The 112,579-nt window shown below is 71.7% G+C and carries 104 protein-coding genes and 1 pseudogene (2 of these 105 only partly in view); 43 read left to right on the top strand and 62 right to left on the bottom strand.

The features are described 5' to 3' along the window. The 3 genes in view from aztC to aztB are tightly spaced (each overlapping or abutting the next) and all read right to left on the bottom strand, a layout consistent with a single transcriptional unit that may run on beyond the window. A protein-coding gene (gene aztC / locus QWI33_RS22565) for a zinc ABC transporter substrate-binding protein AztC (RefSeq protein ID WP_289959178.1) crosses the window boundary here: on the bottom strand, positions 1–876 show its 5' portion. The gene continues 51 nt to the left of window position 1, outside the view; the window shows 876 of its 927 coding nt (coding positions 1–876); its start codon is at positions 874–876; the stop codon falls past the left edge of the window. Continuing rightward, entirely contained in the window at positions 870–2,033 is a 1,164-nt protein-coding gene (locus QWI33_RS22560) for a YncE family protein (protein WP_289959177.1), read from the bottom strand. Before QWI33_RS22560 ends, aztC begins: the two co-directional genes overlap by 7 nt. Further along, entirely contained in the window at positions 2,034–2,882 is an 849-nt protein-coding gene (gene aztB / locus QWI33_RS22555; protein WP_289959176.1) for a zinc ABC transporter permease AztB, read from the bottom strand. A gap of 60 nt (positions 2,883–2,942) precedes the next feature. Here aztB and aztA point away from each other — a divergent pair, with 60 nt between their 5' ends. Next, positions 2,943–3,665 carry a zinc ABC transporter ATP-binding protein AztA gene (aztA, locus tag QWI33_RS22550; protein ID WP_289959175.1) on the top strand — a complete coding sequence of 241 codons (723 nt, stop codon included), beginning with the start codon at positions 2,943–2,945 and terminating at the stop codon, positions 3,663–3,665. On the opposite strand, the gene QWI33_RS22545 is transcribed toward aztA, so the two are convergent. Both QWI33_RS22545 and QWI33_RS22540 read right to left on the bottom strand, forming a co-directional pair. After that, positions 3,608–4,297: a response regulator gene (locus QWI33_RS22545; protein ID WP_289959174.1), complete on the bottom strand. Its 690-nt coding sequence runs from the start codon at positions 4,295–4,297 to the stop codon at positions 3,608–3,610. The two genes, aztA and QWI33_RS22545, sit on opposite strands and share 58 nt — an antisense overlap. After that, a complete protein-coding gene (locus QWI33_RS22540; RefSeq protein ID WP_289959173.1) occupies positions 4,294–5,445 on the bottom strand; it encodes a sensor histidine kinase in 1,152 nt (383 codons plus the stop codon). Before QWI33_RS22540 ends, QWI33_RS22545 begins: the two co-directional genes overlap by 4 nt. Before the next feature lie 110 nt (positions 5,446–5,555). Here QWI33_RS22540 and QWI33_RS22535 point away from each other — a divergent pair, with 110 nt between their 5' ends. Together QWI33_RS22535 and QWI33_RS22530 are read left to right on the top strand one after the other, a co-directional pair. Further along, positions 5,556–6,263 carry a hypothetical protein gene (locus QWI33_RS22535; RefSeq protein ID WP_289959172.1) on the top strand — a complete coding sequence of 236 codons (708 nt, stop codon included), beginning with the start codon at positions 5,556–5,558 and terminating at the stop codon, positions 6,261–6,263. Positions 6,264–6,303: 40 nt separating this feature from the next. Further along, positions 6,304–6,942 (top strand): HAD family hydrolase, encoded by a 639-nt coding sequence (locus QWI33_RS22530; protein ID WP_289959171.1) that lies wholly within the window; start codon positions 6,304–6,306, stop codon positions 6,940–6,942. A gap of 8 nt (positions 6,943–6,950) precedes the next feature. Here the strand turns inward: QWI33_RS22530 and QWI33_RS22525 are convergent, their stop codons facing one another. Then, complete coding sequence (locus tag QWI33_RS22525) at positions 6,951–7,931, bottom strand: DUF389 domain-containing protein (RefSeq protein ID WP_353895539.1); 981 nt, start codon at positions 7,929–7,931, stop codon at positions 6,951–6,953. A 273-nt stretch (positions 7,932–8,204) separates the two neighbouring features. Here QWI33_RS22525 and QWI33_RS22520 point away from each other — a divergent pair, with 273 nt between their 5' ends. Further along, positions 8,205–9,506 carry a hypothetical protein gene (locus tag QWI33_RS22520; protein WP_289959169.1) on the top strand — a complete coding sequence of 434 codons (1,302 nt, stop codon included), beginning with the start codon at positions 8,205–8,207 and terminating at the stop codon, positions 9,504–9,506. Positions 9,507–9,510: 4 nt separating this feature from the next. On the opposite strand, the gene QWI33_RS22515 is transcribed toward QWI33_RS22520, so the two are convergent. The 4 genes from QWI33_RS22515 to QWI33_RS22500 form a co-directional block, all read right to left on the bottom strand. Next, positions 9,511–10,908 carry an MFS transporter gene (locus QWI33_RS22515; protein ID WP_289959168.1) on the bottom strand — a complete coding sequence of 466 codons (1,398 nt, stop codon included), beginning with the start codon at positions 10,906–10,908 and terminating at the stop codon, positions 9,511–9,513. 84 nt (positions 10,909–10,992) lie between these two features. Continuing rightward, complete coding sequence (locus tag QWI33_RS22510) at positions 10,993–11,352, bottom strand: ArsR/SmtB family transcription factor (protein WP_289959167.1); 360 nt, start codon at positions 11,350–11,352, stop codon at positions 10,993–10,995. A 248-nt stretch (positions 11,353–11,600) separates the two neighbouring features. After that, entirely contained in the window at positions 11,601–12,218 is a 618-nt protein-coding gene (locus tag QWI33_RS29600) for a hypothetical protein (RefSeq protein WP_289959166.1), read from the bottom strand. Between the two features lie 111 nt (positions 12,219–12,329). Then, positions 12,330–12,785, bottom strand: coding sequence for a DUF4383 domain-containing protein (locus QWI33_RS22500; RefSeq protein WP_289959165.1), 456 nt, complete (start codon positions 12,783–12,785; stop codon positions 12,330–12,332). 110 nt (positions 12,786–12,895) lie between these two features. Here QWI33_RS22500 and QWI33_RS22495 point away from each other — a divergent pair, with 110 nt between their 5' ends. Beyond that, positions 12,896–14,365 carry an alpha/beta fold hydrolase gene (locus QWI33_RS22495; protein ID WP_289959164.1) on the top strand — a complete coding sequence of 490 codons (1,470 nt, stop codon included), beginning with the start codon at positions 12,896–12,898 and terminating at the stop codon, positions 14,363–14,365. 31 nt (positions 14,366–14,396) lie between these two features. Here the strand turns inward: QWI33_RS22495 and QWI33_RS22490 are convergent, their stop codons facing one another. The 3 genes from QWI33_RS22490 to QWI33_RS22480 all read right to left on the bottom strand — a co-directional run bounded on the left by QWI33_RS22490 (position 14,397) and on the right by QWI33_RS22480 (position 15,708). Further along, positions 14,397–14,795 carry a nuclear transport factor 2 family protein gene (locus tag QWI33_RS22490; RefSeq protein WP_289959163.1) on the bottom strand — a complete coding sequence of 133 codons (399 nt, stop codon included), beginning with the start codon at positions 14,793–14,795 and terminating at the stop codon, positions 14,397–14,399. A 92-nt stretch (positions 14,796–14,887) separates the two neighbouring features. Next, positions 14,888–15,295, bottom strand: a complete 408-nt coding sequence (locus tag QWI33_RS22485) for a hypothetical protein (protein WP_289959162.1) — start codon at positions 15,293–15,295, stop codon at positions 14,888–14,890. Continuing rightward, on the bottom strand, positions 15,292–15,708 hold the full coding sequence (locus QWI33_RS22480; RefSeq protein WP_289959161.1) for a hypothetical protein: 417 nt from the start codon (positions 15,706–15,708) through the stop codon (positions 15,292–15,294). Before QWI33_RS22480 ends, QWI33_RS22485 begins: the two co-directional genes overlap by 4 nt. Positions 15,709–15,981: 273 nt before the next feature. Here QWI33_RS22480 and QWI33_RS22475 point away from each other — a divergent pair, with 273 nt between their 5' ends. Continuing rightward, positions 15,982–16,350 (top strand): hypothetical protein, encoded by a 369-nt coding sequence (locus tag QWI33_RS22475; protein ID WP_289959160.1) that lies wholly within the window; start codon positions 15,982–15,984, stop codon positions 16,348–16,350. A gap of 277 nt (positions 16,351–16,627) precedes the next feature. Beyond that, positions 16,628–18,568, top strand: coding sequence for a hypothetical protein (locus tag QWI33_RS22470; protein WP_289959159.1), 1,941 nt, complete (start codon positions 16,628–16,630; stop codon positions 18,566–18,568). Positions 18,569–18,619: 51 nt separating this feature from the next. Here QWI33_RS22470 and QWI33_RS22465 read toward each other — a convergent pair whose 3' ends face one another. Continuing rightward, positions 18,620–19,681, bottom strand: a complete 1,062-nt coding sequence (locus QWI33_RS22465; protein WP_289959158.1) for a bifunctional NAD(P)H-dependent oxidoreductase/GNAT family N-acetyltransferase — start codon at positions 19,679–19,681, stop codon at positions 18,620–18,622. A 31-nt stretch (positions 19,682–19,712) separates the two neighbouring features. Between QWI33_RS22465 and QWI33_RS22460 the strand changes: the two genes are divergently transcribed. Both QWI33_RS22460 and QWI33_RS22455 read left to right on the top strand, forming a co-directional pair. After that, a complete protein-coding gene (locus tag QWI33_RS22460) occupies positions 19,713–20,177 on the top strand; it encodes a MarR family winged helix-turn-helix transcriptional regulator (protein ID WP_289959157.1) in 465 nt (154 codons plus the stop codon). Positions 20,178–20,305: 128 nt separating this feature from the next. Next, positions 20,306–22,273: an ATP-binding cassette domain-containing protein gene (locus QWI33_RS22455; protein WP_289959156.1), complete on the top strand. Its 1,968-nt coding sequence runs from the start codon at positions 20,306–20,308 to the stop codon at positions 22,271–22,273. A 99-nt stretch (positions 22,274–22,372) separates the two neighbouring features. Here QWI33_RS22455 and QWI33_RS22450 read toward each other — a convergent pair whose 3' ends face one another. After that, a complete protein-coding gene (locus QWI33_RS22450) occupies positions 22,373–23,353 on the bottom strand; it encodes a glycoside hydrolase family 11 protein (protein WP_289959155.1) in 981 nt (326 codons plus the stop codon). Between the two features lie 439 nt (positions 23,354–23,792). Between QWI33_RS22450 and QWI33_RS22445 the strand changes: the two genes are divergently transcribed. Continuing rightward, positions 23,793–26,723, top strand: a complete 2,931-nt coding sequence (locus QWI33_RS22445) for a glycoside hydrolase family 2 TIM barrel-domain containing protein (protein ID WP_289959154.1) — start codon at positions 23,793–23,795, stop codon at positions 26,721–26,723. 49 nt (positions 26,724–26,772) lie between these two features. On the opposite strand, the gene QWI33_RS22440 is transcribed toward QWI33_RS22445, so the two are convergent. Further along, positions 26,773–27,234 carry a hypothetical protein gene (locus tag QWI33_RS22440; RefSeq protein ID WP_289959153.1) on the bottom strand — a complete coding sequence of 154 codons (462 nt, stop codon included), beginning with the start codon at positions 27,232–27,234 and terminating at the stop codon, positions 26,773–26,775. A gap of 170 nt (positions 27,235–27,404) precedes the next feature. Continuing rightward, entirely contained in the window at positions 27,405–28,040 is a 636-nt protein-coding gene (locus QWI33_RS22435; RefSeq protein ID WP_289959152.1) for a GNAT family N-acetyltransferase, read from the bottom strand. On the opposite strand from QWI33_RS22435, the gene QWI33_RS22430 reads away from it, so the two are divergent. The 3 genes from QWI33_RS22430 to QWI33_RS22420 are packed head-to-tail and all read left to right on the top strand — an operon-like array spanning position 28,039 to position 30,529. After that, positions 28,039–28,731 carry a DUF2306 domain-containing protein gene (locus QWI33_RS22430; RefSeq protein WP_289959151.1) on the top strand — a complete coding sequence of 231 codons (693 nt, stop codon included), beginning with the start codon at positions 28,039–28,041 and terminating at the stop codon, positions 28,729–28,731. The genes QWI33_RS22435 and QWI33_RS22430 overlap by 2 nt on opposite strands. 5 nt (positions 28,732–28,736) lie before the next feature. Beyond that, on the top strand, positions 28,737–29,858 hold the full coding sequence (locus QWI33_RS22425; protein WP_289959150.1) for a sensor histidine kinase: 1,122 nt from the start codon (positions 28,737–28,739) through the stop codon (positions 29,856–29,858). Next, positions 29,855–30,529 carry a response regulator gene (locus QWI33_RS22420; RefSeq protein WP_289959149.1) on the top strand — a complete coding sequence of 225 codons (675 nt, stop codon included), beginning with the start codon at positions 29,855–29,857 and terminating at the stop codon, positions 30,527–30,529. Before QWI33_RS22425 ends, QWI33_RS22420 begins: the two co-directional genes overlap by 4 nt. Here the strand turns inward: QWI33_RS22420 and QWI33_RS22415 are convergent. Next, a complete protein-coding gene (locus QWI33_RS22415) occupies positions 30,516–31,022 on the bottom strand; it encodes an ArsR/SmtB family transcription factor (RefSeq protein ID WP_289959148.1) in 507 nt (168 codons plus the stop codon). The genes QWI33_RS22420 and QWI33_RS22415 overlap by 14 nt on opposite strands. 82 nt (positions 31,023–31,104) lie before the next feature. On the opposite strand from QWI33_RS22415, the gene QWI33_RS22410 reads away from it, so the two are divergent. Together QWI33_RS22410 and QWI33_RS22405 are read left to right on the top strand one after the other, a co-directional pair. Further along, complete coding sequence (locus QWI33_RS22410) at positions 31,105–32,073, top strand: S41 family peptidase (RefSeq protein ID WP_289959147.1); 969 nt, start codon at positions 31,105–31,107, stop codon at positions 32,071–32,073. A gap of 42 nt (positions 32,074–32,115) precedes the next feature. Continuing rightward, positions 32,116–33,111 carry an adenosine deaminase family protein gene (locus QWI33_RS22405; protein WP_289959146.1) on the top strand — a complete coding sequence of 332 codons (996 nt, stop codon included), beginning with the start codon at positions 32,116–32,118 and terminating at the stop codon, positions 33,109–33,111. A 3-nt stretch (positions 33,112–33,114) separates the two neighbouring features. Here QWI33_RS22405 and QWI33_RS22400 read toward each other — a convergent pair whose 3' ends face one another. After that, positions 33,115–33,873 carry a GNAT family N-acetyltransferase gene (locus tag QWI33_RS22400; protein ID WP_289959145.1) on the bottom strand — a complete coding sequence of 253 codons (759 nt, stop codon included), beginning with the start codon at positions 33,871–33,873 and terminating at the stop codon, positions 33,115–33,117. Between the two features lie 99 nt (positions 33,874–33,972). Here QWI33_RS22400 and QWI33_RS22395 point away from each other — a divergent pair, with 99 nt between their 5' ends. Then, on the top strand, positions 33,973–34,908 hold the full coding sequence (locus QWI33_RS22395; protein ID WP_289959144.1) for an alpha/beta fold hydrolase: 936 nt from the start codon (positions 33,973–33,975) through the stop codon (positions 34,906–34,908). 59 nt (positions 34,909–34,967) lie between these two features. On the opposite strand, the gene QWI33_RS22390 is transcribed toward QWI33_RS22395, so the two are convergent. Beyond that, on the bottom strand, positions 34,968–35,873 hold the full coding sequence (locus QWI33_RS22390; protein ID WP_289959143.1) for a hypothetical protein: 906 nt from the start codon (positions 35,871–35,873) through the stop codon (positions 34,968–34,970). Next, positions 35,870–36,871 carry an SPFH domain-containing protein gene (locus tag QWI33_RS22385; RefSeq protein ID WP_353895543.1) on the bottom strand — a complete coding sequence of 334 codons (1,002 nt, stop codon included), beginning with the start codon at positions 36,869–36,871 and terminating at the stop codon, positions 35,870–35,872. The genes QWI33_RS22390 and QWI33_RS22385 overlap by 4 nt, the downstream gene beginning before the upstream one ends. A gap of 71 nt (positions 36,872–36,942) precedes the next feature. On the opposite strand from QWI33_RS22385, the gene QWI33_RS22380 reads away from it, so the two are divergent. Both QWI33_RS22380 and QWI33_RS22375 read left to right on the top strand, forming a co-directional pair. Then, positions 36,943–37,623, top strand: a complete 681-nt coding sequence (locus QWI33_RS22380) for an NUDIX hydrolase (RefSeq protein ID WP_289959141.1) — start codon at positions 36,943–36,945, stop codon at positions 37,621–37,623. A 188-nt stretch (positions 37,624–37,811) separates the two neighbouring features. Further along, on the top strand, positions 37,812–38,567 hold the full coding sequence (locus QWI33_RS22375) for an SIR2 family NAD-dependent protein deacylase (protein ID WP_289959140.1): 756 nt from the start codon (positions 37,812–37,814) through the stop codon (positions 38,565–38,567). 8 nt (positions 38,568–38,575) lie between these two features. On the opposite strand, the gene QWI33_RS22370 is transcribed toward QWI33_RS22375, so the two are convergent. From QWI33_RS22370 to QWI33_RS22345, 6 genes are all read right to left on the bottom strand, one after another. Next, positions 38,576–39,085 (bottom strand): mycothiol transferase, encoded by a 510-nt coding sequence (locus QWI33_RS22370; RefSeq protein ID WP_289959139.1) that lies wholly within the window; start codon positions 39,083–39,085, stop codon positions 38,576–38,578. 126 nt (positions 39,086–39,211) lie between these two features. Further along, positions 39,212–40,141: an ADP-ribosylglycohydrolase family protein gene (locus QWI33_RS22365; protein WP_289959138.1), complete on the bottom strand. Its 930-nt coding sequence runs from the start codon at positions 40,139–40,141 to the stop codon at positions 39,212–39,214. A gap of 49 nt (positions 40,142–40,190) precedes the next feature. Then, positions 40,191–40,736, bottom strand: coding sequence for a hypothetical protein (locus QWI33_RS22360; RefSeq protein ID WP_289959137.1), 546 nt, complete (start codon positions 40,734–40,736; stop codon positions 40,191–40,193). A 4-nt stretch (positions 40,737–40,740) separates the two neighbouring features. Further along, positions 40,741–41,634, bottom strand: coding sequence for an alpha/beta fold hydrolase (locus tag QWI33_RS22355; RefSeq protein WP_289959136.1), 894 nt, complete (start codon positions 41,632–41,634; stop codon positions 40,741–40,743). A 20-nt stretch (positions 41,635–41,654) separates the two neighbouring features. Beyond that, positions 41,655–42,224 carry a TetR/AcrR family transcriptional regulator gene (locus QWI33_RS22350; RefSeq protein ID WP_289959135.1) on the bottom strand — a complete coding sequence of 190 codons (570 nt, stop codon included), beginning with the start codon at positions 42,222–42,224 and terminating at the stop codon, positions 41,655–41,657. 65 nt (positions 42,225–42,289) lie between these two features. Beyond that, the gene (locus tag QWI33_RS22345) at positions 42,290–43,699 is read right to left on the bottom strand and encodes an aminotransferase-like domain-containing protein (RefSeq protein WP_289959134.1); all 1,410 of its coding nucleotides are present in this window, start codon (positions 43,697–43,699) and stop codon (positions 42,290–42,292) included. On the opposite strand from QWI33_RS22345, the pseudogene QWI33_RS22340 reads away from it, so the two are divergent. Then, positions 43,698–44,606 (top strand): annotated as a pseudogene (locus QWI33_RS22340) (DMT family transporter); the annotation flags it as partial. The gene QWI33_RS22345 and the pseudogene QWI33_RS22340 overlap by 2 nt on opposite strands. A gap of 212 nt (positions 44,607–44,818) precedes the next feature. On the opposite strand, the gene QWI33_RS22335 reads toward QWI33_RS22340, so the two are convergent. The 8 genes from QWI33_RS22335 to QWI33_RS22300 form a co-directional block, all read right to left on the bottom strand. Continuing rightward, positions 44,819–46,249 carry a dihydrolipoyl dehydrogenase family protein gene (locus QWI33_RS22335; protein ID WP_289959132.1) on the bottom strand — a complete coding sequence of 477 codons (1,431 nt, stop codon included), beginning with the start codon at positions 46,247–46,249 and terminating at the stop codon, positions 44,819–44,821. A gap of 151 nt (positions 46,250–46,400) precedes the next feature. After that, positions 46,401–47,966 (bottom strand): ricin-type beta-trefoil lectin domain protein, encoded by a 1,566-nt coding sequence (locus QWI33_RS22330; protein ID WP_289959131.1) that lies wholly within the window; start codon positions 47,964–47,966, stop codon positions 46,401–46,403. Positions 47,967–48,080: 114 nt separating this feature from the next. Continuing rightward, positions 48,081–49,184: a Gfo/Idh/MocA family protein gene (locus QWI33_RS22325; RefSeq protein WP_289959130.1), complete on the bottom strand. Its 1,104-nt coding sequence runs from the start codon at positions 49,182–49,184 to the stop codon at positions 48,081–48,083. Further along, positions 49,163–49,864, bottom strand: a complete 702-nt coding sequence (locus QWI33_RS22320; RefSeq protein WP_289959129.1) for a ThuA domain-containing protein — start codon at positions 49,862–49,864, stop codon at positions 49,163–49,165. Before QWI33_RS22320 ends, QWI33_RS22325 begins: the two co-directional genes overlap by 22 nt. 113 nt (positions 49,865–49,977) lie before the next feature. Continuing rightward, entirely contained in the window at positions 49,978–50,976 is a 999-nt protein-coding gene (locus QWI33_RS22315) for a glycosyltransferase family 2 protein (RefSeq protein ID WP_289959128.1), read from the bottom strand. Between the two features lie 108 nt (positions 50,977–51,084). After that, the gene (locus tag QWI33_RS22310) at positions 51,085–53,667 is read right to left on the bottom strand and encodes a family 78 glycoside hydrolase catalytic domain (protein WP_289959127.1); all 2,583 of its coding nucleotides are present in this window, start codon (positions 53,665–53,667) and stop codon (positions 51,085–51,087) included. Between the two features lie 73 nt (positions 53,668–53,740). Then, positions 53,741–54,778: a LacI family DNA-binding transcriptional regulator gene (locus QWI33_RS22305; protein ID WP_289959126.1), complete on the bottom strand. Its 1,038-nt coding sequence runs from the start codon at positions 54,776–54,778 to the stop codon at positions 53,741–53,743. 145 nt (positions 54,779–54,923) lie between these two features. Further along, entirely contained in the window at positions 54,924–57,062 is a 2,139-nt protein-coding gene (locus QWI33_RS22300; protein ID WP_435367601.1) for an alpha-galactosidase, read from the bottom strand. A 312-nt stretch (positions 57,063–57,374) separates the two neighbouring features. On the opposite strand from QWI33_RS22300, the gene QWI33_RS22295 reads away from it, so the two are divergent. Then, a complete protein-coding gene (locus tag QWI33_RS22295) occupies positions 57,375–58,109 on the top strand; it encodes an SDR family oxidoreductase (protein WP_289959124.1) in 735 nt (244 codons plus the stop codon). A 32-nt stretch (positions 58,110–58,141) separates the two neighbouring features. Here QWI33_RS22295 and QWI33_RS22290 read toward each other — a convergent pair whose 3' ends face one another. Continuing rightward, positions 58,142–59,056 (bottom strand): RNA polymerase sigma-70 factor, encoded by a 915-nt coding sequence (locus tag QWI33_RS22290; RefSeq protein ID WP_289959123.1) that lies wholly within the window; start codon positions 59,054–59,056, stop codon positions 58,142–58,144. Positions 59,057–59,200: 144 nt separating this feature from the next. On the opposite strand from QWI33_RS22290, the gene QWI33_RS22285 reads away from it, so the two are divergent. Beyond that, positions 59,201–60,295, top strand: a complete 1,095-nt coding sequence (locus QWI33_RS22285; RefSeq protein WP_289959122.1) for a cellulose binding domain-containing protein — start codon at positions 59,201–59,203, stop codon at positions 60,293–60,295. Between the two features lie 141 nt (positions 60,296–60,436). Next, the gene (locus tag QWI33_RS22280) at positions 60,437–60,841 is read left to right on the top strand and encodes a DUF7144 family membrane protein (RefSeq protein ID WP_289959121.1); all 405 of its coding nucleotides are present in this window, start codon (positions 60,437–60,439) and stop codon (positions 60,839–60,841) included. A gap of 123 nt (positions 60,842–60,964) precedes the next feature. Here the strand turns inward: QWI33_RS22280 and QWI33_RS22275 are convergent, their stop codons facing one another. Then, on the bottom strand, positions 60,965–61,447 hold the full coding sequence (locus tag QWI33_RS22275; RefSeq protein WP_289959120.1) for an excalibur calcium-binding domain-containing protein: 483 nt from the start codon (positions 61,445–61,447) through the stop codon (positions 60,965–60,967). A gap of 320 nt (positions 61,448–61,767) precedes the next feature. Continuing rightward, positions 61,768–63,225: a glycoside hydrolase gene (locus QWI33_RS22270; RefSeq protein ID WP_289959119.1), complete on the bottom strand. Its 1,458-nt coding sequence runs from the start codon at positions 63,223–63,225 to the stop codon at positions 61,768–61,770. A gap of 173 nt (positions 63,226–63,398) precedes the next feature. Between QWI33_RS22270 and QWI33_RS22265 the strand changes: the two genes are divergently transcribed. From QWI33_RS22265 to QWI33_RS22225, 9 genes are all read left to right on the top strand, one after another. After that, entirely contained in the window at positions 63,399–63,839 is a 441-nt protein-coding gene (locus tag QWI33_RS22265; RefSeq protein WP_289959118.1) for an Asp23/Gls24 family envelope stress response protein, read from the top strand. A 55-nt stretch (positions 63,840–63,894) separates the two neighbouring features. Continuing rightward, the gene (locus tag QWI33_RS22260; protein WP_289959117.1) at positions 63,895–64,194 is read left to right on the top strand and encodes a hypothetical protein; all 300 of its coding nucleotides are present in this window, start codon (positions 63,895–63,897) and stop codon (positions 64,192–64,194) included. A gap of 3 nt (positions 64,195–64,197) precedes the next feature. Beyond that, on the top strand, positions 64,198–64,374 hold the full coding sequence (locus QWI33_RS22255) for a hypothetical protein (protein WP_289959116.1): 177 nt from the start codon (positions 64,198–64,200) through the stop codon (positions 64,372–64,374). Continuing rightward, the gene (locus tag QWI33_RS22250; RefSeq protein ID WP_289959115.1) at positions 64,367–64,735 is read left to right on the top strand and encodes a hypothetical protein; all 369 of its coding nucleotides are present in this window, start codon (positions 64,367–64,369) and stop codon (positions 64,733–64,735) included. Before QWI33_RS22255 ends, QWI33_RS22250 begins: the two co-directional genes overlap by 8 nt. Then, positions 64,732–65,253, top strand: coding sequence for a DUF6286 domain-containing protein (locus tag QWI33_RS22245; protein ID WP_289959114.1), 522 nt, complete (start codon positions 64,732–64,734; stop codon positions 65,251–65,253). Before QWI33_RS22250 ends, QWI33_RS22245 begins: the two co-directional genes overlap by 4 nt. After that, positions 65,250–65,813: a hypothetical protein gene (locus QWI33_RS22240; RefSeq protein WP_289959113.1), complete on the top strand. Its 564-nt coding sequence runs from the start codon at positions 65,250–65,252 to the stop codon at positions 65,811–65,813. Before QWI33_RS22245 ends, QWI33_RS22240 begins: the two co-directional genes overlap by 4 nt. Positions 65,814–65,985: 172 nt before the next feature. Continuing rightward, the gene (locus QWI33_RS22235) at positions 65,986–66,807 is read left to right on the top strand and encodes a DUF1206 domain-containing protein (RefSeq protein ID WP_289959112.1); all 822 of its coding nucleotides are present in this window, start codon (positions 65,986–65,988) and stop codon (positions 66,805–66,807) included. A 150-nt stretch (positions 66,808–66,957) separates the two neighbouring features. Beyond that, entirely contained in the window at positions 66,958–67,134 is a 177-nt protein-coding gene (locus tag QWI33_RS22230; RefSeq protein WP_289959111.1) for a hypothetical protein, read from the top strand. Positions 67,135–67,178: 44 nt separating this feature from the next. Continuing rightward, positions 67,179–68,180, top strand: a complete 1,002-nt coding sequence (locus tag QWI33_RS22225; RefSeq protein ID WP_289959110.1) for an SDR family oxidoreductase — start codon at positions 67,179–67,181, stop codon at positions 68,178–68,180. Here QWI33_RS22225 and QWI33_RS22220 read toward each other — a convergent pair. The 12 genes from QWI33_RS22220 to QWI33_RS22165 all read right to left on the bottom strand — a co-directional run bounded on the left by QWI33_RS22220 (position 68,177) and on the right by QWI33_RS22165 (position 83,966). After that, positions 68,177–69,916, bottom strand: coding sequence for a serine hydrolase domain-containing protein (locus QWI33_RS22220; RefSeq protein ID WP_289959109.1), 1,740 nt, complete (start codon positions 69,914–69,916; stop codon positions 68,177–68,179). The genes QWI33_RS22225 and QWI33_RS22220 overlap by 4 nt on opposite strands. A gap of 27 nt (positions 69,917–69,943) precedes the next feature. Then, positions 69,944–71,188 (bottom strand): exo-beta-N-acetylmuramidase NamZ family protein, encoded by a 1,245-nt coding sequence (locus QWI33_RS22215; protein WP_289959108.1) that lies wholly within the window; start codon positions 71,186–71,188, stop codon positions 69,944–69,946. Positions 71,189–71,197: 9 nt separating this feature from the next. Further along, the gene (locus QWI33_RS22210) at positions 71,198–72,973 is read right to left on the bottom strand and encodes a glycoside hydrolase family 3 protein (protein ID WP_289959107.1); all 1,776 of its coding nucleotides are present in this window, start codon (positions 72,971–72,973) and stop codon (positions 71,198–71,200) included. Positions 72,974–73,098: 125 nt separating this feature from the next. Next, positions 73,099–74,022 (bottom strand): S66 peptidase family protein, encoded by a 924-nt coding sequence (locus QWI33_RS22205; RefSeq protein ID WP_289959106.1) that lies wholly within the window; start codon positions 74,020–74,022, stop codon positions 73,099–73,101. Beyond that, on the bottom strand, positions 74,019–76,001 hold the full coding sequence (locus QWI33_RS22200; protein ID WP_289959105.1) for an alpha/beta hydrolase family protein: 1,983 nt from the start codon (positions 75,999–76,001) through the stop codon (positions 74,019–74,021). The genes QWI33_RS22205 and QWI33_RS22200 overlap by 4 nt, the downstream gene beginning before the upstream one ends. A gap of 14 nt (positions 76,002–76,015) precedes the next feature. Beyond that, complete coding sequence (locus QWI33_RS22195) at positions 76,016–77,320, bottom strand: M20/M25/M40 family metallo-hydrolase (RefSeq protein ID WP_289959104.1); 1,305 nt, start codon at positions 77,318–77,320, stop codon at positions 76,016–76,018. Beyond that, a complete protein-coding gene (locus QWI33_RS22190) occupies positions 77,313–78,137 on the bottom strand; it encodes a M55 family metallopeptidase (RefSeq protein WP_289959103.1) in 825 nt (274 codons plus the stop codon). Before QWI33_RS22190 ends, QWI33_RS22195 begins: the two co-directional genes overlap by 8 nt. Further along, positions 78,134–79,144, bottom strand: coding sequence for an ABC transporter ATP-binding protein (locus QWI33_RS22185; RefSeq protein WP_289959102.1), 1,011 nt, complete (start codon positions 79,142–79,144; stop codon positions 78,134–78,136). Before QWI33_RS22185 ends, QWI33_RS22190 begins: the two co-directional genes overlap by 4 nt. Then, positions 79,134–80,138 carry an ABC transporter ATP-binding protein gene (locus QWI33_RS22180; RefSeq protein ID WP_289959101.1) on the bottom strand — a complete coding sequence of 335 codons (1,005 nt, stop codon included), beginning with the start codon at positions 80,136–80,138 and terminating at the stop codon, positions 79,134–79,136. The genes QWI33_RS22185 and QWI33_RS22180 overlap by 11 nt, the downstream gene beginning before the upstream one ends. Beyond that, positions 80,138–81,046, bottom strand: a complete 909-nt coding sequence (locus tag QWI33_RS22175; protein ID WP_289959100.1) for an ABC transporter permease — start codon at positions 81,044–81,046, stop codon at positions 80,138–80,140. Before QWI33_RS22175 ends, QWI33_RS22180 begins: the two co-directional genes overlap by 1 nt. Continuing rightward, positions 81,043–82,140 carry an ABC transporter permease gene (locus QWI33_RS22170; RefSeq protein WP_289959099.1) on the bottom strand — a complete coding sequence of 366 codons (1,098 nt, stop codon included), beginning with the start codon at positions 82,138–82,140 and terminating at the stop codon, positions 81,043–81,045. The genes QWI33_RS22175 and QWI33_RS22170 overlap by 4 nt, the downstream gene beginning before the upstream one ends. After that, positions 82,137–83,966 carry an ABC transporter substrate-binding protein gene (locus tag QWI33_RS22165; protein ID WP_289959098.1) on the bottom strand — a complete coding sequence of 610 codons (1,830 nt, stop codon included), beginning with the start codon at positions 83,964–83,966 and terminating at the stop codon, positions 82,137–82,139. Before QWI33_RS22165 ends, QWI33_RS22170 begins: the two co-directional genes overlap by 4 nt. A 307-nt stretch (positions 83,967–84,273) precedes the next feature. Between QWI33_RS22165 and aspD the strand changes: the two genes are divergently transcribed. Next, positions 84,274–85,893, top strand: coding sequence for an aspartate 4-decarboxylase (aspD, locus tag QWI33_RS22160; RefSeq protein WP_289959097.1), 1,620 nt, complete (start codon positions 84,274–84,276; stop codon positions 85,891–85,893). Between the two features lie 17 nt (positions 85,894–85,910). Beyond that, on the top strand, positions 85,911–87,596 hold the full coding sequence (gene aspT / locus QWI33_RS22155; RefSeq protein WP_289959096.1) for an aspartate-alanine antiporter: 1,686 nt from the start codon (positions 85,911–85,913) through the stop codon (positions 87,594–87,596). Positions 87,597–87,603: 7 nt separating this feature from the next. Here aspT and QWI33_RS22150 read toward each other — a convergent pair whose 3' ends face one another. Next, positions 87,604–88,494 (bottom strand): SMP-30/gluconolactonase/LRE family protein, encoded by an 891-nt coding sequence (locus tag QWI33_RS22150; RefSeq protein WP_435367599.1) that lies wholly within the window; start codon positions 88,492–88,494, stop codon positions 87,604–87,606. 144 nt (positions 88,495–88,638) lie between these two features. Here QWI33_RS22150 and QWI33_RS22145 point away from each other — a divergent pair, with 144 nt between their 5' ends. Continuing rightward, positions 88,639–89,883, top strand: a complete 1,245-nt coding sequence (locus tag QWI33_RS22145; RefSeq protein ID WP_289959094.1) for a cellulose-binding domain-containing protein — start codon at positions 88,639–88,641, stop codon at positions 89,881–89,883. A 256-nt stretch (positions 89,884–90,139) separates the two neighbouring features. Further along, entirely contained in the window at positions 90,140–90,427 is a 288-nt protein-coding gene (locus QWI33_RS22140) for a hypothetical protein (protein ID WP_289959093.1), read from the top strand. Between the two features lie 93 nt (positions 90,428–90,520). Here QWI33_RS22140 and QWI33_RS22135 read toward each other — a convergent pair whose 3' ends face one another. The 4 genes from QWI33_RS22135 to QWI33_RS22120 form a co-directional block, all read right to left on the bottom strand. Next, a complete protein-coding gene (locus QWI33_RS22135) occupies positions 90,521–92,068 on the bottom strand; it encodes an AAA family ATPase (RefSeq protein ID WP_289959092.1) in 1,548 nt (515 codons plus the stop codon). 24 nt (positions 92,069–92,092) lie between these two features. After that, positions 92,093–92,623, bottom strand: a complete 531-nt coding sequence (locus QWI33_RS22130) for a hypothetical protein (RefSeq protein ID WP_289959091.1) — start codon at positions 92,621–92,623, stop codon at positions 92,093–92,095. A gap of 126 nt (positions 92,624–92,749) precedes the next feature. Further along, positions 92,750–94,480 (bottom strand): hypothetical protein, encoded by a 1,731-nt coding sequence (locus QWI33_RS22125; RefSeq protein WP_289959090.1) that lies wholly within the window; start codon positions 94,478–94,480, stop codon positions 92,750–92,752. Beyond that, positions 94,480–94,926, bottom strand: a complete 447-nt coding sequence (locus QWI33_RS22120; protein WP_289959089.1) for a hypothetical protein — start codon at positions 94,924–94,926, stop codon at positions 94,480–94,482. Before QWI33_RS22120 ends, QWI33_RS22125 begins: the two co-directional genes overlap by 1 nt. Before the next feature lie 159 nt (positions 94,927–95,085). Between QWI33_RS22120 and QWI33_RS22115 the strand changes: the two genes are divergently transcribed. From QWI33_RS22115 to QWI33_RS22090, 6 genes are all read left to right on the top strand, one after another. Continuing rightward, positions 95,086–96,213 carry a M48 family metalloprotease gene (locus tag QWI33_RS22115; protein WP_289959088.1) on the top strand — a complete coding sequence of 376 codons (1,128 nt, stop codon included), beginning with the start codon at positions 95,086–95,088 and terminating at the stop codon, positions 96,211–96,213. A 110-nt stretch (positions 96,214–96,323) separates the two neighbouring features. Continuing rightward, positions 96,324–97,835, top strand: coding sequence for a type IV secretory system conjugative DNA transfer family protein (locus QWI33_RS22110; RefSeq protein WP_289959087.1), 1,512 nt, complete (start codon positions 96,324–96,326; stop codon positions 97,833–97,835). Between the two features lie 197 nt (positions 97,836–98,032). Further along, a complete protein-coding gene (locus QWI33_RS22105) occupies positions 98,033–98,797 on the top strand; it encodes an IclR family transcriptional regulator (RefSeq protein WP_289959086.1) in 765 nt (254 codons plus the stop codon). 274 nt (positions 98,798–99,071) lie between these two features. Further along, positions 99,072–99,845 (top strand): MIP/aquaporin family protein, encoded by a 774-nt coding sequence (locus tag QWI33_RS22100; RefSeq protein WP_289959085.1) that lies wholly within the window; start codon positions 99,072–99,074, stop codon positions 99,843–99,845. A gap of 67 nt (positions 99,846–99,912) precedes the next feature. Continuing rightward, positions 99,913–101,442, top strand: coding sequence for a glycerol kinase GlpK (glpK, locus tag QWI33_RS22095; RefSeq protein ID WP_289959084.1), 1,530 nt, complete (start codon positions 99,913–99,915; stop codon positions 101,440–101,442). Between the two features lie 13 nt (positions 101,443–101,455). Further along, on the top strand, positions 101,456–103,075 hold the full coding sequence (locus QWI33_RS22090) for a glycerol-3-phosphate dehydrogenase/oxidase (protein WP_289959083.1): 1,620 nt from the start codon (positions 101,456–101,458) through the stop codon (positions 103,073–103,075). Between the two features lie 189 nt (positions 103,076–103,264). Here QWI33_RS22090 and QWI33_RS22085 read toward each other — a convergent pair whose 3' ends face one another. Beyond that, positions 103,265–103,810, bottom strand: coding sequence for an ArsR/SmtB family transcription factor (locus QWI33_RS22085; RefSeq protein ID WP_289959082.1), 546 nt, complete (start codon positions 103,808–103,810; stop codon positions 103,265–103,267). A gap of 61 nt (positions 103,811–103,871) precedes the next feature. Here QWI33_RS22085 and QWI33_RS22080 point away from each other — a divergent pair, with 61 nt between their 5' ends. Further along, complete coding sequence (locus QWI33_RS22080; protein WP_289959081.1) at positions 103,872–105,173, top strand: MFS transporter; 1,302 nt, start codon at positions 103,872–103,874, stop codon at positions 105,171–105,173. A 4-nt stretch (positions 105,174–105,177) separates the two neighbouring features. Here QWI33_RS22080 and QWI33_RS22075 read toward each other — a convergent pair whose 3' ends face one another. Then, entirely contained in the window at positions 105,178–105,696 is a 519-nt protein-coding gene (locus QWI33_RS22075) for a GNAT family N-acetyltransferase (RefSeq protein WP_289959080.1), read from the bottom strand. 49 nt (positions 105,697–105,745) lie between these two features. Beyond that, entirely contained in the window at positions 105,746–106,135 is a 390-nt protein-coding gene (locus QWI33_RS22070) for a DUF4267 domain-containing protein (RefSeq protein ID WP_289959079.1), read from the bottom strand. A gap of 204 nt (positions 106,136–106,339) precedes the next feature. Between QWI33_RS22070 and QWI33_RS22065 the strand changes: the two genes are divergently transcribed. Further along, the gene (locus QWI33_RS22065; RefSeq protein WP_289959078.1) at positions 106,340–107,227 is read left to right on the top strand and encodes a sigma-70 family RNA polymerase sigma factor; all 888 of its coding nucleotides are present in this window, start codon (positions 106,340–106,342) and stop codon (positions 107,225–107,227) included. A gap of 223 nt (positions 107,228–107,450) precedes the next feature. Here the strand turns inward: QWI33_RS22065 and QWI33_RS22060 are convergent, their stop codons facing one another. The 4 genes from QWI33_RS22060 to QWI33_RS22045 all read right to left on the bottom strand — a co-directional run. Next, on the bottom strand, positions 107,451–109,565 hold the full coding sequence (locus tag QWI33_RS22060) for a beta-galactosidase (protein ID WP_289959077.1): 2,115 nt from the start codon (positions 109,563–109,565) through the stop codon (positions 107,451–107,453). Positions 109,566–109,820: 255 nt separating this feature from the next. Then, positions 109,821–111,227 carry an FAD/NAD(P)-dependent oxidoreductase gene (locus QWI33_RS22055; protein ID WP_289959076.1) on the bottom strand — a complete coding sequence of 469 codons (1,407 nt, stop codon included), beginning with the start codon at positions 111,225–111,227 and terminating at the stop codon, positions 109,821–109,823. Next, complete coding sequence (locus QWI33_RS22050) at positions 111,224–111,481, bottom strand: (2Fe-2S)-binding protein (RefSeq protein WP_289959075.1); 258 nt, start codon at positions 111,479–111,481, stop codon at positions 111,224–111,226. The genes QWI33_RS22055 and QWI33_RS22050 overlap by 4 nt, the downstream gene beginning before the upstream one ends. Further along, positions 111,478–112,579, bottom strand: partial view of an NAD(P)/FAD-dependent oxidoreductase gene (locus QWI33_RS22045; protein WP_289959074.1) — the 3' portion only. Its footprint extends 59 nt past the window's final position; 1,102 of the gene's 1,161 nt are visible here — the last part of the coding sequence; its start codon lies beyond the right edge, outside the window — the gene reads right to left on this strand; its stop codon occupies positions 111,478–111,480. Before QWI33_RS22045 ends, QWI33_RS22050 begins: the two co-directional genes overlap by 4 nt.

The following is a 112,579-nucleotide window of genomic DNA, read 5'->3' as shown; positions in this document are numbered from 1 at the left end:
CTCGAGGTAGGTCCCGGCGCCTTCGCCGGGTTCGGTGAGCGATTCGGTGAACAGGGAGACGACCTCGATGTCCACACCGGCCTCCTCGGCCATGGCCTGGACCAGCCGGTCCGGCTGCGAGGAGTCGGCGAACACGACGGGGACGCCGGATTCGGCGACGGCGTCGGCCAGGTCCTTGAGGTCGGAGCCGCTGGGCGAGGCGAGCGTGGTGCCGCTGGGGATGACGGCGCCGATGATCTCGAAGTCGTAGCGCTGCGCCAGGTATCCGAAGACGTGGTGGTTGGTGACGAGCTTGCGGTGCTCGGGCGGAATGCTCTCGAACCGCTCGGCGGTGTGCTCGTGCAGCTCGTCGACCTGCGCCCGGTACGCGTCGGCGTTGGCGCGGACCTGGTCGGCGTCGACGCCCGGGACCTGCTCGATCACCGTGTCGGCGATGAGGTCCACGGCGTCGCCCACGCGCACGGGGTCGGTCCAGAAGTGCGGGTCGCGCTGCCCGGCGGTCTCATCGGCGGCGTAGTCGATCGGGTCGACGTGCTCGCCGACGGCCAGTGCGGGCACGCCGGTCTCGATGGCCGCCTCGACGTGGCTGAGGACGCCCTCCTCCAGACCGAGTCCATTGTGTATCAACAGCTCGGCCTGCTCGATGGAGGCGGCCTGCTGCGCGGAGACGCCGAAGGAGTGCGGGTCGGCGTTCGCGCCCATCAGCACGGTCACCTCGGCCTGGTCGCCGACGACGCTGCGGGTGAGGTCGCCGAGGATGTTGGTGGTGACGACGATGCCGGAGCGCTCGGATTCGAATGCGGCGCAACTCGACAGCGTGGCGGCGGCGAGCAGTGACAGGGTCGCGAGGGCGCGCCTGCCGAAGGTGTCTACCATCCCGTCTCCACCATGAGGTCGGGCTGGAAGTCCAGGTCGAAGGTCCGGGCCAGGCGCAGGTCGTCGCGGTAGTCGATCTCGTAGACCGCTGTGCCGCCCGGGTCGTTGACGTACGCGCGGGCGGTGTCGACCTGGATCGCCGGCACGGTGCCGTCGGTGCCGTCCATCAGCTCGATCCGGGCGAGTTCGGCGCCGGTGGCGGGGTCGAACGAGCGGAGTGCGCCGTCCTCGGTGAGCACCAGCACGGGGGAGTCCTCGCCGGTCGCGCTCACCGCGACCGCGTTCGGGACCTCGAGCTCGCGCCACTGGCGCTCCTTGAGGTCCAGCACCAGGACCGCGCCGGTCCGGCTGCGGGCGGTCAGCAGTGCGGTGCCGGGCCGGTGGTGGAACCCGTCTTCGAGGCCGCCGCTCGCGCCGTCGGGGTAGGGGATCTTCTCGGCGGTCAGGTCCGTCTCCCCGCTGACGAGCAGGGCCCCGTCCTCGCAGGCGAACACGGCGCCGCGCCGGGTGACCGTCTGCGCCTGCGGTTGCGGGCAGGGCTCGGCCAGTTCGGACTCGAGCGCGCCGTCGCGGCCCAGCACCTGGACGGCGCCGTCGACGACCGCGAGGAGCCGCTTGTCGTAGGCGAGCGCCGCCTGCGCCTGCAACTCGCCGGTCGGCGAGATCTCGCCCGCCTCCAGTGCCGGGCGGTCGAGCGGCAGCACTGCCTGCGCCGAGTTCAGGACGGTGACGGCCGGATCGCCGACCGGGGTGAATCCGCCGCCGTCGATCGCGCCGACCGGTCCCGGCTCGGTCTTGTAGTAGTGCACGTGGTCGCCGTGGTCGACGGTCCAGACGCCGCTGTCGACGACCTGGGTGCCCGATGCGCCGCTGATGTAGACGAAGCGGCCGTCGGTTCCCGCCGCCCGCGCCCCTTCGACGGTGGCGATCGCGGTCGACTCCTCCGTCACCGGGTCGAAGAGGTGGACCTCGCCCGTGCCGGCCTCGGCCATGACGAGGCGCCACTGCGCTTCGGCGGTCTCCTCGGCGCCGTCGACGTACCCGTGCGGGGTGGGCTCCGCTGCAGCGGGCGGCGTGTCCGGGCCGCTGGAGCAGCTCGCCAGCAGGGCGCATCCGGCGGCCGCGGCGGCCACCCGGGCCCTGGTCCCAATCGGCATTCAGTGTCCTTTCAGAGGTGTTGCGGTGAACCGGAGTCGATCGCGCACGAGGGTGGCCAGCACGGAGACGAAGAAGCAGGCGACGGCGAACGCGGCGATGGTCGCGCCCGCAGCCGTCCCGAGGTGCCAGGAGATGAGCAGGCCGCCGACGGTGGCGAGGCCGCCGATCACGGCGGCGCCGATCATGATCGCCGGGATCCGGTCGGCCCACAGCGCCATCGCGGCGGGCGGCGCGATCAGCAGGCCGAAGACCAGCAGCGTGCCCACGACGTGGAAGGACGCCACGATCGCGAGGGTCAGCAGCGCCACCATCACCCCGTGGGCCAGGCCGGGCCGCAGTCCGAGGGTCGCGGCCTTGCGCCGGTCGAAGGCGAGCGCCACGAAGGAGCGGTGGAAGACGATGGTGAGCAGCAGCGCGAGGGCCAGGGCCCCGGCCAGGAGCAGGAGGTCGCCGGCGCGGACCGCCAGCACGTCGCCGAACAGGAATCCCGTGAGGTCGACGGCGAAGGACTGGGAGTGGGACACGATGATGACGCCCGTCGAGAGCATGCCGACGAACAGCAGGCCGATGCCGGTGTCCTGGGAGAGCCGGGAGGTGCGGGAGAGTGCCGTCACGCCGAGGGTCATCGCGACGGTGCTGAGTGCGGCCCCGAGCAGGAGGCTGCCGCCGAGCAGCGAGGCGATCGCGACGCCCGGCAGCATGCCGTGCGCCATCGCGTCGCTCATGAAGGCCATGCCCCGCAGGACGACCCAGGTGCCCGCCAGCCCGCAGATCACGGAGACGAGCAGCCCGCCCCACAGCGCACGCGCCACGAAGCCGACCTCGAAGGGATCGGTCAACCATTCCATGGCGGGAACTATAATGACAATCGTTTTCGTTTATCAACCGTCTTGAGAGTGATCCCCGACATGCCGAACTCCATCGAACTGACCGAGGTGAGCGCCTGCCACGGCGCTGCGACCGTGCTGCACGACCTGACCGCTTCGATTCCAGCGCACCAGGTCACGGCCATCACGGGACACAACGGATCGGGGAAGTCGACGCTCCTCGGCGTCCTCGCCGGCGCCCACCCGCCGGCATCGGGATCGCTGCGGCGCACGCATGCGGGCCGGGCCGCTCTCGTGGTCCAGCGCAGCGAGGTCCCGGACGCCCTGCCCATCACCGTCCGGCAGGTCGTGACCATGGGCCGGTGGGCGCACCGGGGCGCTTGGCGCCGCCTCACCCGGGAGGACCGCGCCATCGCCCAGCGGTGCATGGAGCGCCTCGGCGTCGCCGCCCTCGCCGACCGCCGGCTGAGCACCCTCTCAGGCGGGCAGCGGCAGCGCGTCCTCCTCGCCCAAGGGCTCGCGCAGCAGTCGGACCTGCTGCTCCTCGACGAACCCGCCACCGGGTTGGACGCCGAGGCCAAGGAGCAGATCACCGCGCTGCTGGCCGAAGAGAGCGCCCGAGGGGTGACCGTGGTGCACGCCACCCACGACCCCGAGGACGCCGCGAACGCCGACCACCGCATCGCCCTGGCGAACGGCCGACTCGTGACCGACACCGTCGATTGCGGATGGAGTGATCGCTCCGATCAGTCCGCGGCCCCCGCATCGGGGGAACGGGTCGTGCCGACCAGCCCCGTCTCGTAGGCGGTGATGACGAGCTGGGCGCGGTCGCGGGCGTGGAGCTTGGCGAGGAGCCGGCTGATGTGGGTCTTGACGGTGGCCATGCTGACGTAGAGCTTCGCGGCGAGTTCGGTGTTGCTGAGGCCGCGGGCGATGAGGACCAGGACTTCGCGTTCGCGTTCGGTGAGCGCGTCGAGGCGGCGGCCCGGTGCGGGACCGGGCTCGGGGCGGAGGCTGAAGGCCTCGATCAGCCGCCGGGTGATCGTGGGCGCCAGCATGCCTTCGCCTGCGGCGACGGTGCGGATGCCGGTGAGCAGCGCCGCCGGCGAGGTGTCCTTGAGGAGGAACCCGCTCGCACCGGCGCGCAGGGCCGCGTAGACGTAGTCGTCCAGGTCGAACGTGGTCAGCATCAGCACGCGCGCGTGCGAGAGCGCGGGGTCGGCGCCGATGCGGCGGGTGGCCTCGATGCCGTCCATGCCCGGCATCCGCACGTCCATGACGATCACGTCCGGCTGCGCGGCATGGGAGAGCGCCAGCGCCTCGCCGCCCGAGCCGGCCTCGCCGACCACGGTGAGGTCAGGGGCCGATTCGATGAGCAGTCGGAAGCTGGCGCGCACGAGCTCCTGGTCGTCGGCGATGAGCACCCGGACGGTCATCGGGCCACCGCGCTCTCGACCGGCACGACGGCCCGGACGGTGAACCCGCCGCCGTCCCCGGGCCCGGCCGTGAAGGTGCCGCCGTACATCAGGACCCGTTCGCGGATCCCGATGAGGCCGTGGCCGCCGCCGTGGCGCTGCCTCGGCTCGCCCGCGCCGTCGTCGGCGACCGTGACGTGCACGCGTCCGTCTTCGGCGCGTACGACGACCCCGCATCGGCCGCGCCCCGCATGTTTGACCACATTGGTCAGTGACTCCTGGACGATGCGGTACACCGCCAGCGCGATGCCCGGAGGCAGCGGCTTGCGCACGTCGACTCGGAGGTCGACCGCGACGCCGGCGGCGCGGGTGCGCTCGGCCAGCGCCTCGAGCCCGGCGAGATCGGGTGCGGGCTCGAGGACGGTGTCCTCATCCGGACCGGCGCGCAGCACAGTGAGGACGCTGCGCATCTCAGCGAGCGCGCCCTTGCTCGTGGACTCGATGGAGCGCAGCGCTTCCCGCGCGCGTTCGGGCTGGTCCTCGGCGAGGTGGTTGGCGACCCCGGCCTGGACGGCGATGAGGCTGAGGTTGTGGGAGACGATGTCGTGCAGCTCGCGGGCGATGCGCAGCCGCTCCTCGCCGACCACGCGCGACCGGTCCCTGGCCTGCTCCTGCAGCTGCGCTTCGCGCCGGTGCCGCATGGCGGCGCCGGCCGCCCAGCCGCCTGCGGCGACCACGCCGGCCGCCCCGGTCAAGCCGAGCGCCCCGAGTGGCGACTCCGAAGGCGTGTGCACGTAGACGCCGGTGAACAGGCCCGCCGTCAGAACGGCGAGCGCGGCGCCGAGGACGACGCGCGAACGCCGCGGGGCGACCGCGCTGCCGACCGCGTACAGCACCAGGCCCGCGGGTACGAACGGCTCGCGGGTGATGTCCAGCAGCGCGGCCGCCGCGCAGCCCGCCGCGGTGACCGCCGCGGACGGCACCGGCCACCGGCGCCGGGTCGCGATCGGCAGGCCGACCGCCGCGGCGACCAGCCACCCGAGCCAAGCGGGGCCGGTGAAGACCGGCGTGCCGTCGCCGCCCCGGTACGCGGCGAACGACAGGTACGCGGCGCAGGCCGCGAGTGCGACGAGGGCGTCGAGCAGGACGAGGCTGCGACGAGAGGACACCGGCAAACGATAACCCCGCGATGCCGAACGGTCGTCATACCCAGGTCTGACGCCCGATCCCAGGCCCTGGTCCGACGCGGCCGACCGCCCCCGGGGCCCATCGTTGGGGCATGACCGAAACCCGTTTCCCCGGCCGCCCGCTCGGCGGCACCGCCCTCGTCCTCGGCCCGCTCCTCCTGCTCACCGGTGTCCTCCTCCGGTCCAGAGTGCCGTTCTTCTTCCCTGACCAGCTCCGCGCCTACGCCGAGCATCCGACGCTCATGCTCGCCGCCTACACCTCCTTCCTCGCCGGAGTCGTCCTCCTGTGGCCCGCGGTGCTCGTACTCGCCCAGCGCATCGGCCGCGACCGTCCGAAGTGGGCGTTGTGGGGCGGAGCTATGGCCGTCTTCGGCCTGTTCGCCCGGACCTTCCACGCCGGCGTCGACCACCTCGCCTTCCAGCTCGCCGCCGACCGCGGCCCCGACGAGGCGGCCCGCGCGGTCGCCGACGCCTACGGCGCCTGGCACCTCATGTCCGCCTTCTCGGTCGCGATCATGGCCGGCTGGATCGTCCTCGCCATCGGCGCCTTCCGCGCGAAGACGCTCGGCTGGTGCCGCGCCGCGATGCTCGCCTCGACCGCGCTCCTGCCCCTCGGCGTCCTGAAAGGCACCACGCCGCTGTCGATCGTCGCCGCCCTCGGCCTGGCGATCGCCTTGGTGCCGTTGGGCATCGCAGTGCTCCGCGAGGGCCCCGCCCCGCGCCCGCGCGCCCTCGCCGCCGGGATCGCCGGGATGCTCGCCCTCATCGCGGCGATGGTGCTCGCCGGTACCCTCGGATAGGCCGGCGCACCGTCGGCCCCCACCGGAAAGGTTCACGAAGGTGAAGCAGTTCGTGCTCTTCGACCATGACGGCGTTCTGGTGGACACCGAGGCCTGGTACTTCAAGGCCGGTGAACGCGCACTGGCGGAGGTCGGTGTGGCCCTGGACAAGGACCGCTACCTCCGCGACATGGCCCAGGGCCTGGGCACTTGGGTCCAGGCCCGGGAGGCCGGCGTCGACGAGGCGGCCATCGGCAGGCTGCGGACGCTCCGCGACGAGCACTACCAGGAGTACCTGCGGACGGAGGCCATCGAGATCGAAGGCGTCGTCGAGACCCTCGCCGAACTGTCGGAGCACGTCCGCATGGCGATCGTGACGACCGCGAAGCGCGCGGACTTCGACCTCATCCACGAGCACCGGGCCATCCGGGGGTTCATGGAGTTCGTCCTCGTCCGCGACGACTACGAGCGCTCCAAGCCGCACCCGGAGCCGTACCTGACCGGCCTGCGGCGCTTCGGCGCCGCCAAGGAGGCGACGCTGGTCGTCGAGGACTCCTCCAGGGGCCTGCGGTCGGCGGTGGCGGCCGGCATCGACTGCGCCGTCGTCCACAACGACTTCACGCGGGGCCAGGACTTCTCGCAGGCCGCGCATCGGATCGCCTCGCTGGCCGAGCTGCAGGGCATCGTCCTCGCGCGCTGAACGCGAGGTCAGCCGTCCGCTTCGCTGATCCGCTCGCCCACGGTGTGCAGGACGGTCACTTCGGGGTCGGTGGGCAGGATGTCGTCGACGGCGTCCTGCAGATCGGCGATGTCGGGCAGCTCGTCAGGGCTGCGCACCTCGACGACCATGCCGTGGCCGTGCCATGAGACGTCGCTGACCTCGGCCTCAGGGGTGTCGCCGAGCCACTCCTCGGCGAGCGACTGCACCTGCCGCGCCCATACGGCGGTGATCGAATTGAGCGTCATGGGGATGCCGACCGCCAGGAGCACCACGGCGAGCGCCGCGTAGGCGCGACCGCGCCACTTCGCGTTCGGCGACGCCGCGGATTCGCGCGCGTACCCCGCGGCCATGAGCACCACCACCGCGGCGATGATGAGCACCACCATGTTGGACCCGAACAGGACCAGCGCCCCGAGCGCCAGTTCGGGCTCGCCCGACCCCAGGCACACGCCGACCACGCCGAGGGGCGGCACCAGCGAGATGGCGATGGCCACCCCGGGCAGCACGTCGCCGACGTCCCGCCGTGCGATCGCGATCGAGCCCGCGAAGCCGGTCGCGACCGCCGCGGCCAGGTCGGTCAGGGTCGGCGAGACGCGGCCGACCACTTGGGAGTTCGTGAGGACGTTCGTGGGGTTGGGCAGGATCAGGGCGATGAGGAAGCCGATCGCGACCACGGCCGCCACGCTCACCGCCACATAGAGCAGCGAGCGCCCGACCAGCGCGAGGCGCCCGGTCACGATGCCGAGCCCGACCGCCAGGATCGGCGTCGACAAGGGCGCCACGATCATCGCGCCGATCACGGTCGCCGTCGAGTCCCCGATGACCCCGGCGGTCGCGATCACCCCGGAGAGCAGCAGCATCGTCCAGTACGCGGAGCGCTTGGCGGACCGGTCGCCGTCGCCGAGATCGATCCGGTCGTACAGCTCCGGCAGCGTCCGCCGCTGGCTCGGGGGAATCAGCATGCCCATAATCGCCTCCCGGTCCATTATGGGCGCCGGTGCGGATCGTGGACCGTTTTCGGCCGCCGCGGCCCGAACCGCCGTCTCGCCTGCGTGAGCCGTCGCCGACCCGAGTCGAGGGAGCCTGCTCAGCGCGGTTCCGGTGATGGCAGGCGGCCCGGCAAGCACCGCCGAAAGTGAGGAAACGCAGGTCCGGCGCCGCGCCTGGACCGTACGATCTGGAGGCTCGGTGCCCCGGCGAGCGCCCGCGGCGACGCCGCGGCCGACCGAAGGAGCGAGACCATGTCCGACGCAGCGCTGACCCGGGCCGAACGCGCCGAACTGGAGCGCCTGCGGGCGCGGACCGCCCCGGGCCGGGGCAAACGGGGGGCCCGCTGGACCGGAGCGGTCGTGCTGCTCGTCCTCGCCGCGGTCGTCCTCGTGCTCGCCTCCGTGACCGTGTTCGCGCGCAACCAGGTCCTCAACACCGACCGGTTCGTCGCCAACATCCAGCCGCTCTACCAGGACGACGAGGTCCGCTCGGCCGTCGCCGCCCGCATCAACGGCGCGGTGAACGAAGCACTGGACACCGAGGCGCTCGTGGCCGAGGCGATCGACGCGGTCCAGACCAGGGGCGCACCCGACGCCCTCGACCGGCTCGCCGTGCCGCTCGCCTCCGGCATCGACTCCTTCATCGACAAGCAGATCCGCACCGTCGTCTACTCCGACCAGTTCACCGAACTGTGGCGCGAGGCCACCCTCCGCGCGCACACCTCCCTCGTCGCCCTCCTCCGCGGCGACGGCGGCGGCGCGCTCGCACTCCAGGGCAGCGACCTGATCCTCGACCTCGGCCCCGTCGTCGAACGGGTCAAAGACCGCATGGTCGAGGCCGGCTTCGCACTCGCCGAGCGCATCCCGGCCGTCTCGGTGCACTTCACCATCGCCCAGTCCGAGACCTTCCCCAAGCTCCGCGTCGCCGCGTCCCTCCTGGACGCCGCCTCCTGGATCCTGCCGATCGCCGGACTCGCGCTCCTGGCCGCCGGGATCGCCACCGCCCCCGACCGCCGCCGCGGCCTGCTCATCGGCGCGCTCTGCGTGGCCGGCGGCATGCTCCTGCTCTCGGCGGGACTCACCGTCGGACGCAGCGTGTACCTGGCCGGCCTCGGCGACGGCGTCCAGTCGCAGCAGGCCGCGGTGAACGTCTACGACACGATCACCAGGTTCCTCAAGGGCGCCGCCGAGACCGTCACCGTGCTCGCGCTCATCGTCGCCCTCGCCTGCTGGGCGACCGGACCCGGGAAGGCCCCCACCGCCCTGCGGCGGCTCGGCGCCGGCGGTCGGAACGCCGCCGCCCGCGGCCTCGCCGGAGCGGGCGTGACCTTCGGCCGCTTCGGCGCCGCCGTGCACCGCCACCGCCGCGGCATCGAACTGGCGCTGGCCCTCGCGGGTCTGCTGTGGATCGTCCTGTGGCGCCACCCCGGCGTCTCCGGCGTCGTCACGGCCGCGATCGTCGTCGCCGTGCTGGTGCTGGTCGTCGAACTCATCGGCCGCGCCGCGGTCGAGGCCGGGAGCGGCACGGACGCCTCGGCATCGCGGTCGGCCTGACCGGTCAGCCGACGCCGACCGGCCTGCGCCGGGCCGGTCCTCCCTCGTCGCACGAGCGTTCCGAGCCCGGTGCGGGCCAGTGCGTGTGCAGCGCATCGATGACGAAGTCGTGCGAGTGGGTCCAGCCGCGGGCGGCGGCGCGGGCGCCGGCCAGGTGCGGGTCGCCCGGTTCGAGTCGCGTGTGGACATGGGGGAGGACGGCGGTGTCGCGCCGGGGCCAGACGATGAGCCCTGCGACGAGCGCGGCCGTGGCGCAGGCGGCGAGCGCGGCGGCGGCGGTCGCCGGGCTCGCCTGGGCGGCCAGCCATCCGGCGAGCGGGTAGGCGATGAGGAACCAGCCGTGGGAGAGCGAGAACTGGGCGGCGAAGGCCGCCGGCCGGTCGGCGGGAGCGGCCGATGCGGTGACCAGGCGGCCGGTCGGGGTCAGGATCGCACCGGTCGCCGCCCCGAGGACCGCCCAGAGCGCGAGCAGGCCGGCCCAGCCGAGCACGCCGCCCGACAGCGCTCCGGTGAGGACGGCCAGGCCTGCGGTGAGGACGCATGCGGCGGGGAGCATGACCTGCCGGTCGGTGCGCCGCTTGAGGAGCCCCGGCAGCACCAGTGCGGCGGCCATCGAGCCGATGCCATACGCGCCCAAGGCGATCGCGACATCGCCGCCGCCGCGTCCGAGCACGCCCTGGACGAGGACGACCGTGTTGACGACGACCATGGCGGTGGCGGCCGCAACGGCCAGGTGCATCAGCAGGAGTCCGCGCAGCCGGGGCGTGGCGAGGTAGAGGCGGAACCCCTTGGTGGTCGTCGCCCACCGCCCGCCGCGCTGCTCGGTCGGGGCGAGCCGCGGCAGCGCCACCGACACGACCAGGACCGCCGAGGCGAGGAAGCCGACGGTCGTGCCGGTGAACAGCCACCGGTACCCGGCCAGGGCCAGGACTCCGGCGGCCAGCGCGGGGCTGAACAGGCTCTCGAGGTCGTAGGCGAGGCGCGAGAGCGACAGCGCCTTCGTGTAGTCCGCTTCGCGCGGCAGCACGTCGGGGAGGGTCGCCTGGAAGGTCGGGGTGAAGGCCGCCGAAGCGGACTGGAGGACCAGGACGAGGACGTAGACCTGCCAGACCTCGGTGACCAACGGCAGGGCCAGCGCCACGGCGGCGCGCGCCGCGTCCATGGCGACCATGAGGGTCCGGCGGGACGCGCGTTCGGCGAGAGCGGTGGCGATCGGGCCGATGAGCAGGTACGCGAGCATCTTGATCGCCAGGGCGGTCCCGAGCACGGCGCCCGCGCGGGCCCCGGCGAGGTCGTAGGCGAGGAGGCCGAGCGCCACCGTGGCGAGGCCGGTGCCGGTCAGGGCGATGGCCTGGGCGGCGAACAGGTGGCGGTAGGTGCGGTGTCGCAGCACGGAGAGCACGGCGATGTCCTCGGTTCGGGGACGGTGACGCCCCGACCGTACCATATATGTGCGCACGTGCGCACACGTTGAGAGTTCGCGAGGTCAGGCGTGCCAGGGCTTGCCGGTGACCTGGTGGTCCGCGCGGCTGAGCGCTTCGAGCACGAGGCGGCGCAGGTGCCCATCGGTCAGGGAGTAGACCGCGCGGCGGCCGTCCCGGCGGGCCTGGACGAGGCCGGCGAGGCGCAGCTTCGCCAGGTGCTGGCTGACCGCCGTACGTGCGGCCCCGGTGGTGGCGGCGAGCGCGGTGACGTCGGCTTCGCCTTCGGCGAGCACCCACAGCAGGTGGAGGCGGGTCTGGTCGGCCAGGAGCGCGAACACGCTCGCGGCGGCGGCGAACTGCTCACTGGAGGGCGGGGTGTGGTGCAAGCCGTTTGCAGGAGCCGGTGGTTCGCGTTCGGGCATGGGTCCATCCTACGTGCGGACCGGTCCCCGCCGACGATGCTGCGCACCGGCATCCCGGCGGATGCGCACACGGCAGCCGCACGGCCGACGGCCCGACCTGGTGCGGCGACGGTGCTGCGGGCCTTGGCAACCGGAGGGTCCTGACGGTGAACCGGCGCTCCAGCTTCGAACTCCCCAAGCCCTCGGGACTCCCGGCGCGGCCGGATCGGGACGCGCTGTAGCGGCCCGGAGCGCGCTCGGGTTTGATCTCATCTATGGCCCTTCACTCGTTCCACCTCGCCAAAGCGCCCGTTCGCGGCGCCGTCGGCGCGCTCCTGCGGCCGCCTTCGGCGCCCGGACTGCAGCACATCGAAGTCCTCGTCGGCATGAAACTGGGCGCACCCGTGGTGTCCCCGAGCCGGATGCAGCTGCGTCACCTCGCCGTCTTCGCCGAATGGGCCGACGAGGCGGCGCTCGAAGCCTTCCTCGCCGAGGACCGCTTCGGCCGGACGCTCGACGCCGGCTGGCATGTGCGGCTCGAGTACCTGCGCCGCTGGGGCTCGGTCCGGGAACTGGCGCACCTGCCCGCCGAGACGGGGCGCACCGATCCCGGTGAGCCCGTGGTCGCGGTGACCGTCGCGCGGATGCGCCTCCCCGAGCTGCCGCGCTTCATCCGCTGGGGCCGGCCCGTCGAACGCCAGGTCCGGGACCACCCCGAGACGACGCTGGCGCTCGCGGCGATGCGACCGGCCCGAACGGTCTGCACGTTCTCGGTCTGGACCAGCGCCCGCGCCATGACCGGAATGGTCTTCGGGCGCGGCACCGGCGCCGCCGCCCGCCTCCACCACGAGGCGATGGCCGAGCGGGACCGGCGGGACTTCCACCACGAGTTCACCACGCTGCGGTTCCGCCCCCTCTCCGAGCACGGCTCATGGGAAGGGCGGTCGAACATCGTCCCCGCGGCGGAGCCCGAAGGCCCCGCAGCCGCGGAGAGCGGATTACACGGCCCGCGCGGACCTCTTCGCGCTCGACCCGAACACGGCGCCGAGCACGACCATGCCGGCCCCGAGGCCGAAGTGCAGCCAGTTGTCGGCGGAGTTGACGGGCACGAAGTTGGCGGTGGATTCGAGGTCGATGACGAGGCCGTACAACCACAGCACCAGGTAGATCGCGCCGCCGTAGAGTAGGTAGGCCACCGAGCGGCCGGGCGAGCCGGCGCAGAGGAAGCCGATGATCCCGAACAGCACGTGGACGAGATTGTGCAGGACCGACACCGCGAAGACCCCGAACAGCATCGCCGAAGAATGGTGTCCGGCGAAGGTCATCTCGCTGAAGTCGGACGTGATGCCCGGAACGAACCCGAGCAGTCCCACCAGCAGGAACACTGCCGAGACGAGCATCGTCGTCGTGCGCAGCGGCGTCCTCGCGGCCGAAGCGCCTTGCATGTCGCTCATCGCGCACCCCTTTCATGGTCACCATTCGGTTACCCTGCGTCGACGGGTTCATGCCGGGGCCGCGGGCCCGGGGCGGCATAACCGATCCCTCCCCTGGGTAACCGCACCGCGTGAACCGACAGCGACACCGGGCCCGGCGCTCGACCGCACCGTACGACCGGTCCTCGAGTGCCGAACCGGCGAACCAGGGGCGCTGGCGCGCGATGCTCGCGAAGTACGCCGTGGCGACCCGCGCCCCCGAGGCGGACGGCGCTTTCGAGAGCCGCTGGGCGAGCGTGCGCGGCAGGCGCCTCCACTACCGGGCGTCCAAGGACGACGCCCCGGGCGAAACGCCCTTGGTCCTGATCCACGGCCTCGCCGTGTCGCACCGCTACCTGATGCCGCTGGCCGCGAAACTCGCGCCCCGGTACCCCGTGCGCGCGGTCGACCTGCCCGGATTCGGGCTCAGCGAGGGGCCCCGGAACGTGCTGGACGTCCCCGCGCTGGCGGACTGGCTCGCCGAGTGGATGCGGGCCACCGGGAACGCCCCGGCCGTGCTCATCGCCAACTCCTTCGGCACGCAGATCGTCGTCGACCTCGCGTGCCGGCACCCTGACCTGGTCCGGAGCCTGGTCCTCGTCGGCCCGACCATGGACCCCCGCGCCCGCAGCATGACGCGGCAGGCGCTGCGGTGGCTGCGCGGCACCCCCCACGAGGACCCGCTGCAACTGCCGATCCTCCTGCGCGACCTCGCCGACGCCGGGGTGTACCGCGCGGTGCGGACCCTCCGCCTGGCGCTGCGCGATCCGGTCGAGACCAAGCTCCCGGGGGTGCAGGCGCCGGTCCTCGTCACACGCGGCGAGCACGAGGCGGTCACCCCGCAGGCGTGGGCCGAGCAGGTCGCGCGGCTGCTGCCGCACAGCGAACTCGCGGTCGTCCCCTCGAGCCCGCACGACGCCGTCTACACCGCCGCCGACCAGCTCGCCGACATCGCACTGCCGTTCCTGGAGCGGACGGCGGCCGGACCCCTGCTCCTCCACAGTGCGGGGCGGGGCGCGCATGTTCGGCTCCGGGCGGGGTACTTCCCCGTCCCTGGAAAGGGGGGAACCATGACCGACGGCAACCAGACCTACGATGCCGCAGAGCACGAGACTTTCGGTTTCATCGACGACGAGCAGCCGAACGAGGAGGGCCTCACCGACGCCATCCTCGACGCGGAGGGCTACCAGGAGGCCGACAAGCCGGGCATGACGCCGGAGGAGCAGCGCCGGGGCGCGACGCTCGAGCAGCAGCTGGCCGCCGAGGTCCCCGAGGACACGGGTCCGGCGCGCGAGCGCGACCCGGGCGAGCCGATCCCCGACGAGGCCGACCCGCTGCAGCCGGTCCCCGACGACGGCGAGCCCCGCGAGCCGCTGCCGGACGAGTCCGATCCGCTGCAGCCGATCCCGGGCGACCCGAACGACCCCGACCCGGTGCCGCCGGAACGGGACGAGGCCGCCGACCCGTACGCGCCCGATCCGACGCGCCCGGAGAGCGGCGTGCCGTACGGGGTCGACCCGTTCCGGCCGCTGCCGGACGAGCCGGTCCCGCCGCGGCCCTGACCCGTGGGCCAGGGCGCGGCGTCGCGGATCGCTAGCCCTGGCCCCAGAACGCGTCTTCGGCGGCCTGGTCGGCGGAGAAGAGCCAGGCTTCGGCGACCCTGCCGTCCCGGACGCGCAGCAGGTCGACGCCGTCCATCGACATCTCGGCGCCCTCGCGCCGGGCGGAGAAGCGGATCGGCAGCGCGGCGAGGTCGCCGTTGACCATGGGCGCGCCGGTGGACTGGAGCGCGAACGTGCCGCCGCTGACGGCCATCATGGCGCCGATCATCGCCCCCACGGCCCCGCTGCCGTGCTTGACGCCGGAGAACCGGTTGGCGCCCGGCTGGTGCCAGACGATGTCGTCGGCGAACAGCGCGGGCAGCGCGCCGGGCTCGTCGGAGGCCATGGCGTCGATGTACAGCTGGGCGACGGTCGCGGTGGACTCGGTCATCGTGTGCTCCCTGGATCGTGGACTGCGGCTCGTCGATTGATCGTCTTCGCACCAGGCTTCGTCCGCACGCGCTTCCGGAAATTGCGCGACCGCTACGACACGCGCTGCGTCTCGCGGCGCTGCCTGCGCAGCAGGGCCCCGGTCCGGTGGGTCAGGAAGATGAGGGCCAGACCGTTGAGGGCGTGGACCAGGAACAGCGACTGGCCCCAGAGCGTCCCAGGGACGTTGACCACGGCCATGCCGTGCTGGAGCAGCACGAGGAAGGTCCCCAGCGCGGTCAGCCACACGATCCGGGCCCCGGCCCGCGCCGCCAGTGCGAGGAGGACCGCGGCCGCATAGAGCCACAGCAGGGCGTTGCCGTTGCGGAAGTGCATCTCGAAGCCGTCGTCGAGCGCTCCGCTGTAGCCGACTCCGAAGCCGGCCAAGGCGAACTGGACGACCAGCAGCGCCAGCAGCAGCATCATCCAGATCCGCAGGACCTTGGCGAAGGCAGGGCTCATGCCGGGCTTCCTTCCGCTTTCAGGGCGCGTTTCGCGTCGACCGCCTGCTTGGCCCGGCGGGCGACGACCAGTTGCAGAGTGAGGATGCCGAGGCCGTTGAGGGCGTGGAGGGCGATGCCGATGCCCCCGTTGACGCCGTCGGTGCCGAAGCCGTACGCGAACGCGCCCTGCATCATGATCATGAAGGCGGACAAGGCGGTCAGCAGCACCGTCCGCCAGCCGGGCCGGGCGATGAGGGCGAAGACGACGGAGAGCATGAGCCAGAAGATGAGCATGCCGCCGTTGCCGGCGTGGGCGATGAACCGCATGACGCGCTCCCCGCCTCCCGAGACGGCCCCCCATCCGGCGAGGCCGACCTGGAGTACGAGGAGGACGACGACGAACCGCGTCCACCCCAGGAAGAACAGCTTCACCGCGAACACTCCTCACGCCCGACCGCGGCCCGTCGCCGCATGCGGTGGAGTCTGCCGCCCGCGTTCGCGACCGGGCATCGGCCGGGAGTCGTCAATCGGACTACATCGCCGGAGGTAGGGCCTCGCGTCGGCGTACCTCCTTGGGGCCGAACGCCAAGGGGCCGCCGCGCCGCTTCGGTGCGCCGCGTCGTCCCGTGCGGGACTGGAAGACCCGAGGTTTTCGATCGACGCAAGAGGGAACTCCCGCAGGCCGACCCGTGGGAGGATTTGACCATGAAATCGCATCAGGATCCGACCAGACCGAACGCCGAACCGGGAGTCGAGACCGACGCCCTGCGCTTGTCGGACATCGCCGGGCGCGACAGCGTCGAGATGTACGAGAACGAGCCGTACGACGACGAGGAAGCGCTGGTGACCGAGTCCGGGAGCAGGACCGGGCGGATCGTCATGATCCTCGCGGTGGCCGGCATCGCCGCGGCCGCGGTGGTCGGCGCCAAGATCGCCTACGACCGGCACAAGTCCGCCAGCGGGTACCGCAAGGCCGTGGAGCACCTCGAGGACGCGCGCGACGCGATCATGTCCGCGGCCGGCGAGCTGCCCGAGCGGAGCAAGGCCGTCCTCCACCGGGTCACGCACCGCTGACCGGACGAGTCCCGACGCGTCGGACCGCGGCGCTCCTCCACTTGCGAGCGCCGCGAACCGGTCTGCGGTCCGGCCGCATCGGCGTGCCCGGCATTCGAGCCCAAGCTGAAAGCCTGGGCCGCAGTGCATCTCGACTGACCTCACACGTTCTCCGCCGTCGCACGCAAGCGCTGTGACGACCGACACATACTCCGTATGCAACATTTGCGGCGAGCCCCTTCGTCTGGAAAGTGGACGGCATACCCGTTCCGTCCATTTCCGACACGAAGGACCCGTCATGTTGCGACGAAAGGCCCTGGCCTCCACGGCCGCGGCGGCCGCCCTCTGCGGCGTGCTCGCCGCCGGGGGCGCGGCCGCCGAACCCCGGCAATCCGCGCTCCCCGCACCGGATCTCGACACCGTCACCCTGCCCACCGGTGACCAGGTGCGGCTGCTGCCCGGCGGCGCCCTCGGGCTCGCGCCCGCGGCCGGCCGCGAGCACATCGGCTTCACCACGCTCCCTGCCGCCGACGGCACCGGCACCATCGTCATGCCCAGTGACATGGCCGGCGACCTCCTCGCGGGCACCGAGGACGCCCGCCGCTACAACGTCACCGACCTCATCGAGCACGGCCGCACCGACGCCGCCGCCGTCGCCGAGCGCGACCTCTCCTCCTACGCCTCCCTGGCGCTGGCCGACGGCGAGCCGGAGGACCCGAACCTCACGGTCCACGTCGGCGACCACACCGGCGCCGCCCCCGACGGCGGCTATGTCGCCTGGTACGACGTCACCGACCACGACAACAGCGGCACACTCGATCTCGACGCGAACGGCACCGCCACCGGCGCGCTCGAACCCGGCGACTACCTCCTCCAGCACGCTGTCTGGAACTACGGCGCCAATGACGCATTCACCGAGTACGTCTTCGGCATCGGCCACGTGACCATCGGCGACGAGCCCGCGGAACTCGTCCTCGACGGCGCCGCGGCCTCGCTCGTCACCGCCGACGTCGAACGGCCCGGCGCCGAGATCGCCAATGACGTCACGAACGTCGTCGCCACGCGGGCCGACGGCGCCAGCGTCGGCCACGGCTCCTTCGGCAACGGGGACACCGCCCTCTACCTCATGCCCGAGGTCGACGTCCCCGGCTACGACCTCGGATTCTGGTATCAGCCCACGCTCACCGGGATGGACGACGCCGGGGCCTACCAGTACAACCTCGCGTTCGCCGAGCCGGACGGATTCCCCGCGGACACGGCCTACGCGGTGCACGACGAGAAGCTCGCGGCCGTCGCGACCGAGTACACCGGCTTCGGCGAAGCCGTCGACGGCCGCACCTGCGACCGCGGCGACCACACCCGCGAGGATCTCGGCGCCGACATGTGCCTCTACGTCGACACGCCCTTCCCCTCTGAGCGGCTGAACCTCTACACCGCCGGGCCGGACGTCACCTGGAGCACCAACACCACGGGCGGCGTCTTCGACCCCGAGTCCGGGCAGGTGATCGACGGCTTCACCGAGGAGACCGAGGGCACGGTGCACACACCGGGCAGGACCGAGCGGACCTTCCCGCGCGGCCCCCTGACGGCCGCAACCGCCGCCGCCGTGGTCGCCAATGCCGAGGGGCTCGTCACCCTTGACGCGTCCGTTCCCTTGGGCGCCAGCGGCAACGGCGAACAGGTCTACCTCATCGGCTACAACGGCGACGTCGAACTGCGCCGCGACGGCCAGCGGGTGGGCACGGTCTCCGGGATCGACCCCCTCTACGGCTTCGGCCTCGACCTCGCCGAGGCCGGCCGCTACGACCTCAGCGTCGGCGGCTCCCGCGAGCCGTTGAGCGGGCCGTACGCCTTCAAGTCCTTCATCGACTGGAGCTTCGACTTCGACCCGGCCGCGGTCGAACCCGGAACGGAGCGGGAACTCGTCCTCCCGGCCGTGGCGTTCACCGCCCCGGACGTCGTGGGCGGGTCGACGCCGAACCGCGAGCAGCCGATCACCCTCGAACTGGTCGACGCCCACGGCGAAGCGCTCGAGGCCGCGGCGATGGGACTCGAAGTCTCCTACGACGGGAACACCTGGGCCCCAGTCGAACTCGACGCCGACCTCGCCGCCGGCACCGCCACCGCCGTCCTCTGCCACCCTGCGGACGCAAAGCACGTCTCGGTCCGCATGACCGCCACCGATGCCGCAGGCACCGAAGTCGTGCAGAAGACCATCGCGGCCTACGGCCTGAGCTGACCCGACCCCCGTGCTCCGGGCCCTTCCAGGCCCGGAGCACGGCGGCACGCCTCAGCGTTCCTTGGCGAGCCCGACCGTGCCCTCCGGGGCGTCCCCCGAGGTCCGCGCATAGCCTTCGCGCTCATAGAGGTCGATGTTCCGCCGGCTCTTGGCGCCGGTGAACAGCTCGAAGCGCCGGCACTCCGGCCCGGCCGCGGCCTCGGCCGTCCTGAGCAGCCACTTGCCCAGGCCCCGGCCGCGCTGGTCGGGAGCCACGGCGAGCCGTCCGATCTCCCAGACCTCCCCGGCGCGGCGGGCCCGCACGATGCCGAGCAGCCGCCCGTCGAGCCACAGGCCCGTGGTGCTCCAGGCGCCGAGCCACTCGCGCACGGCCTCCACCGATTCGTGCAGCGCCGGAATGTCGAGGGAGTCGTTGACGACCGCCTCCTCCACCCAGCAGCACCGCTGCAGCACGGTCACCTCCGCGGCGTCGTCAGGCGTGAGCGCCCGCGCGTACGAACCCGCCACCGGGCCGGGCCGCGCATCGGGCCGAGCCCGTTCGCGCATGGGGCGCAAGGCTTCGGCGGCCCGCACGAGCTCGTCGAGCAGTGCGACGCCCGCCTTGTCGCGGGCGGCGTCGGGCCGCAGCGCCCCCGCCTCGACCGCGTCGCCGATGCGGATGGCGACCGTGGCGCCGAGCGGCATCATGCGCAGAGTGGTCACCACCTGCTTGGCGTGCTGCACCGCGCGGGTACCCGCGGAGGTGTTGCCGTAGCTGATGAAGCCGATCGGCTTCCAGGCCCATTCGGCGCTGAGGTAGTCCAGCGCGTTCTTCAGGGTCGCCGGCATCCCGTAGTTGTACTCGGGGGTGATCACGATGAACCCGTCCGCGGCGTCGGCGATCGCGCTCCACCGGCGGGTGTGCTCGTGCCGGTAGACCCCCGAGGACGGGTGCTCCTCCTCGTCGAGGAACGGCAGGTCCAAGTCGCCCAAGGACACCGGGACCAGCTCGGCGCCGAATTCCTCGGCCCGGTCGGCGACCGCGTCGAGGAGCCATCGGTTCACGGCGGGGCCGAGCGCGCCGGGGCGGGTGCTGCACGTGAGGACGAGGACGCGAAGTTTTTTCGTTGACATGGAAACGAAGTCTAGATGCTAGGTTGATTACATGTCAACGACCTTTTTGCCGAACGACGTGCGCTGGCTCGATCCCGACGAAGAGCGGGCCTGGCGGGCCTTCCGGCGGGTCATGGTCGCCGTCCAGACGGGCACCGCCCGAGACCTGGCCGCGATCGGGCTCTCCGAAGCCGACTACGAGGTCCTGAGCACCCTGTCCGAACGCCCCGGGCACACCAGCACGCTGGGGGAGCAGGCCGACAAGATGGGCTGGTCCCGCAGCCGCCTGTCCCGCCACGCCAGCCGCATGGAGGCGCGCGGACTGCTCCGGCGCGACCCCGACCCGGCCGACGGCAGAGGCTGCCTCCTCGTGCTCACCGCCCAAGGCATGAAAGCCCTTGAGGACGCCGCGCCCGCCCACCTCGCATCGGTGCGCCGCCACTTCATCGACCGCCTCGAACCGCGCGACCTCGCCGCCCTCGAACGCATCGCCGCGCGAATGGACGAACAAGCCTGACTTTCGCGATCCGCCGACACGCCGGTGTCGCCGACCCGACCATCGCCGCGTCGGCTTCGGGCTTCCCGAATGTCGGTGGCGGCCGGGATGATGGGGCCCGCGAACGTCGCGGGGCTACAGGAGGTCGGATGCGGAGCAGGACGGGCTGGCTCGCGCGGTTGATACCGCGCCAGCGCAAACGCGCGGCGAACGAGGACCGGGCAGACGCGGAAGCACTGCCCGAACTTGAAGACAGCGCCTGGTACCGGCACTCGGAGAACGTGGAGACCGCCTCGTTCTGGCGCATGGCGAAGCAGCTGCCCGGCCTGGTCGGCCAGGCGCTGCGAACCGCCTGGACCGCGTCGCGGGGATGGACCGTGGCCGCGATCGGCCTCAACGTCGTCGCCGGCGTCGCGACCACGACCGCGCTCCTGGCGGTCTCGGACATCTCGACCACCCTGTTCGCCGCCGCACCGACCTGGGAGCGCCTCGTCGCCGCCGGCCCGGCGCTCGGCCTCCTCGTCGGCGCGACCGCCGCCCGCGCGGGCCTGGGCATCGGCGCCGGATACGCGCAGCAGCGGCTGCACCCCCTCGTGCTCAACCGCACCGAACGCGAGTTCTACCGGCTCATCACCGCAGTGCCCCGCTCGGCGTTCGACGACGACACGTTCGCCGACCGCCTCAAGGCCGCCAAAGACCGCGGATCACGGGCCGTCGTCGATCTCGTCGGCGACGTCGTCGACCTGGTGACGGCCGCCGTCACCGTCGCGGCCGTCGCGGCGGCGCTCGCGGTCATCGAACCGGTCCTGATCCCGCTCCTGTTCGCGGCGGCGCTCCCCACGGGCTGGGCCGCAGTCCGGTCGGCGCGGCTCATGTACGTCTCGAACCGCTCCCGGGTCTCGCGCCGGCGCCGCCTGTGGATGGTCGAGTGGCTCATGGACAACCGCTGGACCGCCGACGACCAGCGCTACCACGAGGCGGGCGCCTGGCTGCGCGGCCAGCACCAGGCCATGGTCGACCAGGAGACCCGCGCGGACTTCGACGTCATCCGGTCGCAGACGCTGACCCGCGGACTCGGCCAGCTCGTCGCCGGGATCGCCGTCGCGGGCGTCTACGGCGTGCTCCTGTGGATGCTCGCCGCCGGTACGGTGCCGCTGGCCGTCGCCGCGGCCGCAGTGGTCGCGATCGGGCAGGGCCGGACCGGCATGGAGAACCTCCTCGTCGCCGTCAACACCGTCTACGAGGACGGGCTGTACGCCGCGGACCGGCACGAGTTCGACGCCATCGCGCGCGAGCGCATCGCCGCCCAGCCGCACCTCGCCGGCCCCGCCCCGACTGAGGCGGGCCCGCTGCCGGTGCCCACGGTGATCGAACTGGTCGACGTCTCGTTCCGCTACCCGGGCAAGGACACCGACGCCGTCACGGGCGTGAGCCTCACGATCGACCGCGGCCGGACCCTCGCGCTCGTCGGCGAGAACGGCTCGGGCAAGACCACCGTCGCGAAGCTCCTCGCGGGCCTCTACACGCCCACCTCGGGCCAGATCCTCTGGGACGGCGTCGACATCACCCGGATCGACCCCGCCCGCTGGCGCTGCCACGTGGCCGTGATCGCCCAGCAGGTGCAGCAGTGGCCGTTCACCGCCGAACTCTCGGTCCGGCTCGGGCGCTCCGACGAGCCGGCCGACCGCGAACGGCTGGATTCGGCGGCCCGCGACGCGGGCGCGCTCGACATGATCGAAGGGTTCGAGCACGGCTGGAACCAGCTCCTGGACACCCAGTTCCGAGGCGGCACCGACCTCTCGGGCGGGCAGTGGCAGCGGCTCTCCTCCGCGCGCGGCCTCTACCGCGACCGCGGCGGGCTGCTCGTCGCCGACGAGCCCTCGGCCGCACTCGACGCCCGCGCCGAGGCACTGCTCTTCGACACCCTGCGGGCCCGCGCGGGGTCCGCCTCGACCGTGCTGATCTCGCACCGCCTCCAAGGCGTGGTCCACGCCGACACGATCGCGGTCCTGGACGACGGCAAGCTCATCGAGCTGGGGCCGCACCGGGACCTGGTCGCCGCGGACGGCGTCTACGCCGAGTTGTGGCGGCTCCAGGCCCGGTCCTACGCGACATAGCGGCCGGGCGAACCGCCCGGCCGCCACCCGTTCACCGCCCTGTCAGGCGGTCGACGCGGGGTCCCCGGCGGTTGGGATTCCGGGGACCCCGCTGCCGGCTCAACCGCAAGCGACGGTCGGCCAGTTCCAGTTGCCGTTGGCCTGGATGGTGAGCCCGAAGGTGTTGCCGCTGCCGTTCGGCGTGGCGACGAGCTGCTGCGCGGTCGGGTAGGACGCGTTGCAGTTCCAGGTCGAGAGGACCTTCGCGGGCGACGGGATGTTCAGCGTCGTCCGCCAGTCGCTCTTGCCGGAGACCGTGACGTTGAGGTTGTAGCGGTCGCTCCAGCGCTGGCCGGCCGAGAGGACCGCGGAGCAGGAGCCGCCGCCCCCGCCGCCGCCGCCGGTGCTGCCGACGGTGATGTTGGAGCTGCCGGTGGACTGGTAGCCCTCGGTCGCCATGATCATGTAGTAGCTGAAGGCGCCCAGGTTCATGCCGGCGCGGGCCCACGCGTCGAAGTGGGCGCCGGTGTCGATGGTGCCGGAGGTGCGCTTGGACTGGCGGACGCTCCAGTACTGCTGGAAGGTCTTGGTGCCCTCCACGGACGGGGCGTTGTACCGCGTGGTCTGGAGGATGTTGTAGGTGCCGCCGTTGATGTTGGCCGTGCCGCGGCTGGTGGCGCCGCTGCTGGGGTTGTACGGGCCGTGCGATTCGACGATGTAGTACTCCACCAGCGGGTTCGAGGTCCAGCCGTAGAGCGCCAGGTAACCGTTGCTGCCGTGGTTGACCGAGCCGCTGTAGTCCACGGTGCGGCGTCCGCCGTTGGCCCAGCCCTTGCCGCCGACCCAGTTGTTGGCGCCGTTCCACTGGGAGCTGTAGTTCCCGCCCGAGCCGAGGGTCATGGAGGCCCGGCCCTGGGTGTCGGTCCAGAACGAGTAGTAGTACCCGTTGTGGGTGCCCTCCTGGTTGGTGGTGATGACCTGCTGGGCGTGGGCCGCACCGGGCATGATCAGCCCCGAGGCACCGAGCGCGAGGGCTCCCGTGCCGCCGAGGAGGAGGTTCCGGCGACTGAAGATGCTGGGGGGCGGGTTGTCCGATGACATCCTGACTCCTTGGAAGGGTTGCGTCCGGTCTGCGCGAACCGCCGACCGCATCGAGAGACTTCTATCTATCGATGATGACCATCGTGGACCGAACCTCGGAACGTGTCAATGACTTTCGGAAAACTATCGGAACTTTTCACGGCGAATTCGTGGCAACCGGTGAACATCTGCACTGCTCAATAGCACGCTCCAACGAGAACCTTCGGAATCCGTCACTTTGCACGGTATTGTTGCGCAACAGTGAAACCGAAACTTTCGGAAACTATCAGCGAGTATCGTGCCGGTCGCTCCGCCATCCGGCTGCGGCGAGAGGCCACTGAAACCGACCACAAGTCAGTGAATATCGACCAGTCCCGAGGGCCGAAGGGTCCCTACCCTCGCACAAGGACGCCCGGGCTCGGGCCGGGCGGCCGCGGTTGTCGAGAGGATGGACTGAGCGATGAGCCGAACCGATGTCACCTACGTGGAGAGCGTGAGTCCCGGGAACGGGCGGTGCGCTCCGCGTTCGGCTCCCGCCTCCGACGCCGCCGCGATCGGCCTCGACGGCGAATGGCGCTTCAACCTGGCCGCGGGACTGCACGACCTCTCCGAAGGCTTCGAAGCCCCGGGGTTCGACGCGGGAGCCTGGGACGCCGTCGCGGTCCCCTCCATCTGGCAGATGCACGACCTCGACGGCGAAGCGCCTTACGGCACACCGCAGTACGTCAACATCCACTACCCGTTCCCCGTCGACCCGCCTCGAGTGCCGGACGCGAACCCCACCGGCGAGTACCGCCGCACCTTCACCCTCCCCGCCGAATGGCCCGCCACCGGCCGCACCCTGCTGCGCTTCGAGGGCGTCGATTCGGCGTTCGCCGTATGGGTCAACGGGATCCTCCTCGGCGACGGCAAAGGATCGCGCCTCCCCACCGAATTCGACGCCACCGAGCACCTCGTCCCCGGCGAGAACACCGTCGCCGTCCGCGTCCACCAGTGGTCGGCGGGCTCCTATCTGGAGGACCAGGACACCTGGCGGGTCTCGGGCATCTTCCGGCCCGTCGCCCTCGTCCACCGCCCCGAGAACGGCATCGACGACGTGTTCGCGCACGCCGACTACGACCACGCCACCGGCCTCGGCACCCTCCGCGTCGACGCTCCCGTCTCCGCTCGCCTGACCGTGCCCGAACTCGGCATCGACGCTGCGACCGGCGAGACGGTGACGGTGCCCGTGGAGCCGTGGACGGCGGAGACGCCGCGCTTGTACGAGGCGGTCGTCGCCACCGAGACCGAACGCGTGAGCCTGCGCATCGGCTTCCGCACCGTCACGATCGAGGACGGCGTCCTCAAGGTCAACGGCAAGCCGATCCTCCTGCGCGGCGTCAACCGCCACGAATGGGACCCCGACACCGGCCGGACCCTCACCGTCGAGACCATGCGCCACGACCTCGAACTCATGAAGCGGCACAACGTCAACGCCGTCCGCACCAGCCACTACCCGCCCGACCGCCGCTTCCTCGACCTCTGCGACGAACTCGGCGTCTGGGTCATCGACGAATGCGACCTCGAAACCCACGGCTTCTACTTCTACGGCTGGCGGAACAACCCCGCCGACGACCCGCAGTGGCGTGAAGCCTGCCTCGACCGCATGGCCCGCATGGTCGAACGCGACAAGAACCACGCCTCGATCATCATGTGGTCCCTCGGCAACGAATGCCATGCGGGCGTCAACCTGGAGGCCATGGCCGCGTGGGCGAAGCAGCGCGACCCCGACCGCCTCGTCCACTCCGAGAGCGACTACGACTCCGGCTACGTCGACGTCTACAGCCGTATGTACGTGCCGCACGACGAGCTCGAGCTCATCGGCCGCCGCGAGGAGGAGTCGACCGTCGACCCCGCGCTCGACGAGCACCGCCGCGGCCTCCCGTTCATCCTCTGCGAGTACGCGCACGCCATGGGCAACGGCCCCGGCGGCCTCGCCGACTACCAGCGCGTCTTCGAACGGCATGAGCGCATCGCGGGCGGCTTCATCTGGGAGTGGATCGACCAGGGGATTCGGCGCCGCACCGAGGACGGCCGCGAGTGGTTCGCCTACGGCGGCGACTTCGGCGAGACGCTGCACGACGGCAACTTCATCACCGACGGGCTGGTCTTCTCCGACCGCACGCCCTCGCCGGGCCTGGTCGAGTACAAGAAGGTCATCGAGCCGGTCAGGATCGCCATCGACCCGGAGGACCGGACGATCGCCGTCGCCAACGGGTACGACTTCGCCGACACCGGGCACCTGCGCTTCACCTGGCGGATGGACGACGACGGCTCGCTGATCGCCCAGGGTGAGCTGGAGCTGCCCGTCGCGCAGGCGGGCGAGTCGGTCCAGGTGCCCTGGCCCGACGAGCTGAGCAAGGCCTTCGAGACGGCCGGCGGCGAGCGCGCGGTGAGCGTTCATGCCGTCCTGGCGGGCGACTCGGCCTGGGCGCAGGCCGGCCACGAGATCGCCTGGGGCCAGGCGGTCCTGCCGTGCACCGCGGCCCCGGTGGCCGGGCCCGCCGCGAGCCCGGTCGCGGTCGCGGGCGGGTACCGCCTCGGCGGGGCCGAGTTCGACGCGCTCGGGCGGCTGCGCGTGCTCGACGGCATCGAAGTCGAAGGGCCGCAACTGGACCTGTGGCGCGCTCCGGTGGACAACGACCGCATCGCCTGGGGCGGCACCTCGACGGCGGAGCGGTGGCGCGACCGGAGCGCGGGCCTGGACCGCTTGGAGCACAAGGTCCTTGACATCGCCGCTGGCGACCGCAGCCTCAAGGTCACAACCAGGGTCGGCGCGGCCGGAGCCGAGCGTGCGATGCACGCCGAGTACGAGTGGACCTACCGGCCCGAGTCGGCCACCTTGTGGCTGAACGTGGCCGTGGACCCGGTGGGGGAGTGGGACTTCCCGCTGCCGCGCCTGGGGGTGCGGCTGGCCGTGCCGAAGGCGTTCGACGCCGCCACCTGGTTCGGCGGCGGTCCCGGTGAGGCCTACGCCGACTCCCGCGCCGCAGCGCGGATCGGACGCTACGAGGCCTCGGTCGCCCAGATGCAGACCCCGTACGTCCTCCCGCAGGAGAACGGTTCGCGCATCGACGTGCGGTGGGCCCGACTCGCGAGCCCGGACGGCGCCGCCCTGCGGTTCAGCGGGGCCCCGCACTTCGCATTCACGGTGCGGCCCTGGACGACCGAGGACCTGGCGGCGGCGACGCACCCCCACGAGCTGGTCGAGCGCGACCGCCTCTCCGTCAACCTCGATGCGGCCCTGCACGGCCTGGGCTCGGCGTCCTGCGGGCCCGGTCCCCTTCCCGAGTACCGGCTGCAGGCCGGGTCCACCGCTTTCAGCCTCGGCTTCAGCACCGACCGAGGCTGAACGGACCGCGGCTCACCGGCCCCCCGGTGAGCCGCGGATTCTCCGCCGCCTACCGGCGCCTCGAACCGGTGAGCCACGCCCACAACCGCATGGTCGCCCGGTCGCGCGCCCCGGTGGCCTCCAACGCGATCGAGAGGGCGATGGCCGCTGCCCCGGGGAGCGCCCACACGCCCACCAACGTGATCATCCATACGATCGGCACCACGATGACGAGGGCCGGGATCAGCCGCACGTACCACCGCCGCTGCAGGGCGCAGAGCGCCAGCGGCACCCCCACGGTCAGTGAATACGCGATCGCCGAGGCGATCCAGGCGATCGGCCAGCCGAGCGGGCCGCCAGGGTCGCCGTCGAGCACGATGACGGCCGCGAGGAGCGTGCCGATGACGACCGTGGCGAAGACCGCGGGCCACGCCAGGAAGCATGCGGCGAGCAGGAACCAGGTGCTGGCACCCGGCGCGAGGTTCCGGGGCGGATCCGCCGCGCGGCCGAGCGTTTCGAAGCCTGTGTACATGAGGGGTCGTCCTTCAAATTGAACGTGTTCAGGTTCGATCGAGGGTACCGGAGCAAAGTGAATGGTCGACGCACCCGGCGATGTGGCGTGCACCGCCTTCCGGCATGCGCGACCGGGCTCCCCTCAATTGCGATCAACCGGCATGCCGAAGGATTCGCCTGCGGGCCGCCCTACTCGGGCCGAACGGCCGCGTACAGCAGCATGTCCCGCCGCACCCCGCCGATCTCCCGGTGGCTGCGGAGCAGCCCTTCACGCCCGTACCCAGCACGCTCGGCGGTCCGCACCGAACCCTCGTTCCACGGTTCGATGTACAGCGCGACCCGGAACAGTCCGGGCACCGTCCACGCGAAGGCGGTGAGCGCCGCGAGCGCATCGGCGGCGAACCCGCGACCGCGAGCGGACGGCGCGATTGAGTACCCGGCCGTGGCCCGGCCCTCCCCGAGCTCGCGGAGCCAGAGCCCGCACTGACCCACGGCCGCATCGGTGCTCGCATCGGCGACCGCGAAGGAGAAGCCCGCGCCTTCGTCGTACCGCCCGTGCTGGCGAAGAATCCACGCCAGCGCCTGCACCTCGTCGGCGTGCGGCGGCAGCGTGCCGATCGTCGGAATGTACGCGTCGGTCGCGAGGTCGCGCGCCATGGCGACGTCGTCTTCGCGGGCCCGGCGGAGCACGACACCGCCGTGTGCGGGCGGGGTGCTCGGCCAGGGCGGCAGCGGCGGGGTCGCGGTCATGGCGCCATTATGCGGGACGGCTTCGGCCACATGGCTGAAGCGGCGGGTGCCCGCCCGCGCACAGGATGGGGACATGGACACTCCTCGGCTCCACCTGCAACCCCGCCTCGACCCGCGTCCCCGCCGCGAATGGCCGATCGCGGCCGGGCTCCTGCTCCTCGCGCTCGTGCCCTCGATCGCCGGAGCGTTCCGCATCGGCGAGATCGCCTCGGGCGCAACCGAGACCGCCGCCAACGCCCGCTTCATGCAGATGCCGCTGCCGGTGCTCCTGCACATCACCGGCGCGCTCGTCTACTCCATGGTGGGCGCGTTCCAGTTCCTGCCCCGCCTGCGCCGCGACCACAACGCCTGGCACCGCTTCGCCGGCCGGTACCTCCTGCTGCCCGCCGGGTTCATCGTCGCCCTCACCGGCCTGTGGATGACCGCGTTCTACGACACGCCCGCGATCGACGACCGGGCGGTCGCCGTCTCGCGCTACGTCGTGGGCGCTCTCATGCTCGCCTGCCTCGTGCTCGGCATCGCCGCGATCAGGCGGCACGACTACGCCGCCCACGGGTCGTGGATGATCCGGGCGTACGCGCTGGCGCTGGGCGCCGGCACGCAGGTCCTCACCGCCGGGCCGCCGCTGCTCCTGTTCGGCGAACCGAGCGAGCTCGCGCGGCTCATCCAGATGGACGCCGGATGGCTCATCAACGTCCTGGTGGCCGAGTGGATCATCGCCCGCAGGCGCGCGGCCTCGCGCCGGCCTGCGACGATGACCGCGTGATGGACATGAGCACCGCTCAGCGGGCGATGAGGGGCGCGTGGTCGCGACCCCGCGCCGCGGGCGCGGACGGGCCGCGGCCGCGTGACGTGGTGCTGGCCGCCGTGTTCGCCGCCGTGTGCGTGATCGAAGGCGCGCTGCTGCGCCCCGACCTCGAATGGCGGGCCGCGACGGTGATCGTGACGATCGCGATCCTGCCCGTGCTGCTGTGGCGGCGGACCCGGCCGCTGGCGAGCGCGGTGCTCCTCACCGGGTCGACCGCCGCCTTCGCGCTCGCGCACGCCGTTGCGGGGATCGAACCGAACGCGCTGGTCGCGACATTCGTGTTCCTCACGGTGCCGTATGCGCTGTTCCGTTGGGGCTCAGGGCGGGACCGGTGCGTCGGCGGGACCGTGATCGCGGCCGGCCTGGTGTGCTCGAGCGTCCTCGGCAGCGATCCGGTCGCCGACATCACCGCGGGGGTCGCGTTCATGGGCGGGGCGTGCCTGATCGGTGCGCTGCGCCGTGAGCGCCGGGAGTCGCGGGCGCGGCTGCTCGACTCGGTGCGGGCGCGCGAGCGGGAGGCGCTGGCCCGCGACCTGCACGACACGGTCGCGCACCACGTCTCGGCGATCGTCATCCGCGCGCAGGTGGCGGGCGCGGACCCGGAGCGCGCGGCGGAGTCGCTCGGGGTCATCGAGCGCGAGGCGCAGGCGGCGCTGGGGGAGATGCGGTCGCTGGTGCGGACGCTCCGCGCGCCCGCCGATTTCGCGCCGACCGCCGGCCTGCCCGAGCTCGCCCGCCTCGCCGATCCCGGGCCGCCGAAGGTGGCCGTCCGCATCGCGGCCGGCGAGGACCTGCCGGTCGTGGTCGCCTCGACACTGTTCCGGATCGCGCAGGAGGGGGTCACGAACGCCCGTCGCCATGCCCGCGGTGCGTCCACTGTCGACATCGCCGTGGCCGTGGCAGCGGACACCGCGAGCATCGTCGTCCACGACGACGGCGCTCCCGCCCGCTCGTCGTCCGGCGGCGGCCACGGCCTGCAGGGCATGGCGGAGCGGGCGGCGCTGCTCGGCGGCGACGTGACCGCGGGACCCGACCCGGCCGGGGGCTGGACCCTGCGGGCCTCACTGCCGCTGGGAGAGCGATGATCCGGGTGATCGTGGCCGACGACCAGGAGCCGGTGCGCACCGGCCTGCGCCTGCTGCTCGACTCGCAGCCGGGCATCGAGGTCGTCGGCGAGGCCGCCGACGGCGTGGAGGCGGTCAGGCTCGCCCATCGGGTGCGGCCCGATGTGGCCCTGGTGGACATCCGGATGCCGGGCCTCAACGGCATCGAGGTGACCTCGCTGCTCGCGGGCGACCGGGTCGCCGATCCGATCGCGGTCGTCGTGATCACGACGTTCGACCTCGACGAGTACGTGCACGGCGCGCTGCGGGCGGGCGCCAGGGGGTTCCTGCTGAAGGAGGCGGGACCGCACCTGATCGGCGAGGCGGTCCGCGCGGCGGCGAACGGCGACGCGCTCATCGCACCGCAGGTGACGCTGCGGCTGCTGGGCGAGTTCTCGCGCGCGACGAGGGCCGTGAGGCAGCCGTCCTCGCCGCTGACCGCCCGCGAGGAGGACGTGCTCGCGCTGCTGGCCATGGGTTTGACGAACACGGAGATCGGGGAGCGGCTCTTCCTCTCGCTGGGCACGGTCAAGACCCATATCGCCGGGGTGCTCGCCAAGCTCGGCCTCCGCAACCGGGTCGAGGCCGCGATGTGGGCGTACGAGTCGGGTCGCGTCGATCGCTCGGACGGGGACGGCCTCAGCCCTCGCTGACCGGGCCCGCCTGCGGCCGGTAGAGGCCGACCAGCACGCCGTAGCGCTCCTCGCCGTCCTCTTCGGATAGTCCCTTGACCAGCTCTTCCAGGGTCTCGCGCAGCCGCCGGGCCTGCGGTTCGCTCAACCGGATGCTGCGCAGCATGAACAGCGGGTCGTCGTCGGTGCGCATCTGGTCGGCGACGGCGGCCAGCGCCGCCTTCGTGGCCTCCTCGTCGTCGAAGCGCAGCCGTGCGGCGGTGCGCTTGAAGCGCTGCTCGGTGCCGCCCCTGACCTTGCGGGTGCTGTCGAGCCGGACGAGGCCGGCCTCGCGCAGGACCTTCAGGTGGTGGGCGACGCTGCCCTTGCTGATGCCGAGGTCGGTCGCGAGCCGGCTCAGGGTCGCGGAGTCCTGCCCCAGGGTGAAGAGCAGTCGGTGGCGTACGGGGTGCCCGAGCGCCCGGTACTGCTGCGGGGTGGAGAGGGTCAGTTCTTCGGCCTCCGGTGCGTCCATGATTTAAGTGTCCAAAAAACTGGACGCTTTGTCAATTCGGTGGTTCACTACTAGACATCACCCGCCCCCTCTGGAGGTTCCGATGCCCGCCGCCACCGTCGTTCCGCAGATCACGAAACTGCTCCTCGAGCGCTACGTCTTCCCCGAGGTCGCCGCCGACATCGCCGCGGTCCTCACCGCCGCGGCCGCCGAGGGCCGCTACGAGGGCGCCGACCAGGCCCGCCTCGCCGAGCTCGTCACCGCCGACCTCCAATCCGTCAACGGCGACCTCCACCTGCGAGTCATCCACAGCCCCACCGAACTCAGTGACACCCACGACGACGAGGCCACCCAGCTGCGCCAGATGGCCGAGTGGAGCGACCTGACCTGCGGCGGCATCGCGAACGCGCAGCGGCTCCCCGGCAACGTCGGGCTGCTGGCGATCGCCCCGCTGCTCTTCCCGCCCTCGGTCGCCGCCGAACGCGTCACCGGCGCGATGCACCTGCTCGCCGCCACCGACGCCCTGATCCTCGATCTGCGCGAATGCCTCGGCGGCGACCCGAGCATGGTCGCCTGGGTCTACAGCTTCCTCACCGACACCGAGCCCGTGCAGCTTTCGGGCATGGCCCACCGCGACCCCGCCGACCTCAAGCAGCTGTGGACCTCGCACGTCCCCGGCGCCAAGTTCGGCGGCACCAAGCCCGTGTGGGTCCTGACCAGCGCGAAGACCTTTTCCGGCGGCGAGGCCCTGAGCTTCGACCTCCAAGAGCGCCGGCGGGCCACCGTGGTCGGCGAGCGCACCCGCGGCGGCGCGCACCCCCGCGACAGCGTCAAAGTGGACACCCACCTCGAACTCGCCCTCCCCGTCGCCCGCGCCGTCAGCCCGATCTCCGGCGGCAACTGGGAAGGCACCGGTGTCACGCCGGACGTGCCGACCACCGCCGCCGACGCCCTCCCCGAAGCCCACCGCCGCGCCCTCGAAACCGTCCTCGCCCTCGGCGGCGCAGGCTTCCGCCGCGGGGTCGCCGAAGAGGCTGCCCGCGCCCTCGACACCCCGGTCGCGACCGGCTGACCTCACCTCCCACCGGCCCGCCGCCCCCGGTAGGGTCGATCGATGAACGCCTCGGAAGCCCTTGCCCGCGTACCGAAAGCCGACCTCCACGTCCACCAGGAGGCCACGCGCTACCTCGACCTCGTCCTGGCCGAACGCGAGGGCCGGAAGCCCTACGACTGGGCGGCCTGGCGCCGGGAGCTGGCCGCCGCCGTGCCGCCCGGCCGGGAGCGCCTGCAGCGGATCGGGTCGATGCAGCCGGTCTCGCTCGACCACGACGCGGACGAGGAGCTGTTCGTCGCCAGGTTCGCGGCGCTGATGCGCGACCACGCCGCGGCCGGCGCCCGCTACGTCGAGGTCCGCTGCGGCGGCGAGGTCGTCACCCGAGACGGCTTCATGGCCCTGTTCCGGCGCGCCGAGGCGCAGGTGCGCGCCGACTACCCGCTCCTGCACGCCGAAGCGCTGGCGATCGTCATCCAGGCCGGGCAGGACCCCGAACGAACGGAGGCGTTCGCGGACGACTGCATCCGCGCTGCGGGCGAAGGGCTCGCGGGCATCGACTTCCTCTACGCGCCCTACGACACCGAGGCCGACTGGGCGCCCATGTACCGGCTGGCGCAGCGGTTCGCCGACGCGGGCCTCGGGATCACCGCGCACGCGGGGGAGCTGTCGACGGCGAACATCGCGGCCGCCGCGCACATGCCGGGCCTGACCCGGATCGGGCACGGCGTCCACGCCGCGGCCGACCCGGAGCTGCTGCGCCTGCTCGCCGACCGGGGCGTGACCCTGGAATGCGCGCTGACGTGCAACGACTTCTTCGGCGTCCTGCCCGAACTCGACGAGCACCCGCTGCTGCGGCTGGTCGAGGCGGGCGTCGCGGTCACACTCGCCACGGACAACCCCGTCCAGCTCGGCACGACGATCGAGCGCGAGTACGCCTTCGCGGCGGCACTCGGCATGAGCGTCGATCAACTCACGGGCTTCACCCGCAACGCGATCGGTGCCGCGTTCACCTCGCCCGAACGCAAGACCGCGATCCTCGCCGGCCTCGACGGCTGAGGATCAGGCCCGGCTCGAGGACCACCAGGTCGACGGTGCCGCCGAGGCGAACCCGAGCTTCTCGTAGAGGGGCACGCCGAGCTTCGAGGCGGTGAGCGTGACCGGGATCTGCGCGAGCGGCGCGAGCGAGCCCAGCATGACGGCGCGGCCGATGCCCCGCGAGCGGGCGGCCTCGGTGGTGCCGACCCAGTAGTGGCTGCCGAAGCCGTTGGCGGCCACGGTGACGCACGCACACGCGACCTCGCCGTCGACCCGCGCGACGAAGAGCTCGACGCCGGGTTCGTCGAGCAGCGCCGCCGGGAACATCTCGCCGGGCCGGTAGGGCTCGAAGCGGTGCAGGCCGAAGCTCTCGATGACGGCCCGCTCCGCGCCGTGCAGGTCCGACTCACTGCGAACCCGCTGCACCGGGACGGCGGCGGGCTCGACACCGCCCGGCGGGCGCAGCATGATCGGCATCTGCCACGAGCCCATGCCCAGATGCCCGAGTTCCGTGGCGCTGAACGGGTCCTCCATGTCGACCGGCTCCGCGGCCTCGCGTGCGAGGCCGGCCATCTCCGCCAGCTCGTCCGCGGTGAGGTCCGGCTCCTGGATGAGCACGCGCAGGCCCGCGCGCTCGTCGCCTGCGACGGCGAGGAAGCCGCGGCGCCGGATCACCTCGTGTCCGCGCGAGCGGCCGGTGGCCGCCCAGAACGCGGCGGAGTTGCGGGCCTGGAGCCGGGGCGCGTCGGCGAGCCGGGCGGGCGTGTCGGTCGAGTTCGTCATGCCCGCAACGATTCCTCAAACGCCGCCCGCCCGCCACCCCGGCACCCGCGACAGGTCCGTGCAAGGCCGGTGCAAGGCCCGCCGCCCATAGTTGCCGACATGAACGAGAACCACACCTCAGCCGCTCAGTCCGCCCGCATCGCGCCGCTCGGCGGCTTCCAGGAGATCGACGGCCGCCGCCTCTTCGTGCACCGGGCCGGCAGCGGCGGCCCCGCCGTCGTGTTCCTGCCCGGCGCCAGCGCGATCGGCCTCGACTACTACGGCCTTCAGCAGGCGGCCGCCGCATTCACCACCGCCGTCGTCTACGACCGCGGCGGCTCCGGCTACAGCGACCCGATGCCGCTGCCCCGCACCGCCGAAGCGGTCGCCGTCGAACTCCGGGAGCTCCTGCACGCCCAGGGGATCCCCGGCCCGTACGTCCTCGTGCCGCACTCCCTGGGCGGCGCGTACGCCTACCGCTTCGCGCAGCTCTTCCCCGAAGAAGTGGCCGGGCTGGTCTGGCTCGACGCGTTCCACCGCAACTGGGACGAGTTCATGCCCGCCGGCTCGGACCTCGCCGCCGGGGAGGCGATCGCGCCCACGCGCGAGCAGCTTGAGGGCGCGCTGCCCTTCATGCGGGACATGGTGTCCGCCATGTACGCCGACTTCCCCGCCGACGTGCGGGAAGCGGTCGTCGACTACCACGTGAGCGACACCTGGATCGACGTCGGCATGGCCGAGCGCGGCACCCTGGTGCCCCTCGCCGAGGAGCTGCTGGCCGGGCCGGGCCTGCCGGACGTGCCGGTGATCGCGCTGACCCCGCTCGGCGTCGACCCGGGCCAGCAGGCGCTCATGTCCGAGGAGGCCCTGCAGGAGATCCACGACGGCAAGACCCGCCTCGACGCGCACCTCGCCGCCTCGGTCTCGAACGGCGAGCAGCGACTCCTCACCGACACCGACCACTCCCGCCTCATCGTCGAACGCGCCGACGCCGTGGTCCAGGCGATCCGCGATGTCTGCGACCGAGCCGCCGCCCGTGGAGCGACCGGCGCATAGTCGAAGGGACGAAACGGAACGCCGTGCCGCCGAACCGGCGGCACGGCGTTCCCGCGTTGCTACCCGGGTACCACCAGGTGGAGGTGGTGGTCCGCCAGGCCGATGGTGACCTGCTGGCCCCATGTGACCGTGAGGTGGTCGGACTCGACGCCGTCGGCGAAGACCACGAGCCGCTCGCTCTCGCACACCAGCCGCAGCTCCTCGCCGACGTTCAGGCGGCCCGCGGTCAGGGTCGCCCCGGTCGCCGGGGACGGCCAGGCCTCCCTGACGAACCACGACAGCGACCGCGCCTCAGGTTCGGGCAGCGCCCCGCTGAGGCCCCGGTCGGCCGCGATCGACGCCGACCAGCCGGTCGCCCCGGTGCCCGTGCCGATCAGCACGCCCGACGAGGACTGGCGCTCGCCCCGCCCGTCCGCCCCGATGAGCCGGTACCGCGCCGACTGGTGCGTGCCGTGGCCCGCGTACACCTCGTTGAGCCCGGCCAGCACCTGGCCGTCGTCGAGCCGCGCGGCCACCATCGTGAGCCGCCGGATCGCTGCGGCCTCCGCGGCCACGGCCCGCATCGCCGCACCGATCGCCTTGGCGTGGAACCGGATCAGCACTCCCGGGTTCCGCCCCGGCTCCGGGTCCACACCCAGCACCGGTTGGCCCGCAAGGTACTTCGAGAGGTTCGCGACGAGCCCGTCCTGGCCGACCGCCACGATGATGTCCTCGGGCCCGAACAGGAACCTCGGCAGGTCCTCCCGGTCCACCCGGCCCCGGCGCCAGTCGGCCGGGATCGCCGCGTCCACGGCCGTGAGCGCGGTCTCGAGCGCCTCGTGCCGCGCCGCGACCTCGTCCAGGTCGCGGCCGCGCTGGCGCAGGAAGTGCTCGGCCGCCGCGCGGGTGCCGTGCCGGACGAGCAGTTCGTCCAGTTCGCTGCGGCGGCTGACGACCACCACCCGGGGTGCGAGGGTCGCGCTCATCGCGAGCCTTCGGCGAGCCGCGAGATCGCCCCGGTCAGCAGGTCCGGGGTGATCGTGAGCTGGCCGATCTCCGGCAGCCGGCCCGCGAGTTCGCGCAGCGCGAGCCCCTGCATGACCGAGGGCGGCAGGTCCCGGTACGCGGCGAGGCGGGCGGTCTCCGCCTCGGCCTCGGCGGCGCCGACGACCCGGATCTTGTCGGCCTGGGCCGCCGCGAGCGTGCGTTCGCGTTCGGCCTCGCCTTGGGCCGCGGCGAGTCCGGCCGACGCTGCCAGTTCGGCCTGCCGCCGGTTGTTGGCGCCCTTCTGCTCGACGAGCTGCTGTTCGCGCCGGGCGAGCTCGATCTTGTTCTGCAGCTCGTTCTCGGCGATGGCCCGCTCGCGCTCGACGGCCTGGGCCCGCCGGGCGTACGTGGCCTTGTCCGCGTCCTGCTGCACCGCTTCGCGAGTGGGGGTCTGCAGCGAGCGCTCCAGCTCCGGTTCGGGCCGGACCGAGACGACGCGCGCGCTGACCACGCTGACGCCGATCTCCGCGAGCCGCGCCTCCTCGGCGAGCGCCGCGGCGACGTCCTCGCGGAGCTGGGGGACGGCGCTGGTGAGGGCCTCGGCCAGGGGCAGGCGGGCGAGCAGGTCGATCGCGGGCTGCTGGGCGAGCTCGGTGAGCAGGGTCGCGACCTGGTCGAGCGGGCGGGCCCGGGCCTGGCCGCGGTAGGGGTCGACCGAGAAGTCGAGGCGCGTGGCCGCGAGGTCCGGGTCCTCGATCCGGTAGGTGACCGTCGCCTGCACGGTGACATCGGCGAAGTCGGCGGTGCGGGCGTGGAACATGAGGGGCAGCTCGCGGTCGTCGACCGGCACTTCCGAGAGCACGGCGACCAGCGGGCGGTACCAGAAGGACTGGCTGGTGCCTTCGCTTACGGTGCGGCCGCGCTTCTGGCAGCGGACCCAGACGGTCGGGGTGCCGCGCAGGTGGCGCATGAACAGGAGCTTGGTGACATCGGCCATCGGGAGGGCCTCCTTTTTTCTCGTCATCATGACGATAATCCATGTGCTAGGTTATCGTCAAGGTGGTGATAATGAGTCATCCGGTGTTCGCCGTCACTGTCGACCTCGTGGTCCTCACGGTCCGCGAAGGGGCACTGAACGCGCTGCTCGTGCAACGGGGCCTGGAGCCCCACCTCGGCCGCTGGGCCCTGCCCGGCGGCTTCGTCCACGCCGACGAGGACCTGACCGCCGCGGCCCGCCGCGAACTGGGGGAGGAGACCGGCCTCGACGGCCCCGGCGGCCACCTCGAGCAGCTCGGCACCTACGGCGCCCCCGACCGCGACCCGCGCGGCCGCGTCGTCACGGTCGCCTACCTCGCGCTCCTGCCCGACCTCCCCACGCCCACAGCGGGAACGGACGCGGCCGAGGCCGCCTGGCTGCCGGTCGGCCGCCACGGCCTCGCGTTCGACCACGACCGCATCCTCGCCGACGGCGTCGAACGCGCCCGCTCCAAACTGGAGTACACCCCGCTCGCCACGGCCTTCTGCCCGCCCGAGTTCACCATCGCCGCCCTCCGGCAGGTCTACGAAGCGGTCTGGGGCGAGCCGATCGACCCGCGCAACTTCCACCGCAAGGCCACCACCACTCCCGGCTTCGTCGAACCCACCGGCAGCACGACAGCAGGCGAGCCGGGCCGCCCCGCCCGCCTCTACCGCCGGGGCGAGGCGACCCTCCTCAACCCCCCGATCCTCCGCCGCAGACTCGACGGCTGACCCCGCGTTCCGCGCCTACAGGCCGCGAGTGACCCTCCGGACCCGCTCCACGACGCCATCGGCCGCGACCTCTCCTGGTGCGACGAGGCCATGGCGCACCAGCCGGGACGGCGCGGCTCCACCGTTGCGGAGTCCGAGGTCGCAACCGCCCCGGACCGCCGCCGGGGGCCTGCGGTACGTTCCGTCAGATGAGCACGACTTCCATCGCCGAGGCGGCCCGCTGGTTCGGTGAGGCCGCCTCGATCACGGTCCTCACCGGGGCCGGCGTCTCCACCGACTCCGGCATCCCCGACTTCCGCGGCCCCCAGGGGGTCTGGACCAGGAACCCCGCCGCCGAGAAGCTCTCCACCATCGACCACTACCTCGCCGACCCCGAGGTGCGGCGGCAGGCGTGGGCCGCCCGCCGCAGCAGCACCCTCTGGACCGCGAAGCCGAACGCCGCGCACCGCGCCCTCGCCGACTTCGAGCGAACCGGCCGGCTGCGCGCCGTCATCACCCAGAACACCGACGGCCTCCACCAGGCCGCCGGCTCCGATCCCGCCGGCGTCATCGAGATCCACGGGACCGCCCGCGACGCGGCCTGCCTCGACTGCGGTGCGAGGATGCCCATGACCGAGGTCCTGCCCCGGCTCGAAGCGGGCGAGGCCGACCCGCACTGCCTCGCCTGCGGCGGCATCCTCAAATCCGCCACCGTCTCCTTCGGGCAGCAGCTCGACGGCGACGTCCTCGAAGCCGCCGCCGACGCCACGCGCGAAGCCGACCTGTTCGCCGCGATCGGCACCTCGCTCGGCGTCTACCCGGCCGCCGGACTCTGCGACTACGCGCTGGCGCACGGCGCCCGGCTCGTGATCCTCAACGCCGAACCGACCCCGTACGACGAGCTCGCCGACGCGGTCCTGCGGGAGCCGATCGGCGAGGCGCTGCCGCTGCTGCTACAGGGCTGAACTGGGGCTCAACGCGTGTCGAGCAGGCCGCGCACGTACGCGGCCTGGCCCGTGTGCTGCTGGTTGTCGTTGACGACGCTCACCAGCCGCACCCCGAGCGTCACCTCCGGGTCCCAGCGCGTGTCCACGACACGGTCGAGGTCGGCGGCCGTGAGCCCCTCGATGTACGCGGCGGTCGCCTCGTGCACCGCGTCGTAGTACGCCCGCAGTTCGGAGGCCTTGAGGCCGGTGACCTGCTCCGCCTGCTCGACCGTGTGCCCGTACCCGATGTCGCGGGGCTCGAGCTTCAGTGCGAACCGGTCGTACCAGCCGTCCGCGGTCCAGGTCTGCTCGCGCCCGGCCGCGTCCGCGACGTGGTCGTCCTGGAGCCGCGCGATGTGCCACACCAGCCACCCGATCGAGTTCGCCCCGGGGCCGGGCCGCGCGTCCAAGTCCTCCTGCGAGAGGGCGTGCAGCACCGCGTGCACCTCCTCCTGCACGCGCGAGAACGCATCTGCGAAAACGCCGCCGACTTCCATGAGCGCACCCCTGTCTTCCTCAGTAGCCGTTGGTCTCCGGTCCATCCTCGCACCGGTCCCGCGCCGCGTCGCCCGAACGGCCCGTCCGGCCGAGCGGGGGGCTTCACGCGCTCGGGGAATCTCGCCTCAGGGCACGAGGGCGAGGCGGTCGGCGGCGGCGCGCACCCGCGCCGCCTGCTCGAGCGCGGCCGTCCACGTCGGGGGGACGGCGGCCTCGCCGCAGTAGGCGCCGCACACCGCGGCGGCCATCGCGGCGATGGTGTCGGTGTCGCCGCCGAGCCCGATCGCCTCTTTGGCGAGCGCCACCGGGTCGTCCGGGTGGCGCAGGAACACCGCGAGGGCGGGCGGGACGGCGCCCAGTGCGGTCGCGTCGCAACGGTAGCGGTCGCTGATGGCGGTCGCCGGTCCGTCGAGGAGCGCCGGGATCGCCCGGAGTTCGGCGGCGAACGCGGCACCGGTGCGGGAGGCGATCGGCTCGATCACCTCGTTCGCTTGCAGGCGTTGGCCTCTGGGCGTGGTGGCGACGATGGCGACCGCGAGGGCCTGCGTGACGGCTCCGTCGACGCCTTCGGGGTGGACGTGCGAGACCACGGCCGAAGCGGTCGCCGCATCGGCGACCTCGTCGAGGCTGCGGCCCGGCACGAGTCCGACCGGGGCGGCGCGCATGGCCGCGCCGTTGCCGAGCGATCCGGCGCCGTCGAAGGCCGACTGCGCCGCCTCCCGCCACGGGGTGCCGTCGCTGATCTGCGCGAGCATCCGTGCCGCCCCGCGTCCGTAGCCGCGCCACGGCTCGGTCGACCACGCGTCGGCGAACGCGGCGGCGAGTCGGTCGGGTTCGATCCGGCCGCCGCCGGCGCCGAGGTGCTCGGCGAGGACGAGCATCTGCGCGGTGTCGTCCGTCCAGCACAGCGCCGATGCGGTCGTGTCGACGGCGTCGGCCACGCGTTCGGGGGAGAGGTTCCGTTCGCCTTCGAACACGGAGCCGAGCGCGTCGGCGCACGCGGCGAGGAGCAGGGACCCGCGTGCGCGGGCCTGCCGTGAGTCCGGTGCCGCCATGCTGGTCTCCGTTCGCCGCGATGCGCCGACCGTACCGCGTCGGCGGCCGTCAGCCGCGCTTGAGGACGGCCGCGCCCGTGACCCAGAGGGTTGCGGCGGAACCGAACCCGGCCACCGCTCCGGCCAGGGTGACGCCGCCGGTGCCCGCGGCGATCCCCGCGAGACCGGCGATGATCATCGCGTACCCGGTCCAGCGGTACTTCGGTTCGTCGAAGGCGGGTGCGAGCGGCAGGAAGTGCGCGCCGACGATGACCGCGATGGTGCCCGGCAGGAAGTCGCCGAGGTCCAGGCCGCGGAGCACGAGGATCGCCGCGACGATGAGCACGACCTCGAAGGCGATCCAGATGCCGTAGCGGCGGCCCCAGTCCTTCGGCAGCCGGCGCGGGCGCTCGCGCTCCGTGGCGACGCGCGGGACCGCGACGACGAGGGCGATGCTGATCAGCACGGCGAGTGCGAGGCCGATCCAGTAGGGGGCGCCGGCACCCAGCACGCCGGCGCCGCCGATGAACCAGCCGAGGCCGAAGAACGCGCAGATCGTGACGCCGTTGCGGCGCATGTCGGCGCTCATCTTCTCGGGGGCGGTGAAGGTCTCCATGGTTCTATTGTGACCGAACGTGATTTGTGATCGCATTGAGCAGGGTCTGGAGCGCGCTACCGAACTGCGTCGGCCGCTCGACCGGGCCGAGGTGCCCGCCCGGCAGTTCGGTGAGCGGGAGGCCGAGGCGCGACGCCAGGGCCGCCGTGGTCTGGAACGGGAGGTCGCCGCGGGAGTCGACGCCCACGGCGAGGACGAGCCGGTCGGACTGGGCCGCCAGTGCGGGCAGGTCGGGCTCGTAGCCGGTGAACTGGACGAGCATGTGCTCCAGGAACAGCGGCTGCAGGTCGCCGAGGCGGCCGAACAGCTCCAGCAGTTCCGGCGTCGGCGGTTCCGGTGCGGTCTCGGCATACCCGTCGAGCCAGGAACCGAAGCGCCGCAAGGCGGGAGCCTCGAACCTGATGTCCGTGTCGACCATCAGGGCGGCCATGGCCGCCCCGGCGGCGGCGAAGTCCCCGGCGCGGGCCGACTTCCGCACCGAGGCGATCTCGGTCCGCAGCCGCGCGGCCTCGGGCAGCAGGTGCACGAGCGGCGGCTCGTGGACGACGGCGCGGCGCACCCGCTCGGGGTGGTGGGCGAGCAGCTCCAGCGCGGTGACGGCGCCGGAGCTGAAGCCGACCACGATCGGCGCTTCGTCGAAGAGCGCGTCGACCACGCCGGCGGCGTCCTCGGCGTGCGCCTTCGGGTGCTGGTCCCCGAGCGCGGTGCCCGGCCGCTGCCGGGAGGCGACGCAGCTGTTCATGACGGCGACGTCGTAGTGCGCGGCGAGCCGCGCCGCGAGCCGTTCGAGGACGCCGCCGTGGCCCGAGCCCCCGGGGACGAGGAGGAGCGGCGGGCCTTCGCCGCGGCGCGTGTACTCCACTGTGGTCGAATCGAAGTCGACGGTGCCTTGCTGCATGGGGTTGCTCCCGTTCTGGTTCAGACCCGCGACCACTCGGTCAGGGTGTGGTGGAGGGCGTCGACCGCGCGCCGCCACGAGGCGTCCAGGGACCGGTCGGCGGTGAAGCCGCCCGTGGCCTCCAGGTCGCTGAAGCCGTGAAAGGTGCTGCGCAGCAGTCGGACCGCGTCGGTGGCGTCGGGTTCGGGCAGGTCGTAGCCGCGCAGGAGCGCGTAGCAGGCCTCGATGATGCGCGCGACCCCGGTGGAGGCCGCGAGCCGCTCGGGCGCGATCGGGTGCCGGGTGGCGGCGTACCGGCCCGGGTGTCCGGTCGCGAACGTGCGGTACGCGTCCGCGAAGGCGGTCAGGGCCTCGTGCCCGGAGCGCCCGGCCACCGCCTCGCCCAGGACCTCGGCCCACTCCTCGTGCGCGAGCAGCGCCACGCCCTCCATGAGGTCGGCGAGCCCGCGCACATGCGTGTACAGGCTCGCGTCGCGCACGCCGAACCGCTTGGCCAGCACCGAGAGCGTCAGGTGCTCGAATCCGATCTCGTCGGCGACGTCCGCGGCGGCGCCGATCAAGGCGTCCCGGGTGAGTCCTACACGCGGCATGGTTTCCTAATCTTCCTAGGTTTCATCCTAATATACCTAGGATAGGTTCGGCCGCCAAGCCGGTTTCAGCCCTGGTCCTCCAGGGCCTCCTGCAGCAGCCGCGCCGCCTCGGGGAACCGGTCCGGGGCCGGGCCCGCGAAGTTCACCCGCACGAACGGGCCCGCCGGCTCGGCCGGGAACCATTCCGTGCCGGGCGCGATGAGCAGCCCGCGCGACTCGCAGTCGCGAACCAGCCGTTCGACATCGGTCCCCTCGGGCAGCCGCAGCCACAGGTTGAGCCCGCCCGCCGGGACGCGCTCGAGCGCCGTCCCCGGCGCGTGCTCGCGCAGTGCGTCGATCAGCAGGTCACGGCGCAGCCGCACCTGGTTCCTGAAGGCGCGCAGATGATGCCGCCACCCCGGCTGCGCGACCACGTCGAGCGCGGCCGCCTGCAGCACCCCGCTCACGTACATCGCCTCCGACCCCTGGTCGGCCACGATCCGGTCCCGCACGGGCCCGCGCGCCACCACGGCCGCCACGCGCAGCGCCGGCGACGCGCTCTTCGTCAGCGAGCGCAGGTAGATCACGTGACCGCTGTCGTCAAGGGCCGCAAGCGGTGCCGGATCCGCATCGATCGCCAGGTCGTACGCCCAGTCGTCCTCGATGAGGAACGCCCCGTGCCCGCGCACGACCTCCAGCAGCTCCCGTCCCCGGCTCGGCGTCCACTGCACCCCGGTCGGGTTCGCGAACGTCGGCTGCGCGTAGAACGCCCGCGCCCCCGTCTGGCGGAACGCCCGGTCCAACTCCTCCGGGTCCGGGCCCTCGGGCCCGCTCGGGACCGGCACCAGCGTCAGCCCGGCCTGCTCCGCGCCGAGGATCGCGCCCCAGTACGTGGGCGACTCGATGAGCAGCGGCCTCCCCCGGCCCACCACCGCGCGAAAGACCGAGCCGAGCCCGCTCTGGCTGCCGGACACGATCATCACGTCACGAGCGGTCGGCGCCGCGACCCCCGCCGGAGCGGTGGCGCCGAGCTCCGCCGCGAACCACGCCTGCAGCTCCGGCAGTCCGCGCACCGGCGAGCGGGTCAGCGCCGCCTCGGACTTCGCCGCCCGCCCCAGCGCCGCCCGCACCATCCGGCCCGGCAGCAGCTCCTGGTCCGGATAACCCGAATGCAGACTGATCGCGTCCGGGGCCGCCGACCGCTGCGTCGAGGACACCACCGGCAGCCGGGCATGCGGCGAGCCCAGAGCTGCCGTCTGCCAACCGAAGTCCACGGCCCGCGGTGCGCGCACCGCCCGCACGAACGTGCCCACACCAGGGCGGCTCTCCACCAGCCCAAGGGCATTGAGTGCGTGCACGGCCTTCTGCACGGTGACCGGACTGGCCCCGTACTGCGCCATCAGCTCCCGGCTCGAGGGGACCTTCGCCCCGGGCGGCGCAGTCGCGATCCACGCGCGCAGGCCGTCGACAATCCGCTGAGTGCTACCATTCGACATGAAGACAAAGAGTAGCACTATCGTTGATGGCCCGCCCGTGCTATCGCATCGCGCGGGACTGTGGTGGGGCCTCCTCGGCGTCCTCGCGTTCTCCTTCACCCTCCCGTTCACCCGCATCGCGGTCGAGGGCCTGTCGCCGCTGTTCATCGGGTCCGGCCGCGCCGTCATCGCCGCGGCGCTCGCCGCGGTCGCGCTGGCCGCGACCGGCCAGCGCCTTCCGTCTGCGGCCCAATGGGGTCGGCTCGCCCTGGTCGCGGGCGGCGTGGTGGTCGGCTTCCCGATGCTCACCTCCTACGCGCTCACCACGTCCTCCGCCGGCCACGGCGCGGTCGTGATCGCGCTCCTGCCGGCGGCGACGGCGATCATGGCCGTGCTGCGGGTGAAGGAGCGGCCGGCGGCCTCGTTCTGGACGTTCGCGGGTCTCGGCGCGGTGGCCGCGGTCGGCTTCGCCGCCCTGCAGGGCGGCGGATTCGCGTCGCTGGACGCCGCGGACCTGCTCTTCTTCGGCGCGGTGCTGGCCGCGGCGGTCGGGTACGCCGAGGGCGGCCTGCTCGCGCGCGAGCTCGGCTCGTGGCAGACCGTGTCGTGGGCGCTGGTCCTGGCCGCCCCGGTGATGATCGCGGCGGCGGGCATCGAGGTGGCGCGGGAAGCGCCGACCGCGACCCCGGTGCAGTGGCTCGCGTTCGCCTACCTTGCGGCCGTGAGCATGTACCTGGGGTTCTTCGCCTGGTACCGCGGCCTCGCGATCGGGCCGATGGCGCAGGTGAGTCAGGTGCAGCTCACGCAGCCGGTGATGACCATCGCGTGGGCCGCGCTGCTCCTCGGCGAACCGGTCGGCTGGTCCACCGTCGGCGGCGGGCTCGCCGTGATCGCCTGCGCAGGCCTCGCCGTGCGCGCCCGGCTCAAGGCCTCCAGGCGCATCGCCGACGATCTCGGCGGGAGCCCCGGGGCGGCCGAGGCCCCCGAGGGCGAACGCGAGGTCTGCTCCACGACCTCCCTGGTGCAGGAGGCGGCGACCGCCGGCACCGGTCCCCGTCCGTCACGCTCGTTCTTCACCCGCCCTGCCGAAGCGGCACCGGGGTCGGTAAGGCCGAGGCCGGCGCGGCGAGCGGACAGTCGCTAGGCCGAGGCGGGGCGCCCGTACGCTTCGAGCAGCCGCAGCCAGATCTCGCTGACCGTGGGGTAGGACGGCACCGCGTGCCAGAGCCGGTCGATCGGCACCTCGCCGACGACGGCCGTGGTCGCCGCGTGCACGAGCTCGGCCACGTCAGGGCCGACGAAGGTCGCCCCGATCATCACCCCGCGGTCCTCGTCCACGATCATCCGCGCGGCGCCCTGGTAGCCGTCGCGGGAGAGGCCCGCCCCGGCGACCCCGGCGAGGTCGTAGTCCACGACCCTGATCGACTTCCCTTGCGCGCGAGCCTCTTCGGCGGTCGGTCCCACGGCGGCGACCTCGGGTTCGGTGAACACGACCTGCGGCACGGCGTGGTGGTCCGCGGTCGCCGCGTGCGCGCCCCACGGCGCGTCGTCGACCGGGCGGTCCTTCGCGCGGGCCGCGATCACGTCGCCCGCCGCGCGCGCCTGGTATTTGCCCTGGTGCGTCAGGAGCACCCGGCCGTTCACGTCGCCCACCGCGTACAGCCAGTCGAATCCGTCGACGCGCAAGGTGTCGTCGGTGTCGAGCCGCTTCCCGGGGTCGAGCCCGACCCGTTCCAGTCCGAGGTCGGCCGTGGCGGGCCGGCGCCCGGTCGCGACGAGCACCTCGGCGGCGGTCACCGTGCCGCCGCTCGTCTCGATCCGCACTTCACCGCCGGTGCGTTCGACGCTGAGCGTCTCGGTGCGCGTGAGGATCTCGACCCCCCGCGATCGCAGCGCCTCGGTCACCCGCTCGCCCGCGAAGGACTCGACACTGCCGAGCACGCCGTCCCGCACGATGACTGTGACGTCGGCGCCGAGGGCCGCGTACGCGGTCGCCATCTCCATCGCGACCACGCCGCCGCCGATGATCGCGAGGCTCTCGGGCACGGTCTTCGCGCTGGTGGCCTCGCGGCTCGACCACGGGTTCGCTTCGCGCAGACCGGGAATGTCCGGCAGGACCGGCACCGACCCGGTCGCGACCGCGACCGCGTGGCGGGCCCGGAGTACGGTGGTGGCGCCGTCCTCCGCGGTCACGGTGACTTCGCGTTCGCCGCTGAGTCGCCCGCGCCCGCGCACCAGGCCGATGCCCGCGCTCTCGAGCCATTGGACCTGGCCGTCGTCGGACCAGTCGCTGGTGAAGGAGTCGCGCCTGCGGAGCACGGCGGCGACGTCGATGCCGCCGGTGACGGCCTCGGCCGCGCCAGGGAGCGCGCGGGCGGCGCTGAGCACCTGGGCCGGGCGCAGCAGTGCCTTGGACGGCATGCACGCCCAGTAGGAGCATTCGCCGCCGACGAGTTCGCTTTCGACGATCACGGTCTCCAGGCCGCCCTGGGCCGCCCGGTCGGCGACGTTCTCGCCCACCGGTCCGGCCCCGATCACGACCAGGTCGACTTCGCGTTCCTCAGATGCCATTGCAGCTCCCGTCCTTCCTCATGCGTCCCAAGGACAGAGCCTACGCGCCTGCGCGGAGGGGCGATGGGGTTCTCGGGTGCCGGCGGTTGCCCGGCCGGTCATGCGAGTGGGCACCGCCGGGCATGAGCCCGGCGGCGCCCGAACCAGTTTCCTAGTAGACGCTCGCGCCGATCCAGTCGTCGTGGCCGTAGCCGGCCGGGTCGGCGTAGTCGCGGTCGGCGACGGCGACGGCGCTTGGGCCGCACTGGGTGAGCACCAGTGCCGCGCCGGTGCCGGTCCCGTCGAAGCCCAGGCACAGGTCCGAGTGGCCGACCGGGTGGATGCCCGTGCCGGTCGCGGTGAACTCCTGGTTGAGTCCGCCGTGGCAGTCCCACAGGACCAGCGGGGTCCCGGCCCGCATGCGGCCGCTCTCGACGTCCACGCAGCGGTCGTGGCTCAGTTCCACATGGAGCGATCCGCGCTCCTCGTCGAGCCAGAATCCCTGGTTGCGCGCGCCGTTGCAGTGCCACGAGATGAGGTCGGTGCCGTTGCGGGAGTCGTAGCCCTCCGCGTCGACGCACAGGCCGCCCGCTTTGAGGTCCTGGAACTCGAGCAGCCCTTCGTAGAGGGTGGCGCTGTCGGTGCTGGCCGGGTCGACGCAGGTGGAGGTCTCCCACTCGGGGTGCGCGTAGAACTCGGTGATGCACTGCGCGAACGCCCCGTGGCCGAGGTAGTTGGGGTGCAGCGACTGCCGGAACGCGTGCTCGGAGGGCAGCTCGCCCACCTCGACGTAGACGCCGCGCGCCCAGGGCTCCTCCTCGCACACGCCGTGCCCGTCGAAGAGGCGCTGCGCGTCGAGGTAGCGGGCGCCCTTGCCCAGGGCCGCTTCGCGAATGCCGCGCTCGAACAGCGGCACGGCCTTGTTGCGGGCGAACGCCGCGTCGGCGAGGTAGAGGAGGCAGCCGCCGGCGTACCAGCCGGGGAAGTCCGGGTTGTCCTCCACATCGGGCCCGCCGGGGCTCGGGTAGGACATGACGACCAGGTCGTAGTCGGTCGCCAGGTACCCGGCGTCGCCCATGGTCTCCCGGACGCCGTCGATCGCGTTCTCGACGCCGTCCTGGCTCACCTCGACGCGGGCCGCCCAGTCGTCGGTATGGCTGTCCCAGCACGGGCCGAGGAACAGGATGCGGTTGGTCGCGCACTCGGTGGCGACGGGGCCGAACTCGATGCCGCCCTCGTCGTTGGCGCCCACCACGATCCACACGAGCTTCACGTGCGTGTTGCGGGCTTTGATCGCGAGCTGGTCGCCCTGGTTGAGCTCGTTCCACTGCTGCTCGCCGGTGCTCTGGACGAGGTGCGGGGAGGCCGCGCCGGAGCAGGCGACGTTGTACTGCTCGTCGCTCTCGATGCCGGTGCGGAACAGGGCCTGGTCGAGCGAGCGGTCGCACCAGTTCCCGTCGGTGTGGGTGCCGGGCTCGTAGTTGCCGACGCCCTCGCCGGAGATCTCGCTGTCGCCCATGGAGACCAGGGAGGTGCGGCGTTCTTCGAGGGGGCGGATGCCGGGGCTGCCGTACAGCTCGGTCGCCTCGGCGGCGCGCAGGGCTTCGAGGTGGTCGGGCAGCGGCACGGGATCGGGCCGCGCCGCGGCCTGGGCCGATGAGGCCATTGTGGAGAGTGAGAGTGCAGTGATCACCGCTGCTGCCAGCGCAGCGGTGATCCTGTTCCGGGGAGTGGACATGGCAGTCTCCTGTTCGGAAACATCGCTGTCGACGGATCGTAGTAGGGAGACTACCGTTACTCCGCGGTAATGTGAAGATTGTCGGATTGATCAATTTCGATATTCCGGGTTCGGCTACGCCGTGGGTGCGGTCCAGTCCGCGTGAGCCGTGAACGGCACCAGCGCCGGCCGCTCGACCGTGGTGCGCATGTCAAGGCGCGCACCGGTCTGCGCTGAACGCAGCAGGCCCGTCATCACCTCGAGGACGTGGAGCGCCAGAGCGCCGTCCGCCCGCGGGGCCCGATCCGCCTGCGTGCGCGCCATGTCGATGAGGCCGACGCCCCGGCCCGAGTCCGCGAACCCGGCGCTGACCGGGAGGACGCGGCGTTCGGCGTCGTGCCGGTCCAGCGTCACGTCGCCCGCGAAGTGGTTGGGGTCGGGCACCCAGACGGTGCCCTCGGTGCCGTGGACCTCGATGTTCGGAGACGAGGTGGCGTACCCGTCGAAGCTCATCACGAGGGTGCTCAGCGCGCCGCCGGCGTGGTGCAGGATGCCCGTGACGTGCGTGTCGATCGAGACCGGGACCTGTTCGCCCGCACGGGGACCGGAGCCGATCACGCGCTGGTCGCGGGAGCGGCTGGAGGCGCCGGTGACGGCGACGACCGGGCCGAGCAGGTGCACGAGCGAGGTCACGTAGTACGGCCCCATGTCGAGCAGCGGCCCGCCGCCCTCGGTGTAGTAGAAGTCCGGGTTCGGGTGCCAGACCTCGTGGCCGCGCGCGATCATCGTGGCGGTCGCGAAGGTCGGGGCGCCGATGTCGCCCTTGTCGATCGCGTCCCGCGCGGTCTGGACGCCGGTGCCGAGCACCGTGTCCGGCGCGCAGCCGACCCGCACGCCCGCCGCCTCGCCGGCCGCGACCACGCGCTCGGCGTCCTCGAACGCGGCCGCCAGCGGCTTCTCGCCGTACACGTGCTTGCCGGCGGCGATCGCCTTGAAGGCGATGTCCGCGTGGGCGGCGGGGATGGTGAGGTTGAGGACGGTGTCCACATCGGGGTGCGCGACGAGCTCGTCCACGCTGACCGCAGCGGCCCCGGTCGCCTCCGCGACCTCGGCGGCGCGGGCCGCGTTGAGGTCCGCGACGGCCGCGATGCGGATGCCCGGGCAGGCCGAGAAGGTGTTGAGGTACTGGCCGGAGATGGCCCCGAGGCCGACGATGCCTACGCCGTGCGGGTCGCCCACAGCATGCCCCTTTCGATGATGGTGCGGACGTTGGCGTCCTTGAGGATGTCGACGCTGTGGCCGGGGGTGGCGACGACGATGCGGCCCTGGCCCCACTGGCGGGTCCACACGGCCGGGGAGGTGATCGGCCGGTGCCAGGGGTGCCACGGCTGCACGGGGTGCGTGGTCGTGGCGAGGACGTCGATGAGGTCGTCGTGGAGCACCCAGTACTGCTCGGTGTCGAGCTCGAAGTCCTCCAGGCCCTCCATGATCGGGTGCTCGCGGCCGAGCGCGGTGATCTCGACCGTGTGGGGCAGGTAGTTGTCCTCCTGGCTGCCCTTGCACGCGCCGGGCTCCTTGGAGGGGTGGGTCGCGAACTGGCCGCCGATGAGCTGCAGGTAGTCCGAGGAGTTGCGGTAGGAGTCGGCGATGCCGCCGTGCCAGCCCGCCATGCCGGTGCCGGCCGCGACCGCGGCGCGCAGGCCCTTGAGCTGGTCGTGGCTGATCTCGGACATCGTCACGCTCTGGACGATGAGGTCGGTCGCGGCGAGGGCGTCGGCGTCCGCGTACACCTCGGGGGACTCCTCGACGCGGACCTCGAACCCGTTCTCCCGCAGGAAGGGCAGAAACAGTTCAGTCGCCTCGACCGGTGCGTGCCCCTCCCATCCGCCTCGGACGACCAGGGCTTTTCGCTCGCTCATATGGTTCCTTCACCGGTGCTCTGACACCGCTTGTCGAATCGTTCTCATGCCTCGCCGATCGACCGTAGCCGATGCCGGGACCGACCGCAACGGTCTTCCCGGTCGCTGCCGGTTTACCGGGACATATAAAAAGTTTCCAGCCTTCGGCGCAGCATCGGATCGACCTCGGTCCGCTTCAGCAGCGCGTCCGCCTCCGCCAAGGTCATCGCGTCCGACCAGCACCCCCGGAACAGGTGCGCCTCGATCGACCGGTGCCGCTCGCAGAAGCGCTCCAGGTTCCGCGTCAACTGCGCCTTCATGATCCGCCCGGCCGCCACCGGATCGGGATCGGCCAGCGGGTGCACCTGGTGGTAGTTCACCGCCGCCGCCCCCACCGAGAACCGCAGTCCCGCCCGGTGCAGCCGGTAGCTCAGGTCCGTGTCCTCCATGCCCCACCCCGTGAACGCCTCGTCGAAGCCGCCGGCCTCCGCCACGGCCTCGCGCGGCACCGAGAGGTTCGCGGTCGTGGCCAGGCCCCAGTCGAACCGGAAGTCGTCCAGGCCCGGCCCGAACTCGTCCACGACCTGCCGGTAGTTGTCCCGCTCCTCGCCCAGGTCGACGCGGGCCAGCGCGCCCTCCGGGTCGGCGGCCAGCTCGCCCGGCTCCAGCAGTCGCAGCGGCTCGCGCAGCCGCGCGGTGCCGCCCGCCCGGAACGCCAGGCGCACCAGGTCCGCCTCCCCGATCGGGAGCATCCCCGGCCGCCACCACGTGAGCGCCCGGCGCTTCCAGCCGATCACCCCGCCGCCGTTCGCGGCGTCCGCGTGCGCGGCCACGAAACCGGGCGCGGCCAGCCGGTCGTCGTCGATGAAGACGACCAGATCCCCTTGCGCCCGTTCGAGAGCCGCGTTGCGCGCCGCCGCCCGGCCCCGGTTCCCCTGCACCACCAGCCGCAGATCGAGCCGGCCTTCGAACGGCGCGATCACGTCCGCGACCCCGTCCCGCGTCCCGTCGTCGCACACGACCACCTCGAACCGCGACTCGGTCTGCGCGAGCAGCGATTCGAGCGTCAACGCCAGATACTCGCGCTTGTCGCAGGTCGCCATGACGAGGCTGACCGAGGGCCGATTCGCCATCGAGGACTCCAGGGGCGGTGAGGGGGACGCGCGGCGGGCCCCACCGTAACACCGCCGCGCCCGAAAGACGGGGCCCCGAACCGAGTGCGCGGTCCGAGGCCCCGAGCCCTATGCGGCACCCGCACGCGGGTCCGCGATCGCCCAGGCGTACTCGCCCGAGCCGACCTCCTCCGGCGCCCGGCCCGGCAGCACCACCCGCGCACTCGCGTTGGGCGGCACCGTGGCCCGCACGACCAGGCCGCCGTCGGCCGCCTCCCACCGCACCGCCGCCCGGCCGTAAGGCGTCTCGTGCGCCGTCGCCGCCCATTCCAGCCCCGCGAGCGGCACCGGGGCAATCAGCAGCCGCCGGTAGCCCGGCTCCAGCGGCGCCAGACCCGCCACCGTCCGGTGCAGCCAGTCCGCGATCGCCCCGAACGCGTAGTGGTTGAACGAGGTCATCTGCCCCGGATTGATCGTGCCGTCCTCCAGCATGGAGTCCCAGCGCTCCCAGACGGTCGTCGCGCCCATCGTGACCGGGTACAGCCACGACGGCACCCCAGTCTGCAACAGCAGTGCCCGCGCCGTGTCCGCATGGCCCGTTCGCACCAGCGCGTCCTGGATGAGCGGCGTCCCCACGAACCCGGTCCCGATCCTGTGGCCCGCCTTCTCGACCAGCGCCGCCAACCGCGCCCCGAGGCGCCCGACCAGCTCCGCGTCCGTCGCCAACCCGAACATGATCGCCAGCGCGTACGCCGTCTGCGTGTCCGAGACGATCCGGCCCGCCGGGGTCACGTACTCCCGCAGCCACGCCGCCCGGACCTCCTGGGCGTACGCCCCGTACCGCGCCGCGTCCCCGTCCAGGCCGAGCAGCCGCGCCGCTTCGGCGACCAGGCAGGAGGAGCGGAACAGGTAGGCGCTGGCGACGAGGTCGTGGTCGGTCCGGGCCTGGAAGGGATCGTCCGGCGGGGCGTTCGGGTCGAGCCAGTCGCCGAACTGGAAGTGGTCCTCCCAGAGCCGCCGTTCGCCCGCGAGGGCCGCGACCTGGTCGACCCAGGCCCGCATGCTCGGGTACTGCCGCTCCAGCACGGCCCGGTCGCCGTAGCGCTCGAAGAGGACGGAGGGCACGACGGTGGCCGCGTCGGACCAGGCCGCGGCGGGGGTCTTCGCCCATTCGAGCACGTTCGGCACGATGAACGTGACCCCGCCGTTCGCCTCCTGCTCGAGCGCCAGGTCCTCGAGCCACGAGGCGAGGAACCCGTCCGCGTCGAACAGGTAGGACGCGGTGGGCGCGAAGACCTGGATGTCGCCGGTCCAGCCGAGGCGCTCGTCGCGCTGCGGGCAGTCGGTGGGGATCGACAGGAAGTTGCCGCGCATGCCCCAGACCACGTTCTCGTGCAGGCGGTTCAGCTGCGGGTGCGAGGAGTCGAACCAGCCGGTGCGGTCCATGTCGGAGTGCACGGCGACGGCCGTGACGTTCGCCGGGTCGAACTCGCCGGGCCGGCCCTCGACCTCGGCGTACCTGAATCCGTGGAAGGTGAACGCGGGTTCCCAGGTCTCGATCCCGTTGCCCGCCAATGTGTACCGGTCGGTGGCGGCGGCGTGGCGCAGCGGGCGCACGCCCAGCTCACCGTGTTCGAGGACCTCGGCGTGGCGCAGGACGACCGTGTCGCCCTCGCGGCCCGAGACGCGCAGGCGCAGGTGGCCCACGAGGTTCTGCCCGAAGTCGAGCACGGTCCGTCCACTGGGGGTGGTGATGACCTCGGCGACCGGCAGCTCCCGGGTGGCCCGCACCGGCGGCGCGGTGCGCGGTGCCGGCACGATCGCCTCGGCGCCGTCCACCTCGGCGCCGAGCCAGGTGCCGTCGTCGAAGCCGGGGGAGGACCAGCCCGGCATCGCCCGCCGCGCGTCGTACTCCTCGCCCGCGTAGATCCCGCTCGCCGTGATCGGCCCGTCCGCGGTCGCCCGCCACCCCTCGTCGCCGGTGGCGACCACTGCCGTTGCGCCGTCCTCGTATTCGAGCACCAGCTGCGCCGCGAAGCTCGGGTGCGTCCCGTAGAACGGCTCGGCGTCGCCGTGGAAGCCGAACCGCTCGGTGTACCAGCCGCCCGCGAGCACCGCGCCGATCGCGTTCGGGCCCTTGGCGAGCAGTGCGGTGACGTCGTTGGTCTCGTGCAGGAGCCGCTGCCGGTACGCCGTCCACCCGGGCTTGAACCGATCGGCGTCGACCGGGGTGCCGCCGATCTCCACCTGGAAGAGCCCGCGCGCGGTGCTGTACAGGGTGGCCGCCCGCAGTCCCTCGCGCACCTCGAACTCGCGGCGCAGCAGCACCGGCCGCCCGGGGCCGGGCTCGGGCACGGTGACGAACCGCGCCCGCCATTCGCCTTCGGCGAGGAACCCGGCGCGGATCTCCAGCGGCGCGCTCCAGTCCGAGGTCGCGCCGTCGGTGCCGTGGACCCGCACGCGCAGGCTCCCGCGCTCGCGGGGGAGCAGCGGCGCGAACGGCCATGCGACGAACACCGACTCGGCGCCGTCGACGCGGGCGGTCTCGGTGGTGCCGCCTCGCCGCCATTCGATCTCGGCCCCGGCCTGCGCCCAGTTCGGGGTGGTCGTCGCGGACTTCCAGGACAGGCGCGGGCGGCTCGTGCCGACGAACGGGGCGTCGGTGCGGTACTCGGCGCGCAGGCCCTGGACTGTCGGGTGAGGAGGGTTCATGCGGTGCTTCCTGTTCGGTGCCCATCGTTCTTGCACGGTGCAATGCAGGGGCGCGGTGGTGGCTGGAGGGTGGTCAGCGGTGGTGCGGCGGCCGGGTGCTGGAGCGGACGACCAGTTCGGGCCGGACCACTTCGTGACGCGGTTCGGTGCGCCCGTCGATGCGTTCGAGCAGCAGTTCGACGGCGAGGCGGCCCATCCGCTCACCGTCCTGGCGCACGGTGGTAAGCGAGATGCCCGGGTGGGCGGCGATGTCGATGCCGTCGTAGCCGGCGACCGAGACCTCGTCGGCGGTGAGCCCCGCGTCCGCGACGGCGCGCAGGACGCCGAGCGCCGGTTCGTCGTGGCAGGCGACGATCGCGGTCGGCCGCTCGGCGCCGGCGAGCAGCCGCATCGCAGCCCGGTGCGCGTTCGCGGTGACGTCAGGGGTGCTCGCGATCCTGATGCGGTCGCCGAGTCCGGCCTCCCGCATGGCCGTGCAGTAGGCCCGCAGCCGGATCGCCTGCGGGATGCCGGAACCGGGGTCGGGTTCGGCCGACTCCCCGGTGAGGTGGGCGATGTCGCGGTGCCCGAGCCCCAACAGGTGCCGCATCACCAGGAGGGCGCCGGCCTCGTCGTCGCTCACCACGGTGTCGTACCCGTCGGCGCGGTCGTGGCGGCCGAGCATCACCACCGGCACGGTGGCCGAGAGCTCGGTCAACCAGGCCGGTTCGACCAGCGGCGAGACCGCGATGACTCCGTCGACCTGCCGGTCGACGAGCGCCTGGATGGCCCGGTAGCCCTCGTGGTGCGCGGGGTCGGCCGGGGCGATGACGAGCTGGTACGGCGAGCCGGACAGGGCTGCGGTCGCACCGGCCAGCAGCAGCGGAAAGAACGGGTTCGACAGCTCGGGGATCTCGATGCCGAGCGTGAACGTCTTGCCGCGCATGCCCCTCGCCGAGACGCGCGGCCGGTAGCCCAGCTGCTCGATCGCGGCCGTGACGCGCTCGCGCATCGCCGGGCTCACCCCGTAGGCGTCGCGGATGACCTTGGAGACCGCGGCCCGCGAGACGCCCGCCGCGCGCGCGACGTCCTCGATGGTGGCCGAGCCGGCCCGGCCCCGTGCTGCCGCCATGGCGACCTCCCCGTTGAACGATGGGGATCAATCTACACATCGTGTAGACCGATCTACAACCCGTTCGTTCGAACGATTCCCGGACGCGATGCGGGGCCGCCCGCCGAGACGGGCGACCCCGCACGGGTCGTGTTGCGCCGCTAGATCATGCGGCGGTCAGGTGCACCATGACCGCCTGCACCGGCCACAGGCCCGGCAGCTGCAGGCCGACCTCGGTGAGCACGCGGCCGGAGACCGTGACCGGGTCCTTGCCGAGCCACGGCGGGGTCGTCCAGCCGTGCTTGGACGCGCCGATCTCGTCCCTGACGCGCAGCGTGTAGCGGCGCTCGGGGTCGAGCCCGGCGAGCCGGATCCGCTCGGGCAATGCGTCCTCGATCGAGGCGACCGTGGCGACGGTGAACACCGCTTCGGAGCGGTCGGCCGCGACGACGCCGCGCACGCGCAGCGCGGGGTCCAGCACGTCGGGGTGCACCACGAAGCCGGAGTGCAGCAGCCCGCGCAGTTCCTTGTAGAGCGCCCCGAACGCCTTGATCTGCTCGGTCTCCTCCTCGGTGCAGGAGAGGAGGTCCCATTCGAAGCCGGCCGAGCCCTGGAGCGAGGTCGCGATCCGGTAGGCGAGCGCCGTGGCCCTTCCGGAGGAGTGGGCGGGGGAGGGGCCGACGTGCGCGCCGATCATCTCGGGCGGCAGCACGAGCTCGGTCCAGCGCTGGATGTCCTGGCGCTCGACCGGGTCGTTCGAGTCCGAGGCCCACACGCGGTCGGTGCGGGCGAGGATGCCCAGGTCGGTGCGGGCACCGCCGGAGGAGCAGGACTCGATCTCCAGGCCCGGGTGATCGGCCTTGAGCCGGTCGATGAGCCGGTAGGCCGCGAGGGTCTGCGGGTGCGTGCCCGGCCGTCCCTCGTGGACCGCCTCGACCAGGTCGCGGTTGTGGTCCCACTTGATGAAGGCGATGCCGAGGCGGTCGACCAGGGTCGACATCTGCGAGCGGAGGTGCTCGAACGCCTCGGGGTTGGCCAGGTCGAGCACGTACTGGGTGCGGAACGACAACCCCTCGGGCGAGGGGACGGACTCGGGGCTGGCGAGCAGCCAGTCCGGGTGCGCGCGGGCCAGGTTGGAGTCGAGGTTGACCATCTCGGGCTCGAACCACAGGCCGAACTGCATGCCGAGCGACCGCACGAGCTCGGCGAGCGGTTCGAGGCCCTCGGGCCAGACCGCGGGGTCGACCTCCCAGTCGCCGAGGCCGGCGCGGTCGTGGCGGCGGGCCGTGAACCAGCCGTCGTCGAGCACGAACCGCTCGACGCCGATCTCGGCCGCCCTGCGCGCCAAGGCCTCCACCCGGGCCGGGTCGTGGTCGAAGTAGACGGCCTCCCAGGTGTTGAGCACGAGCGGGCGGGCGGTCCGCGGGTGCTGCGGGCGGGCGCGCATCCAGGTGTGGAAGCGGTCCGCGATGCCGTCGAGCCCGGTGTCCGACCACGAGAAGTACGCGGTCGGCGCGCGGTACGAGTCGCCGTGGTCGAGGCGGATCTCGCTGGGGCGCAGCAGTTCTCCGGCGCCGATGAGTGTCACGTGGTCGGTGGGGCGGTCGGTGCGGTGGCGCACGTCGGCGCTCCAGCCGAGGTGCACGGCCCACACCTCGCCGGTGCGGTTGCGCGGCGCCCCGGTGGAGGCCAGGGTGACCCACGGCGAGTCGTGCCCGCCGCGCCCGCGTCGCGATTCGCGCACGGTGGAGCCGCGGGGGATCGCACCGGTCGCCGGGGCCTTCTCGCGGGCCCAGCGGCCGGTGAAGGAGGTGAGGTGGTCGGCGGTCTTCGGCACGGGCAGCGTCGCCTCCAGCCAGGCGACGTCCACGGCCTCGCCGCCGTCGTTCTGCAGCTCGTGGTCGACCAGGACGAGCCCGCCCGCGCCGATCTCGAGGCGGGTCCGCAGCGTCAGGCCCGCCGCGGCGTCGACGGCCGTGACCTCCACCGCCGCGTCCCCCTGCTGCTCAACGGTCGCCTCCCAGCGCGGGAAGAGCGGTCGGCCCGCGCGCGTCGCGAGCAGGGCCGGCCGTCCCGGCCAGCCTTCGGACTCCTGCGGCGCCAAGGAGAGCCGCCAGGCGGTGTCGAGCGTCCCGGGCGCGGTCTGGCGGGCGGTCGTGCGGTCGAGCCCGTCGAGGTCCGCGGCGTCGAGGGGCCCGAGGTCGGCGCCCCAGTGGAGCACGGCGGGGAGGCCCGTCTCCGGCGCGGCGATGATCAGGGCTACGCCGTCGCGGCGCAGGAGGGTCCAGGTTCCGTTGTTCACGATGTTCCTTCGATAGGGCTTGCGGCGCCCGGCTCTGCGGCGCTGCGGCTCGTTTCGGCATGTCGAGGGGCACGGTACAGGGCTTAACCGGGTTGAGGAAATCGGATTCCCATTCGCACTCCCCGCGCACCTCCTCGGCGACCAGCGCTGCCGCCGAGGCCGGATGCACGAGCGCTCCGCTGGTGGGAGGGCGAGACCGAGGGACCGCGCCCCTGCGTCCGAGATCCCCGGCGAATTCCTGTCACAAAGCGGGACCCTGTGCTGTCCTAGCTCGTATCGGGGCGGCTGACCGCCCCGCCGAACAGGAGGAAAATCATGAAGATCGCTGTCATCGGCGGCACCGGGCGCATCGGATCGCAGGTCGTGGACATCTTGAACGGGCGCGGGCACGAGGCGGTGCCGCATTCGCCGTCCACCGGGCTCGACGTGCTGAGCGGCCAGGGCATGCCGGAGGCGATGGAGGGCGCGGACGTCGTGGTCAACCTGACGAACTCGCCGACCTTCGACGAGGCGTCGTTCGAGTTCTTCCAGAAGAGCATGGACAACATGCTGCAGGCGGCGGACGCCGCCGGGGTCGGCCACGCGGTGATCCTCTCGATCGTGGGCGTGGACCTGGTGCCGGAGCTCGACTACTACCGCGCCAAGACGCTCCAGGAGGACCTGCTCAAGGCCGGGCCGGTGCCTTACACGATCGTGCGGTCCACGCAGTTCTTCGAGTTCGTGGACGCGGTGATGTCCTGGACCTCGGACGACACCGCGGTGCGCCTGCCCGCGACGCCCGTGCAGCCGATCGCGGCGGCCGAGATCGCCGCGGCCGTGGCGGACGCGGCCGCGGGCACCCCGCTCCAGGGCACGCGCGACGTGGCCGGGCCCGAGGTGTTCGCGCTCGACGAGCTGGGCCGCATCACCCTTGCGGCCCGGGGCGACTCGCGTGCGGTCGTCACCGACCCGACCGCCGGGATGTTCGCCGCGGTCAAGGGCGACGCCCTGGTTCCCAAGGGGGACGCCGTGATCGCGAAGACCTCCTACCGGGAGTGGCTCGCGGGTTAGCGGTTCGGGCCCGCGCTCTGCGCGGGCCCGCTTCAGCGCTGCTGCGGCAGGGCCGTCAGCTTCTCGGGGTTCACCATCCACAGGACCTGGTCGATGCCCTCGTCCGAGGCGCTGACGGTGATCACGCCGTACAGCTCCCCGTCGCGGCGCAGCACTGCGGCGGCCTGGCCGTTCACGTCGACCGGTTCGACTTCGACGGCCTCCCAGAACCAGGGCGCGATGGCCGCGAGGAACTTCGCGACACGCGCCGCGCCCACCACCGGGCGCCGCGAGACCTGATGCGCGCCATTGCCGTCGGAGACGCTCGTGACGTCGGCGGCGAACAGCCGCTCGAGACCGGCCATGTCGCCCGACTCGGCCGCGGCCATGAACGCGGCCAGGAGGGTGCGCTGCGCCTCGGGCCGCACCCGCTTGCGCCGCCCGTCCGCCATGCGCCTGCGCGCCCGGCTCACCAGCTGCCGCACGGCGGCCTCGCTCGACTGCAGGATCTCGGCGATCTGCGGGTACGGGTAGTCGAAGGCCACGCGCAGTACGTACGCGGCGCGCTCGTTGGGGGAGAGCCGCTCCATGAGCAGGAGCGCCGCGAGTTCCAGGGCCTCGCCGCGCTCGGCGCCGAGGTACGGGTCGGCCGCGGTGTCGACGGGCTCGGGCAGCCACGGCCCGATGTAGGTCTCGCGCCGCGCCCGGGCGGACTTGAGCGCGTTGAGGGCGAGCCGCGTCGTCGTGGTCGCGAGGAACGCCGCGGGGTGCTCGACCAGGGTGCGGTCGTACGCCTGCCAGCGCAGCCAGACCTCCTGCACCAGGTCCTCGGCCTCGGCGGCGCTGCCGAGCATGCGGTAGGCGATGCCGAACAGGCGCGGCCGGATGCTCGTGAAGACCGCGGCGGCCTCATCGAGACCAGTTCCGTCGAGTGCGTCTCCTGAGACGCGTTCCGCACCGGTCGCCACGCCCGCTCCTTCCGCTCGCCCGATCCGGAGCGTACTCCGCGATCCCGAAGGCGGCCTCCGCGAGAGCGGCACATTCATATACTTGACTACATTAATTAAACGTCGTTACGATCTCCGGGAGCGCTCCCGAAAGGACGTTGCGATATGCGTAGCAAACGAAGCAGGCGGCTGGTCCTCACGACCGCCACGGTCGCGGCCCTCAGCGCAGGGGCGCTGACCATCGCCACCGCCAACCAGGCCCAGGCCGAAGACGGCTGCGAAGTGGAGTACAAGGTCGTCAGCAGCTGGGGCGGCGGGTTCCAGGCCAACGTCTCGATCACCGCCGCCGAGCCGATCAACGGCTGGGACCTCACCTGGGACTTCCCGGCAGGCACCCAGGTCACCAGCGCATGGAACGTCGACTGGGACCAGAACGGCACCGAGTTCACCGGTGCCGACGTCGGCTGGAACGCCGCCGTCGGCGCCGGCCAGACCCGCGAGGTCTTCGGCTTCATCGGCTCCGGCAGCACCGCCGCCCCGCAGGCGATCAAGGTCAACGGCGACCTCTGCGACGGCCAGGTCGACCCCACCGGCGGACCCACCGACCCGACCGAGACGCCCACCGAGGAGCCGCCCGGCGAGGCCGTCAGGATCATGCCCCTCGGCGACTCCATCACCGGCAGCCCCGGCTGCTGGCGCGGCAACCTCTGGGACCTCCTCGACGAGGCCGGCCACGAGGTCGACTTCGTCGGCTCCCTCTCCCAGGCCTGCAACCCGGCCGGCTCCGACCCCGACCACGAGGGGCACGGCGGCTTCCAGGTCACCCAGTCCGTCGCGAACGGCAGCGTCCGCGGCTGGCTGGAGCAGCACACCCCGGACGTGCTGATGATGCACTTCGCGACCAACGACGTCTGGTCGAACCTCCCGCCCTCCCAGATCCTCGCGGCCTACACCCAGATCGTCGCGGACCTGCGCGAACTCAACCCTGACGCGGTCATCCTGGTCGCCCAGATCATCCCGCTCCACCCGGACCCGTCCTTCGGCTGCACCGACTGCCCGCAGCGCGCGATCGACTTCAACGCCGCGATCCCGGCCTGGGCCGCCGGGCTGACCACGGCCGAGTCCCCGATCATCGTGGTCGACCAGTGGACCGGCTTCGACCCCGCCGTCGACACCTACGACGGCGTCCACCCCGACGAGGACGGCTACGTGAAAATCGCCGCCAACTGGTTCGAGGCCCTCGACCAGGTCCTCTCCTGAGAGCAGTCCTTCCCGATAGGCCGCCGGGCGCCTCTTCAGGCGCCCGGCGGCCCTCGCTCCGCGCCAATCTTTCGCGTTCCAGCTGGACACCGGCCGCTTCAGGCTTACCGTGAGGGCATTCCTTCACTAGGGGGGTCCGTGATGGACGGGGATACCAAGACCGCCTGGGCGGCCGGCGGCATGCTCTTCGCCGCGCTCAGCATGATCATGATGGGCGTCTGGCAGGCGATCGAAGGCATCGTCGGCATCGCCACCGACGACTTCTACGCCGAGGTCAGGGACTACGTGATCACCATCGACACGACCGCCTGGGGCTGGGTCCACCTCATCCTCGGCGTGATCACCGCGCTCGTGGGCTGCGCGCTCTTCGGCGGGGCCACCTGGGCGCGCGTCTTCGGCGTCGTGCTGGCGTGCCTGGTGCTCATCAACAACTTCCTGTACCTGCCCTACTACCCGTTCTGGTCCCTGCTGATCATCGCGCTGGCGATCTTCAGCATCTGGGCCATGACGGTCGCGCCGAAGCCCGCGGGGCCCGACTACCGCTGACGCGGCGCGAGGACACGGGACGGCCCGCCGGGCCGTCCCGTTCGGTGTTCCTCGGACGCGGCGGGCCGCCCGCGCGCTCGGCGCGGGCGGCCCGCATTGCTTGCGCCGTTCACGGCCGCCGTCCTACTCGCAGGCGACACCGTCGTCGTCGCCGTCCAGGTGCGCTGCGTACCCGGGCTCGCCTTCCTTGATGGCACTCAGCCCTGCGTCGCGAGCGGCGTCGCAGTTCGGGTATCGCGAGCCCTCCGGAACCTGCGCGGCCCCGAACCGGTTCTCGCATCCGACGCCGTCGTCGTCGCCGTCGAGGTGCGGACCGAACCCGTATTCGTCTGCTTCCACGGGTGCCGCACCGGCATCGCGGGCGGCGTCGCAGTTCTCGTATTCGAAGGTCGGATCCGTCGCTGCGGCCGACGGTTCGCCGGTGTCCTCCATCGGCGGTTCGACAGCGGTGCCGGTCTGGTCGACCGACTCCTCCATCGTGGCCGGGTCGTCGACCGTGTCGAGCGGCTGGAAGTCGACCAGCTCGATGTCGTGGGCGACCACCCGGTCCTGCGTGCTCGCCGTACCTGCGGGCGAGATCGCGATGACGCCCAGGACGAGCGTCATGACCCCCGCTGCTTCGAGAAGCGCCCGAGGCAATGGGCGTTTGCGGTGAGAGAGTTCTTTCTGTCGTCCGTTGTGGACTGACGATGAGGACGGTGAATACATCACTACCTCCAATAGCATCGCTTTCGTGCTATTTCGAGGACCCCCTTCGGAATCCTCCTCCGCCAGGATAAGTCGGGGGCCGGTCCCGAGCACTCGAGATCGGGAATCGAGGACTCGGCCCCCTGGTCGCGAAGGAGGGGGCGGCGCGTTCCGATCGCTTCAGGCACAGGACGATCATGCCGAAACCGGTCGAAGAACGCGCCGTCCGGAAATCGGATCTACAGGACCACGCCCTCGATCTCGAAGGTCTGGACCGTGTTCGCCGGGAATGCCCGCGCGAACCGCTTGGACGCGACCTGCGTGTCCGTGTACCGCGCGTACCGCTCGGAACCGCCGGTCTGGGTCGACCAGCGCGTGACCGTCCCGTTCGGGACCGTGGCGAACCGCGAGAGGTCGTACGTGATCGTCTGCGCGGTGCCGTAGTTGGTGGTGACGAGCACGAGGCGCCGCGCGCCCGCGTCGTAGGCCGCGACCGTGTTGGCCTCCCCGCCGTCGATGATCCGCATGCCGGGCCGGATGTGGCGCGCGTACTGGGCGTAGACGAAGTACTTGGCGTTCGCGGAGCCGAGCGCGCCGGTCTCGTTGTTCGCCTCGATGAGGCCCCAGCCGCCGCCGTCGAGGACCTGCCAGTAGCACCACGCGGTCGGGTGCAGCCAGCGGAAGTCGAGGTTGAGGTTGCGCGCCAAGCGCATCCCGGAGGCGTCGTTCTCGCCGTACTCGGAGTTCCAGAGCCGCTTCCCGGCCGCGCTCACGGCGCTGTAGACGGAGTCGCGCCGCCCGTTCTCGTACTGGTAGCCGTGGACGTTGACCTTCGCGATCTTGCTCTTGGCGGAGCTCGTGAGCCCGTTCCAGGTGCTCACGGCCTGGTCGTACAGGGATTCGTCCGAGGCGGTGACCGGCATCCACGAGAGGCCGCGGTTGTCGAGCTCGGTCCGCAGGTGGTCGATGACGATCGACTGGGTCGCGACGTTGAAGTGGCAGCCCTCCTGGGTGCCGGTGGCCGTCCACCAGTTCGCGATGGGCTCGTTGAACGGGTCGACGTAGTCGAAGTCCACGCCCCAGTTGTCGTGCGCGTACTTGGCGACGGTGGCCATGTAGACGGCGTGCTGCTGCCGGTTCCACGACTGGAGGTTGTCGGCGTTGCCGTCCGCGCCGCCGGAGGGGTTGTGGTTGGCGCACATCCACCACATCGGCGAGTTCGAGAACAGCTCGAAGATGTTCGCGCCGCGGTCGCGGGCCTTCCACATGAGGTTGCGCTGATTGCTGTCGACGTTCCAGTTCCAGCTCGCGGAGGCGGGGTCGCTGGAGGTCCAGTCGGTCCAGTAGCCCTCGATCTGGCGCGAGGGCATCATGTTCGGGGAGACGACCATGCGCTCGCCGCCGATGGCGTTCCACGAGCACGCGCCCGCGTTGTAGCGCACGATGTTCATGCCCAGGCCGGGCAGGTTCGCGCCGCCGAAGGCGACGGTGTTGCGGGTGAACATGATGTCCGCGAGGTCGTTGCGGTTGCCGAAGGCCTTGCCCCACCAGGCGAGTGAGGTGCCCCAGCCCTCCCAGGTGCCCCAGCTGGTGCCCGGGTTGATCGTGGTCGTGTAGTCGGCCTGCGCCGCGCCGGGCGCGGCGAGGGCGCCGAGCGAGCCGGCGCCGGCGGCGGAGATGAGGGTGCGTCGTCGCATGAGGGCCTCCAGAGGGTCGAGATGCCTCCGATGATGGCACCGGCTATCGAGAAAGTCAACTCCTTCGATAAAGGATGAGAATAAGGCGGTGACCCCCTGTTCGTCACTTTCCGTGACAGCGCCGGGTACTTGTGCGACGGTGGAGGGCGGATCGCGACAAGGGAGGTTCAGTGATGACGGAGCAACGCGCCGAAGCCGCAGTCAGGGACGACGGCCCGCTCGCCAGCGACCAGGGCAAGACCGTGATCGCCGACCAGGTGGTCGCCAAGATCGCCGGGATCGCCACGCGCGAGGTCGAAGGTGTCCACCAGCTCGGCGGCGCCGGCAGCCGCGCCGTCGGCGCCCTCCGCGAACGCATCCCCGGCTCCCGCACCAACTACGGCCAGGGCGTCTCCGTCGAAGTCGGCGAGCGCCAGGCCGCCGTCGACCTCGACGTCGTCGCCGAGTACGGCGTCGCCATCGCCGACCTTGCCGCGGGCGTGCGCCGCAACGTCATCGCCTCTGTCGAGCGCATGACCGGCCTCGAAGTCACCGAAGTGAACCTCACCGTCCACGACGTGCACCTGCCCGACGAGTCCGACGGCGAACCCGAGGGCGAACCACGGGTCGAATAGCCCGGGCGCGACAGCGCCGGGCCGGAGCACGCAGCCGAGGAGCACAGCCGACCAGATGACGAACGACGACTTCGCCGCCCAGGCGGACGCCATCGCCGCCGCCGTCCGCGACGCGCCGGGCGTGAGCGACCTGCACGGCGGCGTCCAGGGCGAGATCGCCCTGCTGCTGCCCGGCCGCCGCATCCCCGGCCTGCGCCTGGGCGACACCGCCTGCGAGGTCCACGTCGCCGTCGAATGGGACGCCGACATCCCGCGGACCGCCGCCGCGATCCGCACGGCGGTCGCACCGCTCGCGGGCGGACGGCCCGTCATCGTCACCGTCGAGGACGTGGACGCACCGAGGAAAGAGGACTGACCAATGAAGGCTTCCTTCGCCGGCCTGGTGGCCGGCCTGCTGCTGGCGCTGGCCGTCATCGGCGGCGGCTTCACCGGCTTCCTGCTCGCCGTCGTCCTCGGCGCGATCGGCTTCGCGGTCGCCGGGAGGCTCAGCGGCGAGTTCGACGTCTTCGAGCGCTTCCGAGGCCGCCGTGACTGAGGACGCCTTCAGTCTCGCCGACCTCCCCGGCACCGGAGCGGACCGACCGCCCGAAACGCGCGGCGGGCTGCGCCTGGCCGACGCCGCAGTGGCCCGGGTCCTCGAAGGCGCCGCACGCGCCTGCGAGGGCACCGCCGCCTCGCGCCGCCCGCGCGCCCGCGCCACCGTCAAGCACGGTCGGATCTGGGCCCACCTGGACGTGGGCGTCGCCTGGCCCGGCCCGGTCGGCGAAGTCTCCCGCGACCTCACCGCCCGCGTGCGCGCCGAGACCGCCCGCATCACCGGATACGACCTGGTCGCCCTCGACGTCGTGGTCCACCTCGTCGACGCCCCGCGGCAGCCCGAGCGGAGGGTCCTATGAAGGTCCGCGACCCCCGCCGCATGCCCGCGGCGACCTGGCCCGCGGTCCTCGCCGCGCTCCTGCTCGCCGGCCTCGCCCTGGTCCTCGGCCAGCACGCCGCGGCCGAACTGGACTGGATCGACGCGGACTCGTGGCTGCGCAATGCCCTTGCGACCCTTGACGACACGCAGCCGTCCGTCTGGGTCCTCATCGCCGGGATCGCCGCCGCCCTGCTCGGCCTGTGGTTCCTCATCGCCGCGTTCCTCCCCGCCCGCCGCAGCCACCTGGCCGCCGAGGGCCCCGGCGACCTCTGGGTCTCGCCGCGCGCCGTGGAGGCCCTCGCCTCGGACGCCGCCGGACGCGCGCCCGGAGTCCTCCACGCCCACAGCGAACTGCGCAGCCGCCGCCTCAAGGTCAAGGCCCTGCTCGCGCCCGGACACGAAGCGGCCGTCGCCGACATCATGGAAGCAGTGGGGGACCGCCTCAGCGGACTCGCTGAGCTCGAAATCGCCGTGCAGGCCAAGGAGGCGCACCGATGAGGAGACCCGCGATCGACCGCCCCGCCGCCGCCGTCATCGGCCTGCTGCTCCTCGCGGGAGGTGCCGCCGTCGTCGACTGGCGCTTCGACCTCGCCGGCGTGTGGAACCGGCTCGACACCGACACGGTGCACTCCACCGTGGACGCCGACTGGTTCCCTTGGGCCGCGCTCGCCGCTGCGGTGGTGCTCGCGGTGTTCGCCCTGTGGTGGCTCGTCTCGCGGCTCCCGCGCCGCACCGAAGGGCGGGTCGCCCTGGCCGGCACCGGATCCGACCGGGTCGACCTCGACGTTCGCTCCGTCGCGCCCCGCCTGCGCACCGATCTCGAACGCCACGCGCCGGTCGACCGCGTCACCAGCCGCCGCTTCGAGATCCGCGGCGGCCAGCTCGTGCGGCTCCACGCCCACGTCGACCCGCGCGCCGACGGCGCCTCCCTCATCAAGGCCACCGGCGACCTCGCCGCGTCGGTCGCGACCGCCTTCCCCGACGGGGAGGTCACCGTCCGCGTCATCGTCGACGGCCCGAAGCGCGAACGGGCCCGCCGCACGCCCCGCGTCCACTGAGTCCCGCTCATGCCCGCCGAGACCGAGGCCGGCTCGGCGTAGGCGCCGGGGCTGGCGACGGCCTGCAGATCTCCCTGGACGGTATCGACACGGCACGGCGCCGTTCCCCGTCCAGCGGCTTCGACGCCCGGGAAGCGTTTGAGACGTGTCGACATCGGAAACTCATGGCGGCATGTCCTCCCCCCATAATGTTCGCAACTCCGTCTCACGCGCGGCCGACAGCAAGCCGCTGGAACTCCTGGCACGCGGCGGCTTCATCGCCTACGCCGCCATTCACCTCATGTTCGCGTGGCTCGCGCTGCAGGTCGCCTTCGGCGGCTCGACCGGCGAGACCGACCAGTCCGGCGCCCTGACGGCCATAGCCCGGCAGCCGGCCGGCGAGTTCCTGGTCATCGCCATCATCATCGGCATGGTCGCGATGGCCGTCTGGCAGGCCTTCGAAGCGGCGATCGGCGAGAGCGGCCCGCAGGACCGCACCGCAGTGGCCGAGCGCGTCGTCTCCGGCTGCCGCACGGTCCTCTACCTCTACTTCGCCTACCTCGGCTACAAGGTGGTCAGCGGCGCGAACGCGTCGCAGTCGCAGAGCCAGCAGTCCTCGGCCTCATCCATGATGGACTCCGGCGGCGGCCGGTTCCTGGTCGGCCTGGCCGGTGTCGTCGTGGCCGGTGTCGGCGTCGGCCTGGTGGTCTACGGCCTGACGAAGAAGTTCGAGAAGCACCTGAACACCGGGCAGATGGACCCGTCGGTACACCGGACCGTCCGGCGGCTCGGCACGGCGGGATACACGAGCAAGGGCGTCGCGTACGCCATCGCCGGCGCGCTGATCGTCTCCGCGGCGGTCACCTACGACCCGCAGAAGGCCGGCGGCCTCGACGCCGCGCTCAAGACGCTGGCCGGCACGCCTTGGGGACCGTGGGTCCTCGGCCTGGTCGCCCTCGGCATCGCGTGCTTCGGCGTCTACTGCTTCTTCCAGGCCAAGTACCGCAAGGTCTGAGGCCCGGTCGCGCGAGGGCGCGATCGCGAACGACACCGACCGCGCCGCCCCGTCGCCGGGGCGGCGCGACTCCGGTTCGCCGCCGCCCGAACGGGTACCCACAGTGGATCGGGCCGCCCCCTTCGCGGCCCGCGACAACGAGGAGGCGCCATGCGCGCGTCGTACGTGGGCATGCTGGCCGGGATGATCCTGGCCCTGGCGATCATCGTCGGACAGGCCGTGGCCGTCCTGCTGGTGCTGGTACTCGGCGGGCTCGGATTTCTCGCCGGCGCCCTGCTCAGCGGTGAGAGCCGCTCGTTCCGCCGCAACCCGCTCCGCCGCCGCTGACACGGGTAGGGTGGGGCCGTCATCGACCGAAAAAGGGGTTTCACGTGAGCGTCAGCGTGCTGTTCATCGGCGGTACCGGCCGCATCTCCACCTCCTGCGTCCGCGAGGCCGTGCGCCGCGGCATGGACGTCACCGTCCTCAACCGCGGCCGGACCTCCGAGCGGACCCTCCCGCCCGAGGTCGCCCTCCTCACCGGCGACGCGAACGATCCGCAGTCGGTGCGCGAGGCCCTCGCCGACCGCACCTTCGACGCCGTCGTCAACTGGGTCAACTTCACCCCCGAGCAGGTCCAGCGCGACATCGACCTGTACGCCGACCGCACCGGCCAGTACCTGTTCATCAGCTCCGCCAGCGCCTACCAGACCCCGCCCGCGCGCCTGCCCGTCACCGAGTCCACCCCGCTCCGCAACCCGTTCTGGCAGTACTCGCGCGACAAGATCGCCTGCGAGGACCTCCTCGTCAAGGCCTACCGCGACAACGGCTTCCCCGCCACGATCATCCGGCCCTCCCACACCTACGACGAGACCATGCTGCCCTTCGACGGCGGCTACACGGTGCTCGACCGGATGCGCTCGGGCAAGCCCGTCATCGTGCACGGCGACGGCACGTCACTGTGGACCATCACGCACGCCCGCGACTTCGCCGTCGGCTTCACCGGCCTCCTCGGCCGGGACGACGCGATCGGCGAGGCCTTCCACATCACCGGCGACGAAGCCCCCACCTGGAACCAGATCTTCGGCTGGGTCGCCGAAGCCGCCGGGGTCGAACCGAACCTCGCCCACGTCCCCAGCGACGCCATCGCCGCCGCCGACCCCCGCTGGGGCGCCGGCCTCCTCGGCGACAAGGCCCACTCGATGGTCTTCGACAATGCGAAGCTCAAGCGCCTCGTCCCCGAGTTCGGGCTCGGCGCGACCCCTTACCGGCTCGGCGCCCGCGAGGTCGTCGCCTGGTTCGACGCGCACCCCGAGCACCAGACCGTGGACGCCGACATCGACAAAACCATGGACCGGCTGGCCGAGGCCTACGCGCCCCGGCCGCTCACCTAGTCGCCGACCGGCTCCCAGCCGTCCGGCTCGAGGTCCGCGTCCTCGCACAGGAGGGCGCGGCCCTCGCGCACCTTGACCTTCTCGACGTACACGCCGCGCCCCTGGTAGTTCGGGTCGCTCGTGTACCGCCAGCGCACCCGCGACGTCCCCTCGGGCAGCACCGCGGCAGCGTCGATCCACTGCCGGCCCGCGAACCCCGAGAACACCCCCTCGGCCCGCCAGCAGTGGTCGTCGGTGCGCAGGTCCAGCGGCACGGCCGTCCACGCGGTGCCGTCCGGGCTCGCCTCGAACACGGCCACGTCGGTCGCCTCCGTGTCGTACCAGAGCTTGAACGACGCCTTGGCCCCCGAGACCGCGCGCGGCAGGACCCCCGTCAGCGTCGCGGTCGCGGCGTCGGCCTGGCCCGCGTACCAGGCCCTGTCCTTGATCCGCACCGGCACGGCCCGGCCCATCGGGCGGCTCGCCGCCCGCCGGTACGCGCTCGCCGTGCCCCGGTTCCGCGTCGGGTGCACCCGGTTCGTCAAGAGCACGAGCAGCGTCCCGGCGAGCGGGTCGAGCACGAGCGACGTCCCGGTGTACCCGGTGTGGCCCACCGTGACCGGTGAGCTCATCGCGTCCATGTACCAGCGCTGGCCGAGCTGCCAGCCGAGGCCGCGCGCGGCGCTCTCGCCCTGCCCTGAGTTCATGTCGGTGAAGATGAGCCGGGCGGTGTTCCTGGTGAGGACCTCGGTGCCGTTGTAGCGGCCGCCGTTGAGGATCATCTGGCCGAAGACCGCGAGGTCCCAGGCGGTGGCGAAGACGCCGGCGTGCCCGGCGACGCCGCCGAAGGCCCAGGCGTTCTCGTCGTGCACCTCGCCGTGCACCATGCCCCGGCCGGTCCACGGCTGGTACTCGGTGGCGGCGGTCCGGGCCCGGTCGACCGGGTTGTACCCGGTGTCCTTGAGCCCGAGGGGTTCGCAGATGATCTCGTCCACGAGCGCGTCCAGGGGCTTCTCGGTGACGATCTCGAGGATCTTGCCGAGCACGATCAGGTTGAGGTCGGAGTACTCGTAGCCGCTGCCGGGCGGGCGGCGCAGGGGGCGGGCGTAGATCGCCTCCATGCGCGCCTGCTCGTCGGGCAGTCCGAACAGGTTGATGAACGCGATCATGCCGGAGGTGTGGGAGAGCAGGTGCCCCAAGGTGATCGGGGTCTTCTGCGGGTCGAGGGCGTCGAAGTCGGGCAGGTAGTCGACCACGGGCAGTTTGAGGTCGATGCGGCCGTCGTCCATGAGCGCGCCGGTGACGGTGGCGGTGAACAGCTTCGAGATCGAGGCCAGGTCGTAGACGGTGTCGTCGGCGGCGGGCAGCCACTGCTCGGGCGGCAGTTCGACCGCGGTCTTCGCGGTCTCGTCCCAGCCGGAGTAGCGGAGCCGGTGGCCGCCGGAGGCGTGCTCGACGACGACGCCGTGACGCGCCGCGAGCACGGTGTAGCCGGGGAACGCGGGCGCCGGCCCTTCCATGAAGGAGTCCAGGCCGGGGGCGATGCGGGCGATGTGGGCGGGCGTGAGCCGGGCTTCGCGGCAGGATCCGTACCGCAGCCGTGCAGGGGTTTCGGGGAAGGTCACGTCGTAGGGGCCGGCCGTTGGCGGGCCGGTGAGTTCGGGCATTGAGGGGATCTCCTCGGCGTTGGCGCGGGAGGCGAACGCGAGCGCCAGCGCCGCCCCCGCCGCGCCCCCGAGCATGGTTCGACGCTGCATTCGTGTCTCCTGGTTATCGTGCCATCACTAAGCGGTGCGGCGATAGAGCAAGTACGATTCTCTTTGCTCGGAAAACGCATCCAATTCGTCGGCCCACAGCGTCGTCACCTCGTCGACGTCCGCGCCCGCCTCGATCGCCAGTCGGACGGCCTGGTTGCCCGTGAGCTTGTCCAGCCAGAACGAGGTCGTGTCCTGGGAGCGCCACCCGTACTGCGGGTAGGCGCGGCGCTGGGCGATGATCATCGCGAGCGCCGTCCGGATCGGGTCGAAGTCGCGCCGGGAGGCCACCTGGAGTTCGGCGCCGCCGCAGACCTTCCCGGCCCATTTCGAGAACGTGGGCGTGAAGTACGCCTCGCGGCAGCGCGTTCCCGGGATTCCTTGCAGCGCCTCGGCCCAGGCGTGGTCGATGCCCGGCGCGCCGAGCAGTTCGAACGGCTTGGTCGTCCCGCGGCCCTCCGAGAGCGCGGTGGCCTCGAAGAGGCAGGTCCCGGGGTAGGCGACGGCGGTGGCGACGGTGGGCATGTTCGGGGAGGGCGCGACCCACGGCAGGCCGGTCTCCTCGAAGTGCATGTCCCGCTTCCAGCCGCGCATCCTGACGACGTGGAGGTCGGCGGGGGCGGGCACGAACTCGCCGTTGAAGAGGGACGCGAGTTCGCCCACGGTCATGCCGTGGCGCTGCGCGATCGGTTTGAGGCCTACGAACGTGGCGTGCTCGGGGTGGAGCACGGGCCCGGCGGCCTCGCGGCCGGTGATGGGGTTCGGGCGGTCGAGCACGACGAACCGCAGGCCGAGCTGCCCGGCGGCCTCGAGGGCGAGGTACATGGTCCAGATGTACGTGTAGAACCGCGAGCCCACGTCCTGGATGTCGAAGACGAGCGTCTCGACGCCGGCCGCGGCGAGGAGCTCGGCCATCTGGTCCTTGTTGTTGTACGCGTTGTAGACCGGGATGCCGGTCTTCGGGTCGAGGAAGAAGTCCTCGCCCTCTCCGGCCTGGGAGACCCCGCGGAAGCCGTGCTCAGGGCCGAACACGGCCACGAGGTCCACTTTGCCGCTGGCGTGCATGAGGTCGACCTCGTGGCTCAGGTCGGGGAGCACGCCCGTGGGGTTGGAGATGATCCCGACCCTCTGGCCGGCGAGTTCGGCGAAGTCATCGTCGGCGAGGACTTCGATGCCGGTGCGGACGCGCCTGCCCCCGGCTCGGGCGGGGACGGCGGCGGTGGTCGCGAGTGCGGCCCCGGCGAGGGCGCTCCCGAGGAGTCTTCTGCGCTGCATGGGAGGCCCCTACTCGTACGAGAGGCCGTGGCCGAAGGCGAACAGGACCGACTCGGGGTCGTCGGCCCGCGGGATGTCCACGGGCAGCCGTCCTTGCGGGTCGAGGTGGCCGAGGACGGCCGCGACGGCCGATTCGAGGCCGTCCGCCGAGTACGAGTAGGTCGCCAGGTAGGCGTTGACCTCCTCGACGAGGTGCGCGATGTCGTAGGGGTTCTTGACGCCGAGCGCCACCACGGGCACGCCGGTGGCGTTGAGCGCCTTGACGAGTGCGACCTGGCTCGGGTTGTCGGCGACGCCGTTGGTGCTGACCGCGATGAAGCCCTTGCCGTTCGCGGCGGCGACGGCGGCGTCGATCTGCGCCTGCGTGGGCGCGATGCCGGTGACGACGCGGGTCGGGGTGAAGCCGCGCTTCGTGAACTCGGCGGCGAGCAGGTTCGTGGTGGTCTCGCCCCAGCCGGTGACCAGCAGCGGACCGCCGTCCTGGGGGATCGGCAGGGTCCCGTCGTTGTGGACGAGGGTCGTGGTGCGGTCCGAGAGCGCTTGGGCGGCTTGCAGGTTCGCGGCGGTGCCGACGATCGAGGCCACTTCGTCGGGGTCGGCGTACGGGTCCGCGTACAGCCCGAGCCGGTACTTGAGTCCGAGGATGCGGGTCACGGACTCGTCGATGCGCTTCTCGGTGAGTTCGCCGTTCGCGACGGCGTCGAGGACCGCGTTGTACGCCAGGTCGAGGTCGACGGGCATGAGCAGCATGTCGATCCCGGCCTGCAGCGCCAGCACGGGAATGCGGTCGTCGCCGTAGCCTTCGCGCACGCCTTCCATGGCGAGGGAGTCGGTGACGATGACGCCCTCGTAGCCCAGCTCCTCGCGCAGCAGTCCGGTGAGGATCGGCTTCGAGAGCGTTGCGGGGGTGAGGGTCGGGTCGAGGGCGGGGAACTGGATGTGGGCGCTCATGACCGCGCCGACCCCGGCGTCGACGGCGGCGCGGAAGGGCGGCGCGTCGACCTCCTGCCACTCCTCGTAGGTGTGGTCGATCTGCGGGAGGTCGGTGTGGCTGTCGTCCTCGGTGTCGCCGTGGCCGGGGAAGTGCTTCACCGTCGCCGCGAGGTCCCCGCGCGCCTGGTAGCCCTCCACTTGGGCGGCGGTGAAGCCGGCGACGTGCGCGGCGTCGGATCCGAAGGAGCGCACGCCGATCACCGGGTTGGCGGGGTTGACGTTCACGTCCGCGTCGGGCGCGAAGTTCAGGTTCAGGCCCATGGCGCGCAGCTCGGTGCCGCTGATGACGGCCGCCTCATAGGCGGCGCCGGTGTCGTGGGTCGCGCCGAGCGCCATCGCGCCGGGCAGCTGCGTGGCGGGCGCGGTGATGCGCACGACCAGTCCGTGCTCCTGGTCGGTGGCGATGAGCAGCGGCTCGCCGCCGTCCGCTGTGGAGGCCGCTTGGAGGCCGTTGGAGAGGCCGGTGATCTGGTGGGGGTTCGCGACGTTGTTCGACCAGGTGAAGTAGATGATGCCGCCGACCTTGTAGGCGGCGATGAGCTCGGCGGCGTTGTTCACGCCGTGCGTCTCCTGGTTCTTCGCGACGTCCGCGGCGTCAGTGGTGTCGGCCGTGCGCCCGTACGCGTAGACCGTGAAGAGCTGGCCCACTTTCTCCCGCAGGCCCATGGCCTTCAAGCGGCGCTTGACGAATCGCTTCTCGCTCTGGCCGTGGGCTTCGGCGGTGCTCGCGGTGGCGGCGGCTGCGGCGGCGCCGAGGGCGGCGGCGAGCACGGTCCGGCGGGGATGCTTCATGGGCTCCTCCAGGTGGGGCGGCCGGGACCGGCGCGGCCCTATATGGGCCGGTTATCCCGATCGGCTCATCCTGGCAGAAAACTTCAAGTGAAGGCAAGACTACGGAGAATATTTTCAGATGAAGATCAGGCCAGCGCCGGCACCGCGAAGTGGAGAGTCCCGGCGTCCGCGTCGAGCGTCGCCTTGACGCCCAACGGGATCGTGCGCGATCCCGCGCAGTGCCCGAACCCGAACTCCTCCACCACGGGCACCCCGAGGCCGGCGAGCTGGTCGCGCAGGACCGCGCGGACCGCCTCGTACGGCCCGCAGTCGGCCCAGGACCCGAGCACGATCCCGGCGAGCCCCGCGAAGTACCCGGCCCGCCGCAGCTGCGTCAGGGCCCGGTCGATCCGGTAGGGCTCCTCGCCGATGTCCTCCAGGAGCAGCAGCCCGCCCGCGACGTCCCGCCGGTGGTGGACCGTGCCGGCCCCGGCGGCCAGCAGCGTCAGCGTGCCGCCGAAGGTGACCCCGGTGGCGGTGCCGCCCCGCAGCGGCGCGGCGGTCGGGGACTCGATGCGCTGCACCCGTTCGGGTGCGAAGAGCTGGAGCCGCAGCTCCTCCTGCATCCCGGCGCTGCCGGTGAACCGCGTCCATGTCGGCATGGGGCCGTGGACCGACGCGGTGCCCAGTTCGAGGGCGACCGCCTCGTGCACCGCCGTCATGTCGCTGAACCCGATGAACGCCTTCGGTTCGACCGCGCGCAGCGCCTCCCAGTCGACGCGGTCGATCATCCGCTGCGACCCGTACCCGCCGCGCGAGGCGATCACGGCCGCGATCGACGGGTCGAGCCAGGCCGCCGCGAAGTCCGCCGCCCGCGCCTCGTCGTGCCCGGCCAGGAACCCCGTGGTCGCGGTGGCGCTGGGCATCACGACCGGTTCGAGGCCCCAGCCGCGCAGCACCGCGCGCCCGGCGTCCAAGCCGCCCTCGGGGAACGGGCTCGCGGGGGAGACGACCGCGATCCGGTCCCCGGGGACGAGCCGCCTCGGGCGGCGCAGCGGCGCGAGGCTCAAGGCCGCAGCTCCAGGTCGAAGTCGGGGCCCGGGAACGCGAAGACCTGCGAGTACAGAGCGTGCTCGGCGAGCACCGCGTCCACGATCGTCGCGTCGCGGCGGAACCCGTGCTGCTCGCCCTCGTAGGTGCGATAGGCGTGCGGCACGCCCCTGCCCTCCACGGCCTGCAGCAGCTTCTCGGCCTGCGCGGGCGGGCACACCTCGTCCTCCAGGCCCTGCAGCAGGATGAACGGCACCTCGATGCGGTCGGCGTGGTGCACGGGCGAGCGCTCGGCCGAGCGCTCCTCGAGGACCTCCGCCGGGCCCACGAGCGAGTACACGTACTGCGATTCGAAGTCGTGCGTGTCGTTCCCGGTCCAACCCGAGAGGTCCAGGATCGGGTACTTCACCACCGCGCACGCGTAGACCCCGCGGGACGCAGGCGAAGTGAGCGAGGCGGCGGCGGTCCAGCCTCCGGCGCTGCCGCCCCGGATCGCGATCCTCGCCGGATCGGCCGTGCCCTCGGCGGCCAGCGCCCTGGCCACGGCCGCGCAGTCCTCCACGTCGACCTCGCCCCAGCGCTCGCGCAGCCGCTCCCGGTACGCGCGCCCGTACCCGGTGGAACCGCCGTAGTTCACCTCGACGACGCCGATGCCGCGCGACGTGAAGTAGGCCAGCTCCATGTCGAGCACGGCCCGCACGTGGCTCGTCGGGCCGCCGTGGACCCACACCGCATAGGGCGGCAGTTCCCCCTCGGGCCCTTCGAACTCCGGGTTCCGCGGCGGGTAGACGTGCGCGTGGATCTCGCGGCCGTCCGGGCCCTCGAACGTGCGGTGCTCCGGCACCGGGTAGCACGCCGGGTCCACAGTGTCCTCGTGGGCGGCGGCGACGACCCGCGACGTGCCCTTCACGGTGTCGACCTCGACCACCTCGTAACCGGTGGCGGCACTCGCCGCAAGGCCGTACACCCGGTCGCCGACCACGGCGATCCCCGGCGCCCACTCGGTCCAGGGCCCCTCCACGAGGTTCATCTCACGGTCCCACGCGTCGAAGACGCCGAGGCGGCCTTCCCCCCTGCCGTGCACGGCCGCGATGTCGCCGCTGGCGAGGATGCCGAACCAGGCCTTGCCCAGGTCCCACATCGGCCCCGCGAACTCCGCCTCGGCCTCGTGGACCGTGCCGGACTCCGCAGTGAGCGGATCGATCCAGTGCAGGTTCCACCACCCGGTGCGGTCCGAGGCGAAGACCAGCGTGCTGTCGCGGGACCACTCGACCTGCGCGATCGACTCCCCGCCGCCCCCGGCCACCGTGCGGGCCTCGATCAGGGCCCCGTCCGCGGTGATCTCGGCGACCCGCAGTTCCGTCTCGTCCCAAGGCATGTGCGGGTGGTTCCAGGCGATCCACGCGACCGACCCGCCGTCGGCGCTGACCTTCGGGCCCGTGAGGAACCGGTACGAGTCGTCGGTCAGCTCGCGCACCCGCGCCTGCGCCCCGTACCGGGTCAGGTCGACCGCGGCGAGCACGCGCCGCACGTCCGTCGGGAGCGGCCCGGTGCGCTCCTCCATGACCGCCCAGGCCTCGAAGCGCTCCATGTCGATCACCGGGTCGGACCAGCGCAGCCCCCCGGGCGCCTGCGGCTCGGGGGAGACCGGCACCGGCTCGCGCCCCCGGTCCGGCTCGAACACGTAGAGCCGCTGGTCGTCGAAGTTCGTGAAGACGACGACCGGGCTGCCGTCGTCCTGGATCGCGCCCGCCCACGGCCGCCCGCCGTACTCGTGGACGCGGTTGCGCACGTTCCACGGCGATGGCAGCACCGACTCGACCGACCCGTCCGCGGTCCGGCGCATGAGGGCCCGCCGCCCGCCCTCCTCGGGGCGCGGCTCGGTCCACCACAGCTCCGAACCGACCGCGCCGAGGTACCCCGGACGCCCGTCGGCGGCCGCGACCATATCCACGGTGATCGGGGATTCCCAAGCGCCGTAAGGGGACTGCTGCACCATCGCGGTGTTCTCCTCTATGCGTTCCGCAGGAAGTCGTCCAAGACCCGCAACCCGAACCCGAGCCCGTCCACCGGTACCCGCTCGTCGACCCCGTGCGCGAGCCGCCCGTACCCCAGCTCGGGCGTCTGCCCCAGCGGCGAGAAGCCGTAACCGGTGATGCCGAGCCGCGCGAACTGCTTCGCGTCCGTGCCGCCGGACATGCAGAACGGCACCGGCCGCCCCTCCGGGTCGAACCGCCGGATCGCCGCGCGCATCGCCGCGAACGCGGGGGAGTCGACCGGGGCGGCCAGCGGCTGCGTCCGGTGCTGGTACTCCCAGGCCACGTCAGGGCCGCACAGCTCGTCCATCGTCGCCTCGAACTCGGCCTCGCCGCCCGGCAGCACCCGCCCGTCCACCTCGGCATAGGCGTGCTCGGGGATCACGTTCACCTTGTACCCGGCCTGCAGCACCGTCGGGTTCGCACTGTTGCGCAGCGTCGACTCGACCAGCTGCGCCGCCGGCCCGAGCTTCGCCATGAGGCCGTCCACGTCGTCCAGATCCGGCTCCACGCCGTACACCGCGGCGAGCTCCGTCAGCGCCGCCCGCACCGTGGGCGTCAACCGCAGCGGCCACTCGTACGCGCCGATCCGCGCGACCGCCGCCGCCAGCTTGCTCACCGCATTGTCCGGATTCGCCCGCGAACCGTGCCCGGCCGTGCCGCGCGCGGAGAGCCGCAGCCACGCCGTGCCCCGCTCGCCCGCCCCGATCGGGTAGAGCCGCAGCCCGTTCCCGCCGTGGAAGGTGAACCCGCCCGACTCCGAGACGCCCTCGGTGCAGTCCGCGAACAGGTCCGCGTGGACGTTCGCGAGGTACTCCGAGCCGTATTCGGCGCTGGCCTCCTCGTCGGCGGTGAACGCGATGACGATCGGACGCCGGGGCTTGACCCCTTCCCGCGCCCAGGACCGCACCGCCGCCAGGACCATGGCGTTCATGCTCTTCATGTCGATCGCGCCGCGGCCCCACAGCATCCCGTCGCGGATCTCGCCGCCGAACGGGTCGACACTCCAGTCCGCGGCCTCGGCCGGGACGACGTCCATGTGCCCGTGCACCAGCAGCGCCGGCGCGTCAGGCTCCGCACCCTCGATCCGGGCGACCACATTGGAGCGGTTCGGGGCCTTCTCCAGGATCTGCGCCTCGACGCCCACCTCGGCGAGCTTCCCGGCCGCGTACTCCGCGGCCCCGCGCTCGTCCCCGTCGCCGCCGCCGTGGTTGGTCGTGTCGATGCGGATCAGCTCCGCAGTGAACCGAACGACCTCCTCGATCGCCTGCGCGTCAACCATACTGCTCCTCTTTCGCCGCCGAGGCGATCGTCGTGACGGCCTTGAAGCACCGGATGGCCTCGTACATCGTCGGGAGCTCGAACCCGATCCGGCGCTCCGCGATGCGTTCCACCCCCGGGATCACGGTGACCGCCCCCGCCAGGTGCTCCGCGTCGAACTCGACCTCGATCCGGTGCGGCCCCACCATCGGTTCGCGCCGCCCGGCCAGCGCCACCGCTTCCGCGGCGCCCTTGCGGATCGCGCGGATCGACCACTGCGGGGTGCGGCACGCGGCCGAGTACCGCGAGACGTAATCCTTCACCGCGATGCCGACCGCCTTGGGCGCGTACGACTGGGCGTCCTCGATCGTCTTGTCGTCACCGGTCACCATGACCACCGGGACCCCGAACTCGGCTGCCACGGCCGCGTTCAAGCGGCCTTCGCTCGCGCGCACCCCGTCGAGCCACACCCCGGTGATCGTGTTCGCCAGATAGGTGTGCGCGAGCACGCCTTCCAGGCCCGCCCCCGCGTGGTACCCCAGGAACACCACCGCGTCCGCGTCCCGCACGCCCTCCATCATGGAGAGATCCTTGTGCCGCCCGCTGATGACCGTCACCGGCCACTCGAACCGCTCCGGCATGAGGTTCCGCATCGACCAGTGCGCGTCGTTGACCACGATCTCCCGCGCCCCGCCGCGGTGCAGGCCCTCCACCGCCGCGTTCACCTCATCGGTGAACAACGGCCGCATCCGTTCCCAGCCAGGGCCTCCGGGCAGCACGTCGTCGGGGCAGGTGACGCACGTGGCGCCCTCCATATCGGCACTGACGAGGATTTTCACACCGCAATCCTCGCATCCCCGTGCAAGGCCCGGTCCAGATGGCACGCGACCAAGTGCGGTTTCGCCTCGGGCCCAAGGATATGCAGGTCCTCACCGCTGCACTGGTGGAGCACTGCATCGGCGTTCCCGGAGGCCACCTCCTGGCAGCGCGGCCGGAACCGGCACCCGCCCGGGATCCTCGACGCATCCGGAAGCTCCCCGGCCAGCACGATCGGCTCCGACGTCTTCACCGCCGGGGACACCGGCAGCACCGACACCAGCGCCCGCGTATACGGATGCCGCGGTGCCGTGAGCACCTGCTCCACCGGGCCCTGCTCCACGATCCGCCCCAGGTACATGATCGCGATCCGGTCCGCGATGCTCCACGCCAGACCCAGGTCGTGCGTGATGATGAGCGACCCCAGGCCCTGCTCCTCCTTCAACCGCAGCAGCAGCGAGAGGATCTCCCCGCGCACCGACGCGTCCAGCGACGCCACCGGCTCGTCCGCCACCAGCAGGCTCGGCTGCAGCACCAGCGCCCCCGCGATCACCACGCGCTGGCGCTGACCGCCCGAGAGCTCATGCGGGTACGCGAGGAAGAACTGCTCCGGCGGCCGCAGGCCCGCCCGCGACAGCGCCTCCGCCACCCGGCCCGGCTCGTCGTCATGGATCTTGTGGATCCGCAGGCCCTCGGCCACCGCGTCGTAGACCGTGTGCCGCGGGTTCAGCGCCCCCGTCGGGTCCTGCAGCACCAGCTGCACCTGCCGCCGGTACGCCTTCAACGCCCGCGTCGAGTACCGCAGCGGCACCCCGTCGAACGCCACCGTCCCGCCCGTGGCCCGCTCCAGCCCGAGCAGCGTGCGCGCCAACGTCGTCTTGCCGCAACCGGACTCGCCCGCCAGCGCCACGATCTCGCCCGGCGCCACATCGAGGTCCACCCCGTCCACGGCCCGCGCGACCCGCCCGCCCGGCAGGCCGAACTCGACCCGCAGGTTCCTGGCGGTGAGCGTCTTCTCCTCAGAGGACAACGGGCATCCCTTCCTGTGCGACGAAACAAGCACTCACCCGCGCCGCGTCCGCGACGCTCGCGGATCCGCGCACGGGCACCGCGAGCAGCTCCGGCGACTCCCGGCCACACCGCTCCACCGCCACCGCGCACCGCGGCCGGAACGAGCAGCCCTCCGGCAGCCGCACCGGGTCCGGCGGATCGCCCGCCAGGCCGCCCGGGTTCATCCGCGCGGCGGGGTCCCCGATCACCGGGAACGCCGCGCTCAACGCCGCCGAGTACGGGTGCCGCGCGTTCGCGAACACCTCGTGCGCCGGACCCTGCTCCACGATCCGCCCCGCGTACATCACCGCCGCGCGGTCGCACATCGCCGACAGCACCGACAGGTCGTGGCTGATCATCATCAGCCCCACGCCCCGCTCGGTCACCAGCTCCGCGATCAACTGCAGCACTTGGGCCTGCACCATCACGTCCAGCGCGGTCGTCGCCTCGTCCGCGATGACCAGGTCCGGGTCGCACGCCAGCGCCATCGCGATCATGACGCGCTGCCGCTGCCCGCCCGAGAGCTCATGCGGGTAGCTGCGCGCCCGCGACGCCGGCAGCCCGACCCGCTCCAGCAGCGCCTCAGCACGCTTCGCCGCCGCGGCGGGCGTCGTCCTCGCCTCGTGCACCAGGATCGGCTCGGCGATCTGCCTTCCGATGCGCTGCACCGCGTTCAGCGAGTGCATCGCCCCCTGGAACACGATCGAAGCGCCGGTCCACCGGACCGCGCGCAGCCGCCCCCACCCCATCTGGAGCAGGTCCTCGCCGTCGAGCAGGATCTCCCCGCTCACTTCCGCGCTCTTGGGCAGCAGCCGCAGCACCGCCATCGCCAGCGTGGACTTCCCGCACCCCGACTCCCCGGCGATGCCCACCGTCTCCCCGGCGTCCACCGCCAGGTCGACGCCCCGCACGGCCGGGAGCCGCCCGCGCGAGCCCCGGTACGTGACCCGCAGGTCCTTGAACTCCAGGAGCACTACGACTCACCCCGCAGCCTCGGATTGAACACGGCCTCCAGGGCCCGGCCGCACATCATGAACGCCAGCACCACCAGCAGGATCGCCAGACCCGGCGGCAGCAGGTACCACCATGCGTGCGCCGAGACCGCCCCGTTCTCGGAGGCGCGGTTGAGGATCGACCCCCACGACACGACGCCCGGGTCGCCCAGGCCCAGCCACGCCAGCGAGGACTCCATGAGGATCGCCGAGGGCACCAGCAGGGTCGCGCTGGCGAGGACCAGCGGGAGCACGTTGGGGAGCAGGTGCTTCGTCATCTGGTGCCAGTGTCCCGCGCCGAGCGCCTTGGCGCGCTCCAGGTACGGGCGCGACTGCACGGTGAGCGTCTGGGCCCGTACGAGCCGGGTCGTGCCGGGCCAGGAGACGAGGGCGATCACGGTGATGGTGGTGGCCATGCTGCGGCCGAGTACGGCGAGCAGTGCGATGGCGACGACGAGGCTGGGCAGCACCATGAACCAGTCGGAGAGGCGCAGGGCGATCCAGCCGTACCAGCCGCCGATGTGGCCGCTCGTGATGCCGACGGCGGTGCCGATGACGATGGCGACGACGGTGGCGGTCAGTCCGATGACGAGCGACAGGCGCGAGCCCCAGAGGGTGAGCGCGAGGATCGAGCGGCCGGTCTCGTCGGTGCCGAGCGGGTACTGGGCGCTGGGCGGGGCCATGCGCCCGCCGGTGGCTTGGGTGACGCTGAGCGCGGACTCGTCGATGAGGACGGGCGCGGCGATCGCGAGGACCACGATGGCGCCCAGGAGGACCAGGCCCCACATGCCGGTCTTCTGGCTGCGGTAGGCGGCCCAGGAGCGGGTGAGGGACTGCCGTCGCCTCGCCCATCTGAGGGCGCGCGGGGAGAGTGCGTTCGTTGCCGTCATGACCTGCGGATTCTGGGATCGATGAACCAGTAGAGGATCTCGGCGCACAGCACGGCGAGGATGGTGGAGCTGGAGAAGAGCACGAACAGCGCCTGCAGCACGGGCCGGTCGGGGTAGAAGATCGAGTTCACGAACAGGGTCCCGAGCCCGGGCCAGCTGAAGACGGTCTCGGTGACGATGGAGCCGTTGACGACCGAGCCGAGCGCGAGGAACACGAGGGTCACGGTGGGCAGCAGCGCGTTCGGCACGGCGTGCTTCTTGCGGACCTCGTCGTCGCGCAGGCCCTTGGCGCGGGCGGTGGTGAGGTAGTCGCTGCCGATCTCGTCGAGAATGGACGACCGCATGATCATGAGGTACCCGGCGTAGACGACGGCCGTGTAGGTGAGCACGGGCAGCACGAGGTGGTAGCCGATGTCCACGGCCTGCGACCAGAAGTCCGGCGGCGTGCTCGGCGATCGCATCCCGTTGACGGGGAACAGCCCCAGGTACCGGGCGAAGACGAGGATGACGATCATCCCGAGCCAGAACGTGGGGGCCGAGTAGAGCACGAGCCCGGTGGCGACGTGCCCCCGGTCGTACCGGCCGCCCTGTTTCCACCCCGAGCGGGTGCCGATCCAGAACCCGAGCAGCACGGCGAGGACCATGCCGGTGCCCGAGAGCAGGAGCGTGGCCGGGAGCCGTTCGACGATGAGGTCGAAGATCGGGCGCCGGTACTGGAACGACTCGCCGAGGTCCATGGTGAGCGTGCCGGTGATGTAGTCGATGAACTGCTGCCACATCGGCCGGTCGAGGCCGAGTTCGGCCCGCATGGCCGCGCGCTGCTCGGCCGAGACCGGGCGCTCCTTGGTGAGCTGGTCGATCGGGTCGCCGGCGATGAGCCGGAAGATGAAGAACGAGGAGAACAGCACCAGCAGCAGTGACACGGCGGCGCCGCTCACGTGCTTGAGCAGGTACCGCCCGAAGCCGCTGGAGACGCGCCGTTCGCTGCCGCGGCCGTGCTCATTGACGTCTCGCAGGCTTCGACGAGACTGGGCGCGCCCCGCGGACGGGGCCTCGGTGGAGGCCCCGTCCGCGGGTGGAGGACTGTCCGTCATTCGCGCTCGTCGGCCGTCTTCTTGCGCCGCATCACGAGGACGACGGCGACCAGGGCGATGGCGACGGCGCCCGCCGCGACCGCGATCCACACGCCCGTCGGCACGCCGCCGCTCTCCTCGGCGTCCGCGGGCTGCGCCGTGTAGTACGCCCAGGTGAAGCCCTGCTGGCCGGTGTACATGCCGCCGGCCGGCTGCGCGGCCATGCCGGTGACCCGGTCGTGGTTGTAGGCCTCCATCACGTTCTGGTAGTACAGCCAGATCACGGGGGCGTCGGTGTAGAGCATCTCCTGCTGCTGCTTGACCAGCTCCGCGCGCGCGGCCGGGTCGGACTCGACCTTCTGCTGCTCGTGCAGGGCGTCGTACTCGGGGTTGCAGTAGGAGTTCTCGCTCGAGCGCTCCGAGCCGTCCGTGAGGGTCGGCAGCACCGCGCAGGTGTGCATGCCCAGCTGCTCGGTCGGGTTGGGGCCCACGCCCCAGCCGGAGAACGCGATGTCGAACTCGCCGAGGTAGGCGAGGTCGTTCAGGGTGCCCTGCTCGATCGCCTGCGCCTCGACCTGGATGCCCAGTTCGGCCCACCACTCGGTCACGAACTCCACGATGGTGGCGTACGCGGTGTTGTCGGCGTGGTGGTAAAAGCGGAAGTTCAGCGGCTCGCCGCCGCCGGGCATGGTCCGGACGCCGTCGTCGCCGCGGGCGTAGCCGGCCTCGTCGAGGAGCCGGTTCGCCTCGGCGAGGTCGAACTGGACCAGGGCTTCGCCGCCGTCCCAGTGCCACTGCTCGAAGATGGAGGGGATCAGCGAGGTCGCGGGGGTGCCGCTGCCGTCGAGCACGGTGTCCACGAGCGCCTGCTTGTCGATCGCGGTGTGCAGCGCCTGGCGCACCACCGGGTCCTTGAGCGCGGGGTGGCCGTCGCCGAACTCGGTGCCGTCCTGCGTGACCGTGCCGTGGTTGATGGTGAGCGAGACGTACCGGCGGCCCTGCACGTCGTTGGTGGTCACATGCTCCTGCGAGGCGAGCGCCCCGATCTGGGCCGGGTTGAGACCGCCCTGCATGCCGCTGCCGACGATGTCGACCTCGCCCGATTCGAGCGCGGCCACGGCCGCGTCGGTCTCGAGGTAGTAGGTGTACACGACCTCGTCGAAGCCGGGCGCGCCCTCCCAGTACTCCTCGTTGGCGTCGAGCCGGATGAACTCGTCGGTCTTGTACTCGGCCACCTGGAACGGGCCGGAGCCGACGAGCGGGAGCTGGTTCGCGTCGTCCGCGGACGGGTCCGGGTACTGCGACCAGATGTGCTCGGGGACGATGTAGACCTCGCGGCTGAGCACCTCGGCGGGCGCGGGCTCGGCCAGGGTGAGCACGAACGTCGAGTCGTCGGGCGCCTCGGCGCTCACCAGGTTGGCGGCGAAGTCGATGTTCCAGTCCCGGATCGCCTCGTTCTCGATGAGCAGGCCGTACGTGTAGGCCACGTCCTTCGCCGTGAGCGGCTCGCCGTCCGACCAGGTGGTGCCCTCGCGGATCTTGAACGTCCACGTCAGGCCGTCGGGGGACTCCTCCCACTCGGTCGCCAGGCCGGGCACCGGCTCGTAGTTCTCGGCGCTCATCCGCACGAGCGTCTCGTACGTCATCATGCTGGTCTCGTAGGTGATGACGAACCGCCGCTTGAACGGGTTGAAGGTGTCGACCTCCTGGTTGGTGGCGATGCGGAGGCTGTCGGTGTCGTCCTCCTGCGCGGCGGCGCCGGGCGCGGCCACCGCGAGCGCGCCGGCCGAGAGGGCCAGCGCGGCGACGGCGGAGAGGCACCGCCGTATCAGGGCGTGGGGATTCATGGGGTGCATGTCCTCGCATTCGGTTCCAGGATTCGGGCGCCCCGGCGGGCACGCCACCGGTCCTCGATGTACCGACCAGAATGACGGAACACTTCTTGAGTTGTCAATGAAGTGAAGAAAGTTTTCATTGTCGCAACATGATCCGGCACCGTCCCGGCGAATCCGGCGAGCGGCTCACGGGAATCGACTAGATTCGGATCGCCACCTGAAGTGACGAGAAGATCGCATCGTGTCATCGATCGGCCGGGGCGCTCGTCGCACCCTGGCGTCGCGATCTTCCCGGGATCCGCACCCGAAGGGAACCGCCATGTCCAAGGTCGACCGCGACGAAGAGCAGCGCCTCGAAGGGCTGAGCCCCTTCGAGCTGAAGAACCGGCTCATCGAGCTCGCCGGCGAGAACGAGCGCGCCAACGCGCTCGCGATGGTCAACGCCGGGCGCGGCAATCCCAACTGGACCGCCACCGCCCCGCGCGAGGCGTTCTTCCTCCTCGGCCAGTTCGCGGTCACCGAGACCCGGCGCGACTGGGACGAGTTCGAGGGCCTCGGCGGCATGCCGCAGGCCGACGGCATCGCCGAACGCCTCGACACCTTCCTCAAGGCCAATGCGAGCGCCCCCGGCGCCTCCGCCCTCGCCTCCTATGTGGCCCACGGCGTCGAGCGGCTCGGCTTCCAACCCGACGCGTGGGTGGGCGAGCTGGCGGACGCGATCATCGGCGACCACTACCCGGTGCCCGACCGGATGCTCACCCACATCGAGCAGGTCGTCCACGCCTACCTCGACGCCGAGATGGGCGGCGCGCCCGAGGGCGGCTGGGACCTCTACGCGGTCGAGGGCGGTACCGCCGCGATGTGCTACCTCTTCGACTCCGCGCAGGTCAACGGGCTCCTGAACCAGGGCGACCGGATCGCGCTCATGGTCCCGATCTTCACGCCCTACCTGGAGATCCCGCTGCTGGAGCGGTACGCGTTCGACATCGTGGAGCTGGAGGCATCCCGCACCACCGAGGAGGGCATCCACACCTGGCAGTACCCGGACCAGGAGATCGACAAGCTCAAGGACCCGTCCATCAAGGCGCTGTTCCTCGTCAACCCCTCCAACCCGCCCTCGGTGAAGCTCGCCGAGGCCACACTGGAGCGCATCCGCGGGATCGTCGCGAACGACAACCCGGGGCTGACGATCATCACCGACGACGTCTACGGCACCTTCACGAACGGCTTCACCTCGCTCATGTCGAGCCAGGCCGCCAACACCATCGGCGTGTACTCCTTCTCGAAGTACTTCGGCTGCACCGGCTGGCGCCTCGGCGTCATCGCCGTCGCCCGCAAGAACGTGTTCGATCAGCGCATCGCGGCACTGCCGGCGGAGCGGACCGCGGCGCTCAACGAGCGGTACTCGACGATCACGCTGGAGCCGTGGAAGGTCAAGTTCATCGACCGGATCGTGGCCGACTCGCGGGACGTGGCGCTCAACCACACCGCGGGCCTCTCGACGCCGCAGCAGGTCCAGATGGCCCTGTTCTCCCTGCACTGCCTCACCGACGCCGAGGACGCGTACAAGCGCGACTGCCAGGCGATCATCGCCCGCCGCCTCAAGGCCCTCGTGGAAGGCCTCGACGTGCCCTACCCGGCCGACCCGGAGGCCGCGAACTACTACGTGGAGCTCGACCTGCTCAGCTGGGCCGAGCGCAACTGGGGACCCGAGTTCGCCGACTGGATGCAGGCCAACTTCGAGCCGGTCGACCCGATCTTCCGCCTCGCGGAGGAGGAGTCGGTGGTCCTGCTCAACGGCGGCGGCTTCGACGGCCCCGAGTGGTCGGTGCGGGTGAGCCTGGCGAACCTGCGCATGGACGCCTACAAGCGGATCGGGTCGGCACTGCGCAAGATCGGCGAGGAGTACCACTCGCAGTTCCAGAACCAGCGGCGTTAGCGGACGGGAAGCGGAAGATGGACTGGATCAAGGAGACGCTCTCGGACACACCCGAGATCGCGCTGTTCCTCTGCCTCGCACTGGGGTTCGCGCTCGGCAAGGTGCGCGTCTGGAAGATCTCCCTGGGCGGCGTCGCGGGCACGCTCGTGGTGGCGATCCTCATGGGCATGTTCGCGGACATCGAACTCGACGACCAGGTCAAGCAGATCGCCTTCGCCCTGTTCATCTTCACGCTCGGCTACGTCTCGGGGCCGACCTTCTTCGCCAGCCTCAACCGCAAGAGCCTGAAGTACGCCACGTTCACCGGGATCGAGGTCGTCTCGGTCCTGCTCATCACGGCCGCCGCGGTGCTCATCATGAACCTGGACGTGGGCACCGCCGCCGGCCTGCTCGCGGGCGGCGCCACCGAGTCCGCCGCGGTGGGCACCGCGACGGACGCGATCGGCCGCCTCGACCTGCCCGCCGACCAGATCGAGACGCTTCAGAACAATGTGGGCACCGCGTACTCGATCTCCTACATCTGCGGCCTCATCACGATCGTGCTGCTCTCGAGCCAGTTCTTCCCGCTCATCATGCGGATCGACCTGCGGGAGGAGGCCGCGAAGCTGTGGGCCAAGCTCGGCGGCGCCGCCGACGAGGACACGGCCGCACCGGCGGCCCCGGCCGTCGTCGGCCGCGAGTACCGGATCACCGCGGCGGCGGGCCGCACCGTCGCCGAAGTCCAGGCGGACCTCGGCGACGCCACGGTCGAGGAGGTCCAGCGGGACGGCGAGAAGGTCGCGTTCGCCCCCGATCTGCAACTCGCCCATGGTGACCGCGTGCTCGTCGTCGGCCGCCGCGAGGCCCTCGTGGGTTCGGCGAACCGCATCGGCGAGGAGATCGCGCTCGACGAGTCGATGGCGATGAGCCTCGACCTCGCCGACGTCGTGGTGACCCGCAAGGGGTACCAGGCGACCACGTTGGGCGAGATCCGCCGCGACTTCGCGGACGAGCGCCAGGGCGTCTACCTCCAGAAGGTCACCCGCGGCGACCACGAGCTGCCGGTCAAGCCCTCCACGCTGATCCAGCACGGCGACACGGTCCGCCTGTCCGGCTCCGGCCGCGATCTGAGCCGCGTGATCCCGATGGTCGGGTTCCGGCTCGACCCCGCGGTGCGGTTCGACATGGTGTTCATCGCGATCGGCGTCGTCCTCGGCTTCCTCATCGGCATGCTGGTATGGACGGTGGGCACGATCCCGCTGACGCTCGGCACCGGCGGCGGCTGCCTGCTCGCGGGCCTCCTGTTCGGCTGGATCCGTTCCAAGCGGCCCACGTTCGGCCAGTACGACTCGGGCGCGGCGGACGTCATCAAGACGCTCGGCCTGGCGGTGTTCATCTGCGCCGTGGGGCTCTCCTCGGGCCCGCAGGCGGTCGAGCTCGTCAAGGAGTTCGGCTGGGGCCTGCCGATCGCGGGCGTCGCCATGACCGCGATCCCGGCGTTCCTCTCGTTCTTCGTGGCCTGGAAGTTCATGAAGCTCCCGGCGCCGCTCGTGCTCGGATCGGTGACCGGGCAGCAGTGCTCGACGCCGGGCGTGACGGCCGTGCAGGCCGCCGCGGGCAACGCGACGCCGCTCATGGCCTACACGATCGTCTACGCCTTCTCGAACGTCGTGCTGCCGCTGCTGGGCCCGATCGTCGTCGCCATGGCCCACGCGATCGGCTAGGAAGGGCTCAGAGCCGCCAGGTCCCGTTGGTGTTCAGCATGATCGAGTACACCGAGTCGGTGGCGGTGATGAACAGGCGGTTCCGCTTGGGGCCGCCGAAGACCAGATTCGACACCGAGGGCTGCGGGATCGGCAGCGTCGCCAGGTGCGTGCCGTCGGGGTCGAAGCAGTAGACGTCCGCCGCGGCGGCCCAGACCCGGCCCTCGATGTCGACGCGCATTCCGTCGAAACCGCCGCCGGGGGTCTCGGCGAACACCTCGCCGCCGGTGAGCTTGCCGCCTTCGCAATCGAACCGCCGGATGTGGCCGCCCATGGTGTCGGCGATGTAGAGCACCGACTCGTCGGGGGAGAAGGCGAGCCCGTTGGGCCGCTGGAAGTCGTCGGCGACGCGCTCGACCGCGCCCGAGGCCGGGTCGACCCGGTAGACGTGGCAGCCGTCGATCTCCGGGTCGGCGCGGTGCCCTTCGTAATCGCTCTTGATGCCGTACGGCGGGTCGGTGAACCAGACCGCGCCGTCACTGGATACCACGACGTCGTTGGGGCTGTTGAACCGCTTGCCCTCCCAGCGGTCGGCGACGACGGTGACCGAGCCGTCCAGTTCGGTGCGCTCGACACGCCGCGCGCCGTGCGAGCAGGACACCAGCCGCCCCTGGCGGTCGAGGGTGTGCCCGTTCGTGTAGCCGGCGGGGGAGCGGAAGACGCTCACGGAACCGTCGGTCTCGTCCCAGCGCATGATGCGGTCGTTCGGGATGTCGCTGAACAGCAGGTACTTCCCGGAGGGCACGTACACCGGGCCCTCGGTCCAGCGTCCGCCGGAGAACAGGCACTCGAGGTAGTCGTCGCCTGCCACGGCGAAGCGCTCGTCGAGTTTTCGGAAACCCACCGGAGCATTGTGCATCGAAACTCCTCGATATAACCTGTTCGTGGGATCGTGCACAATCCGGACACGACCAATGCATGCGGCGCGAAGCCGCACTCACGTTAGCGCAATCCGAGGCCGGCCGGGACGGGCCCGGCCGCCGCTATGAGACGGGAAACGAACATGGGACCGGCACTCCCCAAGAGGCGCCTGCGCGCCGCGATCGCCGCTGCCGCGGTGGGCGTGGTCGCCGCGGCGGCCACAGCGTTCACGGTGGTGACGGCCGAGGCCGCCACCACCGGCTGCGAGGTCGACTACCAGGTCACCGCCGCGTGGCCCGGCGGCTTCAACGCCAATGTGGACATCACGAACCTCGGCGACACCGCGGTCGACCCGTGGAGGCTCGAATGGGACTTCCCCGGGGCGCAGCAGGTCGCGAACGCATGGAACGCCACTGCGACCCAGTCGGGCCGGCACGTCACCGCCGCGGGTGTGGAGTACAACAAGCGGATCGCCGCGGGTTCGACCGCGAGCTTCGGCTTCTCAGGCACCTTCACCGGGGCGAACGCCGTCCCTGAAACGTTCAAACTCAACGGGGTCGCCTGCACCGGCGACACCGGGCCCTCGCCCACCAACCCGCCTACGAACGTCACCGCCTCGCCCACCGCGGTGCCCACGGGCGGCCCCGGCCAGGACGAGTGGAACCCGCCCGCGAACCTGGTCCAGCCGCTCGACGAGGTGTGGTCGCATGTGGAGGACACCTACAACCTGAACTTCCGCAACTTCGGCTGGGACCAGGTGATGGCCACCGGCGGCACGATCAACTATTGCGTCCGCTGGGACTCGCAGAACTCGGTGACGGCGCAGACCCGCGACGCGATCGAGGCGAAGCTCCAGCAGCAGTACGACCTCTGGTTCGCGCCGATGAAGGGCTGGAGCGAGTGGCCGTTCGACCGGATCGAGGTGAACGTCGTCGGCTGGGCCGCCTACGACCGCGCCGACCTCCAGTGGAGCGACGACTCGGTCGACGTCTACATCGGCGACATCCGCGAGGACGCCCCGCAGTGCTCTGAGGACTGCGGGCGGTTCTTCCACCAGGACGGCAACTACTCCCGCTGCCCGGGCGGCGCGGCGCACCACTACGACCAGAGCCTATGGCTGACCCAGGGCATGGGCGGCGGCGCGGGCGGCGACTGGGGCCAGCGCATGGGCCAGGAGTACTTCGTGAACTCGCTGAACTCCAGCCAGATCACGATCTACCTGCACGAGCTCGGCCACACCTTCGGCCTCGACGACTTCTACGACTGGTCCCCGACGGGCCAGTGCTGCTTCATCATGAAGGCCGGCTCCTCTTCGACGATCACCACGTTCGACCAGTGGATGCTGCGCGACTGGTGGCGCCACCTCAAGAGCCGCTACGGCTATTGAGCTTCAGGAGATTGACACCGCTTGCGCCCCATGGAAACATAGGAGTTTCACCCAATCAGCTCTCCATCATCTTCTCTCTCCATCATCTCACCTCTCCGTTTCCAACGGAAAACCCAGCACCACCGCACCACCCGAGATCGACTAAGAGAAATTTGATGGACATTACCTGAAGGAACCCTCGTTATCGACGAAAACATCCCTCAGTAATGCAGAACAATCCCGCGATTTTGACGTACACAACCTGAAGGAGTCTTCCGTGTCGAAGAAAAAATCCCTCAGCAATGCAGGTCAATCCCTCTTAGAGCGACTCTTCACCCCTTTCGACTTCGTCATCCGGTGCGCCGACAAGTTCGTTGAAGCTTGCGACGACACGACGACGGAGTTGAAGACAGGGTTGCAGAAGCGCAAGAAGGCATCGCGCAAGGTCACGCGAAAGTGGCGCAAGGCCGCTGAGACGCACAAGTGGATCGGGCGGGTCGAAAGGTGGGCTCGTCGGATCTTCTACGTTGCGATCGGCGTCGTGTCCGACTGGTTGTTCATCTGATTGACGATCAGGACCTCCCTGCTCCGCAGGTGCGGTTCTGATCGAAGGTCGAGCCTTCTCTGCGCAAGCAGGGGAGGCTCGATCCGTTTGCTTTCAGCTCAGCACCACTCGGCGCCCCCCGGTCGGGCCTTGGGCGGGCCCGTCCTCGAACCGTCCTGATGCCGGGATGGCGCGGTCGCTGAGCTGTCGCACCTCCTGAATCCGTTCGGGGGCGGTCTTCGAGAGCGGGAAGACGTTCTTGAAAGCGCGTCGGAAGAAATCGTCCTCAACGTTCGCATCCCCCTCGCGGATCGCCTCATGCCCGATCTCGGCGACGGCCGCCTGGATGTCGGAACCCGCGAAGCCCTCGCTGAGCGACACCAGGTCGTCGACGACCTCGCTCGCGACCGGCACCTTGAGGTACTTCTCGAGGTAGATCTCGATGATCTCCCGCCGTTCCTCGGGCATGGGCAGGTCCACGAAGAACAGGTCGTCGAAGCGTCCGCTGCGCAGCAGCTCCTGCGGAAGCGACCGCACGTCATTGGCGGTGGCCACCACGAAGACCCGCGCCGCTGACTCCTGGAGCCAGTACAGGAACTGCCCCACCAGGCGGGTCGTGATGCCCGTGGAGTCGGACCCGGATCCGGCCAGTCCCTTCTCGATCTCGTCGATCCACAGCACGCATGGGGCCACGGTGTCCGCGGTCTGGAGCGCCTCTTTCAGGCGCGATTCGGACTGGCCCACGTACTGGCCGAAGATCGCGGCGAGGTCGAGGCGGTAGAGCGGCAGGCGCCAGCGGGCGGCGACGAACTTCGCCGACAGCGACTTGCCGCATCCGGGCACTCCGATGAGGAGGACGCCCCGCGGGGGCCGCAGGTCGCGGTCGCGGAGGTCCATGGTCAGCAGCGGCTGCTTCCGGTCGAGCCATGCGCGCAGTCCTTCGAGACCGCCGAGGCGGTGGTCTCCGCCGGAGAGCCGCACCCGCTCGATTCCGTTGAGATCGGCGAAGATGCTGTCCTTGGCGAGGCTGAGCCGGTCGAGGTCGTCGTTGCCGATCTTGAGGCGCGCCAGCAGGGTCGCCATGATATTGAGCGCCTCAGTCCTGGTGATGCCGGTGAGGATCGAGGCCGCCCGCCCGAACGCCTCGTCGTCCCATTCGATCTCGACGTGCTCTCGGTACGGTGCGACGAACTTCTGGATCTCCGCCTTCATCTCGTCGAGGTCCGGGACGTCGAGGGTCACCGACATGCCGAGCCGCTGGAGCGGTGTCCAGATCGGATCGTTGGTGATCACGATGACACAGCCGCTGCGGCTCTCGGCGAGGGTGGCGAGGTCCACGAGCCGGCGCGACATGTCGTTGTCGTCGCCGATCTGCTGGATGTCGGTGAACACGACCGTGAGGTGTTCGCGGGCCTCGAACTGCCGACCGATGTAGTCGATGGCGCCGTGCACGGAAACGTCCTCGGTGACGACTGCGCCTGTCGTGATGTCGCGCAGCCCTTGGCTCAGCGTGTGCACCAGGACGTCGAGCTGGGTGTCCTGTGCCGCCTTCCTGAGAATCTCGCGGGCCCTGGCGCGTTCGGAGGTCCTGATCGACACGAACGGGATGCGCGCTCGCAGGTACGACTCGAGCTGCTCGCGGGTGGCTGCGGCATTGGGCACTTCAGGGCCTCCTCGGGGTGGTGGTCAGTGGAATAGGATCCTCCGCGTCGGCGGGCCGTCGACCGGCGGCGCGGAGGGCGGCGGGGAGGGGTCCGGCGGCCGGTCGATATCGGCCAGGAGCGTCCCGCGCCGGATCAGCGATCCCGCAAGGCCAGTCCGGTCGCTCTGGGCCGCACTGCGTTCGAGGCTCCGCTGCGCCGAGCCGACGCTCTGCCGCAGCGCCTCCTGGAGGGGCTTTCGCAGGTCATCGGGGAAGCGCGGGGAGGCGGCGAACCTCCTGAGCGGCAGGAGCCGCCTGCGGGCGGCGGCGAGTACGGCACCGAGGCGGTCCGCGCTGAGGTCGCCGGCGTCGAGGTCCGCTATGAGCTGCCGGTCCCAGAGTTCCATGCGGGCCACGGACGCCTGCTCGACGCGCTCGAGCAGGCGTCCGTACATGCCTTCGCCCCAGGCGGTGTCGAAGTCCGGCAGCCCTGACTGGTCGTGGTCGACGCCGCGGCCGAAATCCTCAAGCCAGGCGAGCCATCGGGTGTAGTCGCCGCTCGAACCGGTGATCAAGCCGGCCTCAACTCGGGTCCGGGCGGCGCAGGGGCTCGAAGGGCGGCAGCAGGTCCCATTCGGGCAATTCGACGGCGAGCTCCGGCTCCGGTGTCGGCGGAGGAGCGGGTTCGGTTTCGTCGGCCATCAGGTGATCACTCCTCGGGCGGTGTCCGGCGGGCGTTCGAGGTGCGTCTCGGGCCGGAGGCCCTGCAAGAACGCGTGGAGGTCGGTGGCGCCGGCCCGCGCCGCATCGGTGAGCCGGATGAGGTCGACCAGCTCGGCGAGCGCGGTGCGAAGCCGCTGCGTCTGCTCGGCCTTGTCCCGCTGGATGCGTGCCCGGACCACTTCTCGCCTGCGGCGCTTGTCGATCCGGTCGTACTCGGCCCATGCGATGGCGCCGCCACCGGCAAGGAGCAGCAGCACTGTGATCGGGATGAGCCCGGCGATCCCGGCGGCGAGCGCGCCCGCCGCGCAGACCGCGGCGGCGATGCGCCCGACACGTGTCGGCAGGTCGGATCCCACCGCGTTCAGCTCGTATCGCTCCCGCGAGTCCAGGTGGTCGTTGAGGTTCGCGACCACGACCTTTTCGGCGGTGCCCTCGGTGATGGTGTACTTCCAGGTCCCGATCTCGAGGTCGACCCGGGCCGGCGCCGCCGCGATGCCTTTGGCCTCCAACTGCCCGGCCGCCTGGTCGATCCAGTCGCGGCAGAGCGCTACGGCCAGTCGCTGGGTGGCCGCCGAGACGCGGGTCCCTTTGCGCGCCACGGCCGCGTTCGTGAGCAGGTCGAGGAAGTCGATCTGGCGGTCGAAGACCGCCTCCATCGATTCGTCGTGCTTTCGGGCCGCCACCTTGTCGCCCCCGCTGTCGATGACGGCGAGCATCTCGGCCTCCCGTTTGCGCAGCGGCGCCTCTTCTGCGTCGAACGAGGACACGAGCCTCGCGAGCAGGTCGTCCATGCGGTCGATGAGGCTTCGGGTCTCCTCCTGCGGTCGTTCGTAGACGGCTCGCAGTGCGGCTTCCGCGGGCTCGAAGACGCTGGCCTGCTCGTATGCCGCACGCAGCTGGGGCCACGTGGGGCTGACCGCTGGGAGGACCTCGATGCCGGAGGGCACCTGTCGGCGGTATGAGTCCGCCCAGTCGCGCCAGCGGGCGACTTGAGCATCGACAGTGGTTGGTTCAGTGACGAGGCGCCGGTACCACTCGTCGGCGTGTTTGAGGATGAGCTCTTTTGCTGCGTGGCCGAATCCGCCGATGGCGACGGCGTCGAGCAGTACCGAGAACTCCTGCCCCAAGCGGCCGGCGTCTTGCCGGGCGAGGTACAGGCGAAGCCATCGGACGGCGGCCTGATTGCGTTGCGCGCGGCGCAGGACGAGGGCGAAGAACAACGAGCTCTTGTCGTTGTCGCGCCGCTGGGCCTCCTTGAGCGCGCGCTCGGCGAGCGACCGGTCGTCGCGGATCCAGGCCGCGAGCGACACCAGGGCCGGGGTGAGCCAGTACCGGGGCGTGGCGAGCATGAGTTCCTCGGTGGCCTGGCGAATCGTGTCGTGGGGGATCAACCCCACGTCCATGCCCTGCAGAATACCGGTAGCGTGGCGCCTGACCTGCGCGTAGTGGCCGAAGTCGGTCCGCAACTCCTGCCTTATGGTGTTGAGACGGCTCTGGGCGAGTTGGACGTTCTTCGCGAGCCGGTCCTCCTCCATGAAAGCGGTGAACCGCTGATGCAGGTCGTTCATGAGCGACCGGCTCTGCTCCTGCTCAGTGCGTACCTGCTGGACCGCGAGTTCGAGCTGGTACTGCCGGTTCTGCAGCTGAGCGAGGCTGTGGCTCATCGAGTCCAGGAACGACTGCGAGACGACGACGGGCTGGCCGGCCATCATCTCTCCACTTTGATCGCGTGGCCGTCCTGCCGGATGCATACCAGGTGCTCCGGGTACACCTCGACGGCGAGGTACGAGCCGGCGGCCGCCAGCGACCGGGCGCGTTCGAGCTCGGGAGGCAGCGGCTCGTGGCGCTTGTAGTGGTCCACGATGGCCTCGAGGTCCCAGGTCAAGGTGTGGACCACATAGGATCCGCCGAGATGGCAGCGGGCGACGATGCCGACCGGCACCGGGGCGCCGGCGAGTTCGGCCGCGACGCGCTCGCGAACCGCACTGGTGTCCACTCTCGATACCGAGGTCGTGGTGTCGAGGCCGCTCAAGAGATCGAGGTAGGCGTGCGATCGGGTCTGCAACGACGGCGCAGTGCCGACGGCCGGCCGGGATTCGGCGAGCTGCCGGGAGATCGGCCGGAGTCTTCGGTCCGGCTGCGATGCTGCTGGCATGTGATTGCCTCCCTGGGGGTCTGGGGTCGAACCACGGGGTGATGGTCCTGGCATCGGGCCTCTATCATGACATAGAGGATGTGATGAATCATGCTAAGTGATTGTCGCCACCCGCCATAGGAAGTCGATGCACCCCGATTCGGCGCAGGACGGAACCCCATGAGCAGCAACCCGAACGGCGAGCAAGATCCCCGCCCGCTGCCCGCTTGGGTCCAGCGCCGCGTCCAGGCGCCCCCGCAACCCGGTGTCTTCCAGCCCCCTCCGAAAGTCGCCAAGCCCTCGCGTAAGCCCAAGCCCGCCAACGGCAAACGGTCGCCGCAACGCAGTCGCCGAATCGACGCTTCCACGCTCGGACTGCTGCTCGTCGCCGTCCCCTGGGTGATCTACAGTGCCTCGATCGTCGCCGCCATCGCCTACCCCTTCGGCGCCTTCGCGCTCGCGCCGCTGCTGTGGCTGCTCTCCGGCGCCCTCGTGTTCTTCCGCCCCATGGAAGCGGCGATCGCCAAGTGGTTCTTCAAATACCGGCCGCCGACCCCCCGCGAACTCGACGTCCTCCTCCCCGCCTGGAAAGAGGTCGCGGCCGCGGCCGGCATCCACTCCGGCTCCTATCAACTGTGGATCCAGAACAGCGACGGCATCAACGCCGCCGCCGCGGCCGGGCACCTCGTCGCGGTCACCCGAAGAGCGCTCGACGTGCTGCAACCGCACCAGCTGCAGGCAGTCCTCGCGCACGAACTCGGCCACCACTCGGCCGGGCACGCCTGGAGCGGCCTGTTACTGCACTGGTACTCGCTGCCAGCGAGGATCTTCAACCGGATGCTCGTCTGGACCTCCCAGGCGATCCTGTGGGCCGCGCTCATTTCTGTCAGGATCGTGCTCGGCGCATTCAGCGGGCTGCTCTCGGCGCTCGCCGGATTGGGCCTCATCGGACTCTTCGCGATCTGTGCGATCTGCGCGTACGGGTCGGAGTTCCTCGGCGGCCTCGCCGACGACTTCGGTGCCGCGGTGATCCTGCTGCTCGTCAACGCCCTACTCGTCGGCCCAGTCGTCGGGGCGTTCGCACTGGTCTCGGCGACCACGATGGCCTGGCTGTCGCGGCGCGGGGAGCTGCGCGCCGACCGCGCGGCCGTCCGGCTCGGCTACGGGCCGGCGCTGCTGGACACCCTCGAGGACTGGCTGCAGACCGAACCGCCGTTCGCTCCGACGATCAGCCAGCGACTCCTGGCGACGCATCCGCCGCTGGCGGCCCGCATCCAACGCCTCAAAGTCGCACTGGGGGTCCCGTGAGACGACGTAGGAAGCGGATCGCCGCGGCGCCCCCCGCCCCGTGGGAATGGCTGCGCGCCCGCCACTCACCCGCCGCAGAGGCCCTCGACCGTCTCATGGCGGCCGGCGCGATGACCGAGGTGGATTACGCGAGGATCGGCAATGCCTTGGAGCCGTTCAGGGACGCGGACGACGACCAGGCGCTGGCCGCGGTGCTCGACCGCGTGTCCGCCGAGGGCGCGGCGGCGCTCGTCCACCACTCCGGACAGCGGGCACTGCCCGGTCGACTCATGGCGCAGCACAATCTCGCGTATGGGCAGGTGCGACTGGGCGCGGTCGCCCGCACCGCCTCGAGCCGGGGTTCGGGCGGCGCCGATTTCGCCGTCGATCAGGACGCGCTGCGCACCTCGATGCTGGTGATTGGGCCGCCGGGATCGGGCAAGACCCGCGGTTTCGCGCTGCCGATCATCGAGCACCTGTCGCTGGGCGCGCTCGCCGGCCAGTCCAGCGTGGTCGTGATCGACCCCAAGGGCGACGACTTCGGCCTGCCGGGGTGGTTCGACGCCACTGTGGACCTGCACGATCCGGGTGTCGGCTTCGACCTTTACGGGGGTGCCGCGACTCCGGAGTCCGCTGCGGACCGCCTCGCGAGCGCGCTGCTGCCGTCGCAGACAAGCGACGATCTCGCGTACTTCATGGACGGGTCCCGAAACGCGCTCCACCGCTGCCTCTCGCCGTTCCACGAGGCCTTCGGCAGGTACCCGGCGGTTCGGGAGCTGCTCGCGCTCCTTCGCTCCGAGCAAGGGGCGGTCGACCGGGTGAAGAGCGAACTGAAAGGGCCTGGTGGTAAGGCAATGCGGGCGCTGCTCGACGAGCGGCGGCTCCAGGCCCGCGGCAGCCATGACGCGGCGGCTGGGATGGTGGAGCGGCTTTCGCTGCTCGACCGCCCCAAGTTGGCCGCGCTGCTCGACGGCCCCGGCCCCAAGTTCCAGATGAGCGGCATCGACGCGGGCGCGCGGGTGCGGTTCGCTTTGGACGAGTCCGAGTATCCCGATGCGAGCCGCATCCTGGCAAGGCTCGCCGTCGCGCAGTTCGTCCAGGTGGCGTCGTCGTCGCGGACCAATCGGAACTTGTTCAAGGGTTTGGTGATCGACGAGGCCGGTCGGTTCGTCGACGAGTACGTGGCGCGAGGTGTGCAGCGGCTCCGGTCCAACAACGCCGGCCTGGTCCTGCTGTCGCAGTCGATCGCCGATTTCCCTGAGGCCTTCCGCAACTCGATCTTCGGTGCGGCGGGCTGCAAAGCGGTGTTCGGTGCAGTCGATCCGGATGACGCGGAGCAGTTCTCTCGTTCGTTCGGCGAGGAGTGGATCGCGGAGGTCACCGTCAGCGGCAGCGTGGAGCGCGGCGAGACCCGTTCGTGGAGCTCGACCACCGACGCGGGGGAGCTCTTCCCCCGGAGCTACCAGAAGGGTCGGAACCGTTCGGCGAGTGAGAGCTCGGGGTTCTCCCACCGGAAGGTCGAGCGGGCGCGCTGGACGCCTTCCGACATCATGACCGGGCTTCCGACCGGTCGCTGCCTAGCCGTCTTGACCGGTTCCGACGGCCGTCGATTCGGCCCCGTCGAAGTGGACCTGCGGGCTTGAGGCGCTCGATGGGGCGATCCCAAGCCTCGGATGGGGCGCCCTCGGGCCGATGCTGGTCGGCAAGAGCCGATAGCGTTTAGCATTGTCGAACGCGGCAGCGTTAAGATGATCCCGCCGAGTGCGGCGCGGCCTCGGCGGTACCCGCGGGCCGTCATCGGTGCGGCCGGGTGGGATCCCGATTGAACGGAGGCGCTCGGATGGCCAAGAACATCCAGTCGCTGGAGCGGGCGGCGGCCATGCTGCGGCTGCTCGCGGGCGGCGAGCGGCGCCTCGGCCTGTCCGACATCGCCTCCTCCCTCGGCCTGGCGAAGGCCACGGCCCACGGCATCCTGCGGACCCTCCAGCACGAGGGCTTCGTCGAGCAGGACCCCGGCTCGGGCCGGTACCAGCTCGGCGCCGAGCTGCTGCGCCTTGGCACGACCTACCTCGACGTGCACGAGCTGCGGGCCCGCGCCCTGGTGTGGACGGACGACCTGGCGCGCTCCTCGGGCGAGGCGGTCTACCTCGGTGTGCTGCACCAGCACGGCGTGCTCATCGTCCACCACGTGTTCCGCCCCGACGACAGCCGCCAGGTGCTCGAGGTGGGCGCGATGCAGCCGCTGCACTCCACCGCCCTCGGCAAGGTCCTGGCCGCGACGGACCCGGTGGCCCACGCCGAGCTCGTGGACGCCAAACGCGAGCCGTTCACGGCCCGCACGGTCACCGAGCTCGACGACATCGAGCGCACGCTGGACCTGACGCGGGCCCAGGGGTACGCCGTGGACAACGAGGAGACCCTCGAAGGGGTGGCCGCGGTGGCCGCCCCGATCTACGACCGGCGCCGCCTCGCGGTCGGCGCGGTCGGCATTACCGGTGCCGTCGAGCGGGTCTGCCGCGACGGCGAGCTGCGTCCGGAGCTCATCGCGGCCGTGCGCGACACGGCCCGCTCCGTCTCGCGCGATCTCGGGGCCAAGCCCTTCTAGTTATTTCGCCTGATTCCGCCACATTTCTGCGCCCGTCGTGTGACCCTGGTGTGCCTGTCTTGCAGGCGTTTCTTATGGTTCATGATTGGAAGTGTGATGGCCGTCACATAATACTTGACGCACCGGTACGGAAGGAGAACACTTTCGTACATCGGTCGGCATTGTCGAACGCCTAACGGCTTCAGGGGTTCGCTTCGCCTTCCGTGTCGAACAAGCCCTTCCAACGAGGCCCGAGCCCCCGGCGACGGCCTCGGACGCAGACAAAGGAGTCGGTGTGTCCAACTCAGACATCATCCTCGGCGAGGTCCTCGGCACCGCGGTGCTGATCCTCCTCGGCGCGGGCGTGTGCGCCGCCGTCACGCTCAAGAAGTCCAAGTCCCAGAACGCGGGCTGGCTCGCCATCGCCTTCGGGTGGGGCTTCGCGGTCCTGACCGCCGCCTACATCTCGGCCGGCATCTCGGGCGCCCACCTGAACCCGGCCGTCACCCTCGGCCTCGCCGTCCAGGGCAACGTCCCGTGGGACCAGGTCCCGGTCTACATCGTCTCCCAGATGATCGGCGCATTCCTGGGCGCGACCCTCGCCTGGGCCGCCTACTACGGCCAGTTCCAAGCCCACATGGCCGACCTCGCGAACCAGGCCGACGCCGTCGAAGGCGCCAAAGACGCCAAGGCCGGCCCCGTGCTCGGCATCTTCTCGACCGGCCCCGAGGTCCGCAACGCCGCCCAGAACCTCGTCACCGAGATCATCGCGACCTTCGTGCTGGTCTTCGCGATCCTCACCCAGGGCCTCAACGACGCGGGCAACGGCCTCGGCACGCTCGGCGTGCTCATCACCTCGCTCGTCGTCGTCAGCATCGGCCTCTCCCTCGGCGGCCCGACCGGCTACGCCATCAACCCGGCCCGCGACCTCGGCCCGCGCATCGCCCACGCGATCCTGCCCATCAAGGGCAAGGGCCGCTCCGACTGGGGCTACGCCTGGATCCCCGTCGTCGGCCCGGTCGTCGGCGGCGTCCTCGCCGGACTCCTCTACAACGTTGCCCTCGGGTAGCGATGAGGACACAATCGACGTATCCCTCGCCGACTCCCACCACGACAACGACGTTCTGGAGCGAACCATGACCGACACGCACACCGGCCCGTTCATCGCGGCCATCGACCAGGGCACCACCTCCTCGCGGTGCATCATCTTCGACCGCGACGGCCGCATCGTCGCCGTCGACCAGAAGGAGCACGAGCAGATCTTCCCCAAGCCCGGCTGGGTCGAGCACGACGCCGCCGAGATCTGGAAGAACGTGCAGGACGTCGTGGCCGGGGCCATGGTCAAGGCCGGCGCCTCCCGCGAGGACATCCTCTCCATCGGCATCACCAACCAGCGCGAGACCACCATGCTGTGGGACAAGCGCACCGGCAAGCCCGTCCACAACGCCATCGTCTGGCAGGACACCCGCACCGACGTCCTCTGCAAGAAGCTCGGCGGCGACGCCGGCCAGGACCGCTGGCGCCGCGAGACCGGCCTGCCGCTCGCCGCCTACTTCGCCGGCCCCAAGATCGCCTGGCTCCTCGACAACGTCGCCGGCCTGCGCGAGCGCGCCGAAGCCGGCGAGATCCTCTTCGGCACCATGGACTCCTGGGTCATCTGGAACCTCACCGGCGGCGTCAACGGCGGCGTGCACGTCACCGACGTCACCAATGCCTCCCGCACCCTCCTCATGAACCTGGACGACCTCCGGTGGAACGAGGAGATCGCGGCCGAGATGGGCGTGCCCATGCAGGTGCTCCCCGAGATCCGCTCCTCCTCCGAGATCTACGGCCACGTCACCGGCGGCCCCCTCGGCGGGCTCCTCGCGGGCGTCCCGGTCGCCTCGGCCCTCGGCGACCAGCAGGCCGCCCTCTTCGGACAGACCTGCTTCGCCGTCGGCGAGGCCAAGTCCACCTACGGCACCGGCACCTTCATGCTCATGAACACCGGCGAGAAGCTCATCCACTCCGAGTCCGGGCTCCTCACCACCGTCGGCTACCGCATCGGCGACCAGGACCCGGTCTACGCGCTCGAAGGCTCGATCGCCGTCACCGGCTCGCTCGTCCAGTGGATGCGCGACCAGATGGGGCTCATCAAGACCGCCGCCGAGATCGAGACGCTCGCCATGAGCGTCGAGGACAACGGCGGCGCCTACTTCGTACCGGCGTTCTCCGGGCTCTTCGCCCCCTACTGGCGCTCCGACGCGCGCGGCGTCATCGCCGGGCTCACCCGGTACGTCACCAAGGCGCACATCGCCCGCGCGGTCCTGGAGGCCACCGCCTGGCAGACCCGCGAGATCTCCGACGCCATGGTCAAGGACTCCGGCGACGAGCTCGTGGCGCTCAAGGTCGACGGCGGCATGACCTCCAACAACCTCCTCATGCAGTTCCTCGCGGACGTGCTCGACGCCCCCGTCGTGCGCCCCATGGTCGCCGAGACCACGTGCCTGGGCGCCGCCTACGCCGCCGGCCTCGCGGTCGGCTTCTGGGAGAACGTCGAAGACCTGCGCGCGAACTGGCGCCGCGCCGCCGAATGGACCCCCGACATGGACCCCGAGGTCCGCGACCGGGAATACAAGAACTGGCTCAAGGCCGTCGAGCGGACCATGGGCTGGCAGGACGAGTAGAGGGAGCATCGCGATGACCACCTTGCAGCACGTCTCCGGCCCGGAGGCGAACCCGACCGGCCCGATCCGCTTCGAGAAGCGGATGGGTCGCGCCGAAGCGCGCGAGCAGTTGGAGAACGCCACCTTCGACCTGCTCGTCATCGGCGGCGGCATCCTGGGCATCTCCACCGCCTGGCACGCCGCCCAGTCGGGGCTGCGGGTGGCCCTCGTGGACGCCGGCGACTTCGCCGGGGCGACCTCCTCCGCCTCCTCCAAGCTCCTCCACGGCGGCCTGCGCTACCTGCAGACCGGCGCGGTGAAGCTGGTGGCGGAGAACCACTTCGAACGGCGCGCCGTCACCCGCCAGGTGGCGCCGCACCTCTCCCGCCCGCTCAAGTTCTACCTGCCCGTCTACAAGGGCGGACCGCACGGCGCCGCCAAGCTCGGCGCGGGCGTCTTCGCCTACTCCGCGCTCTCCGGCTTCGGCGACGGCATCGGCCACCTGCTCAGCCCCGCCAAGGCCCGCGAGGCCGTACCGGAGCTGCGCGTCAAGGACCTCAAGGCCGTCGCCGTCTACGGCGACAGCCAGATGAACGACGCCCGCATGGCGCTCATGACCACCCGCGCGGCGGTCGAAGCCGGCGCGGCCGTCCTCAACTACGCCGAGGTCACCGGCCTGCGCTTCACCGACGGGCGCGTATCCGGCGCCGACCTGCGCGACAAGGTCGACGGCACCGAGTTCGGCGTGAACGCCCACGTCGTCCTCAACGCCACCGGCCCGTGGGTCGACCACCTGCGCCGCATGGAGAACCCGGCCGCCGACCCGTCGATCCGGCTCTCCAAGGGCGCGCACCTGGTCCTCAAGCGCACCGCCGACTGGGGCGCGGCGCTGGCGACCCCGGTCGACAAGTACCGCATCACGTTCGCGCTGCCGTGGGAGGACATGCTCCTGCTCGGCACCACGGACGAGGTGTACGAGGGCGACCCGGGCCAGGTGTCGCCCACGAAGGCCGACTTCAAGCAGATCCTCGACGAGGCGAGCCTCTCGGTGCGCTCGGAGCAGTTGCAGCCCGAGCTCATCACGTACGCGTTCGCCGGGCTCCGGGTCCTGCCGGGCGGGCCGGGCGCGACCTCGAAGGCCAAGCGGGAGACCGTGGTGACCGAGGGGCGCGGCGGGATGCTCTCGGTGGCGGGCGGCAAGTGGACCACGTTCCGCCACATCGGGCGGACCGTGATGAAGAAGCTCGCTGCCCTGCCGGGCTACTCGCTCGGCGCGGAGATGGAGCCGATGGCGAACCTGCCGCACCGCCTGCCGCTGCCGGGCATCGCGAACCCGCACGCGGTCGCGCACCGGCTGCTCTCGGACGGCGGCGCGCCGCTGCCGAACCTCGGCGAGGACACGGCGAAGCACCTTGCGACGCACTACGGTTCGCTCGCGTTCGACATCACCCGCCTGGCGGGGGAGCACCCGGAGCTCGCCGAGCGCGTCCACCCGGACGCGCCGGAGATCATGGCCCAGGTCGTCTACGCGCGCGACGCCGAGTGGGCCGAGACCGCGGACGACGTCCTGCGCCGCCGCACCACCCTGATGATCCGCGGCCTCGACACCCCTGAGGTGCGGGCCAAAGTCCAGGGGCTGCTAGACCGCAAGTGATGAGGGAGCGGCGAGGCCGCCACGTGAATGCGATTCGCGTGGCGGCCTCGCCATTGTTGCGTCGCCCCATGGTCACTGGCGCTGTCGTACCCGCGTGCCATAGTGGAATCGGGGGGTCCCAGGGTGTCCGTTTTGAAGGCTAGGGCCTGGAATGCCGCCTTAGTCCCACTGGTGTCGTGAACTGCCGCGTCAATCCCGGCCGGCGTCAGGGTGGATCGCCATGAACAGCGAGTACGGGCGCGCCCCCGGCCCCGGCTCCATCTCGGCGAGCTCGTCGAAGAGCACCTTGAAGCGGCGGCTCACCGCTTCGTACTGCTCCTCGTTGAGCCGCATGCCGAGTCGTCCCGAGTTCACCTGCTTCGGGTCGGAGACCTGCGCGACCTCGGTGCGGAAGGCCTCGAGCATCGCCGTGGACAGGTCCGACTTGAACTCCTCGCCGAGGCGCAGCGCCCATGACTTCCGGGTCGCCAGGTAGGGGATCTCCCGCGAGCCCCGCGCGCCGGTCCGCTCCTCTTGGGCCGCGAGGAACCCGGTGTCCACGAGCCTGCGCACGTGGTGCAGCACCGTGGCCGGGTTCGCGTCCAGGCGCTGGGCGATCTCCTTGTTCGTCAGCGGGCGGTCGAGGCACAACCGCAGGATCCGCAGTCGCACCGCCGAGGCCACCGCTTTGGCCTCGGCCTCCGAGGCGAGCGGGCGGTCGTCCTTGAAGCCTTCTGAGCTGCGCTTGTCTGACACCACCTCATCCTAGCGGGAAGAGTGATTGACTTTTCCCAACTGATTGGAAATACTCAATCGCATGATCTCGATCGGCGCACCCGCCCCTGACGCCCCGGTGCAACGCGACCGCCTCGGGCTCCTGCGCGAACCCGACTTCCGGGCGCTCTTCCTCTCGACCACCGTCGCGCAGGTCGGCTACCAGATCACCACCCTCGCCCTGCCCCTCGCCGCCGTCATCGCACTCGACGCCGGCGAGTTCGAGGTCGGCCTGCTCTCCTCGATGACCATGGCCGCGTTCCTGCTCATCGGCCTCCCCGCCGGCGCCTGGGTCGACCGCATGCGCCGCCGCCGCGTCCTCATCGTCAGCGACGTCGTGCGCGCCGCCGTGCTCATGACCGTGCCGATCGCCTGGTGGGCGGACGCGCTCACCATCTGGCAGCTCTACGCCGTCGCCTTCGTCATCGGGATCTTCACCGTCTTCTTCGACGTCTCCTACCAGAGCTACCTGCCGCACCTCGTCGGCCGCGGGCGACTCGTCGAAGGCAACGCCAAGCTCGAGGCCGTCCGCTCCACCGCCCAGCTCGGCGGCCCGGTGCTCGCCGGGCAGCTCATCGGCTGGCTCACCGCACCCGTGGCCCTCGCATTCGACGCGGTCGCGATGGGCGCCTCCGCGCTGTTCCTCGTGCGCATCCGCCGCCGCGAGGCGAAACCGCACGTCGCCCACGACGCCCGCATCGCCACCGAGATCAAGGAAGGCCTCGCGTTCGTCTTCCGCAACCGCATCCTCGCCTCGATCGTGGCCGCGACCAGCTGGTGGAACCTCTGGATGGGCGCCTACATGGCGATGGTCGTCGTGTTCCTGCCGCGCGCCATCGGCCTGACGCCGGGCGAGATCGGCCTGTTCTTCGGCGTGTTCGGCGTCGGCGGCCTCATCGGCGCCTTCGTCACCGGGCCCGTGACGGCCCGGCTCGGCGAAGGCCGCGCCATCTGGATCTCGACGCTCGTCTCCTCGCCGGGCCTGCTCCTGCTGCCCGCGGCCGAACCCGGGTGGCGGATCTGGATCGCCGCCATCGGCATGGGCGCCGTCGGCATCGGCGCGGTCGTCTACAACGTCAACCAGGTGAGCTTCCGCCAGCGCCTCACCCCGGACCGGCTGCTCGGCCGCATGAACGCGACCGTGCGCTTCCTCGCCTGGGGGCTCAGCGCGGTCGGCGCGCTCATCGGCGGCATCCTCGGCGAGTTGACCGGCGCGAGGGCGACGCTCTGGATCGGGGCGATCGGCGTCTGCCTGGCCTTCCTGCCGGTCTTCTTCTCGCCGTTGCGGAACCTGCGTGAACTGCCGAAGCCGGAGCCCGAACCGGACCCGGTCCGGGCCGCCTGACCCGCTAGTTCTGGGCGTCGAAGCCGGGGGAGTAGACGTACCGTCCGCGAAGCCCGTCGTGCCAGCCGGCGAGCCTGCGGATCTGGAACGCCGGCTCCCAGGCGGGGTCCTGCGGTTCGACGCCGTACCGCGAGGCCGGTTCGAACCCGAAGCGGCCGTAGTAGTTCGGGTCGCCCAGGAGCATGATCATCGGTTCGTCCATCGCGTCCGCGGCGCCGATCGAGGCGTGCATGAGGGCTGATCCGATCCCCTTGCCGTGCAGGGCCGGCTCGACGCCGATCGGGCCGAGGCCGAGGATCCGGGCCTCGCCCAGCCGTCCGTACGAGCAGACCGCGTGACCGACCGGTTTCCCGTCGACCTCGGCCACGAAGGACAGCTGCGGCACCCAGTCCTCGCTGCCGCGCAGCGCGTCCACGATCGCGGCCTCCGTTCCGGAGGAGTACGGGCGCCCGGCGAAGGCCGCGTCGTGGAGGGCGTGGATGAGGGGCGCGTCGCCCTCGGTCTCGCGTCGAATCAGGGTCACGGGCCGAGTATCACAGTCCGCGCCTACGCCCGCAACGGGTTTGGCGGGGTCAGGGACGGCGCGAGACCTGGAGCTGGAGGACGCCGGCGACGATCACCAGTGCGGCGGTGGCGTAGTGGATGCCGAACGCGGCGGCGGGGCTGCCGCCGTGCAGGAGGATGAGCGTGCCGTCGCCGAGCGGGATGAGGGCCTCGCACAGCAGGACCCAGCCGAGGGCCTGGCGCTGGCGCAGGGCCAGGAGCGTCAGCGGGATGATGCCGGTGACGAGGTCGCGCACGCCTTTGACGGTGAGGAAGTCGGCTTCGGCTCCGGTGGGCCACACCGAGAATCCGAATCCTGCGGCGGTAGCGGCGGGTGCGACGAGGTACGAGACGCCGACGTACGCGATGCCGAGGGCGACGATGAGGGTGAGGACGTTGGCGGTGATGCGACGGGCCATGGGGCGCTCCTTAACGAGGGTAGAAAACCTAGCGTTGCTAGGTTCTGATAGAACGGTAGCATGTGCTCGCTCGAAGATCTAGCGTCGCTAGGGTTCCGGGTCCGGTGGGCTAGCTCACCGCCGCTGACCTCCGTTTTCGCCCGGGCTTGTCACGTTTCTCCGCTCGAGCGGGTCAGTAGAGTGGTGGCCCGAGTGGAGGTTGGGATGAACGACGGCGTCGATGTCGAGCGAGCGCAGCGCTTCGAGGAGCACCGTGCGCATCTGCGGGCCGTCGCGTTCCGGATGCTCGGCAGCGCCCATGAGGCGGATGACGCGGTGCAGGAGGCGTGGATGCGCTTCGCCCGCACCGACACCGCCGCCGTCGAGAACCTGCGCGGCTGGCTCACGACCGTGGTCTCGCGGGTCTGCCTGAACCTGCTGCGTTCGCGGCGCCACCGTCAGGAGGACGCCCTGGACGCCGACCTCCCACTGGCCGCGGGCCCGGGAGCGGGCGGCGACCCGGAACTCGATGCGGTCATGGCGGATTCGGTCGGCCTCGCGCTCCAGGTGGTCCTCGATGCGCTCGGCCCGGCCGAGCGGGTGGCGTTCGTGCTGCACGACCTGTTCGGCGTGCCCTTCGACCGCATCGCCCCGGTGCTCGACCGCACGACGGAGGCGACGCGCCAGCTCGCGAGCCGCGCCCGGCGGCGCGTAGGGGAGGGCCGCGAGCGAGCCGAGGCCGATCGCGATGCGCGGCAGCGGAAGTCGGTGGTCGAGGCGTTCCTGGCCGCCGCCCGCGAGGGCCGCTTCGAGGACCTGCTCGCCGTGCTCGACCCGAACATCCTGGTGGTCGCGGACGCGGAGGCGGTCGCGACCGGTTTCGCCGGACGCGAGGTCATCGGCGCCTCCGCGGTGGCCGCGATCTTCAACGGCCAGGCGAAGGACGCGATCGCGGTGCTGGTCGACGGCCTCGCCGGAGCGATGTGGGCCCCAGGCGGCGCGCCGCGGTCGGTCCTGTCGTTCGCCGTGGTCGACGGCCGGGTGGCGAGCATCGAGATCATGAACGCCCCCGACACGATCGCGGCCCTCGAACTGGCGCCCTTCGAGGGCTGAGGGCGATCGACGGACACGAAGCCTCGGACCGATTGCGGCCCTTGCGTTCGAGGCCGCGGGGACTGGCGGCGATTCCAGGGCGGGGCCGACGCCGAACACGCCAGGGAAGAGGTCCCCTTGTGCATCGATCGCCGAGGGGTACGTGCCGCGGCCCGCGCGCATGCGAAAGCCGGTGGCCTTGCTCGCAGAGCTCGACCACCGGCCTCCTACCGCCGTCTGCGCACTACTGCTCGATGAGGACCTTCACGTCCCACGGCCCGAGGGGCAGTGGCGCGCCCGCCTCGTACACGGTGTCGTCGATCGCGTCGGTCGCAGCTGCGGGGAGCGGGAAGTCGACCTCGTTCCACGACCAGTTGTGCACGAACCGCACCGTGCGGCCCTCACCGGTGACGCCGCTGGTCACGGTCAGACTCGGGTGCTCAGGGCGCCAAGCGTTCTCGGGGACGATCCACTTGAACAGCGACTTCCCGAAGGCCGAGTTCGGGATCGCGCCCACGTAGGTGACCCGGCCTTCGCCGTGCGCCCTCGTCGTCGCCGCCGCGAACCGGCCGTAGTGCGGGTGCACGTACTCGGCGAGGGTCTCGGCCCCCTCCACGTGCAGACCGTCGGCCCACTTCACCGCCGCCGCACCGGCTTCCAGCTCCAGCGGCGAACCCTCCGGGGCCTGCACCGCGACCTCCCCGGTGAGGTTCGCGAACTCCTCGTACCAGACGCCGGCGGCGTCGCGGAGCCTCGCGGGCTGCACCTCCTGGCGCGCCCGCGCCTCCTCGTCGGCGTAGCCCGTGCGCGGACCCACCACGAGGTGGCCGCCCGCCGCCGCGTACGCGGTGAGCCAGTCGAGCATGTCGTCGTCCTCGGCGTACAGGCCCGCGGCCACCAGGGCCGGGTACTCCGCCACCGCCTCCTCCGGCGAGCGCAGCTGGCTCGTGTGGACGATCCGCGCCTGGAGCCCGGCGTCGAACGCGCCCCGGTAGAACGGGCCGTGGATGACCTCGAACGAGCGGTGCTCGGGGCCGCCCTGGTCGTTCTGGATCTGCGGCTCGGCCGTCAGCGCCCATTCGCTGCGCTTGGAGTACAGGACCGCCACGTCGGCGCCCGGCACCAGGCCCTGCAGGGCACCGCCGGTCTTGCGCAGCTCCTTGCCGAGCTGCGCCAGCTCGCGGTAGGTCCGCCCCGGCCGCCCGCTGTGGGGGAGGACCCCGCCCCAGTACGTCTCGGCTCCGAAATGGAGGGTCTGCCACTGCCAGTACTCGATCATGGCCGCGCCGCGCGACACCAGCGCCCAGGCGGCCTGGCGCCACTGCCCGTCGTAGGCCGGCTCGTTCCACCACGGCATCCCGATGGCCTGCGCGTTGGTCTCGGTGACCAGGTACGGCGCCTGCTTCGAGGAGTACATGCGGTCCGCGGAGTGGTAGAGCGCCCAGGCGCCCTTGGTGTTCCAGTCGATGGCGTCCCCGCCGCCCTTGGCGGGCATCTCGAGGCCGTCCTGCATCGCGTAGTACGGATTGCCGGCGGTCACGTCGAGGCCCGCGGTGAGCGAGGGGTCGTCGATGCCCGGGCGCGAGTAGGAGATGCACGTGGTCACGAACTGGTCCTCGCGCGCGTACTCGCGGGCGATGTCCGCCTGCCAGGAGATGAACTCCGTGGTGAGGTCGGCCTGGAACTTGCGCCACGCGAGCTTGTACTGCGGCTGGGCGTTCCCGTCGGGGCGCCACAGGTCGGCCCAGGTCGTGAGGCGGTGGGACCAGTAGACCAGGCCCCATTCGCGGTTGAGGGTCTCGACGTCGCCGTACTGGTGGCGCAGGCGGTCCACGAACTGCTGGAAGACGCCCTCGTTGTGGAAGATCCGCAGGCCGGGCTCGTTGTCGACCTGGTAGCCGATGACGGCCGGGTGGTCGGCGTAGCGCGCGAGGATCTTGCGGCTGACCCGCTCGGCGTGGAACTTGAAGGCGGCGTGGGTGTAGTCGACCTCCTGGCGCTCGCCCCATCCGATGCGCTGGCCGGTGCGGTGCTCGCCGGCGATCTCGGGGTAGAGGCGCACGAGCCACGGCGGGACGGCGTAGGTCGGGGTGCCGAGGATGACGGCGATGCCGCGCTCGTGGGCGCCGTCGAGGACCGGCTGGAGCCATTCGAGCTCGAACCGCCCGTTCTCGGGCTCCCAAGTGCTCCATACGGACTCGCCGACGCGGATCACCGAGAACCCGGCTTCGACCATGAGGTCGAGGTCGGTCTTGAGCCGCGCGCGGGCGGCCTCGGTGTCGAACCCTTCGGCGGCGTCGGGCTGGTACTCGAAGTAGTAAGCGGCCCCGAAGAGGATCGGGTTCGGCCAGTTGCTCATCTCGGCTCCTTATGACTACGTAGTCAGACGTACCGTACGCAACCCCGGGAGCGTATGTCAACCCCTATCCCGCCCGCGCCGCTTCAAGGCGCACGCGGTCGAATGCAGGGTCGCGCGCGGTGCCGCAGGCGGGGAGCCGTGCAGCGCGGGCAGAAGGAGCCTCGGTGGCGCAAGGCAATCCGAAGGGCCGCGCTCAGCGCCGGGAACGCGAAGCGCTGCCCGCGAACGCGGGCGGCGCTTCGACCGGCAGTACCGCTAGTATTCGACGCCCAGCGCCCGACCGGACTCCTCCGCGTCGATCGGCGACTCGACCGGCTCCTCCTCGGCCAGCTCCGAAAGGCGGATCGGCGACGCGATCGGCCGCTTCGCGAAACCGGCCCCGTCCACATCCGCCAGCTCGGCCACGTTCCGGCCGCACACCCGGCCCTGGCACAGGCCCAGCCCAGCCCCGGTCACGAGCTTGAGCGAGCGCACCGCGCCCACGTCCCGCTCGTCCACGGCGCGGTAGAGCGCCGCCCTGGTGACCTCCTCGCACCGGCACACGATCGTGTCGTCGCGCAGCCAGCCCTGCCAGCCCGGCCGCACCGGGTACGCCGCGTTCAGCGCCTCGGCGAACCGCCGGCCCGACCGCACGCGCGCCATCGCCCGCACCGGCGGCTCGACCGCCGCACCCACGAACTTCGCCGCCGCCGCACCCGCGACCGCGCCTTCGGACGCCGCCAGATCCGCTCCGCCGATGCCCGTCAGCTCCCCGGCCGCGAACACCCCCGGAGCCGAAGTCCCTTGCGCCGCATCCACTTCCACGAACCCGTCCTCGATCCGGCACCGCGCCGCCACCGCCAGTTCCAGCTGCGGCGTGAACCCGAACCCGACCGCCACCGCGTCGGCCTCGAGCCGCCGCTCCGAACCCGGCACCGGGTTCCACAGGGCGTCGAGCCGCGCCACGGTCACCGACTCCACGCACTCGCTGCCGTGCGCCTCGATCACCGCGGTCCGCGACCGGTACGGCACCCGGTGCCGCGCCAGCATTCCCGCGTACCGCGTCAACTCACCCGTCTTCGACCAGCCCGCGAGCGCCCCCGTGGGGTTCGAGAGCCACCCCGTCACCGCCGCGTTCGCCTCCGCGACCTCCACGACCCGCGCGCCCGCGCCGATCAGCGAGGCCGCCACCGGCAGCAGGAACGGCCCGGTCCCCCCGACCACGACCCTGTCGCCGACCGCCACCCCCTGGCCCTTCGCGAGCGCCTGCGCCGCACCGGCCGTGAACACCCCCGGCAGGTCCCAGCCCGGGAACGGCAGCGCCCGGTCGTACGCGCCGGTGGCGAGCACGAGCGCCCGCGCCTCCAGGGCCCGGCCGCGCCGGTCCATGCCGTCGGCCGGGCCGACGCGCAGGTGCACGCGGTGCCCGCCGTCGACCGGCTCGATCGCCCACACCGCCGCGTTCGGGACGTGCTCCACGTTCGGCGGCAGCGCGAATCGACGGCTCGCCGGCTTCGCCGAGTGGGCGAACCGGTCCCCGGACGCCAGCGCGTCCTGCCGGTGGTACTGCCCGCCGAGCTTCGCGCCCGCGTCGATCAGGACCACCTCGACCCCGTGCAGCGCAGCCGCACTCGCGGCCGCCATCCCCGCCGGGCCCGCGCCGATCACCACGATGCGCCTCATGACGGCAGCTCCGCTCCGGTCTGCGTGCGAATGTCGTCGCCGTCGGCGACCACCCGCTGGCACGCCCGCACATCGGGCACCCCGTTCACCTTCACCAGGCAGTCGAAGCACACGCCGATGCCGCAGAACAGCCCCCGCGGCCGGCCCTCGCCCCGGGTGGTCCGCCACGAGCGGACGCCCTTCGCCAGCAGGACCCCCGCGACGGTCTGGCCCTCCTGGACCTCGACCTCTTCGCCGTCGAACCGCACTCTCACGTCCGCACCTCCGCGATCACCGCAGGCCTGTCCACCCTGAACCGCGCCGGGGCCACTGCGGGCTCGCGCCCGCACATCAGGTCCGCCAGCAGCCGCCCCGTCGCCGGGGCCAGCCCGATCCCCGCGCCCTCGTGCCCGGAGGCGTGCCACAGGCCGGGGAACCGCGGGTCCTCGCCGATCACCGGCAGGTGGTCGGGCGTGTACGGCCGGAATCCGCCGTACGTGCGCATCACCGGCACGCCCGCCAGGACCGGGAACAGCTTCACGGCACTGCGCGCCAACCGCCGTAGCACCTCCACCTGCAGCGACTCGTCGAAGCCGACGCGCTGGCGGCTCGACCCGATGAGGACAGTGCCCTGGGCGGTCGACTCGACGACCGCGGACACCTGCAGGTCGACGTCCGAACTCGCCACGGCCGCAACATAGTCGGCGGCGTAGACCTTGCGGGTCACCACGTGGGGGAGCGGGGCGGTCACCAGCACCATGCCCCGGCGCGGCAGCACCTCGATCGGCGCGCCCGCCGCGACGCTGAAATGCCCCGCCCACGGCCCGCACGCGTTCACGACCGCGCCGCAGCCGATCGTCCCGTCGCCGACCCGCACGCCGGCGACCTTGCCCGAAGCGTCGAAGACCAGGCCGTGCGCCTCGGCCCCGCCGCGCACTTCGCCGCCGCGGTAGCGCACGGCCGTGAGCATCGCGGTCGCGGCGAGCACCGGCTGCAGCTGCGCGTCCCCGGGGTAGTGGACGGCGCCGGCGACCTGGTCGGTCAGATGGGGCTCCATCGCGCGGGCCTCGTCGGGGGTCGTCTCGACCGCCTCGACGCCGGCCGCGCGCTGGGCTTCGGCGAGGATCGCGAGCGGGCCCACGGCGTCCTGGTCGGTGGCGACCACCAAGCCGCCCTTGGGTTCCCATTCGACCCGGGCGGCCTCGTCGCCGAGCTCGGCGCGCAGCGACCCGATCAGCTCGGGCCACAGCCGCCGCGACAGGACGGCCAGGTCCAGTTCCGGTCCGGGGGCCTTGTCGGACAGCAGCACATTGCCCTCGCCCCCGGCCGTGGTGCCCCCGGCGGGAGCGCCCCGGTCGACCACGAGGACCCGC

The organism is Glycomyces tritici, from assembly GCF_030403505.1.
The sequence above is the reverse complement of the archived record's forward strand: the minus strand, read 5'-3'. Positions and strand labels throughout refer to the sequence as shown.

Bases quoted from the DNA above. Each gene is read 5' to 3' on its own strand.
- QWI33_RS22560 (WP_289959177.1), bottom strand. From the start codon at position 2,033: ATGCCGATTGGGACCAGGGCCCGGGTGGCCGCCGCGGCCGCCGGATGC.
- aztB (WP_289959176.1), bottom strand. From the start codon at position 2,882: ATGGAATGGTTGACCGATCCCTTCGAGGTCGGCTTCGTGGCGCGTGCG.
- aztA (WP_289959175.1), top strand. From the start codon at position 2,943: ATGCCGAACTCCATCGAACTGACCGAGGTGAGCGCCTGCCACGGCGCT.
- QWI33_RS22545 (WP_289959174.1), bottom strand. From the start codon at position 4,297: ATGACCGTCCGGGTGCTCATCGCCGACGACCAGGAGCTCGTGCGCGCC.
- QWI33_RS22535 (WP_289959172.1), top strand. From the start codon at position 5,556: ATGACCGAAACCCGTTTCCCCGGCCGCCCGCTCGGCGGCACCGCCCTC.
- QWI33_RS22525 (WP_353895539.1), bottom strand. From the start codon at position 7,931: ATGGGCATGCTGATTCCCCCGAGCCAGCGGCGGACGCTGCCGGAGCTG.
- QWI33_RS22520 (WP_289959169.1), top strand. From the start codon at position 8,205: ATGTCCGACGCAGCGCTGACCCGGGCCGAACGCGCCGAACTGGAGCGC.
- QWI33_RS22510 (WP_289959167.1), bottom strand. From the start codon at position 11,352: ATGCCCGAACGCGAACCACCGGCTCCTGCAAACGGCTTGCACCACACC.
- QWI33_RS22500 (WP_289959165.1), bottom strand. From the start codon at position 12,785: ATGAGCGACATGCAAGGCGCTTCGGCCGCGAGGACGCCGCTGCGCACG.
- QWI33_RS22490 (WP_289959163.1), bottom strand. From the start codon at position 14,795: ATGACCGAGTCCACCGCGACCGTCGCCCAGCTGTACATCGACGCCATG.
- QWI33_RS22485 (WP_289959162.1), bottom strand. From the start codon at position 15,295: ATGAGCCCTGCCTTCGCCAAGGTCCTGCGGATCTGGATGATGCTGCTG.
- QWI33_RS22475 (WP_289959160.1), top strand. From the start codon at position 15,982: ATGAAATCGCATCAGGATCCGACCAGACCGAACGCCGAACCGGGAGTC.
- QWI33_RS22470 (WP_289959159.1), top strand. From the start codon at position 16,628: ATGTTGCGACGAAAGGCCCTGGCCTCCACGGCCGCGGCGGCCGCCCTC.
- QWI33_RS22465 (WP_289959158.1), bottom strand. From the start codon at position 19,681: ATGTCAACGAAAAAACTTCGCGTCCTCGTCCTCACGTGCAGCACCCGC.
- QWI33_RS22460 (WP_289959157.1), top strand. From the start codon at position 19,713: ATGTCAACGACCTTTTTGCCGAACGACGTGCGCTGGCTCGATCCCGAC.
- QWI33_RS22455 (WP_289959156.1), top strand. From the start codon at position 20,306: ATGCGGAGCAGGACGGGCTGGCTCGCGCGGTTGATACCGCGCCAGCGC.
- QWI33_RS22450 (WP_289959155.1), bottom strand. From the start codon at position 23,353: ATGTCATCGGACAACCCGCCCCCCAGCATCTTCAGTCGCCGGAACCTC.
- QWI33_RS22445 (WP_289959154.1), top strand. From the start codon at position 23,793: ATGAGCCGAACCGATGTCACCTACGTGGAGAGCGTGAGTCCCGGGAAC.
- QWI33_RS22440 (WP_289959153.1), bottom strand. From the start codon at position 27,234: ATGTACACAGGCTTCGAAACGCTCGGCCGCGCGGCGGATCCGCCCCGG.
- QWI33_RS22430 (WP_289959151.1), top strand. From the start codon at position 28,039: ATGGACACTCCTCGGCTCCACCTGCAACCCCGCCTCGACCCGCGTCCC.
- QWI33_RS22435 (WP_289959152.1), bottom strand. From the start codon at position 28,040: ATGTCCCCATCCTGTGCGCGGGCGGGCACCCGCCGCTTCAGCCATGTG.
- QWI33_RS22425 (WP_289959150.1), top strand. From the start codon at position 28,737: ATGAGCACCGCTCAGCGGGCGATGAGGGGCGCGTGGTCGCGACCCCGC.
- QWI33_RS22420 (WP_289959149.1), top strand. From the start codon at position 29,855: ATGATCCGGGTGATCGTGGCCGACGACCAGGAGCCGGTGCGCACCGGC.
- QWI33_RS22415 (WP_289959148.1), bottom strand. From the start codon at position 31,022: ATGGACGCACCGGAGGCCGAAGAACTGACCCTCTCCACCCCGCAGCAG.
- QWI33_RS22410 (WP_289959147.1), top strand. From the start codon at position 31,105: ATGCCCGCCGCCACCGTCGTTCCGCAGATCACGAAACTGCTCCTCGAG.
- QWI33_RS22405 (WP_289959146.1), top strand. From the start codon at position 32,116: ATGAACGCCTCGGAAGCCCTTGCCCGCGTACCGAAAGCCGACCTCCAC.
- QWI33_RS22400 (WP_289959145.1), bottom strand. From the start codon at position 33,873: ATGACGAACTCGACCGACACGCCCGCCCGGCTCGCCGACGCGCCCCGG.
- QWI33_RS22395 (WP_289959144.1), top strand. From the start codon at position 33,973: ATGAACGAGAACCACACCTCAGCCGCTCAGTCCGCCCGCATCGCGCCG.
- QWI33_RS22390 (WP_289959143.1), bottom strand. From the start codon at position 35,873: ATGAGCGCGACCCTCGCACCCCGGGTGGTGGTCGTCAGCCGCCGCAGC.
- QWI33_RS22385 (WP_353895543.1), bottom strand. From the start codon at position 36,871: ATGGCCGATGTCACCAAGCTCCTGTTCATGCGCCACCTGCGCGGCACC.
- QWI33_RS22380 (WP_289959141.1), top strand. From the start codon at position 36,943: ATGAGTCATCCGGTGTTCGCCGTCACTGTCGACCTCGTGGTCCTCACG.
- QWI33_RS22375 (WP_289959140.1), top strand. From the start codon at position 37,812: ATGAGCACGACTTCCATCGCCGAGGCGGCCCGCTGGTTCGGTGAGGCC.
- QWI33_RS22370 (WP_289959139.1), bottom strand. From the start codon at position 39,085: ATGGAAGTCGGCGGCGTTTTCGCAGATGCGTTCTCGCGCGTGCAGGAG.
- QWI33_RS22365 (WP_289959138.1), bottom strand. From the start codon at position 40,141: ATGGCGGCACCGGACTCACGGCAGGCCCGCGCACGCGGGTCCCTGCTC.
- QWI33_RS22360 (WP_289959137.1), bottom strand. From the start codon at position 40,736: ATGGAGACCTTCACCGCCCCCGAGAAGATGAGCGCCGACATGCGCCGC.
- QWI33_RS22355 (WP_289959136.1), bottom strand. From the start codon at position 41,634: ATGCAGCAAGGCACCGTCGACTTCGATTCGACCACAGTGGAGTACACG.
- QWI33_RS22350 (WP_289959135.1), bottom strand. From the start codon at position 42,224: ATGCCGCGTGTAGGACTCACCCGGGACGCCTTGATCGGCGCCGCCGCG.
- QWI33_RS22345 (WP_289959134.1), bottom strand. From the start codon at position 43,699: ATGTCGAATGGTAGCACTCAGCGGATTGTCGACGGCCTGCGCGCGTGG.
- QWI33_RS22335 (WP_289959132.1), bottom strand. From the start codon at position 46,249: ATGGCATCTGAGGAACGCGAAGTCGACCTGGTCGTGATCGGGGCCGGA.
- QWI33_RS22330 (WP_289959131.1), bottom strand. From the start codon at position 47,966: ATGTCCACTCCCCGGAACAGGATCACCGCTGCGCTGGCAGCAGCGGTG.
- QWI33_RS22320 (WP_289959129.1), bottom strand. From the start codon at position 49,864: ATGAGCGAGCGAAAAGCCCTGGTCGTCCGAGGCGGATGGGAGGGGCAC.
- QWI33_RS22315 (WP_289959128.1), bottom strand. From the start codon at position 50,976: ATGGCGAATCGGCCCTCGGTCAGCCTCGTCATGGCGACCTGCGACAAG.
- QWI33_RS22310 (WP_289959127.1), bottom strand. From the start codon at position 53,667: ATGAACCCTCCTCACCCGACAGTCCAGGGCCTGCGCGCCGAGTACCGC.
- QWI33_RS22305 (WP_289959126.1), bottom strand. From the start codon at position 54,778: ATGGCGGCAGCACGGGGCCGGGCCGGCTCGGCCACCATCGAGGACGTC.
- QWI33_RS22295 (WP_289959124.1), top strand. From the start codon at position 57,375: ATGAAGATCGCTGTCATCGGCGGCACCGGGCGCATCGGATCGCAGGTC.
- QWI33_RS22285 (WP_289959122.1), top strand. From the start codon at position 59,201: ATGCGTAGCAAACGAAGCAGGCGGCTGGTCCTCACGACCGCCACGGTC.
- QWI33_RS22280 (WP_289959121.1), top strand. From the start codon at position 60,437: ATGGACGGGGATACCAAGACCGCCTGGGCGGCCGGCGGCATGCTCTTC.
- QWI33_RS22275 (WP_289959120.1), bottom strand. From the start codon at position 61,447: ATGACGCTCGTCCTGGGCGTCATCGCGATCTCGCCCGCAGGTACGGCG.
- QWI33_RS22270 (WP_289959119.1), bottom strand. From the start codon at position 63,225: ATGCGACGACGCACCCTCATCTCCGCCGCCGGCGCCGGCTCGCTCGGC.
- QWI33_RS22265 (WP_289959118.1), top strand. From the start codon at position 63,399: ATGACGGAGCAACGCGCCGAAGCCGCAGTCAGGGACGACGGCCCGCTC.
- QWI33_RS22260 (WP_289959117.1), top strand. From the start codon at position 63,895: ATGACGAACGACGACTTCGCCGCCCAGGCGGACGCCATCGCCGCCGCC.
- QWI33_RS22255 (WP_289959116.1), top strand. From the start codon at position 64,198: ATGAAGGCTTCCTTCGCCGGCCTGGTGGCCGGCCTGCTGCTGGCGCTG.
- QWI33_RS22245 (WP_289959114.1), top strand. From the start codon at position 64,732: ATGAAGGTCCGCGACCCCCGCCGCATGCCCGCGGCGACCTGGCCCGCG.
- QWI33_RS22240 (WP_289959113.1), top strand. From the start codon at position 65,250: ATGAGGAGACCCGCGATCGACCGCCCCGCCGCCGCCGTCATCGGCCTG.
- QWI33_RS22235 (WP_289959112.1), top strand. From the start codon at position 65,986: ATGTCCTCCCCCCATAATGTTCGCAACTCCGTCTCACGCGCGGCCGAC.
- QWI33_RS22230 (WP_289959111.1), top strand. From the start codon at position 66,958: ATGCGCGCGTCGTACGTGGGCATGCTGGCCGGGATGATCCTGGCCCTG.
- QWI33_RS22220 (WP_289959109.1), bottom strand. From the start codon at position 69,916: ATGCAGCGTCGAACCATGCTCGGGGGCGCGGCGGGGGCGGCGCTGGCG.
- QWI33_RS22215 (WP_289959108.1), bottom strand. From the start codon at position 71,188: ATGCAGCGCAGAAGACTCCTCGGGAGCGCCCTCGCCGGGGCCGCACTC.
- QWI33_RS22210 (WP_289959107.1), bottom strand. From the start codon at position 72,973: ATGAAGCATCCCCGCCGGACCGTGCTCGCCGCCGCCCTCGGCGCCGCC.
- QWI33_RS22200 (WP_289959105.1), bottom strand. From the start codon at position 76,001: ATGGTGCAGCAGTCCCCTTACGGCGCTTGGGAATCCCCGATCACCGTG.
- QWI33_RS22195 (WP_289959104.1), bottom strand. From the start codon at position 77,320: ATGGTTGACGCGCAGGCGATCGAGGAGGTCGTTCGGTTCACTGCGGAG.
- QWI33_RS22175 (WP_289959100.1), bottom strand. From the start codon at position 81,046: ATGACGGCAACGAACGCACTCTCCCCGCGCGCCCTCAGATGGGCGAGG.
- QWI33_RS22170 (WP_289959099.1), bottom strand. From the start codon at position 82,140: ATGACGGACAGTCCTCCACCCGCGGACGGGGCCTCCACCGAGGCCCCG.
- QWI33_RS22165 (WP_289959098.1), bottom strand. From the start codon at position 83,966: ATGAATCCCCACGCCCTGATACGGCGGTGCCTCTCCGCCGTCGCCGCG.
- aspD (WP_289959097.1), top strand. From the start codon at position 84,274: ATGTCCAAGGTCGACCGCGACGAAGAGCAGCGCCTCGAAGGGCTGAGC.
- aspT (WP_289959096.1), top strand. From the start codon at position 85,911: ATGGACTGGATCAAGGAGACGCTCTCGGACACACCCGAGATCGCGCTG.
- QWI33_RS22150 (WP_435367599.1), bottom strand. From the start codon at position 88,494: ATGCACAATGCTCCGGTGGGTTTCCGAAAACTCGACGAGCGCTTCGCC.
- QWI33_RS22145 (WP_289959094.1), top strand. From the start codon at position 88,639: ATGGGACCGGCACTCCCCAAGAGGCGCCTGCGCGCCGCGATCGCCGCT.
- QWI33_RS22125 (WP_289959090.1), bottom strand. From the start codon at position 94,480: ATGGCCGGCCAGCCCGTCGTCGTCTCGCAGTCGTTCCTGGACTCGATG.
- QWI33_RS22120 (WP_289959089.1), bottom strand. From the start codon at position 94,926: ATGCCAGCAGCATCGCAGCCGGACCGAAGACTCCGGCCGATCTCCCGG.
- QWI33_RS22115 (WP_289959088.1), top strand. From the start codon at position 95,086: ATGAGCAGCAACCCGAACGGCGAGCAAGATCCCCGCCCGCTGCCCGCT.
- QWI33_RS22110 (WP_289959087.1), top strand. From the start codon at position 96,324: ATGACCGAGGTGGATTACGCGAGGATCGGCAATGCCTTGGAGCCGTTC.
- QWI33_RS22105 (WP_289959086.1), top strand. From the start codon at position 98,033: ATGGCCAAGAACATCCAGTCGCTGGAGCGGGCGGCGGCCATGCTGCGG.
- glpK (WP_289959084.1), top strand. From the start codon at position 99,913: ATGACCGACACGCACACCGGCCCGTTCATCGCGGCCATCGACCAGGGC.
- QWI33_RS22090 (WP_289959083.1), top strand. From the start codon at position 101,456: ATGACCACCTTGCAGCACGTCTCCGGCCCGGAGGCGAACCCGACCGGC.
- QWI33_RS22080 (WP_289959081.1), top strand. From the start codon at position 103,872: ATGATCTCGATCGGCGCACCCGCCCCTGACGCCCCGGTGCAACGCGAC.
- QWI33_RS22070 (WP_289959079.1), bottom strand. From the start codon at position 106,135: ATGGCCCGTCGCATCACCGCCAACGTCCTCACCCTCATCGTCGCCCTC.
- QWI33_RS22065 (WP_289959078.1), top strand. From the start codon at position 106,340: ATGAACGACGGCGTCGATGTCGAGCGAGCGCAGCGCTTCGAGGAGCAC.
- QWI33_RS22060 (WP_289959077.1), bottom strand. From the start codon at position 109,565: ATGAGCAACTGGCCGAACCCGATCCTCTTCGGGGCCGCTTACTACTTC.
- QWI33_RS22055 (WP_289959076.1), bottom strand. From the start codon at position 111,227: ATGAGGCGCATCGTGGTGATCGGCGCGGGCCCGGCGGGGATGGCGGCC.